Here is a 109,899-nt window from a genome sequence, read left to right as displayed (position 1 = left end):
AGGCATGACAAAAGGCCCGAACCCACATCCGTGGGTTCGGGCCTTGCCGATGTCCTGAGACATCACATGGTTGCGGGGGCAAGATTTGAACTTGCGACCTCTGGGTTATGAGCCCAGCGAGCTACCGAACTGCTCCACCCCGCGGCGACATGTATGACTATACGTGCCGCGGGGTGGACCCGCAAATCGGCTACTCGGCGGGCTGCTCGGCCGGCTCCTCGGGGGCCAGGGCGCCCTCCGCCTCGGGGGCGACGACGCCGTCCGCCTCGAGCGCCCGCTCGATGGCGTCCTGCAGCCGCTGCTGGGCCTCGCCGTAGGACGTCCAGTCGCCGTCCTGCAGGGCCTCCTCGGACTCCTGGATCGCCTGGTTGGCGTCGCTGAGGGCGTCCTCGAGGCTGGCGCCGCCGGCCGGGGCCTCGGCCCCGTCCTCGCCGGCGCCGTCCGGGCTCCCGGCCTCCGCCTCGTCGACGCCCGCACCGGACGACGTCTGGGCCCCGGAGTCGCCCTGGAAGACCTCGTCGAGGGCCTCCTCGAGGGTCGGCGCGAAGCCCACCTCCTCGCCGAAGCCGACGAGCACGCGCCGCAGCGTCGGGTACGCGGCGTCGCCCGAGGACTGGACGTAGACGGGCTGCACGTAGAGCATGCCGCCGCCCGCGGGCAGGGTGAGCAGGTTGCCGTTGATGACCTCGGAGGCGCCCTGGCGGAGCAGGTTCAGCTCCGTGGAGACGTCGGTGTCCGAGTTGAACAGGTTCTGCGCCTGGCCCGGGCCGGGCACCACGGACGAGCGCGGCAGCTCCAGGAGGCGCAGCGTCCCGTACTCGTCGCTCTTCACGCCGTCCTCGCCGGTGCCGGCGTCGGAGTTGGCGGAGAGGTACCCGTACATCACGTTGCGGGTGTTGCCCGTCTCCGACTGCTGCGGGATGAAGGAGGTGGTGAGCGAGAAGTTGGCCTCCTCCTCACCGGGCATCCGCATCGACAGGTAGTACGGGGGCAGCGCCACGTCCGAGTCCTGCGTCGGGTCGTTGGGCACGGACCACACGTCGTCGTTCTGGTAGAAGCTGCCGGAGTCCGTGACGTGGTAGCGGTTGAGCAGCTCCCGCTGGACCTTGAACATGTCCTGCGGGTAGCGCACGTGCGCCATGAGCTCCGCCGACATCTCGGAGTAGGGTTTGAGCGTGCTCGGGAAGACGTTCTGCCACGCCTTCAGCACCGGGTCCTGGTCGTCCCACGCATACAGGTTCACCGAGCCGTCGTAGGCGTTGACCGTGGCCTTGACCGAGTTGCGGATGTAGTTGACCCGCTCCGGCGGCAGGGCCGCCGCGGCGCCCTGGGCGGTCTGCGTGTCCTGCGTCGCCTCCTGCAGCACCGACGGCGTCGAGTACGGGAAGGCGTCCGAGGTGGTGTAGGCGTCCACGATCCACTGGACCTGACCGTCGATGATGGCCGGGTACGGGGCGCCGTCGACCGTCAGGTACGGGGCGACCTTCTCGATCCGCTCGCGCGGGTCCCGGTCGTAGAGGATCTGCGACTCCGGGCGCACGGCGTCCGAGAGCAGCATGTCCGAGGACTGGAACTTGATGCCGTAGGCGAGCCGGTTGAAGAAGTTGCCGATGCTGGGCCCGCCGTTGCCGGCGAACGTCGTCTTGGCGTCGCCGGCCTCGTCGCCGGCCGTCTGCGGACGGTCCAGCTCGAGGGGCTCGTCGCCCTCGGCGCCGCCCACGATGGAGTACAGCGGGGAGTTCTCGCCGAAGTAGATGCGCGGCTCGTAGTCGTCCGAGATCACGCCCCGGGACGGGATGCCGGACTGCATGAACTGCGGCTTGCCGTCCACCTCGACCCGGTTGCCGTAGGCGGCGACCACGCCGTAGCCGTGGGTGTAGACCACGTGCTGGTTGAACCACCCCTGGTTCTGGTCGGGGTTCAGCTCACGCGTGGCGATGACGGTGTCCTGGACCTCGCCGTCGATCTCGTAGCGGTCCACGTTGAGGGTGTCCGGGAACTGGTAGTAGGGGCGGAACTGCTGCAGCTGCGAGAACGCCGCCGAGACCACGTTGGGGTCCAGCAGACGGATGTTCGAGGTGGTCTCGGTGTCCTGGCGCAGGGCGCCCTGCTCGGTCTCCGTGGTGGCGTCATACGGCATGACCTCGGCCGCGTCCAGCCCGTAGGCCGACCGGGTGAGGTCGATGTTGCGCTGGATGTACTGGCTCTCCAGGGCCTGCTCGGTGGGCGTGACCTGGAAGCGCTGGACGATCCACGGGTAGATCCCGCCGGCCACCACCGCGACCACGAGCAGCATGGCGGTGCCGATGATCGGCAGCCGCCAGCGGCCGATGAAGGACGCGACGACGAAGAGGACCGCGACGATCAGCGCGGCCGCCGCCAGGATCGCCTTGGTGGGAATCACGGCGTTGACGTCGGTGTACAGCGCGCCGGTCCACGTCCCGGACGTGGACTGCAGCGTGGAGTACCGGTCCAGCCAGAAGTTCGCGGCCTGGAGCAGCAGGAACAGCGCGGCCAGCACCCCCAGGTGCACACGGGACGCCCGGGTGGTGCTGAGCCCCCGCTCGGTGATCCGGATGCCGCCGTAGACGTAGTGCATCAGGATCCCCGCCACGCCGGCCAGCAGGATCGCCGAGACCAGGAACCCGATGAGGAAGCGCAGGAACGGGAGGGTGAAGACGTAGAAGCCGATGTCGAGGCCGAACTGCGGGTCCTCCTGGCCGAACGGCTCCTGGTTGAGGAACAGCAGCACGGTGTCCCACTGGGTCATCGCCGTGCTCGCCGCGAAGAGCCCGAAGAGCACGGGCACCACCACGATGACGATCTTGCGGACCGGCTCGAGGGCCTCCTGGTAGCGGCGCAGGTTGTCGTCCACGATGGACTCGGCCGTGATCGGCCGGCTCCGGTAGGCGAGGAAGAGGCTGGCGAACATCAACGCCGCCACGAGCACGGCGGCGACCACGAAGATCACGATCTTCGTGACGTTCTCGGTGACGAACACGCTGAGGTAGCCCAGCTGGTCGTACCACAGGACGTCCGTGTAGAGCTGCGTCAGTCCCACGAAGGCGGCCACGAGGACCAGGACGACCACGACCGTCGGCCACAGCGCACCCCGTTTCCGCCGCTGTCCTGCTGGCTGCTGCCTCGGTGGTCGGGGGGCTGTGGGTCCGGCGGTCACTGGTTACCTCTGCAATCGGGGTCGTTCGTCAGGTGTGGTGCGTGAAGTCGTGGGGTGCGGCCTGCGTCGAGGAGGAGCGCCGCCGGCGGGTCGCCGGGGCACCCCGTCCATTCTGCCCGCGGGCTTCTCGGGGGTGCAATCGTGCACACGCCGCCCGTCATCGGGCGGCGCACCCCGGCAGCGCGGAGAGGTCCCCGCCGCTCCGGGCGGCCTCGGCGGCGGCCACGGCGTCGTCGAGGGTGCGCACGGACACGACCGTCAACCCCTCGGGGACGTGGCCCTGCGCCTCGGCGCAGTTGTCCGCCGGGGCGAGGAAGACCTCCGCCCCGGCCGCCGCGGCCCCCTCGAGCTTCTGCCGGATGCCGCCGATGGGCCCCACCTCCCCCTCCGGGGTGATGGTGCCGGTGCCGGCCACGTGCCGGTCCCCGGCGATCGAGCCCGGGGTCATCTCGTCGACGATCCCCAGCGCGAACATCAGCCCCGCGCTGGGCCCGCCGACCTCGTCGAGCTCGAACGCCACGTCGATCGGGAAATCGTAGGCGGCCAGCAGGAACACGCCGAGCTGCCAGTTCCCCGACGCCTCGTCGCGCACGGTGTCCACCTCGACGTCGCGCGGCGACCCGGCCCGCTCGACCTGCAGGGTGACGCCGCGCTCCCCCGCCGCGTCGAGAGCCGACTTGAGGGACGGCAGCGACGAAACGGGCTCCCCGTCCACGCCGCGCAGGACGTCGCCGTGCTCGAGCACCCCCTCCGCGGGGCCGCCCGGGACCGTGTCCTGCACGGAGAGCCGGGTGCTGAAGTCCTGGCCCAGGTGCGTCAGCGCGGCGGCGACCGAGTCCTCCTGCGAGCTGCTCATGGCCGCCATGCTGTACTGGTCGGCCTCCTCCCCCGACACGTCCCGGGGATAGAGGGTGTCGGCCGGCACCACGGAGGCGGACGGGTCCAGCCAGGACCCGAGGACGGTGAGCACGTTGACGTTCTTGTTGGGCCCGCCGGTGACGTAGACCGTGGTCAGGTCCAGGACGGAGTCGCTCGGGTAGGTCGGGGCGCCGGAGACCCCCAGCAGCTGCCGGCCGTCGTGCTCCCCCACCGTGTTGAACGTGGGCCCGGGAGCCTCGATCACGAACGGGGCGGGCAGCACCGTCCCGGCCAGCAGCAGCCCGGCGGAGCCCAGCAGCGCCCAGGACTCGAGACCGCGGCGGCGCAGGGCGCGGCGCGGGCGGGGGGATGCGGTCACGGGCGGTCCTCGGCGTCGTCGTCGGAGGGACCGGAGGCTGTGAGGCCGCACGGTCCGGACGGTCCAGCTTATCGCGCGGGACCCGGCCCTGAGCTTCCAGCGAACTGGGAGTTGGCTCATGGTCGGCCCCGTCCGGTGCTCGCTACGCTGGGAGCAGAGACGTCGGGCGCGCCCGTGCCGCCCGATCCCCCGACCCGATCGAAGAACGGTGGACCCATGACTCCCCAGCCTCCCAACGACCGCCCCGGGAACACCCCGGGGGACGACTCCGGCGACGGCCCCAAGGACCCCTTCCAGGAGATGCTCGAGCGCCTCATGGGGCAGAGCGGGATGAGCCCGGAGGACCTTCAGCGCGCCGGCGTGCCGGTGGACCCCCAGGCGATGTCGATGATGTTCCAGCAGATCCAGTCCATGATGGGCGCCGGGGCGTCCGAGGGACCGGTCAACTGGAAGCTCGCCCACGACCACGCGCGGCAGATCGCCGCCGCCGACGGCGACCCGTCGGTGACCCCCGCCCAGCGCGGCGCGGTCGAGGACGCGATGCGCCTCGCCGAGCTGTGGCTGGCCGACCACACCGAGTTCGGCCAGACCTCGATCCGGCCCCAGGCGTGGTCCCGCGCGGAGTGGATCGAGGCCACCCAGGAGACCTGGAAGGACATGACGGGCCCGGTCGCGGAGTCCGTGACGAAGGCGCTCACCGACGCCCTCACCCAGCAGCTGCCCCCCGAGCTGTCCGCCATGATGGGCGGGGCCTCGGGGATGCTCGCGGGCGCCGGCGGGATGCTGTTCGGGATCCAGCTGGGCCAGGCCATCGGCGGCCTGTCCCGCGAGGTGCTGTGCTCCACCGACATCGGCCTCCCGCTCGCGGAGGGCCGCTCCGGGCTGCTGCCCGCCAGCATCAGGGCGTTCGGCGAGGGCCTGGACATCCCCGCGCAGGAGATCATGCTCTACGTCGCCGTGCGGGAGGCGGCGCACGTCCGGCTGTTCGCGGCGAACCCGTGGCTGCGCCAGCACATCCTGGACCTCGTCAAGCGCTTCTCCGCGGGGATCCACATCGACATGTCCCGCATCGAGGAGGCCGCCCGGGACATCGACCCGATGGATCCCTCGAGCATGCAGGAGGCCCTGTCCTCCGGGATCTTCGCCCCGCAGCAAACCCCGGACCAGGAGGTCACCCTCAAGCGGCTCGAGACGGTGCTCGCCCTCGTGGAGGGCTGGGTGCACGTGGTCACCGTCGCCTCGACCGCCAACCTGCCCTCCGGGGAGGCCCTGTCCGAGACCGTCCGGCGGCGCCGCGCCGCCGGCGGGCCCGCCGAGCACGCGTTCGGCTCGCTCGTGGGGCTCGAGCTGCGCCCGCGCCGGCTGCGCGAGGCCGCGCAGTTCTGGGAGTACGTCGGCGAGCGCCGCGGGGTGGAGGACCGGGACGGCCTGTGGGACGCCGCGGAGCTGCTGCCCACCGACGAGGACCTGGACGACCCCGCGGGCTTCACCGAGCGCCGCGGGCTGCTCACCGCGTCCGAGGACGAGGTCGACGCCGCGCTCCAGCGGCTGCTCTCGGGCGGCTACGAGGGCCCCGACGGCGGGCCCGGCACGGACGGCGGTCCTGCCGCGGACCCTGCTCCCGGCGCGGACGGCGGGCCCGGCACGAGCGGCGGTCCCGGGCGGCCGGAGGACGACGGGCCTCAGGACGGGGACGGCTCCCGCTGATCCGCGCCGGCGCGTCCGGCGTGCCGGTGCGCCCACGCGGCGCCGTCCAGGAACGCCCGGGCTTTCTCGGCGAGGGGGTAGCGGGCCTCGAGCTCCCGGAACCGGGGACTGTGGTCGGCCTCGAGCAGGTGCGCGAGCTCGTGCACCAGCACGAAGTCGAGCACCCACTCCGGGGCCTGCTGGAGCTGCGCCGAGATCCGGATGACGCCGGTGGCCGGCGTCGCGGAGCCCCACCGGGTGTGCTGCCGCCCGGACCACCGCACGTCCGAGGGCCGGGCGCGGCCGTCGAGGTGTCGCCGCGACAGCTCGTGCGCGCGCTGCAGGAGGTGGTCGTCGGAGCGCCGGTCGGCGCCCTTGGCCGCCTCGCGGCGCCGGCGATCCACGACCCGGGGCACCAGCTCGCGGGTCCAGTGCTCGATCTCCCGACGGGTGGCCGTCTGGGGGACCGAGAGCACCACCGTGTCCTCGCTCCAGTGGGCGGACACGGTCTTGCGCCGGCGGGCGGAGCGGCGCACGACGACCTCGGGCTGTGACGGTACGGGCATGGGGCCATTGAACACGCCGCGGGCACGGGCCGCGAAACGCCGGCCCGCGCCCGTGTGCACAGCGCTCCGCCGTGCACTGTGGACGACCCGCCGGCGGGCGCGCCGCGGGCACGGTCCGGGCGAGAGTGACGACGTCCCGCCCGCGCGTCCCGGAAGGCGTCCCGTGCCCACCACCCCGTTCCCAGGCCCTCCTCAGGGTTCCCCGCACGACCCGGAACTGCGCCTGTCCTGTCTCGAGCGGCCCCGTCCGGACGAGGTGCACGTCCTGCTCCTGGGCCTGGACGGTCTCGCGGCGGCGCTGGCCGTGCGCCTGCTGCGCTGCGGCGTGCTGGGGCTCAACGTCAGCGACGCCGCGCCCGTCGCGGCCGCCGACCTCGGGACCGGCGCGTACCGGCCCGCGGACGTCGGCCGGTCCCGCGAGGCGGCCCTGCGCCGGCGGCTGCGCGAGCTCGACCCCCGGTGCGCCCCCGTCAGCGCGCCGGAGCTGTTCCCCGGGGCGCTGCTGCCGGGCACGGTCGTGGTGCACAGCTCCGGGCGGCCCGGCCCGGACGGCCGGCTGCCGCCCGGAGCGGTGGAACCGGAGGCGTGGGCGGGGATCGACCCCCGCCACCCGGTGGTGTCGCTGCACCACGCCGACGGGGTCCTGCTGCGCTGGCCCACCGTGCCCTGGGCGCACCGGCCCTGCCCGGACTGCGTGCGGGCGACGCTCGAGCACACGGAGCCCCGCACGGCGCCGCACGGCCCCGCCGCCGTCCTCGCGGCGTGGGCGGGCGCGGCCCACTCGGAGGCCGTCGCGGTCCGCCTGGCCGTCGAGGTGCTCGCGGTGGCCCTGGACTCGCTGTGCGGCGCCGGAGCCGGGGGGCACGGGCTCCGGGAGCAGGGCGGCGCCGGGCGCGCCGCCCTCTACGCCCCGCCGTGGCCGGACGCGGTGTCCTGGCCGGAGCCGGACCGGAGCCGGTGCCTGTGCGGGCTCGATCAGGCGTGAGCGCGGGCGCCGCCCGGGCGGGACCGGCGCGGGGCGGGGCGGTCTCCGCCGGTCTCCCGCAGGGCGTCGAGGAAGCGTGAGGGCTTGCGCGTGGGCCGGCCGCCCGGGGTGCGGGACAGGGTCCAGGACAGGACGAGGTGCTCCCGGGCGCGGGTGATGCCCACGTAGAGCAGCCGGCGCTCCTCGTCGATCTCGTCGGCGGTCTCGGCGAAGCCGATCGGCATGAGCCCCTCGCTGAGGCCCGCCAGGAACACGGCGTCCCACTCGAGGCCCTTCGCCGAGTGCAGGGACGCCAGGGTCACCCCGTTCATCACGGGGGCGTCCTGCTGGGCCATGCGCCGCTCGAGCTCCGCGGCGAAGTCGGGGAGCACGAACTGCTCCTCGCGGGCGGCGGCCTCCGCGGCCATCCGGTCCGCGAGGGAGACCAGCGCTGCCAGCGACTCCCACCGCTCGCGCACCGCGCCCGTGGAGCGCGGCGCGCGGTCCGAGTAGCCCAGCGAGGAGAGGATGTCGCGCACCAGGCGCGTCGGCTCGTCCGAGGCCTCGGCGGCCCGCGCCGCCGTGCGCAGCTGCACCACGGCCTGCTTGACCTCGGGCCGGTTGAAGAACCGCTCCGTGCCGCGCAGCTGGAAGCCGATGCCCGCCTCCGCGAGCGCGGTCTCGAAGGCCTGCGACTGCCCGTTGGTGCGGAAGAGGACGGCGATCTCGGACGCGGGCACACCGTCGTCGACCAGGTCCCGAATGCGCGCCGCCGTCCCCGCTGCCTCGGCCTCGTCGTCCGCGTACTCGTTCCAGGACGGGGGCGGCCCGTCCGGGCGCTGCGCCACCAGGCGCAGCGGGGTGGCCCAGGCGCCGGGGGTCGAGCCCCGCGCCGGCCGGCGGGCCGCGAGCAGGCGGTTGGCGGTCTCCACGACCTGCGGGGTGGAGCGGTAGTCGCGCACGAGCTCGATCACCCGCGCCTGCGGGTGCCGGGCCGGGAACTCGAGCAGGTGCCGGGAGGTGGCCCCGGTGAAGGAGTAGATCGTCTGGGAGGCGTCGCCCACCACGCAGACGTCGTCCCGGCCCCCGAGCCAGGCGTCGAGGAGACGCTGCTGCAGCGGGGAGACGTCCTGGTACTCGTCGACCACGAAGTGCCGGTACTGCTCGCGCACGGTCGCGGCGACGCGCTCGTCCTCCTCGAGCACGGCCACCGTGAGCAGCAGGACGTCCTCGAAGTCGATCAGGTGCCGGTCGGTCTTGAGCTCCTCGTAGGACTGGTACAGGCGCTGGACCGTGCGCACGTCGTAGTTCAGCGGCATCTCCCGCCCGGCGGCCCGCGTCGGATAGGTGTCGGGGGTCAGCATCGAGACCTTGGCCCACTCGATCTCGGCGGCGAGGTCCCGCACGGCCGCGCGGTCCGTGGACAGGCGCATGTTCTGCGCGGCCTCGGTGATGAGCCGCGCCTTGTGCTCCACGAGCCCGGGCAGGGGCCCGCCCACGGCCTGGGGCCAGAAGTACTGCAGCTGGCGCAGGGCCGCGGCGTGGAACGTGCGGGTCTGCACCCCGGCGGCCCCGAGCTCGCGCAGCCGGTTGCGCATCTCGTTGGCGGCGCGGGCGGTGAACGTCAGGGCCAGGACCTTCTGCGGGGTGTAGACGCCCGTGGCGATGCCGTAGGCGATCCGGTGGGTGATGGCCCGGGTCTTGCCCGTGCCGGCGCCCGCGAGCACGCACACGGGTCCGCGCAGCGTGGTCGCGACCTCCCGCTGCTCGGGGTCCAGGCCGGCGAGGATGCGCTCCTCGAGGGTCGACTCCACGTCCGTGCCGGTCTCGCTGCTGGTCACCACGCCGTCTCCGGCAGGTCCTCGCCGAGCCAGTGCGCGATGAGCGCGTGCGCGATCGAGACCCGCCCGGGCAGGGTCACGGACCCGGTGCGCGCCGCCTCCCGCAGCTGCGCCCGCGTGAACCAGCGCAGCTCCAGGATCTCCTGGCCGTCCGGGACGGCCGCGCCGGAGCGCACCACGGCGCGGCAGCCGAGCATCAGGGAGCGCGGGAACGGCCAGGGCTGGGAGCCCAGGTACTGCACGTCCCCCACGGTCAGGCCCGCCTCCTCGGCGACCTCGCGGACCACGGCCTGCTCCAGGGACTCCCCCGGCTCCACGAACCCGGCGAGGGTCGAGAACCGGTTGCCCTTCCAGAGCGCGGAGCGGCCGAGCAGCAGCCGCTCCCGGTCGGGGTCGGGGTCGCCGTCGCTGACCGCCACGATGATCGCGGGGTCGGTGCGCGGGAAGTGCAGCGACTCGTCGTTGGGGCACCGCCGGGCCCAGCCGGACCGGATCACCTCGGTGGGCTCCCCGCACTGCGGGCACCGGGGGTGGTCCCGGTGCCACAGTCCCACGGACTGGGCGGTGACGAGCAGCGAGGTGTCCCCGGTCGGGAGCACCGGGCCGAGCTCCCGCAGGCCGGCCCAGCGCAGCTCCTCCCCGCCCCGGCCGGCGGCGAACGCGGTGACGGCCGCAACGAGGGGCTCGGGCACCGCGAAGGGCTCCGCCGCGGCGTCCTCGCCCCCGGGCTCGGGGGCGGCGACGGCGCGCAGCAGGACGCGGGGGCCGGGGGCCCCGTCGGCGCCGGGCAGCCGGCCCAGGTAGACCTCCGGCCGGCGCGGGTCGTGGGGCACGGCCGGGAGCTCGGCCGCGGGCACCAGGACCAGGGCGTCCCCGGCCACGGGGGCGAGACCGCCCGCGAGCACGAGCACGAGCGTGGTGGGGTCCTGCGCGGCGAGCACGCGCACGTCGTGGAGCTCACGGTCGACGGCGTCGCGGTCGAAGGCCGTCGCCGCGAACGGCAGGCGGGCCGGCGAGAGACGCTCGGGGGCGGGCACGGGGCGGGAGCCGGAGACGGGCTCGGAAGGGGTGGAGGCGGGCACGTCCCCCACTGTAGCGACCCGGGCGGACCACGGGCCCGGCGGGTGGGGACGAGGACGGCTGCCGGGCCTCTTGCAGGGCCGGGCCTCTTGTAGGGTGGACGGCGTGAGCACGTCCCTCGAGCACCTGGCCGCCGTCGCCGCCGCAGGCGTCCCCGGACTCGCACCCGTGGCCGTGGGGCCCTCCCCCGACGACGACGCCGACTTCCGCTCCGCCGTGGTCCTCGACGCCTCCGGCCGGCGCTGGCGGGTGCGTTCCCCGCTGAGCCCCGAGGCGAGCGTCCGCCTGGAGACCGAGCACCTCGTGCTCCGCTCCTTCACCCCCGCCGTCCGGTCGCGTCTCCCGTTCCTGGTCCCCACCGCCGCCGGCTCCGTGGCGCACGGGGACCTGCACGCCTTCGTGCACTCCCACATCGAGGGCGCCCCGCTGGACATCGACGCGCTCGCCCGCATGGCCGCCGAGCCGGACCCCGAGCACCACCGGCACGTGCCGAGCGCCGAGCCGCCTCCGACGCTCACCGTGCAGCTCGGGCGGCTCCTGGCAGCGATCCACGCCCTGCCGACCGCGCTGGTCCTGGACGCCGATCTGCCCGGCTACACCGCCGAGCAGTGCCGGCAGCGGCGCCGCACGGAGCTGCGCCGGGCCGCCGACACGCGGCGCGTGCCGGCCGCGCTGCTGCACCGGTGGGAGCAGGTCCTGGAGGACCGTGCCGTGTGGCGGTTCCGGCCGCGCGTGGTCCACGGCGACCTGCAGGAGGACGACCTCGTGATCTCCCGCGGACGGGTGCGCGGGGTGACCGGGTGGACCGACCTGCACGTGGGGGATCCCGCCGAGGACTTCGCGTGGCTCTTCGCGGCGCGCGACGCCCGCCTCGCCGAAGGGGTGCTCGAGGCCTACGCCGCGGCCTGCCGCCGCACGTCCTTCCAGGCGCCCGACGGGGCACCGGACCCGCACCTGCTGGACCGGGCCCGGCTGGACGCCGAGCTCGCCCTGGCGCAGTGGCTCGTGCGCGGCGTGGACCGCGGCGCGCAGGACCTGGTGGCCGACGCGGAGCAGATGCTCGCCACGCTCGAGCAGGACGTCGCCCGGCGCCCCGAGCCGGTCGCGGCCGCACCGGAGACCGCGCCGGCGGCCCCGGGGCAGGACGACGCCTCCCAGGACGCGGCCCCGGACCGCGCGCCCGGGGACACCGCCCCGGAGGACCCTGCCCCGGCCGGCGGCCCCGAGGCCACCTCCGGCCGGACGCCGCCGACGGGACCGGGCGGCGGCCTCGCTCAGGGGCGCAGCACCACGTCGTAGGCCTCCCGGACCACCGCCTCGAGCTCCTCGGCCCCCGACAGGTCGTGCGGACGGACGACCCGGTCCTCGGCCACGTAGTAGAAGGCGGCGGTGACCTCCTCGAGCGGGACGGCCCGCAGCCGGGACCACGCGAGCCGGTACACGGCCAGCTGCGCCGACCGCTCCTGCAGCTCCCGGCCGGAGGGTGCCCGCCCGGTCTTCCAGTCGACCAGTTCCCACGTGCCGTCGCCGTTGCGGAAGACGGCGTCCACCCGGCCGCGGACCGTGACCCCGGCGATCGGGGTCTCGAGGGGGAACTCCACGGCGTACGGCTGGCGGTCGGCCCACGGGCTGGAGCGGAACGTCGCCGCGAGCTCGGGGAGGTCGTAGGCCGCGTCGACGTAGTCGTCGGCGGTCCCGGGCAGCTCCCCGACGTCGAAGATCGCGGAGCTGCCGTAGTACTGCTCGATCCAGGCGTGGAAGGTGGTGCCGCGCCGCGCCGCGGTGCCGGGCCGGCGCGGCATGGGCCGGCGCAGGCCCGACACGACCTCGAGCGGATCGCGCGCGAGCGCCACCAGGGTCGAGGCCGAGACGTGGGACGGCATGGGCACGGTCCGCTCGGCCCGGCCGTCCTCGTGCCGGGCGAGCAGGATTTTCGCCTCCTCGGACCACCGGCGCGGGTCCGGCGCGAGCCCGTCCCGCTCCGCGACGCCGAGCAGGTCCTCGACGTCGAGGTCCGCGGTGTCCTCGAAGCCGCGCTCCCGCACCGCGCGGGCGGCCCGCTCGAGCACGGCCCGGCGGCCCCGGTGCGGGGGCGGGCTCACGCGCACGGCGCTGTGCCCGTTCTCGTCCGTCACGGTCTCGGTGACCTCGGGGCCCTCCAGCGGGTCGTACGGCCAGGGGGCGCTCAGCACGGTGGCGGCGGCCGGGTTGCGGGCCCCCTCCGGGACCTCGGCCCAGGGGCCCGGGCGGACGGACGGTTCGGGGCCCTCGGTGAGCGGTGCCAGCTCCGCGACGAACACGGAGGGCTCCTGGCCCTTTGCGGCCGTGCCCCGGAACACGGTGCAGGACAGTTCCAGGACCTCGCGGGCCCGGGTCACGGCCACGTAGGCGAGACGGCGCTCCTCGTCCTCGGCGTGCTGGGCGGCGAGCTCCAGGAACTCCGTGTGGGACTCCTCGAGGGCCTTGAGGTCGCTCGTGTCCACGGCCCACTGCGGCAGGAACCGGGCGTCACCGCGCAGCGGCCAGGCCAGGGTCCCGGTGTCGAGGGTCCAGCGGGAGGGCCGGTCGGTCGGGAAGTTCCCGGCGTTGAGTCCCGGGACGTAGACGTGGTCCCACTCGAGGCCCTTGGAGGCGTGGACCGTGACGAGCTGGACGGCGTCGTGCCGCGTGCGGTCGGGGCCGGGCTCGAGCCCGTTCTCCTCCGCCAGGGTGACGTCGAGCCACGCGAGGAACGCCGAGACGTCGCTGCTCGCGGAGAACGCGGTGAAGGACTGCGCGGCCTCGTGGAACGCGTCCAGGTTGCGCCGCGCCTGGTGGACGGGGCGGTGGGGGTGCGCGGCGACCTCGACGTCGAGGCCGAGCACCGTCTCGACCTCGTGCAGCAGGCTCGGCAGGTCGTCGGAGAGGAAGGAGCGCAGGTGGTCCAGCTCCGTCCGCAGCCGGATCAGGCGCTCCCGCGCGGTCTCGGACAGGGTGCGGGCGTGCGCGGACGTCCAGCCCGGCCACGGGAGGGTCTCGAGGGCCTCGATCAGCGACGCGTGGTCGGAGAGGTCGGGCTCGACGAGGGCGTCCTCCTGGGCCTCCTCCGCGGTCACCGGGCTCTCGAGGTCCTCGGCCCGGCCCGCCTGCGCGGCCTCCGTGCGGCGGCGTTCCAGGTGGGACGCCCAGTCGGCGAGGGCCATGAGGTCCCGGGTCCCGATCCGCCAGCGGGCCCCCGCGAGCAGCCGCACGAGCGCGTCCGAGCGGCCGGGGTCGTCCAGCACCCGGAGGGTCGCGACGACGTCGGAGACCTCCGGCGTGCTGAGCAGCCCGCCCAGGCCCACGACCTCGTAGGGGATGCCCCGGGCGGCGAGCTCCCGGCGCACGGGCTCGATCTGGGAGCGCTTGCGGCAGAGCACCGCCATGGTGGGCATCTGCTCCTCCGGGTCGCCGCGGTGCTGCTCCCGGCGCTCCCGGACGCGCTCCGCGAGCGCGACGGCCTCCTCGACGTCGGTCGCGTACCGGCTGATCCGCACCCGGCCGGTGCCCGCCCCGGGACGCGGGGTGAGCTCGGGGACGGCGAGGGAGGAAGTGCTGCGCGCCCACGCGGGCAGGGTCCGCAGGGGCGCGGCGATGGTGTTGGCGACGTCCAGGATGCTCGCGTCGTTGCGCCACGCCGTGGTGAGGAAGCTGGGCTCCCCGTCCTGGCCGGGCGCGACCGGGAAGGAGTCGTAGAAGCCGAAGAGCTGCCCGGAGGACGCCCCGCGGAAGCCGTAGATCGACTGCTGGGGGTCGCCCACGGCCATCACGGAGTGCCCCTGCCCGAAGAGCGCGGCGAAGAGCCGCAGCTGGGCGTGCGAGGTGTCCTGGAACTCGTCGAGCAGCACCACCCGGTGCCGCTCCCGCTCGGTCCGGCGGGCTGCCGGGTCCTGCTCCGCGAGCCGGGCGGCGGCGGAGAGGAGGTCGCCGAAGTCCATGGCCTGGGCCTCGCGCTTGCGCCGGGCGAAGTCGGCCACGAGCTCGGCGAGGACCCACGCGGTGCGCTGGTTGTCCTCGACCTTCTTCAGCTGGGCGCCCAGGGTCTTCTTCCGGCGCCCCGGCGGTGTCGTGGCCAGCGCGCCGAGCAGCTCGGCCGCGAAGCGCTCCACGTCCGCCGGGTCCACGAGGTGCTCCGCGCACGCCGAGGCGAGGTCGAGGACGGCGGCGACCATGGTCGACTTCGCGGGCATGGTCTCGAGCAGCTCCCCGGTCCAGGCCTCCACGGTCTGCGCGGCGAGCTGCCACGTCCGGGCCTGGCCCAGCAGCGTGGTGTCCGGCTCGATCCCGATCCGCAGCCCGTAGTTGCGCACGAGCGTGTTGGCGTAGGAGTGGTAGGTGCTGACCGTGGGGTCCTGGGGAGCGGCCGGGAGGTCGTCCTCCTCGGCGTGGGCCGGAGCGACGAGCCCCTGGGCGCGCAGCCGGGCGAGCCGGGAGCGCATGCGCTCCCCCAGCTCGCCGGCGGCCTTGCGGGTGAAGGTCACGCCGAGGACCTGGTCCGGGGCGACGACCCCGTTGGCCACGAGCCAGACCACCCGGTCGACCATGGTCGCGGTCTTGCCCGAGCCCGCGCCCGCGACCACCAGCCGGGGGGTGAGCGGGGCCGAGATCACGGCCGACTGCTGGGCCGTGGGGAGGTTGCCGCCGAGCAGCTCGGCCAGCTCCTCGGGACTGTACCGGGGCTCGACGCCGCCGTAGGGGTGCTCGGCGGCGTCGTGCCGGGTGCGGTCGTCGGGGGCGTCGGTCATGGGCGCTGTCGTCTCCTGCTGTCCGGGTGGGACGGGGCCGGGATCCGTCCGCACGGTCCTCACGGTTCGCTCACCTGCCGCCCCTCGGCGCACAGCGGGCAGATCTGCGGCAGCTTGCACCCGTGCCCGTTGAAGGCGCCCTCGGCCTGGTCGTGGCGGGCGGTGAACCGTTCCCCGGCCACGAGCTCCGCGGCCCGGGTGATCAGGTCCCGCGCCCACGTGGCGTCCGGGTCGAGGGGGTCCTGCTGCTGCACGGAGGGGGACTTGGCGCGGGTGCCGAGCTGGACGAGCAGGGCGCCGCCGGAGAGCTCCGTCACGGTGCCGCCGGGCAGCTCGAGGACGGTCTCGTCCTCGCCGGCGACCATGGCCGTGCCCGCTCCCGCCGTGAGCGCCACCTGGTAGGCCGCGAGCTGCGGGTGCTCGGCGATCTTCGCCCCGGCGGGCTGGTTCCGGCCGGTCTTGAGGTCGACGACGACGTAGCGGCCCTGCTCGTCGAGCTCCAGGCGGTCCACGCGGCCCCGGAGCAGGGCGTCGCGCGCCCGGCCCTGGACGAGCACGCTGAACGCCCCCTCCACGGAGGCCAGCCGGCGGCCGTGCTTGCTGCGGGCGTCCACGACGTACTGGGCGAACTTGCGCAGCATCTGCCGGGCGCGCTCGAGCTGGACCGCGGACTCCCAGGTGTCCGGCAGCCCCAGCGTGGGCCAGCGGCGCTCGAGCTCGGCGACGAGCTCCGAGCCCGACGCCTCCGGCAGCTCCTCGGCGATGGCGTGCACGAGCGAGCCGAGGCTGCGGCTGAGGTCGGTCGCGGCCTCGGCCCGCGAGGCGGCCACGAACCAGTCGAGCGGGGACCGGTGGATGGTCTCGATCCGGGACGGGGAGACGGGCACGGGGACCCCGTCGTCGAAGACGGGCGCCGTGCTGGAGAGCTCCGCCGCGCCCCACCAGGTGTCGGGGTGGGCGCCGGGCACCGGGCGCGGGGAGGAGGAGATGCGGTGGAGCAGCCGGGCCGCGGCCTCCGAGCGCACGGGGTCCTCCTCGTGCAGCTGGACCCACTGCCGCAGCTCGGCCACGAGGGCGCGCAGGGTCATGGGCCGGGGGGCGTCCACCACGGCCCGGGCGCCGTCCCCGGGCCGCGAGCCGGGCGGGTCGACGAGGTCCAGGAACTCCGAGGGCTGCTCGTCCTCGCCGGAGGCCGCCGTGACCACGAGCGTGCCGCAGCTGCGGGAGACGGCGGCGGAGAAGGAGCGCAGCTCGTCGTGGCGGACCTCGCGCATGCGGGTGACCGGGGTGACCCGCGCGGCCTGGTCGACGCCGAGGTCCAGCGCGTCCGTGAGCAGGTCCGCGCCGAGCAGCTGCCCGCGCAGGCGGGTGTTGGGCCACACGCCCTCCTGCACGCCGGCGACGAAGACCACCGGCCACTGCCGGCCCGCGGCGGTGGCGGGCGTCATGATCTCGACCGTCTCGTCGGTCGGGGCGCGGGCGGCCAGGGTGTCCATGGGCAAATCCTGGTTGTCGATGTAGTCCAGGAACTGGGCGGGGCCGGCCCCGGGAAGGTGGTCCACGTAACGTTCGGCGGACTCGAACAGGCCCACCACGGCGTCGAGGTCGCGGTCGGCCCGCTCCCCCGCCGGGCCGCCCTCCAGTGCACGGCGCCGCCAGGACTCGGCGACCCCGGCCGCCTCCCACAGCGCCCACAGGACGGTCTCGGCCGTGGCGCCCTCCTCCCGGAGGGCACGGGTCCCGGCCGCGAGCATCCGGGCGATCCGGCGGGCCGGCACGGAGCGCACGCCGGCGGCGTCGAGCGCCCCGGGGGCCACGAGGGCCTCCACGAGCAGGTCGTCGCTGGTGCGCAGACCCCCCGCGGCGAGCTCCTCCGCCCGGAGCCGCTGGCGGAGCCGGCGGACGTCCATCGGGGAGGCGTTGCCGATCCGCGAGGAGAGCAGGTCGACGGCCGCCTGGACCGTGAGGGCGCCGAAGTGCGGGTCCTCCTCGCGGTCCGCGGCCGCCGCGGCGGCCTCGGTCACGATGCGCAGGGCACCCAGCAGCGGGCGCACCGCGGGCTCGTCGCGCACCGGCGTCTCCGCGGCGGAGGTGCTGACGGGCACGCCGAGGGCGGAGAGCTGGCGCTCGAGCCCCTCCAGGTAGCGGCCGTTGCGCACGACCACGGCCATGTCCGCCAGCGGGACGCCGTGCACCAGGTGGCGCTCCAGGACCTGGTGCGCGATCCAGCGGGCCTCGTGCAGCGGCGAGGAGAGCACCACCGTGGTGACCTCTCCGGGCGCCGCGCGGTCTCCGGCGCCGTCCACCGCGACGTCCGCCGGCGCGGTCGCGGCGTCCGCGCCGTGGCCCGTGTCCGCAGCGCCCGGGGCGCTCCCGGCGGGCCGGAGGGCGCGGGGGTGCCGGGCCCCGGCCACGGCGGGGATCCGCTCCGCCACGCGCTGCCACACCTCCGCGACGGCCCCGGGCATCCGCCGGCTCGTGCCCAGGGGGTGCCGCCGCAGGGGGCGCGCGGGCTCGGCGAGCCGGTCCTCGAGGGTGCGCAGCAGGTCGGGGCGGGCCCCGCGGAAGCCCTGGACCACGATGTCCGTGCAGGCGGTCAGCACGGTGTCCCGTCCCCGGCACAGCACGGCGAGCAGCCGGTGGATCGAGGGCGTCGCCTCGTGCAGGTCGTCGACGAGCACGAGGTCGAGGCGCTCCTGCTCGGCCCGCAGGAACTCCGGCTGCTCCTCGAGGACCCGCGCGGCCTCCGTGACGAGGGCCGCCGGGTCGTAGGACTCCGGCATCCGCAGCCGGCGCACGGCCTGGTACTCGGCCTGCATGGTGGCGGCCGCCGCCCAGTCCGGGCGCTCCAGGCGCCGGGCGAGGCGGCGGAGGTCGTCGGGGGCGAGGTCGTACTCGGACATGCGGTCGAAGAGCTCGCGCACCTCCTGCCGGAAGCCGCGGGTGGCGAGCGCCTCCCGGAGGTCCGGGGGCCACACGACGGGGGCCCCGAAGCCGGCGGCGTGCCCGGCCATGAGCTCGCCGATCAGCACGTCCTGCTCCGGGCCGGACAGCAGCTTGGGTCCGTGCGCGACGCCCGGGAGCAGTCCCTGGTTCTGGGCCCGCCGGAGCAGGTCGAAGGCGTAGGACTGCCAGGCCCGCACGGGCGGGGAGCTCATGGTGGCCGAGACCGCGGCCGTGAGGTCGTCCCGCAGCCGGGCCGCCGAGAGCCGGGACGGCGTGAGCACGAGCAGCCGGTCCGGGTCCAGGCCCCCGCCGATCCGGCGGGCCGCCAGCTCTACGAGCACCCGGGTCCGCCCGGTCCCGGGGCCGCCGAGCACGAGCCGGGGGCCGCACCCGGCCGGGAGCCCGGCGATCTCCTCCTGCTCGGGGCTCGGCCGCCACGGGGCGCGCTCCGGCGCGGAGCCGTGCGGCGGCACCAGGGTCCAGCGCACCGGCCCCGCCCCGGGCAGGGCGGAGCTCGTGGCGTGGGTGCTGTCCTCGGTGTGCCGCATGGGTCTCATCTCATCACGGGACTCCGACGGTCTAAGCGCTCCGCGTCCGTGCGCCCCGGACGGTTCCGGCCCGGTGCGCACGGAGACGGCGGCCGGGGCGGCCGCGTCCGTGCCGGGTCGGAGGGGGCCGGTACGGTGGGAGCCATGTCCTCGCCCTCAGGCCCCGCCGGCCCCACCGACCAGCTGCCCCTGTTCGACGCCGCCCCGCTGCGCGCGCCGAGGCCCGCCCCGCCCGCGCCGGACGACGCCGCGGAGCAGGACGTGCTCTTCGACCTCGAGGGGTCCGCGGGCGCCCCGGAGGCGTCCCCCGCGTGGACCGAGGGTCCGCGCGCCTCCTTCGACCTCGAGACGACCGGCCGCGACCCGCACACGGCCCGCATCGTCACGGCGTCCGTCGTGCGCACCGACGCCGCGGGCGCCGTGACGGACGAGTGGGAGTGGCTGGCGGACCCGGGGGTGGAGATCCCCGAGGAGGCGGCCGCCGTGCACGGGGTGAGCACCGAGCGGGCCCGCGCCGAGGGCCGTCCCGCCGCGGAGGTGGTCGCGGAGATCGCCGGCGTGCTGGCCGGTCTGTTCGGCGCGGGCACGCCCGTGCTGGTGTTCAACGCCTCCTACGACTTCACGGTCCTCGCCCACGAGGGCCGGCGCCACGGGGTGGAGGTCCCGCAGCCCTTCCCGGTGCTGGACCCCTACGTCCTCAACAAGCAGGTGCACCGGTACCGGCGCGGCAAGCGCACCCTCGGGGCGCTGTGCGAGGAGTACGGGGTCGAGCTCACCGCGGCGCACACCTCGGCGGCGGACTCGGTCGCGACGGAGCGGCTCGCGGTGCTGATGGCCCGCCGCTTCCCCGAGCTGGTGCGCCCGGCGGCCGCGCTGCACGCCGACCAGGTCGGGTGGGCGGCCGAGCAGGCCGCGAGCCTCCAGGAGTACTTCCGCCGGACCCGCCCGGACGCGGTGGTCGACGGCGCGTGGCCGCTCCGCCGCCCCGAGGACGCCTGAGCGCTCCCCGGGACGGCGGCCGGCCGGGTCCCGGCGGCCGGGGTCAGGCGGCCGGCCGGGCCTCGGCGGCCGCGCGCGCCGCGGCCGGCAGGGCGGAGACGATCCGGTCCATCGCGGCGTCGTCGTGCGCGGCGGAGAGGAACCACGCCTCGAACACCGAGGGGGGTAGGTAGACGCCCTGGTCGAGCATCGCGTGGAAGAACGCCGGGTAGCGGAACGTCTCCTGCGCCTTGGCCTGCGCGTAGTCGTGCACGCCGGCGGCGGAGGTGCCGAAGGCCACCGAGAACAGGTTGCCGGCCGACTGGATCGAGTGGTCGACCCCGGCCTCGGTCAGCGCCGCGCGCACCGCCTCCTGCAGCTGCGCCGAGCGCCGGTCGACGGTCTGGTAGGCGATCCGGTCCGCGGTGCGCAGCGTCGCCGCGCCCGCGGCCATCGCCACCGGGTTCCCGGACAGGGTCCCGGCCTGGTAGACGGGACCCAGGGGCGCCAGGTGGTTCATGACCCCGGCCCGTCCGCCCACGCCGGCGACCGGCAGCCCGCCGCCGATGACCTTCCCGAACATGAACAGGTCGGGCTCCCAGCCGTCCTCGCCCGCGGCGGTGAGACCCCAGTAGCCGGCCTCGTGCACGCGGAACCCGGTCAGCACCTCGTCGAAGATCATCAGCGCCCCGTGCTCGCGCGTGAGCCGGCGCAGGCCCGCGTTGAAGCCCTCGCCGGGGGTGACCACACCCATGTTGGCGGGCGCGCCCTCGGTGATGACGGCGGCGATCCGGCCGGGGTGGGCGGCGAAGGCCTCCTCCACGGCGGCGAGGTCGTTGTAGGGCAGCACCAGGGTCTCGGCCGCGGTGGCCGCGGTGACCCCGGCGGAGCCGGGCAGGGCGAGGGTCGCCACGCCGGAGCCCGCCTCGGACAGCAGGGAGTCCACGTGCCCGTGGTAGCACCCGGCGAACTTCACGACGAGGTCCCGGCCGGTCACGCCGCGCGCCAGGCGGATCGCGGTCATGGCCGCCTCGGTCCCGGTCGAGACCATGCGCAGCTCGTCGATCGCGCCGATCCGCTCGACCACGAGCTCGGCCAGCTCGGTCTCCCCGCGGGTCGTGGCCCCGAAGGACAGGCCGCGCTCCACGGCCTCGTGCACGGCCTCGATGACGGCCGGGTGGGAGTGCCCGACGAGGGCGGGCCCCCACGAGCTGACGAGGTCGACGTACTCGCGGCCGTCGACGTCGGTGAGGTACGGGCCCTTGGCCGCGGTGATGAAGGGCGGGGTGCCGCCCACGGACGCGAAGGCCCGCACCGGGGAGTTGACCCCGCCGGGCATGACCTTGCGCGCGCGGTCGAAGAGTTCCTGGGAAACGCTCATGGGTTTGTCTGCTTCCTTCCGCCGGGGGTGCCGGCTCGGGGGACGGTGGGGGTCAGGAGAGGCCGTTCTCCTCGCGGAACCAGTCCGCGAGCTCGACGGCGAAGTAGGTGAGCACGGAGTCGGCGCCCGCGCGGCGGATGGACAGCACGGACTCCTGGATCGCGGCCCGGCGGTCGATCCAGCCGTTGGCGGCGGCGGCCTCGATCATGGCGTACTCGCCGGAGATCTGGTATGCGGAGACGGGCACCGGGGAGACCTCGGCCACGTCGCGGAGGATGTCGAGGTAGCTCATGGCCGGTTTGACCATGACCATGTCGGCGCCCTCGTCCAGGTCCAGCTGCAGCTCGTGCAGCGCCTCCCGGCGGTTGGCGGGGTCCATCTGGTAGCTGCGGCGGTCGCCCTGCAGCTGGGAGTCCACGGCCTCGCGGAACGGGCCGTAGAACGCGGAGGAGTACTTCGCGGAGTAGGCCAGGACGGCGACGTCGGGGTGCCCGGCCTCGTCGAGGGCGGAGCGGATCACGCCGACCTGGCCGTCCATCATGCCGGAGGGCCCGAGCACGTGGGCGCCCGCCTCGGCCTGGGCCACGGCCATCCGGCCGTAGATCTCCAGGGTCGCGTCGTTGTCCACGGTCCCGTCCTCGGCCAGGACGCCGCAGTGCCCGTGGTCGGTGAACTCGTCCAGGCACAGGTCGGCCATGACGACGAGGTCGTCGCCGACCTCGGCGCGCACGGCGCGCAGCGCCCGGTTCAGGATGCCCTCGGGGTCGCACCCGGCGCTGCCCTCGGGGTCCCGCTCGGCGGGCACGCCGAAGATCATGAACCCGCCGAGGCCCTTGGCCGCGGCCTCGGCGGCGGCGCGCCGGAGCGAGTCCATGGAGTGCTGGACGACCCCCGGCATGGAGCCGAGCGGGGCGGGCTCGGCGAGGCCCTCCCGGACGAACACGGGCAGGATGAGGTCGGACGGATGGACCCTGGTCTGCGCGGCGAGCCGGCGCACGGCCGGGGTGGTGCGCAGGCGGCGGGGGCGGGACACCAGGTCGTAGCGGGGGGTTCGGTGGGTCACGGAGTTCGTCTCCTCGGTCGCAGGGATCGGTGTCGTCGGGATCGGTGTGGTCGGTGCGGCCGGCGGCGGAGCCGCCGCCGTCGGGGTCGGGGCGGGCGCCCCCGCGGCCGCCCGGGAGGCCGCGGGTGCGGTGAGGGCCCGGGCGAGGGCGTCGCGGATCCCCTCCGGGGTGGGCAGGGACGCGGCCACGGACGGCAGGCCGCGCTCGGCGGCGGCGCGTCTCGTCGGCTCGCCGATGGCCACGAGGACGGTGCCGGCCAGGACGGCGGGGTCGTCGCGCACGAGCTCGGCGAGGTGGGACGGCGCCGTGAGCACCACGGCGTCGGCCTCGCCCGCGGCCAGGACCCGCAGCAGGTCGGACCGGTGGAGCTCGGCCACGTGCCCGTCCACGCCGCGGTCCGTGTCGTCGTCCGTGCCGTCGTCCGTGTCGTCGTCCGTGCCGTCGTCCGTGCCGTCGGCCTCCCCCTGGGCCGCGGCCCGCCGCACGAGGGGCGCGGGCGCCGGCCAGGGCACGGTCTCGTAGGCCGTGGCCGTCAGCACCCCGTACCCCCGCGCGGTCAGACCGGTCTCGAGGGTGGGCCGGGCCCGGGCGGAGAGCGGCAGCAGGACGGTGCCGGGAGCCGGCTCCGTCGGCCAGTCGGCGAGCAGTCCGGCGGCCGAGTGCACCGCGCCGGGCACGAGGTCCGGCGGCAGCCCGGCCGCCGTGAGGGCCGCGGCCGTGGCGTCCCCCACCGCGGCCACGCGCAGGCCAGCCCGCCGGGCCGCCGCGAACCGGTCGCCGAGTGCCGTGCCGGACGGCTCCCCCGCGACCGCGCGCAGGGCCCGGACGGTGGTGACCGAGGTGACGACCAGCCAGGACCCGGCGGCGGCCCCCGGGTCCGCCGCCCGGTCCAGCAGGGCGGCCACGGGACCGGTGTCCCCGGGGAGGGTGGCCTCGAGCAGCGGGGCGAGCCGGACCCGGGCCCCGTGCCCGTGCAGCAGCGCCACGAGCTCCCTGGCCCGGTCGGCGGAGCGGGTCACGACGACCTTGGCCCCGCGCAGGGCGGCGGCCGGGTCGGCGGAGCGGTCGGCGGGGCCGGGGTGCGGCACGGGTCTCAGAGCGTCAACCGGGCCAGCCGGCCGGCGCCGTCGGCGAGCAGCTCGTCGCCCAGCCGGTGGCCGAGGGCGCGGGCGTCGTCGACGCCGCGCTCCGCGGTGCGGCCGCTGCGGCGCATGACCCGGCTGCCGTCCGGGTCGGCCACGACGACGTCGAGCACGAGCACGCCGTCCTCGATCCGCGCGAAGGTGCCCACGGGGGCCGCGCAGCCGGCCTCGAGCCGGGTCAGCAGCGCCCGTTCCGCGGTCACGGCCAGGCGGGTCTCCAGGTGGTCCACCGCGGCGAGGGCGGCGGCGAGCGGGGTGTCCCCCGAGGCGTCCTCGGTGCGGCACTCCAGGGCCAGGGCGCCCTGACCGGGGGCGGGGAGCATGACGGACGGGTCGATCAGCTCGGTGATCGCGTCCTCCAGCCCGAGCCGCCGCAGCCCGGAGGCGGCGAGCACCACGGCGTCGAGGTCGCCGGGGGCCACCCGCCCCAGCCGGGTGCCCACGTTGCCGCGGATGTCGACGATCTCCAGGTCAGGGCGCGCGGCGCGCACCTGCGCCGCGCGCCGCGGGGAGCCGGTGCCGACCTTCGCGCCGGCGGGCAGACCGGCGAGGGTCAGCCCGTCGCGGGCGCACAGCGCGTCCCGGGGGTCCTCCCGCTCCGGCACGGCGGCGACCTCGAGGCCCGGCACGGGAGCGGTGGGCAGGTCCTTGAGGGAGTGCACGGCCAGGTCCACGGATCCCGCCAGCAGGGCGGCCCGCAGGGCCGTGGCGAAGACCCCGGTGCCGCCCATCTGGGACAGGGGCCCGGTCAGGACGTCGCCCTCGGTGCGGATCGTGACGAGCTCCGGCTCCAGCCCGCCCGCCGCCGCGACGGCCCGGGCCGCCGTGCTGGTCTGGGTGAGCGCGAGCCGGGAGCCGCGGGTCCCGACCCGCAGCACCGGGAGCCCCTGCGCCGCGGCCGTCACGACCACCGCACCTCCCCCGCCTCGTCGAGGGCGACCGGGAGGGGCTCGCCCTGGGGGCGCTGCGCGATGGTGGGACGGGGCCCGGTGGCGCCGCGCAGCACCTTGACGCAGCAGTCCGGGGCGCAGTCGTCGAACCACGTGCCCTCGGCGCACGCGGAGAGCCGCGGCGGGGCGGCGCGCCCGGCGACGCGCTGCTCCACGAGGTCCGCGAGCCCGGCCACGAACGCCGGGTGGGTGCCCGCGGTGGGGGTGCGCACGGCCGGGAGGCCGAGCCGTTCGCAGGTCTCCAGGGCCTCCGTGTCGAGGTCCCACTTGACCTCCATGTGGTCGGAGACGAAGCCCAGCGGCACGAGGACCACGCCGGCGACACCGCGCTCGGCGAGCTCCTCGAGGGCGTCGTTGACGTCCGGCTCGAGCCACGGCACCTGCGGCGGCCCGGAGCGGGACTGGTAGAGGAGGTCCCAGGTGTGGTCCCCGAGCTCCTCCGGCCCCACGCGCTCCAGCACGGTCCGGGCCACGGCCAGGTGCTGGGCGACGTAGGCGGAGCCCTCCTCGAAGTCCATCCGCGCCGGCCCGGAGGCCTCGGCGTCGGTCGTGGGGATGGAGTGGGTGCAGAACAGGACCGCGATCCTGCCGCCGTCGGCGCCGAGCCGGTCGCGCACCTGCGCGAGGCCCTCCCGGAGACCCTCGACGAAGGGCTGCACGAAGCCCTCCGAGTCGTAGTACTGGTGGACCTTGTCGACCTGCATCTCGTCCGTGAGGCCGAGCTCCTCGAGCGCCACGCCGTAGTCCTCGCGGTACTGGCGGCACCCGGAGTAGCTGGAGTATGCGCTGGTGGCGAGCACCAGGAGCTTGCGCAGACCGCGCGCGTGGCACTCCCGCACCACGTCCGCCACGTAGGGCGCCCAGTTGCGGTTGGCCCACAGCACGGGCACGCTCAGGCCCCGGCCGAGCAGCTCGGCCTCGAGGGCGGAGCGCAGCGCGCGGTTCTGGGCGTTGATGGGGCTGACGCCGCCGTTGGCCCGGTAGTGGGTGGCGACCTCCTCCAGCCGCTCGTCGGGGATGCCGCGGCCCTTCGTGACGTTGCGCAGGAACGGCAGGACGTCGTCCTGCCCCTCCGGCCCGCCGAAGGACGAGAGGACGACGGCGTCGTAGTGCTCCGGCGCGTGCGCGCGGGCGCGGGACAGGGCGTTCTCGGCGCTCATCGGAGCACCTCCGCGAGCTCCTCGGAGCGGATCCGGCGGCCCGTGTAGAACGGTGTCTCCTCGCGCACGTGCAGCCGGGCCTCCGTGTTGCGGAAGGCCCGCATGACGTCGACGAGGTCGACCAGCTCGGGGGCCTCGAGCGCGAGCAGCCACTCGAAGTCGTTGAGCCCGAAGCACGCGATGGTGTTGGCGAGGACCTGGGGGTAGTCGCGCGCCGCCATGCCGTGGTTGCGCAGCATCTCGGCGCGGCGCTGGGCGTTCATGTAGTACCACTCGTAGGAGCGCACGAACGGGTAGACGCAGACCCAGTCCTCGGGGGCGACGCCGCGGGCGAAGGACGGCGAGTGGTTCCGGGTGAACTCGGCGTCCCGGTGCACCCCCATCGCGTTCCAGGCCTGCGCGGTGCCGGCCAGGAGCTCCGTGCGGCGCAGCCGGCGGACCGCTGACTGGAGCGCCTGGGGGTCGTCGCCGTGCAGCCACGTGAGGACGTCGGCGTCCTCGCGCATCCCCGAGACGTCGTAGGCGCCGCGCAGCGTCACGCCCTCGGCCGCCAGCTGCTCGACGACGCCGTCGAACTCGGCGGCCGCGGAGGCGTCGTCGCCGGCCGTGCGGGCCGCGGCGCCGCCGGCGGGGCGGGCGAACACGGACCAGACGGCCCAGTGCAGCTGCTCCGCGCCGCCGTCCTGCGTCGGCTCGGGCGTGGCTGCGGGGTGACCGCCGTGCTCGTGGGGGCTGGTGTCGTGGGACAAGGCTCAGTCCTTTCGTCGGGTGCTGGTCGGTGGGGTGCGTGCCGGTTCGGTGGCGGCCGGCGCGGCGTCGTCCGGGACGCCCGCCTCGGCGAGCAGGGCGCGGACCTGGGCCCGGGTGTCGGCGACGACGGAGGCGAGGCCCGTGCCCGCGAGCCACCCGCCGACCGCGACGGCGTCGGGCAGCGCCGCGAGCGCCCGCCGGAAGTCGGCGACCCGCCGGGCGTGCCCGACGCCGGTGCGGGGCAGCGCGGAGCGCCAGCGCACGATGTCCGCGCCGACGAGCTGGGCGGGCCGCAGGGGCATGCCCATGAGGGTCGAGGCGTCGGAGAGGGCCAGGCGGATGAGCTGGTCGTCGGGCAGGGCCACCTCCGGGGGCACGGCGGTGGCGTCGGGCTGGGCGCGCCCGTAGGAGAGCCGCAGCACGTGCCGGCCGGGGCCGGCCGCCTGCCGGACCCAGTCCCACTTGGCGGTGGCGTGGGTGAGGGCCTTGGCGCGCACGCCGCGGGCGTCCTCGCTCACGAGCAGGCCGGTGCCCCGGGGGGCGCCGTCGAGGCGCGGCTCGTCGACCACGAGCGTGGCCAGGGCCACCTGGGGCCCGGCCCCGGGGGCGAACCGCTGGAGCCCCTCCTCGTGGCTGGCGAGGAGCCGGACGGCGGTCGTGCCGTCGGTGGCCATCACGAGCAGCTCCCCGCGCGCCACGGCGGTCTTGTGGCCGAAGCGCGGCTGGCGCTGGATGACCATCCAGCCCTCGCGCCGGGGGTCGCGGTCGAGGGCGATGACGTCGTAGCCGGTGACGAGCTTCACGCCCGCCCGCTCGAGGTCGTGCACGAGGGTCTCGGACAGCGCGTTCATGCCGCCGCGCAGCCCGGCCACGTTCGCGCCCGCGGGCGCGGCGCGGCGCAGGGCGCCCGCCGCGGCGCCGAGGGACCCGTGCTCGCGCAGGGCTCTCCGCAGGCCGGGGGCGACGGCGTCGACGTCGAGGTCGTCGGGGTGGGCGGAGTGCACGCCCGTGGCGAACGGCGCGACGAGCCGGTCCAGGACCCGCTCCCCCATCCGCGCCCGGACGAGGCCGCCGAGGGAGCGCTCGGTCATGCCGACGAAGGCCGGCAGCCGGCGGTCGAGGCTCGCGCGCAGCATGCCGGCCCGGCCGAGGGCCGCCCGCAGCCGGGGGGCGGTCGGGTCGGCGGGGATGCCCAGGATCCCGGAGTCGGGGGCGGGCACGGCGCCCTCCGGCAGGAACAGCCACGAGCCGGAGCGGTTGGGGTGCACCACGCGCTCGCCGAGGCCGAGCTCGTCCAGGAGGTCGGGGACCGCCCGGGAGCGGGTCGCGAAGGACTCGGCGCCCGAGTCGAGGACGAGGCCCGCCACCTGGTGGGCGCCGACGGCTCCGCCGAGGTGGTCCTCGGCCTCGACCAGGGTGACGCGCAGCCCGCGGGCCGCCAGGTCGCGGGCGGCCACGAGCCCGGAGACGCCGCCGCCCACCACGAGGGCGGATCGGGGCGGGGTCCGGCGGGCGGGCCGGCCGTCCCGCTCCGCGCTCACGGCCTGCCGCCGCGAGGGGTCTGCTCCAGCGGCTGGTCGTGGACGAAGGACACGAGGTCCGTCAGCACCTGCGGGTCGGTGCCCGGCGGGACGCCGTGGCCGAGGTTCACCACGTGCCCGGGCGCCGTGGCCCCGCCGGCCAGCACCTCGCGCACGTGCTCGGCGAGCACGGGCCAGGGGGCGGTGAGCAGGGCCGGGTCGATGTTGCCCTGCAGCACGGTGGACCCGCCGAGCCGCCGGTTGGCCTCGGCCAGCGGGATCCGGTAGTCCACGCCCACCGCGTCCGCGCCGGCGTCCCGCATCGCGGCGAGCAGCTCACCGGTGCCGGTGCCGAAGTGGATCCGGGGCACGGCGAGGTCCTCGACGGCGCGCAGCGCGGCCGCCGAGTGCTCCACCACGTGCGCGGAGTAGTCGGCCAAGGACAGGGAGCCCGCCCAGGAGTCGAAGAGCTGCACGGCGGAGGCGCCGGCCTCGACCTGGGCGCGCAGGAACGCCCCGGACGTCCGGGCCGCCCACTCGGCGAGCGCCCGCCAGGCCGCCGGGTCGGCGTGCATCATCGTGCGCGGCAGCAGGTGGTCCCGGGAGGGCCCGCCCTCGACCATGTAGGCGGCCACGGTGAACGGCGCCCCGGCGAAGCCGATGAGCGGGGTCGCCCCGAGCTCCGCGACGGTGCGGGCGACGGCCTCGCGGATCGGGTCGAGGGAGCCCTCGGCGAGCTCGGGCAGGGCGGCGACGTCGGCGGCCGTGCGCACGGGGCGCTCCAGGACGGGGCCGCGGCCCGGGACGATCTCGACGTCCACGCCGGCCACGCGCATGGGCACGACGATGTCGGAGAAGAAGATCGCGGCGTCGACGTCGTGCCGGCGCACCGGCTGGAGGGTGATCTCGGCGGCCATCGCGGGGTCCAGGCAGGCGTCGAGCATGGCGGTGCCCTGGCGCAGGGACCGGTACTCCGGCAGCGACCGGCCCGCCTGCCGCATGAACCACACCGGGCGGCGGCCGGGCGCGCGGCCCGTGAGGGCCTGCAGCAGCGGGGCGTCCAGTGTGCCGGCGGCCCGCAGCGGATGGCCTTGCGGCAGCGCCCCGAGCGATCCGGTCAGGCGCCGGAACGCCGCCGAGGGGTGGGTGCCGCCCGTGGGGTGCCCGGGAGCGGCTGCGGTCGACGTGTCCGGCGTGCTCGCCGTCTCAGGGGTGGTAGGCATAGTGCTCCCATTGTGCCAAGGAACACCGACGTCGTTTACCGACGCAGCGTCACCGGGGTCCGGGAGGGGCCGGTCGGTGACGGACGTGAGCGGCCTCTCGGACGTCACCGAGGCGCGGATCCGCGGTGACCGTCTAGTATGAATGCACTGTGGTCCTCTTCGCTCTCGTCGCCTCCCATCAGAACGTCGATCTGAACACCGTTGCGCGTCTCAGCACCGGTGCGCTCGGGCTGTCCGAGGAGATGGTCCGCAGCGGCCCGCTCCGGGGCGCCGTGACCCTCTCGACGTGCAACCGGCTCGAGATCTACGGGGAGCTCGAGGACACGCCGGGCGTCCCGTCCGGGGCGGCGCTGGACCGGGTCCTGGCCGAGCTCGCCGAGCAGATCGGCTCCCGCGCCGGGCTAGACCCCGAGTTCGTGGCCGACTCCCTGCGGGCCTTCACCGACTCCGGCGCCGCACGGCACCTCTTCACCGTGGTCTCGGGGCTGGAGTCCGCCGTGGTGGGCGAGCGCGAGATCACCGGTCAGGTCCGGCGGGCCCTCAACGACGCCCAGAAGGCGGGGACGGTCTCCGGCAAGCTCCAGCGGCTGTTCGAGGCGGCCGCCCGCACCGCCCGCAAGGTGGGCACGCAGACCGCCCTGGGCGAGCGCGGCCGCTCCATCGTCTCCGTGGCCCTGGACCTCGCGGACGACGTCACGTCCGGCACCTGGACGTCGCGCCGGGCCCTCGTGTTCGGCACGGGCGCCTACGCGGGGGCGACCATGGCGGCCCTGCGCGACCGCGGCTGCGCGGACATCGAGGTGTACTCGGCGTCGGGCCGGGCGGAGCAGTTCACCGAGAACCGCGGCGGCACCCCGGTGGGGACCGCGGAGCTGGCCGCGGCCCTGGAGCGCGCCGACGTCGTGATCGGCTGCAGCGGCGGCTCCGCCCCCATGGGCGCCGCCGCGTTCCCCGCCGGGTCCCGCACCGTGGTCGACCTGGCCCTGACCCGCGACTTCGACCCCGCCGTGGCGGACCTGCCCGGCGTCGAGCTCATCACCCTCGAGTCGGTGCGCGTGGCCGCCCCGGACGAGACCCGGGAGTCCGTCGACGCCGCGAGCGGGATCGTCGAGCGCGCCGCCCAGGAGTTCGCCGCGAGCCAGGAGGCCCGGGACATGGACGCCGCGATCGTCGCCCTGCGCAAGCACACCATGGCCGTCCTGGACGCCGAGCTCGAGAAGGTCACCTCCCACCACGGATGCACGGCCGCCCAGGAGCAGATCGAGCTCGCGATGCGGCGCATGGTCCGCTCCCTGCTGCACACCCCCACCGTCCGCGCGCGCGAGCTCGCCGCGCAGGGCCGGCAGGACGAGTACATCACCGGTCTGGCGGCGCTGTACGGCATCGAGGTCCCCGCGCCCGCCGCGGAGGAGAGCGCACCACCGGCGGCCGGGGCGCCGCCGGAGGCCGCCACCCGGTCCCAGGCCGCGGGGTAGGGCAGCATTCGTTCGGCCGGCGCCGCCGGCCGGTTGAGGAGGAACGGTTCATGACTGAGACCAGGAGAGGCCGCCCGGCGCGCCTCCCGCGCGAGGCCCGCCGGCGGCAGCTGCTCGAGACGGCGCTGACCGTGTTCTCCTCGAACGGCTACCACGGGTCGTCCATGGACGACATCGCCGACGCCGCCCAGGTGAGCAAGCCCGTCCTCTACCAGCACTTCCCCGGCAAGCGCGAGCTGTACCTCGCCCTCGTGGACCACTACCTGCAGGAGCTCTCGCTCGGGCTCGTCACGGCGCTGCAGGGCAGCGACGTCAACCGCGAGCGGGTCGAGTCCATGCTGGACGTCTACTTCGGCTTCGTCGAGGCCAATCCGGAGGCCCACCGGCTGATCTTCGAGTCCGACCTGCTGGCGGACCCGGAGGTCGCGGAGCGCTTCGAGAGCTTCCACCTCGCCGTGGCGGACTCGATCGCCGGGGTCCTCGGGCCCAACGCGGGGCTGAGCCACCCGCACGCCGTGCTCGTCTCCCGCTCCCTCACCGGCATGGCGCAGACCGCCGCGGTGCACTGGATCCGCAACCCGGGCACCGGCGGCCGGGCCGAGGCCCAGCGCCAGATCTTCCGTTTAGCTTGGGGCGGAATCTCGATCATCGACGAGGACTGGCAGTAGCGCCCTCCTAGACTGGCCGGGACGCATCCCGCAGCCCCGACCAGGAGGAACCATGGAAATCAAGATCGGTGTTCAGCACGTCGCCCGGGAGATCGTCGTCGACTCCGCGCTCGAGGCGCCGGAGGCCGTGGAGCTGATCACCGCTGCCATGTCCTCCGGGTCCCCCCTGACCCTGACGGACACCAAGGGCAACGTGACGGTCGTCCCCGCGGGCGTCATCGGCTACGCCGCCGTCGGCGCGGAGCAGAAGCGGGCGGTCGGCTTCACCCCCTTCGCCCAGGACGGCTAAGACCTCCTCCGCCCGGCACGGCGGACCCGGCCCGGCGACCGCACGGAGCGTGCGCGGTCGTCGGGCTACACTGTTGAGTGCACTGGATGACCGGTCGTACCCGCGATCCCACGAACGACAGACACCTACTCGCCCCCGCTCCCCGCGAACAGGCCCCCACGGCGGCCTCGCGCAGGACCGGACCCGGGCGCCACGCTCCCGTGGCCCGCGCGGTCGAGGCGGCGCACGCTCACGATCGGCTTCCACCCAACGCACGCCCCCCGGCGCCCGCCAGCACGGCGGCCCGGAGGCCGGACCCCGAGGTCCCCTCCCTTCAGCGGGCGTGCCCGAGTCGTAAGGAAACCGACCGTGACCGACCACATCACCGACACCGCCCCGGACGCCGCCGCGCCCGACGACGGGACCGTCCTCGACGGCACCCCCGAGGTGGTCGTCGAGACCACCGAACACCCCGAGCCGCTGCCCCAGGACTTCGCCGAGTTCGGGGTGCGCCAGGACATCGTGGACTCCCTCGCCGCCGAGGGCATCGTCCACCCCTTCCCCATCCAGGCCATGACCCTGCCGGTGGCGCTGTCCGGGCAGGACATCATCGGGCAGGCCAAGACCGGCACGGGCAAGACCCTCGGCTTCGGCATCCCCGTGGTCCAGCGCGTCGTGGGCCGCGGCGACGCGGGGTGGGACCAGCTGAAGAAGCCGGGCGCCCCGCAGGCGCTCATCGTGGTGCCCACCCGCGAGCTCGCCGTCCAGGTCGGCCACGACCTGGCCACCGCCGCGCGGACCCGCGACGCCCGGGTGGCCACCATCTACGGCGGCCGCGCCTACGAGCCCCAGATCGAGCAGCTGCAGGCGGGCGTCGAGGTCGTCGTCGGCACCCCCGGCCGGCTCATCGACCTCAACCGGCAGCGCCACCTCGACCTGTCCGCGGTGCGGGCCGTGGTGCTCGACGAGGCCGACGAGATGCTCGACCTCGGCTTCCTGCCCGACGTCGAGAAGCTGCTCTCGGCCGTGCCCGAGGTCCGGCAGACGATGCTCTTCTCCGCGACGATGCCCGGGCCCGTGGTGGCCATGGCCCGCCGCTACATGACCAAGCCCATGCACATCCGGGCCGCCGCGCCGGACGAGGGCGCCACCAAGAAGGACATCCGCCAGGTGGTCTACCGGGCGCACCACCTCGACAAGGACGAGGTCGTGGCCCGGATCCTGCAGGCCGAGGGCCGGGGGCGCACGATCGTGTTCACCAAGACCAAGCGGGCCGCGGCCAAGCTCGCGGACGAGCTGATCACCCGCGGCTTCGCCGCCGCCCCGCTGCACGGCGACCTGGGCCAGGGCGCCCGCGAGCAGGCGCTGCGCGCGTTCCGCAACAACAAGGTCGACGTGCTCGTGGCCACGGACGTCGCCGCCCGCGGCATCGACGTCGAGGACGTCACGCACGTCATCAACTTCCAGTGCCCCGAGGACGAGAAGACCTACCTGCACCGCACCGGCCGCACCGGCCGCGCGGGCAACAAGGGCACGGCCGTGACGTTCGTGGACTGGGACGACATCCCGCGCTGGCGGCTGATCGACAAGGCCCTGGAGCTCGGCATCCCCGAGCCCCGCGAGACCTACTCCTCCTCCGAGCACCTGTACGAGGAGCTGAGCATCCCGAAGGGCACCAAGGGCCGGCTCCCCCGCTCCAGGCGCACCCACGAGGGGCTCGGCGCCGAGGTCCTCGAGGACCTCGGCGAGCCCGGCGGGCGCAAGAGCGGCCCGCGCGGCGAAGGCCGGGACGGGCGCTCGCGCGACCGCGGCGACCGCGGCGGCTCCGGTCGCGGCGAGCGCGGCGGCTCCGGCCGCGGTGAGGGGCGCGGCGGCCGCGGCCGCCGCGACGACGCCGCGACGTCGTCCGCTCCGCGCGAGGACGCCCGGGCGCCCCGGGCGGCGACGCGCGAGACGGCTCCCGAGGCGCCCCGGGAGACCTCGGTGGAGCGCACCTCGGACGGCACCACCCGGCGCCGCCGGCGCCGCCGCAGCGGCGCGGCCTCGCCGGAGCAGAGCGGCACCGCCGGCGAGTGAGCCCCTTCGCCTTCGACGCCGGGGGCCCCGACGCGGTGGTCGCCGCGGAGAACCTGGATCTCCTGCGGCGGCTGCCCGGCGGGGCCTTCCGCATGATCTACGTGGACCCGCCCTTCAACACGGGCCGCACCCAGCGGCGGCGGGAGTCCACGGTGACCCCGGCCGCCGCCGGGGAGGGCGACCGCACCGGCTTCGCCGGCCGCTCCTACACGACCGTGCTGGGGGCCCTGCGCAGCTACGACGACGCGTTCGCCGACTACTGGGGGTTCCTGGAGCCCCGTCTGCGGGAGGCGTGGCGGGTGCTGGCCGACGACGGGACGCTGTACCTGCACCTGGACTACCGGGAGGTGCACTACGCGAAGGTGATGCTGGACGCGATCTTCGGGCGGGAGTGCTTCCTCAACGAGATCATTTGGGCCTACGACTACGGCGGGCGCTCCCGCCGCCGCTGGCCCGCCAAGCACGACAACGTCCTGGTGTACGTCAAGGACCCCGAGCGGTACCTGTTCGACAGCGCCGAGGTGGACCGGGAGCCGTACATGGCCCCGGGCCTGGTGACCCCGGAGAAGGTGCGGCTGGGCAAGCTGCCCACGGACGTGTGGTGGCACACCATCGTCTCCCCCACCGGCCGGGAGAAGACCGGCTACCCCACGCAGAAGCCCGTGGGCCTGGTGCGGCGGATGGTCGCCGCGAGCTCCGCCCCCGGGGACTGGGTCCTGGACTTCTTCGCCGGCTCCGGGACGCTCGGCGCCGCCGCCGGGCAGCTGGACCGGCGGTTCGTGTGCGTGGACCGCAACCCGGAGGCGATCGAGGTCATGCGCGCCCGCCTGCCGGGCGCGACCGTGTGGGACTGAGCACGGGCTCGCCCGGGGGGCGTCGGGGCCCTCAGGGGTAGCGCACGGGGACCCCGGAGCCGGCCTGCTCCTCGATCCGCACGAGCGACTGGACGGACGTCAGGTTCTCCCCCAACCGGTTGGGCTTGCCGGCCCCGTGGTAGTCGCTCGCGCCCGTGACCACCAGGTCGTGTTCGGAGGCCATCCGGACGAGCCGGGCCCGGGCGTCGTCGGGGTTGTCCCGGTGCGCGACCTCGAGCCCGCCGAGGCCGGCGTCGATCATGGCCTCGAAGACCTCCGGGCCGACCACCCGGCCGCGGGCCGCGGCGAGCGGATGGGCGAAGACGGGTACGCCGCCGGCGGCCCGGACGAGGCGCACCGCGTGCACCGGGTCCGGGGCGTAGTGGGGGACGTAGTAGCGGGAGCGGCTGTGCAGCACCGACGCGAAGGCGGCGGTGCGGTTCTCCACGACCCCCACGGTGACGAGCGCGTCGGCGATGTGCGGGCGGCCCACGGTCGCGCCCTCGCGCACGTGGTCCAGGACCACGTCCCAGTCGATCGGGTAGTCCTCGGACAGCAGCTCGACCATGCGCTCGGCCCGGGTGCGCCGCGAGCAGCGGGAGGACTCGATCTCGGCGAGCAGCCGCGGCTCCCGCGGGTCGTGCAGGTAGCTCAGCAGGTGCACCGAGATCCCGTCCTCGGTGGTGCAGGAGATCTCCATGCCCGGGACGAAGGCGACCCCGAGGGCCACCGCGGCGTCCCCGGCCGCCTGCCACCCGGATGTGGTGTCGTGGTCGGTGAGGGCGAAGACGTCCAGGCCCGCCGCGTGCGCCGCGCGGGCCACGTCCGCCGGGCTCTCCGTGCCGTCGGAGTCGGACGAGTGGGTGTGCAGGTCGATCTTCACCCGCTCCACGATACCGGTCCGGGCCGGACGGCCCGCCGCCTCCCGTGGCACGATGAGACCGACGACGCGAGGAAAGGAATCATGACAGAGCACAGCACCACACCCCAGGACGCGACGCAGCCGCTCTCGGACCGGGTCGAGAACCGGTCCCAGCGCCCCGACTCCGCCGCCTTCCAGCAGTTCATGGCGTCCCAGTGGGCGGAGGCGGAGCCCACCGAGGTGGAGCGGGCCCCGGTCGCGGACTTCGCCGCCGAGCGGCGCCGGCGGATCTCCGAGCGGTTCCCCGGCGAGCGGCTCGTGCTCCCCGCCGGGCCGCTCAAGGTCCGCTCCAACGACACCGACTACCGCTTCCGGCCGCACTCCGCGTTCGCGCACCTCACGGGTCTGGGCGTGGACCACGAGCCCGACGCCGTGCTGGTGCTCGAGCCCGTCCAGGAGGGCGCCGGCGACGACGGGGGCCACCACGAGGCCACCCTGTACTTCCACCCCATGGCCGGCCGGGACTCGAAGGAGTTCTACGCCGACGCCAAGAACGGCGAGTTCTGGGTGGGCCCCCGCCCCACCCTCGAGGAGCTGGGCGCCGCCTACGGGCTGCGCACCCGGGACCTCGGGGGCCTCGAGGACGCGGTCACCAAGAACGCCGGGCCCACCGCCCTGGGCGGCCTGCGGGTCCGGCTCGTGCGCGAGGTGGACCTGAACGTCGACGCCCTGGTGGACACCTCCCGGATCAACACCGGGGTGGACCTCGAGTCCTCGGACGCCCTCGACGGCGAGCTCGCCGAGGCGCTCTCGGAGCTGCGGCTCGTCAAGGACGCCCACGAGGTCGAGCAGCTGCGCGAGGCCGTGGACGCGACCATCGCGGGCTTCACCGACATCGTGCACGTGCTGCCCGCCGCCGCGGGCCACCGCCACCGCGGCGAGCGCATGGTCGAGGGCGCCTTCTTCGCCCGCGCCCGCACGGACGGCAACGATCTCGGCTACGACACCATCGCGGCGTGCGGCAACAACGCCACGGTCCTGCACTGGATCCGCAACACCGGGAGGGTGATCCCCGGGGAGCTGATCCTCGTGGACGCGGGCGTGGAGGCCGACTCCCTCTACACCGCGGACATCACCCGCACCCTGCCGGTGAACGGCCGCTACTCGGAGGTGCAGCGGCGGATCTACCAGGCGGTCCTGGACGCCGCCGACGCCGCGTTCGACGCCGCGGTGCCCGGCAACCGGTTCCGGGACGTGCACGCCGCCGCCATGGAGGTCCTGGCCCGGCGGCTGGAGAGCTGGGGTCTGCTGCCCGTGCCCGCCGAGGTCTCGCTCTCCGCGGCGGGCCAGCACCACCGGCGGTGGATGCCGCACGGCACGAGCCACCACCTGGGCCTCGACGTGCACGACTGCGCGCAGGCCAAGCGGGAGCTGTACGTGGACGGGGTCATCGAGCCCGGCATGGTGTTCACCATCGAGCCCGGCCTCTACTTCAAGGCGGAGGACCTCGCGGTGCCGGAGGAGTACCGCGGGATCGGCGTGCGGATCGAGGACGACGTCCTGATCACCGAGGACGGCAACGTCAACCTCTCGTCCGGGCTGCCCCGCACCCCGGACGAGGTCGAGGCGTGGATGACCGGTCTGTGGCACGCCCGGGAGGGCGTCGACCCCAGCTGAGCCGGCGGCCGCCGGCCGTCAGCGGGAGGCGTCGGTGGACGTGCTCCCGCCGGCCGGCGGCCCGGACCGGTCCGGGCCCGCGTCCTGACCGGCGGTGCCCTGCCCGGCGGCGTCCCCGTCGGGCTCCCCGTCGGGGAGCCTGATGCCGTACTGGGGCCGGCCGTCGGGCAGGTCCTGGAACATCGCGGAGCGGCCGGGCGCGTCGGCCTGCTCGCCCTGGCCCGCCGCGGGGACCGCGGGCGCGGGACCCGCGGGTCCACCGGCCGGCTCCGGGGCGGCGCCGTGGGAGGGCCGCTGCCACGGGGCCCCCGCCGGGGGCCGCCCCGGCGTCCCGGGCGGCGGGGGGCCCTGCCGCATCCCCTGCGGGGGGCCCTGCTGCTGACCCTGCTGCGGAGCGGGCCGCGGCGCGGGAGCCGTCCGCGGCAGGCTCTGCAGCCCGCGCAGCCCCTGGAGCACCTGCTGGGCGCGCTGGGCCACCTCGGGGGCGGCCACGACGTCGTAGGACGTGGCGACGATCTGGTTGGTGGAGGTGAAGTCCCGCTTCCCGCGCTGCATGGCGTAGGTGATGGTGGCGAGCAGCATCCAGAAGGCCCCTCCCATCAGCACCGACACGAGCAGCGTGGACAGCCACTGCTCCCCGCCCAGCAGCGACAGGATCATCCCGAGGAACGCGCCGAAGACCATGCCGTTGAGCGCGCCCTGGCCCGCGACCTTCGGATAGCTCAGCCGGCCGGTCACCTGCTCCACGGACTTCAGGTCGTTGCCGACGATCGCGATCCGGTCCACCTCGAACTGCTCGTCCGCCAGGTGGTCCACGGCCTTCTGTGCGTCGGCGTACGTGGCGTAGCGCCCGATCACCTCCCCGCGGGGCAGACCGCGGACGGCGGGACTGGCAGGGGGCAGGGACCGTGGCGAGCTCATGCCCCCATTCTCCCCCATTCGCTCCCGGACCGTGCCCCGACCCGGGGCCGCGTCCCTGACCCCGCACCCGGGGCCCGGCACCGGGAGGGGGCCCGGGGAGCCGGTGGGTAGTCTTGTACGGTGAGCAGCCACATCGACAAGATCTTCATCGCGCGCCTGATCGGCCTCGACGTGTTCGACCCCCTGGGGGACCGTCTGGGGCGGTTGCGCGACGTCGTCGTGCTCATGCGCGGCAGCTCCCGGTACGGCCGCTCCTCCCGCCGGCCCCTCGTGGTCGGCCTCGTGGTGGAGGTCCTCGGCAAGAAGCGGGTGTTCGTGCCGATGACCCGCGTGACCAGCATCGACGCGGAGAAGATCATCAGCACGGGGCTCGTGAACCTGCGCCGCTTCGAGCAGCGCGGCGCGGAGACCCTCGCCGTCGGCGAGGTCTTCGACCGGACCGTGGTGCTGCGCGACGGCTCCGGCTCGGCCACGGTCGAGGACATGGCCATGGAGCGCAAGCGCAACACCGGGGACTGGCTGATCACCCAGCTCTTCGTGCGCCGCACCGGCACGGGCGGTGGCCTGATGCGCCGCCGCAACGAGACGCTGATCATCGACTGGGAGGACGCGGGGGACCCCTCCGCCGCGGGCCACCAGCCGGCCACCCAGTGGGTCGCCTCCCACGAGGAGCAGCAGCCCGCCGACCTCGCGGACGAGCTCCACGACATGTCGGCCAAGCGCATGCTCGAGATCGCCGACGAGCTCCAGGACGACCGGCTCGCCGACGTCCTCGAGGAGCTCCCGGAGGAGGACCAGGTCTACATCCTCACCAACATGGCGCCGGACCGCGCGGCCACGGTGCTCGAGGAGATGGAGCCCGACGACGCCGCCGACCTGCTCAACGAGCTGCCCGAGGCCCAGGCCGAGGAGCTGCTCGCGCGGATGCAGCCCGAGGACGCCGAGGACGTCCGGCGCCTGCTGGAGTACGAGGAGGGCACGGCCGGCTCGCTCATGACCCCCGTGCCGATCATCCTGCCGCCGGAGGCCACGGTGGCCGAGGCGCTCGCGCACATCCGCCAGGAGGAGCTCAGCCCCGCCGTGGCGGCGGCCGTGATCGTCTCCCGCCCGCCGCTGGAGACGCCCACCGGCAAGTACCTCGGCATGGTGCACACCCAGAAGCTGCTGCGGTATCCCCCACCGGAGGCGGTGGGCAACCTCATCGACCGCTCGTTCGAGCCGGTCTCCGACCTCGCCTCCCTGCAGGACGTCGCGCGCGAGCTCGCGACCTACGACCTCACGATCATCCCGGTGGTCAACGACCACGACCGGGTGGTCGGGGCGATCACGATCGACGACGTCCTCGACGCCCTGCTGCCCGACGACTGGCGCACCGCCGACGACGGGACCCCGATCCGGAAGGTGGGCAAGCGGTATGAGTGAGCGCGAGCCCCGGCGCCCCCGCGTCGGCACCCGCGGCAACACGCTCGACCAGCCGCGCGAGCACCGGCCCGGTCTGCTGGACCGGCTCCGGCCGAACCCCGACGCCTTCGGGCGGATGACCGAGGGCTTCGCCCGGTTCATGGGCACCCCGCAGTTCCTGCTGTGGATGACGGTATTCGTGGCCCTGTGGCTGGGCTGGAACACCATCGCCCCCCGGGAGCTGCAGTTCGACTCGAAGGACCTCAACTTCACGCTGCTCACGCTGATGCTCTCGCTGCAGGCCTCCTACGCGGCGCCCCTGCTGCTGCTGGCGCAGAACCGGCAGGACGACCGGGACCGGGTGACCCAGGAGGAGGACCGCCGCCGGGCGCAGCAGAACCTCGCCGACACCGAGTACCTGACCCGCGAGATCGCCTCGCTGCGGATCGCGCTGCGCGACGTCGCCACCCGCGACTTCGTGCGCTCGGAGCTGCGCTCGGTGCTCGAGGAGATCCTGGAGTCCCAGGACGACGCCCCGGACGCCGACGAACCGGGGGCCCCGCAGAGGCGGGGCGCCCGCCGCAGGAGCCGCAACCCCGACCGCCCCACCGCCCCCGAGACCCGAGGGATCCCCCGTGCCTGAGCCCCGCCCCGACGACGTCCTCGCCCCCGAGACCCTCGACCCCGCCCTGCGCGCGGCGCTCGACCGCGTGCTCGACCCGGAGCTGCGCCGGCCCGTGACGGAGCTGGGGATGATCCGCTCCGCCCGCCTCGACGACGCCGGTCACGCCGCGGTGCACGTGCTGCTGACGATCAGCGGCTGCCCCCTCCGCTCGACCATCGAGCGGGACGTCCGGGACGCCGTGGGGACCGTGGCCGGGGTGCGCACCGTGGACGTCGAGATCGGGGTGATGACCCCCGAGCAGCGCACCGCGCTGAAGGACCGGGTGGGTCACACCCGGACCGTCCCCTTCAACGACCCGTCCTCCCTGACGCGGGTGCACGCGGTGACCAGCGGCAAGGGCGGCGTCGGCAAGTCGACGGTCACCGTGAACCTCGCCGCCGCGCTCGCCGCGCGCGGCCGGTCGGTGGGCATCGTGGACGCCGACGTCCACGGGTTCTCCGTGCCCGGGCTGCTCGGCATCGACCGGGCGCCCACGCAGGTGGGGGACATGATCCTGCCCCCCGTCGTGGACGTCCCCGAGGAGGCTCGGGAGGACTCCGGGCGCCCCGGGGTGCTCAAGGTCATCTCGATCGGGATGTTCGTGGACCCGGACCAGCCGGTGGCCTGGCGCGGGCCGATGCTGCACCGCGCCGTGGAGCAGTTCCTCACGGATGTGCACTTCGGCGACCTGGACCACCTGTTCCTCGACCTCCCGCCGGGCACGGGCGACATCGCGATCTCCGTGGCCCAGCTGCTGCCCTCCGCGGAGGTGCTTGTGGTCTCCACGCCCCAGCAGGCGGCGGTCGAGGTCGCCGAGCGCTCCGGGGCGCTCGCGGTGCAGACCGGCCAGCGGGTGGCCGGGGTGGTGGAGAACATGGCGGGCATGCCGATGCCGGACGGCAGCGTGCTCGAGCTCTTCGGCGCCGGCGGGGGCACCCGGATCTCGGAGTCCCTGACCCGGCGGCTGGGCTACGACGTGCCGCTGCTGGGCGCCGTGCCGCTCGACGTCGCCCTGCGCGAGGGCGGGGACGCCGGCCGTCCGGTGGTGTGGTCCGCGCCGGGCTCGCCCGCCGCGGTCGCCCTGCGCGCCGTCGCCGACGCGATGGGCGCCCGCCCGCGCGGGCTGGCCGGACGGCCGCTGGGCCTGGGGCCGCGCTGACGCACCGCCGGCCCCGCGCTCGGCGTGTGCGGGGGCCGGCTCAGGTGGCCTCGGTGTCGAAGGGGGCCCGCTCGCCGGGGGCCAGGCGGGTCAGCACCGGGCCGGGGCGCGGCCGGGGTGCGGCGGGCGCCGCCGGCTCGTCGTCCTCCAGGAGGGCCTGGCGCACGATGGTGCGGGGGTCGTACTGGCGGGGGTCGAGCCTGCGCCAGTCGACGTCGGCGATCTCCGGCCCGAGGGTCTCCTTGAGCTCCTCGGTGGCGCCGGTCGCGTAGCGCTTGGCGGCCTTGACCAGCTCCTTGAGCTTCTCCGCGTACTCCGGCAGCCGCTCCGGCCCGATGATGAACAGGGCCAGGAGCACCAGGATGATCGCTTCGCCGCCGTTGATGCCGAGCACAGGAAGTGATTTTACCAGTCCGGGAGCCGGTGGCCGGTCAGCCGAAGATCTCGCGCAGGCCGACCAGCACCGTCTCGACGACGCCGGGGTCCCCCGGGGACGGCTCCACCACGCGCCCCCGCTCGTCGGCCACGACGAGGCCCACGGTGTGGGCCATCGCGGACGGTCCGGACTCCCCCGAGACGGTGTAGACGACCTCGTCCCCGACGAGCACCGCCCGCCACGGCGGCCCGGCGTCCACCCACAGCGGCACGCCCTCCACGGCGACGCGCTCGAGGCCCTCGGCGCTCACGGGCAGCCCGGTCAGCCCGTCCATGGGGTTCTCGCGGTCGATCCCCCCGCGCTGCTCCACCACGACGACCTCGTCCTCGCCGCGGTGCAGCCTGACGGCCACGACCGGGTGCCCGGACAGGGTGCCGCGGGTCATCGAGCCCACCCGGTAGCCGTCCGCGGCCAGGGTGGGCAGCGTCCAGCCCTCCGTGCGCAGCAGGTCCGCGGACACCTCGTCCGCGTGCAGCACCCCGTGCGTGCCGTTCCAGGCCGAGACCGGCACTCGCTCCTCGGCGCTGTGCGCGGACTGCATCACGACCGTGCGACCGACCGCGTAGCCGGAGCCCAGGACGAGGGTGAGCACCGCGCTCACGGTGGCCGCGGCCACGGGCACCGCGCTGCTGGGGCGGGCCGGCGCGGTGCGATCCGGGCGGGGCATCGGTCCTCCTCGTGCGGTGGTCGGGGCGGCGGGCTCCGGGTGGGCCCGTGCCCGGCCCCGTGCCGCGGTCGGCGTCGGAAGCGGGTGCACGGACCGCTCCGTGAGGAGGCCCGCGAACAGGTCCGTGGAAGACGTCGTGATCGTCTCCATGATCGACCGGGAAGCTGGATGCCGACTGGACGGTGGCCGGACGGACGGGCCCAGCCGGTAGGATGGCGCGCATCCACTACAGCGACGAAGGGCGGACCATGGGCGCGGACAAGACGACGAGCTGGTCGTACGCCGAGGCGTTCGCCGCCGAGGACGAGCTCGCCTACCGCGCCCGGGAGCGGTCCCTCGCCCTGCGCATCCCCCCGGTGACCCCGGGGACGGCCGCCGCCCTGACGGTGCTCGCCGCGGCGGCCCGGCCCGCCACCGTGGTCGAGGTGGGCACGGGGGCCGGGGTGTCCGGTCTCGCCCTGCTGCGCGGTCTGCCCGGCACGTCCGTGCTGACCACGATCGACACCGACATCCGGGCGCTGCGCGCGGCCCGCGACACGTTCCGGGAGGCCGGGATCCCGACGAGCCGGACCCGCACGATCCCCGGCCGCGCATCCCTCGTGATGCCCCGGCTGAGCGCCGGCGCCTACGACCTCGTGTTCCTCGACGCCGACCCCGAGGGGACCCTCGACTACGCCGAGGAGGCCGTCCGGCTGCTGCGCCCGGGCGGGATGCTCGTGGTCAACGACGCCCTGTCCCAGGACAAGGTGGCGCAGCCGGCCAACCGCGAGGAGAACACCCGGACGATGCGGGCCGTGCACCGGCTGTTCCGGGAGGACGAGCGCTTCAGCACCGCCCTGCTGACGACCGGCTCCGGGCTGCTGCTGGCCGTCCGCCGCTGACCGGACGGGTCCGGACGGCGGGGGGCCCGGCACCACGTGGTGCCGGGCCCCCCGCCGTCCGCGCCGGTGGTCACTCGGTGACGCCGGCCAGGCACTCCTTGAGCTCCGCGGCCTCGGCCGGCTTCAGCTCGACCACCAGCCGTCCGCCGCCCTCGAGCGGCACCCGCATGATCAGGCTCCGCCCCTCCTTGGTGACCTCCATCGGTCCGTCACCGGTTCTCGGCTTCATGGCCGCCATGTGGGAACTCCTCTTCCTCGATTGGTGTGGCTCCCATCCTATCCGAGCCGCAACCGTGGCCCCGGACCACCCCGGCGCCCGGGGGTCCGCGTCGGCGTGGCCGGCGCGGGGTGCGGACGGGATCAGGGCGGGTAGTCCCCGCCCCCGGGCAGCTGCTTCCAGTGCCACAGCCAGCCGACCCAGACGAGCTGGAGCAGCGCGCCGAACACCACGCAGGCCACCCGGTAGGCGCGCGAGTCCGAGACCGCGGCCAGCGGCAGGGCCAGGGGGAACAGCGGCAGCAGCAGCCGGAAGGTGCTGCTCTGGGGGTGCAGGAAGAGGAGCAGGTACACGCCGTAGCTCGCCAGCCACACGCGCGTGAGCAGGTCCAGCCGCTCCCGCACCACGCGGGTGCGCAGCAGCACCGTCCCGCCCGCGACCAGCAGCACGGGCGCGGCGAGCCCGAACACGGGGCCGAACAGCCCGGCGGCGGCGTCGAACCAGGGCACCACCGGCTCCAGCCCTCCCCCGCCCCGCCACGCCGTCTCGGTGTCGGTGTACGCGGTCGGCTCGCCCGTGACGGCCCACGCGATCGCCGGCCAGGCGAGGGCCGCGCCGCACGCCAGGACCGCGAGGCCGAGCAGCCCGTCGACGGCGTCCGCCGCGCGGCGCAGCTCCCCGGCCCGGTGCCGGCGCACGGAGCGCACGAACCACGTGATCCCGAGGGCCGCCGCGAAGGGGACCCCCGCCGGGCGCGTCAGGCACATCAGGAGCACCACGGGGGCGGCCGCCAGGTGGTTCCCCCGGGCCACCAGCAGCAGGGCGCCCGCGAGCAGCAGCAGGTGCAGCGACTCGGCGTAGGGGACCTGCAGCACCGGGGCGACCGGGCTGAACGCGACGAAAGCGACACCCCACAGGGCGGTGGCCGGAGGGGCGAGCCGGAGGAACAGCCGGTGGACGAGCAGGACGGCGCCCAGGCTCGCGGCCAGGGACACGGCCGACGCGGCTGCGTCCCATCCCGCGCCGGTGACCGCCGAGACTGCCCGCACGACCAGCGGGAAGACCGGGTAGAACGCCCAGGCGTTCTCCTGCACCTGCCCGGCCGCGTCCCGGGGCAGGGACGCGGGATAGCCCTCCCGGGCGATGCGCTCGTACCAGTCCGAGTCCCAGGTCCCGGTGAACTCGAGGTAGCCCAGGGCGCCGTCCCCCCACGGACCGGGGCCCTGCTGCCGGCCCACCGTGGTGAACACGGCCCAGGCCCAGAGCCGGGAGGCCGCCCAGACCAGCAGGGCCTGCGCCCACCAGGGGGCCCGGGCCCACCGGAGGGCCACGGCCGTCCGGCCGCTCACGCCCCCGGCACCGGGCGGGACGGCGGGTCCTCCGGCGGCGGCAGCCGGTCCGCGAGGTGGGCCAGCACGGCGTGGACCTCCGCGGGGTCGTAGCCGCGGCGCCGGACGGAGAACGCGATCCGCTCCACGTCCTCCGCCGTCGGGTGCTCGGGCAGCACGAGCGGCGCGCCGGGGGCGCGCGCCACGGCGATCCCGTCCCGGGCGGGCACGACCCGCTCGGCGAGGCGGTCGCGGCCGAGGACCACGACGCCCACGACCGTGAGCAGCAGCACGAGCCCGGACAGCACCACGAGGATCTCGGTCATGCCCTCCAGGCTATGCGCCGCCGGACGGACCGGGGCGCCGCAACATTTCTACGGACGGGTAAGCAATTAACACGATTGCAACGTGTTCGGCATCACGCAGAACGAATCTGGGATATCTTTCCGGTATGTCACACGCCACTCCGCCGGCCGCCGCTCCGGCCTCCTCCGCCGCGGGGACGGCCGAGGCCCTGGTCCGCATGTCGCACGTCAACAAGCACTTCGGGGACCTGCACGTGCTCCGGGACATCAACCTGGAGGTGAAGCGCGGCGAGGTGGTGGTCGTGATCGGCCCCTCCGGCTCCGGCAAGTCCACCCTGTGCCGGGCCATCAACCGGCTCGAGAGCATCGACGACGGCGAGATCCTCATCGACGGGAAGCGGCTGCCCGAGGAGGGCAAGGCCCTCGCGAAGCTGCGCGCCGACGTCGGCATGGTCTTCCAGTCCTTCAACCTCTTCGCCCACAAGTCGGTCCTGCAGAACGTGACCCTGGGGCCCGTCAAGGTGCGGGGCAGGTCGGCGGCCGAGGCGAAGAAGCAGGCCATGGAGCTGCTGACCCGGGTGGGGGTCGACAACCAGGCCGAGAAGCTGCCCGCGCAGCTCTCCGGCGGCCAGCAGCAGCGCGTCGCCATCGCCCGGGCCCTGGCCATGGAGCCGAAGGTGATGCTCTTCGACGAGCCCACCTCCGCGCTGGACCCCGAGATGATCAACGAGGTCCTCGACACCATGGTGGCCCTCGCGAAGCAGGGCATGACGATGATCGTGGTCACCCACGAGATGGGCTTCGCCCGCAAGGCCGCCGACCGCGTGGTGTTCATGGCCGACGGCATGATCGTCGAGGAGAACACCCCCGAGGAGTTCTTCACGAACCCCCGCTCCGAGCGCGCCCAGGACTTCCTCGGCAAGATCCTCGGCCACTGACCGTCCCCCGTCCCTCCGACCCACGCCACCACCTCCACAGCAAGGAGCACACCATGCGCAGCAGCAAGCCCCTCGGACTGGCCGCGATGGCCGCGGCCGCGGCCCTGACCCTCACCGCGTGCGGAGGTGGCGACGACGGCGGGTCCGGTGCGGAAGGCGAGGGCGGCGGCTCGGGCGAGTCCGTGCGGATCGGCATCAAGTTCGACCAGCCGGGCCTCGGCTTCCGCGACGGCAGCGAGTACACCGGCTTCGACGTCGACGTCGCGAAGTACGTCGCCACCGAGCTCGGCTACTCCGAGGACCAGATCGAGTGGGTGGAGTCCCCCTCCGCCAACCGCGAGAACATGCTCGCCAACGACCAGGTGGACATGATCTTCGCGACCTACTCGATCACCGAGGAGCGCGACCAGACCGTGGACTTCGCCGGCCCCTACTTCGTGGCCGGGCAGGACCTGCTGGTGACCGCCGACGAGTCCACGATCGCCGGCCCGGAGGACCTCGAGGGCAAGAACCTGTGCTCGGTGACGGGCTCCACCTCGGCCGCGAACATCCAGGAGGAGGTACCCGGGGTGAACCTCGTCGAGCAGCCCGGCTACGCCGACTGCCTCACGGCGCTCGAGTCCGGCCAGGTGAACGCCGTGACCACCGACGACATCATCCTCGCGGGCCTCGCCTCGACCGACGCCAACCAGGGCAAGTTCAAGGTGGTCGGCAACACCTTCTCCGAGGAGCGCTACGGCGTGGGCCTGCCCGACGGCTCCGACCAGTGCGAGGCGGTCAACGAGGCCATCACCAAGATGATCGACGAGGGCGCCTGGGAGGAGGCCGTCACGGCCAACACCGAGGGCGCCGACTACACCTACAACGCCGAGCTCAACCCGCCGGAGCCCGAGCCCTGCGGCGAGTGACCCCGGACGCGTGAGCGCCCCGTGGCCGGCCGGCGACCGGCCGGCCACGGGACCGCGAGCGCGCAGCACGCCGACCGATCCGCGACGAAGGGGCCTTCCGTGACCCAGGACCTGCCCGCTCCCCGGGAGCTCCCGTGAACGACTACCTGACCGACTTCGCCAGTCTGTTCGCCCAGTACGACGTGCCGGGCGCGTTCTGGGTCAACCTGCAGCTGACCTTCTGGGCCGCGATCGGCTCGGCGGTCCTCGGCGCCCTGGTCGCCCTGATGCGCATCTCCCCCATCGCGTCCCTGCGGCTGCTGGGCACCACGTACGTGAACCTGTTCCGCAACACGCCGCTGACGATCATCCTCGTGTTCCTGGTCCTGGGCGTGTGGAGCCAGCTCGGCATCAACCTCTCCTCGGACTTCAACCGGAACTTCTTCCTCTACGCCGTGATCGGCCTGAGCCTCTACCACGCGGCCTTCGTCTGCGAGGCCATCCGTTCCGGCGTCAACACGGTGCCGGCCGGGCAGGCCGAGGCGGCCCGGGCCATCGGGCTGAGCTTCCTGCCCGCGGCCCGGCTGATCGTCTTCCCGCAGGCGCTGCGCGGGGCGATCACCCCGCTCGGCAACACCCTGATCGCCCTGACGAAGAACACGACGGTGGCCGCGGCCGCGTCGGTCACCGAGATCTCCTCCCTCATGAAGACCATGATCGAGTTCCGCCCGGACGTGATCATCGCGATCTTCCTGGTGGTGGCGCTCGGCTTCGTCCTCATCGTCGTCCCGGTGGGCCTGCTGACCACCTGGGCCTCCCGGAAGCTGGCGGTGAAGCGCTGATGGCCAAGACCCAGAACGTCCTCTTCGACGTGCAGGGGCCGCGTGCCCGCCGGCTCACGCTGCTCTTCAACGTGGCGGGAGTGCTGCTGATCGCCGCGCTCGCCTGGGTGGTGCTCAGCGCGCTCGCCGAGCAGGGCCAGCTCGACGCCGACCGGTGGACCCCGCTGCTCACCGCCCGCGCCTGGGAGAACTTCCTGCTCCCGGGGCTGTGGGAGACCCTGCGGGCCGCGCTGCTGGCGGTGGCCCTCTCGATCGCCTTCGGCCTGGTCTTCGGTCTCGGCCGGCTGTCCCAGCTGGCCCCGGTACGCTTCGTCTGCACCGTGGTGGTCGAGTTCTTCCGGGCCGTGCCCGTGCTGGTGATGATGATCTTCTTCTACCTGGGCATCGGCCGCGCCGGCCTGGTGGAGCCCGCCAACGTGCCGTTCTGGGCCGTGGTGCTGGGCCTGATGTTCTACAACGGGTCGGTCATCGCCGAGCTCATCCGCTCCGGCGTGCACCAGCTGCCCAAGGGCCAGCGCGAGGCGGGCCTGGTCATCGGGCTCACGCCCTCCCGGTCCCTGCGGATGATCGAGCTCCCCCAGGCCCTCACCGCGATGCTGCCCTCGATGGTCAGCCAGTTCGTGGTGATCCTCAAGGACACCGCGCTGGGCTACATCATCACCTACCCGGAGCTGCTCGCGAGCGCCCGGCGCCTGGGCTCCGGGGACGGCAACATCCTGCAGACGCTGTTCGTGGTGGCGCTGGTCTTCGTGCTCATCAACTACCTGCTGACGCTGCTGGCCGCGTGGCTGTCGCGGTTCCTCAGCTTCCGCACCGCGGGCCGGACCAAGCCGGCCGAGGGGCCCATGGCCGCCGAGGAGACGACCGTCTGACGCCGCTCAGGCCGTGAGCCACGCGGCCAGGGCCCGGCAGCACTCCCGGACCGCGTCGGCGCTCACGTGCTCGTCGTCCGTGTGGGCCAGCAGGGCGTCGCCGGGGCCGAAGTTCACGGCGGGCACGCCCATCTGCGAGAAGCGGGCCACGTCCGTCCAGCCGTACTTGGGCTTGGGCTCCTGGCCCACCGCGGCCACGAACGCGGCGGCCGCGGGACGGTCCAGGCCGGGGCGCGCCGCCGGGGAGAGGTCCGTGAGCTCGATCTCGTAGCCGGCGAACACCTCCCGCACGTGCGCCACGGCGTCCTCGGGGCTCTTGTCCGGGGCGAAGCGGTAGTTGATCTCCACGTGGGCGGTGTCCGGGACCACGTTGCCGGCCACGCCGCCGCCGATCCGGATCGCGTTGAGCCCCTCGCGGTACTCGAGCCCCTCCACCGCCACGGTCCGCGGCTCGTAGGCCGCCAGACGGGCGAGGACGTCGGCCTGCTTGTGGATCGCGTTCTCCCCGATCCAGGACCGCCCCGAGTGGGCGGCACGGCCGGTGGTGGTGATGCGGAAGCGCATCGTGCCGTTGCACCCGCCCTCCACGGTCCCGTCGGTGGGCTCGAGCAGCACCGCGAAGTCCGCCTCGAGCAGCTCGGGGGCGTGGCGCTGGAGCCGGCCCAGCCCGCTCGCGTCGGCGTCGACCTCCTCGTGGTCGTAGAAGACGTAGGTGACGTCCCGGTTCGGCGCCGTCAGGGCCGCGGCCAGGACGAGCTGGACGGCCACGCCGCCCTTCATGTCGGTGGCGCCCCGGCCGTAGAGCACCCGGTCGCCGTCGGCCCCCGTCCACGTGGCGGGCACGGTCCCCCGGGCGCCGGGCGCGGTCGGCAGGGGCACGGTGTCGAGGTGGCCGGCGAGCACCACCCGCTCGGCGCGGCCGAGGTCGGTGCGCGCCACCACGGCGTCCCCGTCCCGGTGCACGGTGAGGTGCGGGAGCCGGCGCAGCGCGGCCTCGACGGCGTCGGCGAGGGGGCCCTCCGAGCCCGAGACGGACGCGATGTCGATGAGGGCGGCCGTCAGGTCGGCGGGGTCCGCGGCGAGGTCCAGCTCCGGTGCGATCATGGCTGCCAGCATAACGGGGCGGCCGCCGCCGCCCGTCGGCCCCGCCCCGGCGCCCCCCGTAGGATGGAGGCCATGACTTCTTCCACCTCTCGTCCCGCCTCCGGACTCGGCCTGGCCACCGTCGTGGCCTCGGGCCCCAAGGAGGGCACCGTCCTCGACGTCTGGTACCCCACCCCGTCCCTCTCCGACGCGGTCGACACCTCCCTCGACGCGGACCTGCGGCTCGCGGCCACCGCCGACCCCGACCGCAACGTCCGCAGCGAGATCGTCGAGACCTCGATCGACCTCGACGCCGCGCCCGCCGACGCCGCGGACGCCTACCTGCGCCTGCACCTGCTCTCCCACCGCCTCGTGCGCCCCAACACCCTGAACCTCGACGGCGTGTTCGGCCTGCTCGCCAACGTGGCCTGGACGGACCGCGGGCCCGTGCTCGCCGAGGAGCTGACCTTCGCGCTGCTCCGGATGAAGGCCTCCGGCGGGCACGTGACCGTGCACAGCGTGGACAAGTTCCCGCGGATGGTGGACTACGTGGTCCCCGCGGGCGTGCGGATCGGCGACGCCAGCCGGATCCGGCTCGGCGCCCACCTCGCCGAGGGCACCACGGTGATGCACGAGGGCTTCGTCAACTTCAATGCCGGCACCCTGGGGCAGTCCATGGTCGAGGGCAGGATCAGCGCCGGCGTGGTCGTGGGCGACGCCACGGACGTGGGCGGCGGCGCCTCCATCATGGGCACCCTCTCCGGCGGCGGCAAGGAGCGGATCACCGTGGGCGAGCGCGTGCTGCTCGGCGCCAACTCCGGTGTCGGCATCTCCCTCGGAGACGACTGCGTGGTCGAGGCCGGCCTCTACGTCACCGCCGGCACCCGGGTGAGCGTGCACTCCGACGGCGAGCGGTCCACGGCCAAGGCCTCGGAGCTCTCGGGCCTGTCCAACCTGCTGTTCCGCCGCAACTCCCTCACCGGCGCCGTCGAGGTGCTGCCCCGCGCCGGCGGGACCGTGGAGCTCAACGCGGCGCTGCACGCCAACTGAGCGCGGCGGGCCCCGAGCCGCCCGCCCGACGCCGCGCAGGACGGGTCCGCCCCGCCCTGCGCGGCGTCGCCCGTCCGCCACCCGCTTCCCCCTCTTCCCCGCCCGTCCTCCCGTCCGCCCAGGAGCGCCCGTGTCCTCCCCCGTCCCCGGCCGCCGCAGCACGTCGCTGCGGCTGCCGCTGTTCGTGCTCCTTCTCGTCGGCGCCGTGCTCGCGGCGGGGGTCCTCGTGGCCGTCGAGCTGCGCGCGGGCCGGCCCTCGGCCGGGGAGCCCCGGTGCGTGGTCGCGAGCACGGACGGGGACGGGCAGCGGCAGCGGCACGCCCTGTCCGCGGAGCAGTCCGCCAACGCCGCCCTGATCACCGCGGAGTCCGTGGCGCGCGGCACCGACCCGTACGCGGCGGTCGTGGCCCTGGCGACCGCGATGCAGGAGTCGCAGCTCGTCAACATCGACTACGGGGACCGGGACTCCGTGGGGCTGTTCCAGCAGCGCCCGTCCCAGGGCTGGGGCACGGTCGAGCAGATCATGGACCCGGCCCACGCCACGGCCGCCTTCTACGACGGCCTCGCCGAGCTCGACTACCGGACGATGTCCGTCACCGACGCCGCCCAGGCGGTCCAGCGCTCCGCGCACCCCGAGGCGTACGCGCGGCACGAGGGCCTCGCCCGGGCCTTCGCCGGCAGCCTGACCGGGGCCACGGAGGGCTCGCTCAACTGCGTGCTCCACGACCCCGAGCGCCCCGGGGACCCGCGCCGGGCGGCCGAGGCCCTCCACGACGCGTTCCGCACGGCGGTGCCGGCCCCGCGCACGGACGGCGACCGGGTGGTCGTGCCGGCGCCCGGGGAGCCGGCGGGCTGGGCGGCGGCGCACTGGGCGGTCGCGCGGGCGGAGGCCCTGGGCGTCGCCGAGGTGTCCTTCGACGGGCGCAGCTGGGTCCGGGCGGACCAGCGCACCGCCCGCTTCGCGCCCGCCCCGGGATGGGTGGACGCCGCCGAGGCGCACCCGGAGGGCGCTCCCCCGCCCGACGACGTCGTGGTGGTCCTCGCGAGCCGCTGACGGGACCGCCGCGGCCCGGCCGATACGCTGGGGCCATGAAGATTCTCGTCACCGGGGGAACCGGCTACATCGGCTCGCACACCGTCCTCGCCCTGCTGGGGGCCGGGCACGACGTCGTCGTGATGGACAACCTCGCGAACTCCTCGCGGACCTCGCTGGAGCGGGTCGAGGAGCTCGCGGGACGCTCCGTCGAGGCGTTCGCGGAGGTCGACCTCCTCGACCCCGCGGGACTCGACGCCCTGTTCGCGGAGCACCGCCCGGAGGCCGTGATCCACTTCGCCGGGCTCAAGGCCGTCGGCGAGTCGGCCGAGCTGCCCCTGTGGTACTACCGCACCAACGTGGCCGGCACCCTCAACCTGCTGGACGCCATGGGGGCCCACGGCTGCCGGTCCATCGTGTTCTCCTCCTCGGCCACGGTCTACGGCGCCCCCGAGGAGATGCCGCTGACCGAGAAGCAGCCCATGGACGCGCAGAACCCGTACGGGCGGACCAAGGAGCACATCGAGGACATGCTCGTGGACCTCGCCGCGTCGGACCCGTCCTGGAACGTGGCCCTGCTGCGCTACTTCAACCCGGTGGGCGCCCACGAGTCCGGCCGGATCGGCGAGGACCCCTCGGGCGTGCCGAACAACCTGCTGCCGTTCATCGCCCAGGTGGCCGTGGGCCGGCGCGAGAAGCTGAAGGTCTACGGCGCCGACTACCCGACCGCCGACGGGACGGGCGTGCGCGACTACATCCACGTGGTGGACCTCGCCGACGGGCACCTCAGGGCCCTGGACCACATCACCGAGCACGGCGGGGTGCGCACCTGGAACCTGGGCACCGGCAAGGGCTACTCGGTGCTCGAGGTGCACGCCGCCTTCGAGCGGGCCTCCGGACGCAGCATCCCCTATGAGATCACGGACCGGCGGCCCGGCGACGCCGCGGTGTCCTACGCCGATCCGTCGACGGCCCTGGCCGAGCTGGGCTGGTCCGCCGACCGGGACCTCGACACGATGTGCCGGGACCACTGGAACTGGCAGCGGAGCAACCCCGAGGGCTACGCCGCGGGCGCCTGAGCGCCGGTCCGGCCCCGGAGCTCACCAGCCCCGGGGCCGGACCACGTTGGGCGGGGCGTCGGCGAACAGGGCGGCCACCCGCCGCTCGTCGTGGCCGGCGATGCCCGTGCCCACCCGGGTGAGCCAGAACGTCAGCTCGGGGTGCTCCCGGGCGAAGGCCACGAACGCCGCCGCCTCCCGCTCGAGCTCCGGGAGCCCGCTCATGCTGTCGATCGCGTACGAGCGTCCCTGCAGGCCGTGCCCCCGGCCCGGGACGGCGCCGAAGCGCTCGACGGCCGTGCGCGCCGCGCCCGCGAGGTGGGCGCCCCGGGCGTTGGAGCCGAAGACGAAGACGTCGTCCGGGCCGAGCTCGGTGATCCGCTCCGGGGTGTGCCGCTGCTCGCTCATGCGACCACGCTACCGGGGCGGGGGCCGGCGCGGAACGGCGGACGCCGGGCCCGCGCCCCGCGACGAAGGGGACGGGCCCGGCGTCCGCCGGTGCCGGGACTGCTCAGCGCTGCGGGTAGTGCCGCTCGCCCTCGCCCACGTAGAGCTGTCGCGGGCGGCCGATCTTGGTCTCCGGGTCCTCGATCATCTCGCGCCACTGGGCGATCCAGCCGGGCAGCCGGCCGATCGCGAAGAGGACGGTGAACATCTTCTCGGGGAAGCCCATCGCCTTGTAGATGAGGCCCGTGTAGAAGTCGACGTTCGGGTAGAGCTTGCGCTCCACGAAGTAGTCGTCGGCGAGGGCCTTCTCCTCGAGCCGCATGGCGATGTCGAGCTGCTGGTCGTTGCCGCCCAGCTTCTCGAGGATCTCGTGGGCGTAGTCCTTGACGATGCGGGCCCGGGGGTCGTAGTTCTTGTAGACCCGGTGGCCGAAGCCCATGAGCCGGGCGCCGGACTCCTTGTTCTTGACCTGCTCCATGAAGTCCTCGGGCGTGACGCCCTGCGTCTCGATCCGGTTGAGCATCGCGAGCACGGCCTCGTTGGCGCCGCCGTGCAGCGGGCCGTAGAGGGCGTTGATGCCCGCGGAGACCGAGGCGAACATGTTGGCGTGGGAGGAGCCCACGAGCCGGACGGTGGAGGTGGAGCAGTTCTGCTCGTGGTCCGCGTGCAGCATCAGCAGCACGTCCAGGGCCTTCGCCATGGCCGGGTCGATCTCGTAGTCCTCGGCGGGCACGCCGAAGCACATGCGCAGGAAGTTCTCCGTGTAGCTGAGGTCGTTCTGCGGGTAGAGCATCGGCTCGCCCTTGGACTTCTTGTACGCGTAGGCGGCCAGGGTGGGCACCTTCGCGAGCAGCCGGATGGTGGAGATCTCCACCTGCTCCTGGTCGAACGGGTCGAGGGAGTCCCCGTAGAACGTGGACAGCGCCGAGACGGCCGAGGACAGCACGGGCATCGGGTGGGCGTTGCGCGGGAACCCGTTGAAGAAGCTCTTGAGGTCCTCGTGGACCATGGTGTGCCGGCGGATCCGGGTGTCGAAGTCCTCGAGCTCGGACGGCGAGGGCAGCTCGCCGTAGATGAGCAGGTAGGCGGTCTCGATGAAGCTGGAGTGCTGGGCGAGCTCCTCGATCGGGTATCCCCGGTACCGGAGGATGCCGTTGTTGCCGTCGATGTAGGTGATGGCGGAGCGCGCGTTCGCCGTGTTCATGAACCCGGGGTCGAAGGCGACGTTGCCGGTCTCCTTGAGCATGTTCGTGATCGCGTAGCCGCGGTTGCCCTCGGTGGCGTCCTGGAGGGGCAGCTCGAGGGGGCTTCCGTTCCCGTAGTCGAGCCGGGCCGTCCCGGTCTTCTGTGCAGACTCAGTCATGTTCGTCCTCCGCGAGTGGATGTCGGTGTCCGGTGCCCGTGGTCGCCGCGCCGGGCGCCACCGTCGGCGCAGCACGGCCGTGTCCCGGGACACAGCGATCGTCAGGGTCCAACCTACCTGCTCCGTCCGCGCCGCGACCAATCCCGGCGCCGCCGGGGACCGTGTCAGGCGCGGCCGAGCCGCTCCGCGGCGGCGTCGATGCGCTCGTCGGCGGCGGTCAGGGCCAGGCGCACGTACCCCTCGCCGGCCGTGCCGTAGAACACCCCGGGGCCCACCACGACGCCCCGCTCCGCGAAGCGCTGCACCGTGGTCCAGGTGTCCTCCCCCGCCGTGCACCACAGGTAGAGCCCGGCCTCGGAGTGCTCGACCCGCAGCCCGAAGGCCTCGGCCGCGGGGACGAGCCGCTCGCGGCGGGACCGGTAGAGCGCCTTCTGGGCGGTGACGTGGGCGTCGTCGCCCAGGGCGGCCCGCATGGCCTCCTGGATCGGGGCGGGCACGATCATCCCGGCGTGCTTGCGGGAGTTGACGAGGCTCGCCATGAGCCGGGGGTCGCCGGCGAGGAACGCGGCCCGGTAGCCGGCGGCGTTGGACTGCTTCGACAGGGAGTACGCGGACAGCAGCAGGGAGTGGTCCCCGCCGCTGACCCGGGGGTCGAGCACCGACGGGACCGGGGCGCCGCCCTGCTGGACGTCCCAGGCGCCCCAGCCGAGCTCGGCGTAGCACTCGTCGGAGGCGACCACGGCCCCGAGGGCGCGGGCCTGGTCGACCACCCGCCGCAGCGACGCCGCGTCCCGGACGATGCCGGTGGGGTTGGCGGGCGAGTTCAGCCACACCATGCGCACGCGGGAGCGCACGTCGTCGTCGAGCTCGTCGAGGTCGTCCGCGGCCACGGCCTCGGCGCCCGCCAGCTGGGCCCCGATGTCGTAGGTCGGGTAGGCGACCGTGGGCCGCACGACGACGTCGCCGGGGCGCAGGCCGAGCAGCAGCGGCAGCCAGGCGACCAGCTCCTTGGAGCCGACCGTGGGCATGACCGCGGCGGGGTCCAGACCGGTCACGCCGCGGCGCCGCGCGTACCAGGCGACGACGGCCTCGCGCAGGGCGGGGGTGCCGTGGGTGGTCGGGTAGCCGTGGGCGTCGGCGGCGGCGGCCAGCGCGTCCTGGACGACCAGGGGCGTGGGGTCCACGGGCGTGCCGATGGACAGGTCCACGACCCCGCCGGGGTGCTCCGCGGCGACGGCGCGGTACGGCGCCATCGTGTCCCACGGGTAGTCGGGCAGGGCGAGGCCGAAGGACCGGTCCCCCTGCGTCACAGGGCGACGTCCTGGTTCTGCGGCGGCAGCGCCGCGATCATGGGGTGGTCCGTGTGCGTGTTGCCGAGCTTCGCGGCGCCGCCGGGCGAGCCGAGGTCGTCGAAGAACTCGACGTTCGCCTTGTAGTAGTCGGCCCACTCGTCGGGGGTGTCGTCCTCGTAGTAGATGGCCTCGACGGGGCACACCGGTTCGCACGCACCGCAGTCCACGCACTCGTCGGGGTGGATGTAGAGCGAGCGCTCCCCCTCGTAGATGCAGTCGACGGGGCACTCCTCGACGCAGGCCTTGTCCTTCACGTCGACACAGGGCTGGGCGATGACGTAGGTCACGGCGGTTCGAACCTTTCTCCTGGGTTTGCTCCGACCAGTCTAGCCACGGCGCCCTGGCTAGGATGACAGCCATGGAGCATCCGACATCCGGCTCAACATCGCCGTCCGGGACGTCATCTTCGGCGCTGGGCCTGCTCACCGGTCTGCCCGCTGGTACGCGCGTGAGCGTGCGCTACGCCCTGCCCGCCGACGACGCCTCCGGGCTGCCGCTCACCGACGCCCTGGGCGAGCTGCTGGCCGCGGACGAGGAGTCCGTCACGGTGCGGACCCGCCGGGGGGACGTGCTGATCGGCGCCGGCGGGATCCGGGCCGCCCGGGTGGTCCCGCCCGCGCCGCCGCGGCGCCGGCCCCAAGGGGCCTGAGCACCGGGCACTGCGGCAGTCGGGCGCCGCGGGGCTCAGCCCGCGCCGGTCCTGCGCCGCCGGGCGCGCAGCCACCGGGCCGTGACGAGCACGGCCAGCAGGGTCGTCACGAAGACGAGCCCGAACCAGGCCAGGCCCAGGATCCCCACGGGCGTGCCGGGGTCCGTCACGACGATCACGGAGCCGTCCCCGCCGTAGGCGAACAGCCAGGAGACGAGGTAGCCGGTCAGCCCCGGCACGGCGGCGGCCCACACGCGGCGGGTCGCGGTGCCGACCCACAGGGACACGCTGAGCAGCAGGGCGGTCGCGAAGAGCAGGCCCCACGGGAGCCACCACCCGGCGGGCGCGTACCAGACGGCGCTGTGCAGGACCGTGGCCACGGACGCCGCCACGGCCCCGGCCGCGACGGACGTCACGAGGGCCGAGAGCACGGAGGCCCGGGCGCGACCGGGCGTCTCCTCCTCCGCGGCGACCGCGTCCGGGTCCCCGGCGAGCAGCCGGTAGGTCTCGAGGGCGCTGAAGGGCTGCCACACCCCGTTCGAGAGGGCGAAGCGCGAGCCGTCCCCGGAGAGCACCAGCTGGGTGGCGTGGGCGGCCATGGCGTCCCGCTTGCGCCCGGCGGAGCCGTGCACCGCGGCCTGCGGCCGCGGGTCCTCGGACCGCGCCTCGCCCTCGACGGCCCACACGAGGGGGGTGCGCCAGGGGTCGACGGGCTCCCCGTCGGCGTCCGCGCCCGGACGGGCGGCGAGCTCGGCGCCGCGCACCGCGACGGCGGAGGTGCGGACGTGGTCGGGGTGGCCGTAGCCGCCGTCGTCGTCGTAGGTGACGAGCACGTGCGGGCGCACGGCCCGGACCGCGGCGGCGACGTGGGCGGCGGCCTCGTCGGCCGCGGCCGCGGTGAGGCTGTGCGGCGAGGAGTCCTCGGCGGGGGCGGCCCGCCCGTCCGGGCCCCAGGACATGCCGGAGTCGTGGTAGTGGCCCGTGCCGCCGGCGAAGCCCACGGCGGGGTCGAGGGCGGGGGGCTCCCCCGCGAAGAAGCGCTCGGCCACGCCCAGGCGGGCCGCGGCGTCGTCGAGCTCGCCGACCCGGTGGCGGCCCAGGGCCGTGCCGTCGTCGGTGCACCCCGGCCGGCCGACCTCGAGGGCGTGCAGCGGCTCGGGGATGACCTCGCCGCGCTCGCCGCGGGTCATGGTGAGCAGCACGACCCGCGCGCCGAGCTCCGCGTAGCGGCCCATGGTGGCGCCGGTGGCGATGGACTCGTCGTCGGGGTGGGCGTGCACGAACAGGAGCCGGGCGTCCTCCGGGCGCAGGCCCGGGGGCAGCAGCCCCGGCAGGGCGTCCTCGCGCACGAGGACGCCCTGCTCGGGGTAGTACGGGACGGGCTGGGTCACGGCCGGGCCTGCTGCGCGGTGCTGCTGCGGTCCGGGGTCAGGCGCGGGCCCGGGCCCGGTGCGCCTTCATCCGCTCGTTGGCGTCGAGGATCACCTTGCGGATGCGGATGGCGTCCGGGGTGACCTCCACGCACTCGTCCTCGCGGGCGAACTCGAGGGACTCCTCGAGGGTCAGCTTGCGCGGGGGCGTGAGGTTCTCGAAGGTGTCGGAGGAGGCCGCACGCATGTTGGTGAGCTTCTTCTCCTTCGTGATGTTCACGTCCATGTCGTCGGCACGGGAGTTCTCGCCCACGATCATGCCCTGGTAGACCTCGGAGGTGGGCTCCACGAAGAAGGACCCGCGCTCCTGCAGGTTGATCATGGCGAACGGGGTGACCACGCCGGCGCGGTCGGCGATCATCGAGCCGTTGGTGCGGTACTCGATGTCCCCGGCCCACGGCTCGTAGCCGTCGGCGTAGGAGGACGCGATGCCGGCGCCGCGGGTCTCGGTGAGGAACCGGGTGCGGAAGCCGATCAGCCCGCGGGCGGGGACCTTGAACTCCATCCGCACCCAGCCGGTGCCGTGGTTGGCCATGGCCTCCATGCGGCCCTTGCGCCCGGCCATCAGCTGGGTCACGGCGCCGAGGAACTCGTCGGGGACGTCGATCGTCATGTGCTCGTAGGGCTCGTGCACCTTGCCGTCGACGGTCTTGGTCACGACCTGGGGCTTGCCCGCGGTCAGCTCGAAGCCCTCGCGGCGCATCTGCTCCACCAGGATCGCCAGGGCCAGCTCGCCGCGGCCCTGGACCTCCCAGGCGTCGGGACGCTGGGTGGGGAGCACCTTGAGCGAGACGTTGCCGACGAGCTCCTTGTCGAGGCGGTCCTTGACCTGGCGGGCCGTGACCTTGGTGCCCTTGGTGCGGCCGGCCAGCGGGGAGGTGTTGATGCCGATGGTCATGGAGATCGCGGGGTCGTCCACCGTGATCAGGGGCAGCGGCTGCGGGTTCTCCGGGTCGGTGAGGGTCTCGCCGATGGTGATGTCCTCGATCCCGGCCACGGCCACGATCTCGCCGGGGCCGGCGGAGTCGGCCGGGACGCGGTCCAGGCCCTTGGTGGCCAGCAGCTCGGAGATCCGCACGTTCTTGAGCTCGCCGTTGGCGCGCGCCCAGGCCACGGTCTGGCCCTTCTTGAGGGTGCCGTTGAAGATGCGCAGCAGGGCGAGACGGCCCAGGAACGGGGAGGCGTCCAGGTTGGTCACGTGCGCCTGGAGCACGCCCTCGGGGTCGTAGGAGGGCGCGGGGACGTGCTTGATGATGGTCGCGAACAGCGGCTCGAGGTCCTCGTTGTCCGGCAGGCCGCCGTTCTCGGGCTGCGTCAGGGAGGCCCGGCCGTCACGGCCCGCGGCGTAGACCACGGGCACGTCCAGGACGGCGTCCAGGTCCAGGTCCGGCTCGTCCTCGGAGATGTCCGAGGCCAGGCCCAGCAGCAGGTCCATGGACTCGTGCACGACCTCCTCGATCCGGGCGTCCGGGCGGTCGACCTTGTTGACCACGAGGATCACGGGCAGCTTGGCCTCGAGGGCCTTGCGCAGCACGAAGCGGGTCTGCGGCAGCGGGCCCTCGGAGGCGTCCACGAGCAGCACGACGCCGTCGACCATGGACAGGCCGCGCTCGACCTCGCCGCCGAAGTCGGCGTGGCCGGGGGTGTCGATGACGTTGATGGTGATGGTCTCCCCCTCGGCGGAGGGACCGTCGTAGAACACCGTGGTGTTCTTGGCGAGGATCGTGATCCCCTTCTCGCGCTCCAGGTCACCGGAGTCCATCACGCGCTCCTCGACCTCACCGTGGGCGGAGAACGCGTGCGTCTGCTGGAGCATCGCGTCCACGATGGTGGTCTTGCCGTGGTCGACGTGGGCCACGATGGCCACGTTGCGGAGGTCGGCGCGCTGGGCGGTGGTGGAGGTGACAGGCATACGCGTGGGTCTCTCTTCGGGTGGAGATGCGGGGGGAGGTGCAGCCCTCCCGATGGGTGCGGCCGGGGCGCCGCCGCGCACCCGGAGGGACCCGGGCGGGAGCGCCCGCTCAGCGGGCCGTAGACCATTCTACCCCGCGGCGCCGCCCCGGCGGCACCCCGGGCGGCTGTGACCCCGCCGACTCCCCCGTCCGCCCGTCCGGCGCGGCGCCGGCTCCGCGCCGCGCACGGGGTGTCCGGTCACCAGGAGGGCAGCACCGGCAGCGGGCCGTCGGCCTCGACGTTCTCGCCGTCGCCGCGGGCCAACCACTCGAGCAGGCCCTCCCGGTCGGACTCGACGCGCAGGGCGCCGTCGCCGATCACCCACTCGTCGCGCTCCTCCGTCACCAGCGTCATGCCGGGGGCGCCCTTGGCACGCATGGTGCGCACGGCGGCCTCGAGGGCGTTGAGCAGCGAGTCGGGGTCGGCCTCCTCGATGGTCCAGGCGGTGTCGAGGTCGTGGTGGTGGACGACGACCTCGGCGATGCGCAGCGCCACGATCGAGGTCGCGGGGATCACCTTGCCGTGCAGGTGCACCTCCTCGACCGCGAGCTCCCCGGTCAGCCGCCGGGCCTGCTCGGCGAAGTAGGCGGCCGACTCGCGCGCCTTCTCGACCAGCTCCTGGCGGGGCAGGGCGGCCAGCTCGGCGATGTCCTGGTTCCGTGCCTCCATCGAGGCGTAGGGGGCCTGCTCCTGCCCGGTCACGGCCCAGTCGACGAGCTTGACGAGGGCGCGCCCGTTGGAGGCGAGGTGGGCGACGACGTCGGCGCGGCGCCATCCCTCGCACAGCGAGGGGGCGGCCAGCTCGTCGTCGGACAGGGACGCGGTGGTGGCCAGGAACATCTCGGTCTCGCGGCCGAGGCGGGAGAGGTCCGAGTGCAGGCGGGCGGGGTTGATCATGGCCTCACCCTATCGAGCGCCTGGTGAGCCGGACCACCTCCCGGGCCCCGGGACCCATACCGGCTTCGTCTCGGCTCAGAGCGCCGGCAGCCGCGCGAAGGCCCGCTCGGCGGCCTTGCGGCGGGTCGCCGAGAGCTCCTCGAACGGGTCGAGCACGAACTCGGCTCCCCCGGCGCGGCGCACGCGCCCCCAGGTCCCCGCGATCCGCCCGCCCGCCACGAGGGTGGGCTTGAAGACCCCGTTGCCGCCGGGGACGATCCGGGTCGCGTGGGCCGGGGCCAGCACGTGGGAGCGGTCCCCGTAGCCCAGGACGTACTCGTCGAAGGGCGGCAGCAGGAAGACCCCGGCGGCGCGGCGCCCGCCGGGTGCGGGGCCCTCGAGCACCTCGGGGGCGCACCACAGCTCGCGGCCGGCGCGGTCGTGCACCGCCACGACACCGTCGGCCCCCGTCAGCGCGGCGCGCACCGCGGAGCGCGGCAGGGCCGCCCACCGGGCGGCGTCCGCGACGGAGGCCGGGCCGTGGCCGCGCAGGTACCGGCGCACCCAGCGGGCGACGACGGGCGGGGTGCCGCCGGCGGCCGCCCCGGGCACGGCCGCCTCCTCCCCCGCGGCGGGGACCCAGCCCGCGACCGGCACCACGAGCTGGTCCCGGCCGTCCGCGGTCAGCGGGCCCAGGCACAGGGTCGCGTCCAGGTGCAGGGCGAGCATCAGGTGGTAGGCCCGGCCCGGCTCGCCCAGCAGCCCGGCCTCCTCCCACGCGGCGTGCAGGCGTTCACGGGGCTGCGGGCCGTGGCGCAGCGCGGCGAGGGCGGTCTCCCGGGCCGCGTCGAGCCGCTCGTCGATGCCCAGGGCCCGGCGCCGGGCGGCCGTCGAGGCGACGGTGCGGGGCCCCAGGACCGCCAGCCACGCGCGCAGGTCCTCGGCGGGCACCAGGTGCAGGGTCCCGCGCATGGGCCACGTGCGCACGATCCGGCCGTCGTCGAAGGCCTGCCGCAGGCCGTCGGAGCCGCCGGCCCGCCGCAGGCCGACCGACACCAGGGCGCCGGGCAGGTCCTGGGCCTGGACGGCGCCGAGGGCGCGCACCACGTCCTCGGGCGCCACGTCCTCCGGGCGCACGAGCCCGTGGGCCGCGAGCCGGGCGAGGCCGATCTCGCGGTCCGTCAGGACGGCCGGGGAGCTCACTGCAGGGCCCGTCCCCGCTGCTCGGGCAGGGCGAACGCGGAGAGGGCGGCCACGAGGAAGGCGGCGCCGAAGACGGCGAAGACGGTGACCACGTCGTAGCGCTCCCCGCCGAGCGCGAGCAGCGCCGGCACGGCCAGCGGGGCGAGGATCGAGGCGACGCGGCCGAACGCCGCCGCCGCCCCGGTCCCCGTCCCGCGCAGCGCAGTGGGGTAGAGCTCGGGGCCGATCGCGTACAGGGCCCCCCACGCGCCCAGGTTGAAGAAGGACAGCGCCATGCCGGAGCCGATCACCTGCCACGGGAGCACGATGCTGCCCATCGAGACGATGCCGAAGAGCAGGGCGCTCACCGCGGAGCCCCCGAGGAACACGGCCAGCGTGATCCGGCGGCCCCAGACCTCGATGAGCCAGGCGGCCGCGGCGTAGCCGGGCAGCTGGGCGAGCGTGATGACCAGGACGTAGCCGAAGGAGGTCGTCAGCGTGAGGCCCTGCTGGAGCAGCAGGGTGGGCAGCCAGGTGAACGCCCCGTAGTAGGCGAAGTTGATGCAGAACCAGACGGTCCACAGCGCCGCCGTGCGCCGCCGCAGGGTCGGGGCCCAGATCCCGCTCGCGTCCTCCGCCGGGCGCGGGCCGGCCGCCTCGGCCGCCCGGGCCTGCTCGGGGGTCTCGGCCCGGGAGCGGCCCAGCGGCCGCGCCCGCTCGAACCGGCGCACCGCGGCCTCGGCCTCGTCCGTCCGGCCCCGGTGCTCGAGGAAGCGCACGGACTCCGGCAGGGCGCGGCGCACGACCACGGCGTAGAGGGCCGGCACGAGCCCGACGACGAGCGCCCAGCGCCAGCCGTCCGGGGAGGACGGCACCACGAAGTAGCCCACGAGGGCGGCGAGGATCCAGCCGACGGCCCAGAAGGACTCGAGGACCACCACCACGCGGCCGCGGATCCGCCGGGGCGCGTACTCGGAGACGAGGGTGGAGGCGACGGGCAGCTCGGCGCCGAGGCCGAGGCCCACCACGAACCGCAGGACCACGAGCGCGGCGAGGGACCCGACGAGCGCGGACGCGCCGGTGGCCGTGCCGTAGACCAGCAGGGTCAGGGCGAAGACCTGGCGCCGGCCGAGCCGGTCGGCCAGGAGCCCGCCGAGGCTGGCGCCCACGGCCATCCCCACGAAGCCGATCGAGGCGAGCAGGGACAGCTCCCCGGAGCCCAGGCCCCACTCCTGGGCGAGGGCGGCCATCACGAACGAGATCAGGCCCACGTCCATGGCGTCCAGGGCCCAGCCGACGCCGGAGCCGACGAGCAGCTTCCGGTGCTCGGTGGTGAACGGCAGCCGGTCCAAGCGCTGGGAGCGCGTCGGGGCGGACGCGGCGGCGCCGGGCCGCTGGCTCTCGTGCATGCTCCGGTCCTTCCCTCGCTGCGCGGTGCTGCGACCACTGTAGGCGCTCGGGGCCGCGCCGGTCCCCGGGGGCCCCCGCCCTAGACTGGAGGGGTCACACCACCGGCCGGCGAGGGAGCTGACTGTGTCCACGGTTGCCATCTATCTCGTCGTCGCCCTCGGGGCCGGTGCCCTGGCCGTCCTCGCGCGGCTGCCGCCCCTGATCGGGTTCCTCGCGGCCGGCTTCGTGCTCAACGGCCTGGGCGTGGAGCGGCTCCCCGTGCTCGACCAGCTGGCCGACGTCGGCGTGACCCTCATGCTGTTCGGCATCGGTCTCAAGCTCGACGCCCGGTCGCTGCTGCGCCGGGAGGTCTGGGGGACGGCCGGGATCCACCTGGTCCTGAGCACGGCGCTCGGGGCGGGGCTCCTGGGCCTCCTGATGCTGGTGGGGCTGCAGCTGCCGGGCGAGAACCTCCGCGCGCTGCTGCTGGCCGGGTTCGCCATGTCCTTCTCGAGCACGGTCCTGGTGTTCAAGGTCCTCGAGGAGCGCAGCGAGACGACGTCGCTCTACGGGCGCGTGGCGATCGGCATCCTCATCATCCAGGACGTCGCCGCCGTAGCGTTCATCACCGTCACCAGCGAGCACCCGCCGAGCCCGTGGGCCCTGGCCCTGGTGCTGCTGCTGCCGGCGGCGTGGGTGTTCCGCCGGATCTGGGACGGCATCGGCCACGGGGAGCTGCAGGCCCTGTTCGGCGTCGCCATGGCCCTGGTCCCCGGCTACATCGCCTTCTCGGCCGTGGGCCTGAAGGGGGACCTCGGGGCGCTGCTCGTCGGCATGCTCCTGGCCTCGCACACCAACGCGGGCGAGCTGTCCCGCACCCTGTTCACGCTCAAGGACCTCCTGCTGGTCGCGTTCTTCGTCTCGATCGGCTTCCACGGGATGCCGACCCTCGAGATGCTCGCCATGAGCGTGCTGCTCCTGGGCCTCCTGCCGGTCCAGGCGATGCTGTTCGTGCTGCTGCTGTGGCTGTTCGGGCTGCGCCGCCGCACGTCGCTGCGGACGGGCCTCGCGCTGGGCAACCACTCGGAGTTCGCCCTCATCGTGGGGGCCATCGGCGTCTCGGCCGGGATGTTCGACGGCGACTGGCTGGTGATGCTCTCCGTGGCCGTCGCCCTGAGCTTCGTGGTCTCGGCCCTGGTCAACCGGCGCGGCTCCTCCCTGACCAGCACCCTCGCCCGGCGGCTCCCGGAGCACCCGGACGACCGGCTGCACCCGGAGGACCGTCCCATCGACATCAGCCACGCCACGGTGCTCGTGCTCGGCATGGGCCGGGTGGGACAGGCGGCCTACCGGGAGCTCTCCGAGGAGCACGGCTTCTCCGTGGTGGGCATCGAGAACGCCACGGACCGCGTGGAGCGGCTGCGGGCGCAGGGGATCGACGTCCAGGAGGCCGACGCGACCGACCAGGAGTTCTGGGAGCGGGTGATCGCGACCGGCCACGTGCAGGTCGCCGTGCTGGCGATGCCCTTCCACGGCTCCAACCTCGTGGCCCTCCAGCAGCTGAGCGCCACGGGCTTCGACGGGGTCGTGGCCGCCGTGGCGCAGTACGACGACGAGGTGCAGGAGCTGCGCGGGCACGGGGTCCGGACGGTCTTCAACCTCTACAGCGGCGCCGGCATCGCCCTGGCCGCCGAGACCGTCGAGGCCCTCGGCCGCCGGCCCGACTGACCGCGCCGGTGCCGGCGGGCACCGGCCCCGTCAGCCCCGGCGCGCCAGGGTCCGGCGGACGAGCTTGTGCAGCTCCTCGACCCACAGGACGAGGGACGCCATGCCCACCGCGACGGTCCAGTGGGCGAGGTCCAGGGGTGCGGTGCCGAAGGCGACCTGGAGCACCGGGACGTGCACCACGAGCACCTGCAGGGCGGCGGCGAGGGCCAGGGCGCCCCACAGCCAGGGATTGACGAACAGCCGGTGGAAGGCGCTCGCGAGCTCGGAGCGGGAGTTCAGGGCGTTGAACAGCTGGGCGAGCACGAGCGTGGTGAACCCGGCGGTGCGGGCCGCGTCGAGGGAGTCCTGGCCGGGCACCAGACCCCCGGGGAGGAAGATGTCGATGGTCAGCAGGGTCGAGGCGCCCATCACCAGGCCGAGCAGCGCGATCCGCCCCCACATCGGCGCGTCGAGGATCCGTTCGTCGGGCCGCCGCGGCGGGCGGGCCATGACGTCGTCGATCTCGGGGTCCACGCCCATGGCCAGGGCCGGACCGGAGTCGGTGACGAGGTTGATCCACAGGATCTGGGTGGCCAGCAGCGGCACGGCGATCGCGCCGCCGGCCGCGTCCGTCAGCCCCAGGGCGCCGGCGAGGAGCACGCCGAAGAACACGGTGGCCACCTCCCCCAGGTTCGAGGACAGCAGGTAGCGCAGGAACTTCGTGATGTTCTCGAAGATGACCCGGCCCTGCCGGATCGCCACCACGATGGTGGCGAAGTCGTCGTCGCCGAGGATCATCCGCCCGGCCTCCTTGGTGACCTCCGTGCCCGTGATGCCCATGGCCACGCCGATGTCGGCGGCTTTGAGGGCCGGCGCGTCGTTGACGCCGTCCCCGGTCATGGCGACGACGTGGCCCTGGGCCTGCAGGGCGTCGACGATCCGCAGCTTGTGGCCCGGGGCCACCCGGGCGAAGACCGAGACGTCCCGCACGGCGCCGAGGAAGCCCTCCCCGGTGAGCTCGTCCAGCTGCGCCCCGGTGAGCGCGGGCGAGCCCGGGGGCACGATCCCCAGGTCCGCGGCGATCCGGGCGGCCGTCACCGGGTGGTCGCCGGTGATCATGATCGTGCGCACCCCGGCGGCCCGGGCCTGCGCCACGGCCGCCGCGGCCTCCTCCCGCGGCGGGTCGAGGACGCCCACCACGCCGAGCCAGACGAGGTCCCGCTCCGCCGCCTCCCCGAGCTCCGCGGCCTCGTGCTCCCGGACCCGCCGGCCGGCGACCGCCAGGGTGCGGAACGCCTGCCCGGACAGCTCCTCGACGGCCGCGGCGGCGTCCCGGCGTCGCGCGGCGTCGAACGGCTCGACGGCGTCCCCGACGCGCACCCCGGTGCAGCGGTCCATGAGGACGTCAGGGGCGCCCTTGGTGAACAGGTACCGGTGCCCGGAGTCCGTCTCGATCTCGAGGGTGGACATCATCCGGCGCTCGGAGGTGAACGGCATCTCCTGGGCCCGGGAGAAGTCGTCCGCCCGGTCGGCGGCGCCGTAGAGCTTGTGCACGGCGGTGAGGAACGCCGCCTCGGTGGGGTCGCCCTGCACGGTCCACACGCCGGCGGCCTCGTTGAGCTGGGCGTTGTTGGCGCGCGCCCCGCCCACCAGCACGCCCCGCGCCTCCTGCAGGACCTGCGCGGCGGGCGCGCCCCCGGTCACGACCCTGGCCTCGCCCTCCGGGGAGTACCCCGTGCCCGAGAGCTCCACCGTGCCGGACGGGGTCACGAGCACCTTGAGGGTCATCTCGTTGCGGGTGAGCGTGCCGGTCTTGTCGGAGCAGATCACCGAGGCCGCGCCGAGCGTCTCCACGGAGTGCAGGTCCTTGACCACGGCCTGCCGGCGGGCCATCGCCCGCACCCCGATGGCCAGGACCAGGGACAGGATCGCGGGCAGGCCCTCCGGGACGGCGGCGACCGCGAGGGAGACGCCCAGCAGCAGGACCGTCACGAGGTCCTGCACGCCGCGCACCCCGCTGACCAGGACGACCGTGGCCATGACCAGCACGGCGACGCCGACCACGATGAGGCCCAGCGACCGGGACACGGCCGTGATCTCGCGCTGCAGCGGCGAGGGCTCGGCCTCCGTGCGCTCCAGCATCTCGGCGACGGCGCCCACCTGGGTGTCCATGCCCGTGGCCACGACCACGGCGCGGCCCACCCCCGAGGCCACGGCCGTGCCCTTGTAGACCATGTTCCGCCGGTCCCCGAGCGGGGCCGGGGCGGGCAGCACGGCCGGGTCCTTGAGCTCCGCCTCCGACTCCCCGGTCAGGGACGCCTCCTGCACGCGCAGGGACGCGGCGGAGAGCAGACGGGCGTCCGCACCCACCGCGTCCCCCTCGGCGAGGGCCAGGACGTCGCCGGGCACCAGCTGGGCCGCGGGGAGCGTGGTCAGGCGCCCGTCCCGCACCACGGTCGAGTTCGCCGCCGTCAGCACGGCCAGCGCCGCGACCGCGTCCTCGGCCCGGCCCTCCTGGAGGCGGCCCAGCACCGCGTTGGCCACCACGATCACGGCGATGACCACCGCGTCCACCGGCACCCCGCGGGCGCCCTCCGCGACCCAGGCGACCACGGACACGGCGATCGCGGTCAGGAGCAGGTAGATCAGCGGGTCCTGGAACTGGGCGAGGACCTTGCGCCACCGCGGCACCCGCGGGGCGGTGCGCAGCTCGTTGGGCCCGTACCGGGCCAGCCGGGCCCCGGCCTGCTCCGCGCTCAGCCCGAGGGCGGGCTCCACGTCCAGCTCGGCGAGGAGCTCGCCCGCCGCGCGGAGGGACGGGTCCTGGTGCACGCGCTCGGTGGCCACGCCCCCATTCTCGTCCCGCCGGCGGCAGCGCGGGCCCCGTGACGCCGCCCGGCGGGCTCCCCGGACTAGGCTCGCGGCATGAGGGCCCGGATCGACCGCTACCTGCTCAACGTCGCGGGACCCCGCCGCACGCCCGCCCTCAACCGGCACCTCGCCTACCTGCTCGCCCTGGTGGCGGGCGTGCTCAACTCGGTGGGCTTCGTGGCCGTGGCCGTGTACACCTCCCACATGACGGGGCTCACCGCGATGGTCGCCGACCATCTCGTGCTGGGCGACCTGCGGCTCGTGGCGGTCGGCGTCCTGGCCGTCCTCGCCTTCACGGCCGGGGCCGCGTGCTGCGCGCTGATGTTCAACTGGGCGCGGCGCCGCGGGCTCCACAGCCGCTACGCCAACGTCCTGCTGCTCGAGGGCCTGCTCATGCTCGTCTTCGGGCTGCTGGCCGAGAGCCTGACCTGGGCGCACCGGGACCTGCTGTTCGTCCCGGTGCTCGCGTTCACCATGGGCCTGCAGAACGCGGTGATCACCAAGATCTCGGGCGCCCAGATCCGCACCACCCACGTGACGGGCATGGTCACGGACATCGGCATCGAGCTCGGCAAGTTCCTCTACCGCAACCGGCTCGCGGACGCGGACCCCGTGACCGGCGACGCCGGGAAGCTCCGGCTGCTGGCCGCGCTCGTGGGGCTGTTCTTCGCCGGCGGGGTGCTCGGCGCCCTGGGCTATCTGGCCGCGGGCTTCCCGGTCCTCGTGCCCACCGCGCTCACCCTGCTCGTGGCGGCGTGGCGCCCGCTCGCCGCGGACCTGGGCTTCCGCCGCTCCCCCACCTCCTGAGCCCGGGCGCGAGGACGGCGCCTCAGGCGCCCCGCTGCACGGCCTTGCACAGCTGGACCAGCCGACTGACCTCGCGGTGCGGGGCGCCGGTGGGGCGGCGCGCCTCGTCCCGGGCCGCCACGGCGCACCGGACGAGCGTCCAGGCCCGGAGGCGCTCCTCGTCGGCGCCGGCCGCCAGGGCGAGGGCCTCCATCCGGTCCGCCAGGGCCGCGGCCAGGGCCCCGCCGTGACCGGCCTCCTCCGTGCGGTGCCACAGGGCGGGGACCAGCGCGAACTCCGGGGTGCCGACCACCGCGTCGGCGCCGACGGCCAGCCACGGGGCGCGCGCCGACGCGCGGACCGCCCCGGGGTGCAGGTCCTGGTGCACGAGCGCCGCGTCCAGCTCGTCGCGCCGGAGCCGCTCGAGGCTCCTGACGGCCTGGAGCCGGAAGCGGCGCGGGAACCGGGCGTCCAGGTCCACGGCGCCCTCCAGCTCCGCCTGCCACCGCCGGGCCGTCTCCGACAGGCGCGGGAACGGGGGCCGCGGCGGCCGGGCGAGGACCCGGGTCAGCTCGCCGAGCACGCGGCAGGCCTCGAGCACCGGCAGCTCGTGCAGGTCCCGGTCGGCGGTGCGCTCGAGCAGCAGCGCCCGGTCCGCCGGCTCCGCCCGGAGCAGCCGCACGGCCCCGCGCCCGGCCCACACGCGCAGGGCCAGGTGCTCGTGCTCGGCGCCGGGCCGCGGCGGGGAGAGCCGCAGCACGGCCGGTTCCCCGGCGCGGGTGCGCACCGGCAGGACCAGGGCCCCGCCGTCGTCCCGCGCCCGCCCGTCGGGTACCAGCTCCCACGCGGCGGTGTACCGGTCGGCGAGCCCGGCGAGGACACCCGCCGGGCGGCCGCCGGCACCCGGGGTACGCGCGGAGGAGGTCGTCACCGGACCATTCTGGCGCACCGCCGGGCGCACCCTCCGTTCGCTAGACTGCGAGCGCCCACCCCCGCCCAGGAACGGAGCCGACCCGGTCGTGAACGAGCTGCTGTTCGCCTTCGGCCTGACGCTGTTCGCGGGGCTGGCCACGGGTGTGGGCGCGTTCCTGGCCCTGGTCACCCGGCGCACCGATGCCAAGTTCCTCGCGGTGAGCCTCGGCTTCTCGGCCGGGGTGATGATCTACGTGTCCATGATCGAGATCTTCGTCAAGGCCCAGGTGACCCTGGTCGCGGAGCTCGGGGAGCGCTCGGGGGCGTGGGCCACCGCCGGCGGGTTCTTCGCGGGGATCCTCCTGATCGCGGTGATCGACCGGCTGGTGCCCACGCGCGTCAACCCCCACGAGTACCCGCACGACGACGCCGGGCGGCAGCGCCGGCTCCTGCGGATGGGAACGATGACCGCGGTGGCCATCGCGATCCACAACTTCCCGGAGGGCTTCGCGACCTTCGTGGCCGCGATGCAGGAGCCGTCCGTGGCGATCCCGGTGGTCGTGGCCATCGCGCTGCACAACATCCCGGAGGGGATCTCCGTGGCGGTGCCCATCCACCACGCCACGGGCAGCCCCCGGAGGGCGTTCCGCTGGGCGTTCCTCTCGGGCCTGGCGGAGCCCGTCGGCGGGGTGCTCGGCTACCTCGTCCTGCTCCCCTTCCTCGACGACGTCCTCTTCGGCGTCGTGTTCGCGGGCGTGGCCGGGATCATGGTCTTCATCTCCCTGGACAAGCTGCTGCCCACGGCCCAGGAGTACGGCGAGCACCACCTGTCGGTCTACGGGCTGGTCGCCGGGATGGCGGTCATGGCCGTGAGCCTGCTGCTGTTCGTCTGAGGCGGACGCGGCGCCCGGGACCGGGTCACGGCGGTGTCGGGGCGACCGGGAGGCCCGCTGCCCGCCCGGCCTCGGCGAACGCGGCGGCGAGGCTCGCCCGGGACGCGTGGGCGTTGAGCCCGCTCGGGCTCGGCAGCGCCCACAGCTGCGCCCCGGCCAGTTCCCGGTCCTGGCGCCCGAGCCGGGCTCCCGGGTCCGCGAAGGCGTGCCGGTAGGCGGTGACCCCGGCGACCGCGACGACGGCGGGGCGCAGCCCGGCGACGAGCTCGGCCAGCCGCTCCCGGCCGGCCACGAACTCGGCGGGGTCCAGCTCGTCGGCCCGAGCGGTGGCCCGGGGCACCAGGTTCGTGATGCCGAGCCCCCGGCCCAGGACGTGCTCCCGGTCCTCCGCGCTCATCCCGGCCGCGCAGTCCACGAGCCGGCCGGTGAGCCCTGCGTCGTACAGGGCCGGCCAGAACCGGTTGCCGGGCCGGGCGAAGTGCGCCTGCGTGGCCGCGGCCCACAGGCTCGGGTTGATGCCGCAGATCAGCAGCCGCACGTCCGGGCCGAGCAGGTCGGGCAGGGTCGCGCCCCGGGCGGCCTCGAGGTCCGCCCGGCTCGGCCGGGCGCCGCCGGTCGCGTTCGGGGAGGCCATGACCACATGCTAGGCCGCGCCCCCGCCGCCGGGCACCACGGGCCGGCCGCGGGCGCCCGCCGGGCTACCGTGGAGGCCATGCCCCGATCGACCGAGCTCACCGTGCCCACCGAGAGCGGGCCGGGACGCCTGCTCGTCTCCCCCGCCGAGCACCCCGCCGCGCTGCTGTGGCTCGGGCACGGCGCCGGCGGGGGCGCCGGCGCCCCGGACCTCACCGCCCTCGCCGACGAGCTCCCCCTCCACGGCGTCACGGTCGTGCGCCACGAGCAGCCGTGGGTGCTCGCCGGCCGGCGGATCGCTCCCCGTCCGGCCGCCCTCGACACCGGGTGGCTGGCCGCCGCGCCGGCCGTGACCGGTCTGGCGGACGGACTGCCCCTGGTCGTCGGGGGCCGCAGCGCCGGGGCCCGGGTGGCGTGCCGGACGGCCGCCGCCGTGGGCGCGTCAGCCGTCGTATGCCTGGCCTTCCCCCTGCACCCGCCGGGACGCCCGGAGCGCTCGCGCGCCGAGGAGCTGCTCCGGCCCACGGTCCCCGTGCTCGTGTTGCAGGGCACGCGGGACGCCTTCGGCTCCGCGGACGAGGTCGCGGCTGCCGCCGACGGCGCGCCGGCCGTCGACGTCGTCCCGGTGGAGGGCGCCGACCACGCCCTGGCGGTCCGCCGGTCCGGGCCCGTGAGCCAGGAGGACACGCTCGCGCTGGTCGCCGCCGAGGTGCGCCGCTTCCTCCGGCGGACGCGCACGACCCGCTGAGCGCCGGCGGGACTTCAACGGCGCGCCGACCGGGACTACCGTGAGGAGCACAGGGTCACCGCGACCCGTCCGCGACCAGGGAGAGAACCGTCATGGCCCGCACCCCAGCATCCTCCGACCCGCTCCGGCCCGATCCCGCCCCCGGGGACGAGCCGCGGACCCCCGCCGCGGACGCGTCTGCCGCGGACCGGCCGGCGCCCGGCCGGGAGCCGGCCGTCCGGCCGCAGACGGCCACGGACCCCGCCCTGGACGGGCACCAGAAGCAGGGCGTCTCGGGCGCCGCGTGGACGGCCCTGATCCTCGGCCTGCTGATCCTGATCCTGCTGCTGGTCTTCATCCTGCAGAACAACGTCCCGGCGGACTTCCGGTACCTGGGCTGGCAGTTCAGCCTCCCCCTCGGCGTCGCCATGCTGCTCGCGGCGGTCGCCGGCGCCCTCATCATGGGTCTCGTCGGCTCCGTCCGGCTCTTCAAGCTGGGCCACCGGGTGCGCAAGCTCGAGAAGGAGCGCGCCGACATCAAGCGTGCCCTGCGCTGATCCCCGGCGCCGCCTCGGCGGTCGCCGTCGGCCGCCGGCGGGTGTCTCATGACGTCAGTACCGGGTCGGCCCATTGCGCGGGCGGCAACAGGCAGTAGCCTGACAGCACCCCGAACGACAGGACGGTTCCCATGAGCTCCCCCGCACTCCCCGACGAACGCCCGGCGCCCGAGGACCTCGAGGTGGTCGCCCCCGCGACCGTCGTCGACCTCACCAGCGGCACCGCCCAGATCACTCCCGTGCTGGTCGACGGCGAGGCGCGCTACGCCGTGGACCTGCCCGACCAGCCGCTGGACGAGGACGACGTGGCGAGCCTCGCCGTTGCGCTGCAGGCGGCGCAGGCCGGCCCCGCCGTGCTCGTGGACGTCGAGGACTACCTCGAGGCGGAGGCACCGCCGGAGGACGCCGCCGAGACCCCGAGGTAAGGGCCTGGTTCGGTCCGCCGGCACGACGAGGACCTCCGACCGCGACGTCGAGAACCCCTCGACGTCGCGGCCCGAGGTCTTCTCCGCGCCCGGAGGCATGATCTGCCGCACCGCGTGCGAGTCGCACGCGGGCTGACCGCCCCGCATTCCCTAAAGTGATGAACGGATCCCCCGCCCCCACCGGAGAGACGGCCATGTCACCGAACCCCCCGCAGAACGTCCACCAGAAGCCGGCCATCGGACGACTGGGGCTGGTCGTCCTGTCCCTGGCCCTGGTCACCGGGTGCACCACCCCCGACAGCGGCGGAACCGACGAGCCCGACGCGCCGCCCAGCGCCTCGTCCTCCCCGACGACCGGGGCCACCGGCACCGCGGAGGCGACGCAGCCGGCTCCATCGCCGACCCCGTCGACGACCCCCGGGGCCACCCCGCCGCCCATGCCCGGGGCGCTGCCGGACCAGGACTTCACCTACGACGAGGCCTACGCGGCCTGGCAGGACGGGATGCCCTACTACGACGCCTTCTGCATCCACTACGAACCCGTCACACCCGCCGGGGTGTCGCAGTGCGAGGGCATCGAGAACGGCACCGTCGACAGCATCACCGGTGAGCCCCTCGGGCAGTAGTCAGGACGTGCCGGGCCGCGCGTCGAACCGCCATTGCGGATGATTGGCGCGCCCGGCCGCAGACCTCGCCCGAGCAGCCGAAGATTCCCCATCGAGACCGAATGAAATGTGTCGCGTCGCCGGTGCGGGACAATCGTCGGGTGGACGATCTGCACGTGCCCCCGGGCCCCGGCGCGCCCCGCGGCCTCAGGGTGCCGGCGGGTGAGCTGGTCGAGCAGTTCTCCCACGCCTCCGGCCCGGGCGGCCAGGGCGTCAACACCACGGACTCCCGGGTGCAGCTCTCTCTCGACCTGGCCACGACCACAGCCCTGAGCGACGTGCAGCGCGACCGCGCTCTTCATCAGCTCGCCGGCAGGCTCTCGGGCACGGTGCTCACCGTCAGCGCCGCCGAGCACCGCTCCCAGCGGCAGAACAGGAGTGCGGCGAGACAACGTCTCGCCGCGCTCCTGCGCGGTGCCGTGGTTTCGCCGGTCGTTCGCCGAGCGACCCGGCCCACCCACGGCTCGCGCCGTCGCCGGCTCGAAGGAAAACGCCGCCGCTCCGAGACCAAGCAGAACCGCAGGCGCCCCGGGCCGGAATGACCCGTCCGCCTGTCGGACCGCCCGGTGTGCTCAAACGTTGAAGCGGAACTCCACCACGTCGCCGTCGCGCATGACGTAGTCCTTGCCCTCGATCCGGACCTTCCCGGCGGCCTTCGCGTCGGCCATGGACCCGGCGGCGTCGAGGTCCTCGAAGGAGACGATCTCGGCCTTGATGAAGCCGCGCTCGAAGTCCGTGTGGATGACGCCGGCGGCCTGCGGGGCGGTGGCGCCCACGGGGATGGTCCAGGCGCGCGACTCCTTGGGCCCTGCGGTGAGGTAGGTCTGCAGCCCCAGGGTGTGGAACCCCGTGCGGGCGAGCTTGTCGAGACCGGCCTCGTCCTGCCCGGACATCTCCAGCATCTCCTTCGCCTCCTCCTCGTCGAGCTCCACGAGCTCGGACTCGAGCTTCGCGTCGAGGAAGACGGCGTCGGCGGGCGCCACGAGCTCGCGCAGCTCCTGCTGCTTCTCCTCGTCGCCGAGCACCCCGTCGTCGGCGTTGAAGACGTAGATGAACGGCTTGGCGGTGAGCAGGCTGAGGTCGCGCAGCTGGTCGACGTCCAGCTTCTCCTTCTCGGCCGCCCCGAAGATGGTGTCCCCGCGCTCGAGGATCGTCTGCGCCTGCTGCATGGCGGCGAGCTTGGCGGGATCGGCCTTCTTGATCTTGACCTGCTTCTCGAGGCGCGGGATCGCGTTCTCGAGGGTCTGCAGGTCGGCGAGGATCAGCTCGGTGTTGATGGTCTCCATGTCCGAGGCGGGGTTGATCTCGCCGTCGACGTGGATGACGTCCGGGTCGTCGAACGCGCGGACCACCTGGGCGATCGCGTGCGCCTCGCGGATGTTGGCGAGGAACTGGTTGCCCAGGCCCTCCCCCTCGGACGCGCCCTTGACGATGCCGGCGATGTCCACGAAGGACACGGTCGCGGGCAGGATCCGGTCCGAGCCGTGGATCTCGGCGAGCCGGTCCAGCCGCGGGTCCGGCAGGTTGACCACGCCGATGTTCGGCTCGATGGTCGCGAACGGGTAGTTCGCCGCCAGGACGGTGTTGCGGGTCAGCGCGTTGAACAGGGTGGACTTGCCGACGTTGGGCAGTCCGACGATTCCGATAGTAAGAGCCACGGGAGACCATCCTACCGGGCACGCGGCGGGCACGCCGTGCCGTCCCCGGGGCCCGTGGCCGAGGTCGTGGGCGTGTCGTGGCCCGCGGAGCTTCCGGGACGGCGCGCGGTGGAGCAGAGTCGGAGCATGACGTCCTCACCGGCCTCCCGCACTTCGCCGCATACGAGCCCCGCCGACCCGACGGCCGGTTCCCCGGCCGTCGACGTCTCCGGCGTCCACAAGGGCTTCGGGCGCGGCGAGCAGCGCGTCCGCGCCGTGGACGGCGTGAGTATGCGCATCGAGCGCGGCGAGGTCGTCGCGCTGCTCGGGCCCAACGGCGCCGGCAAGACCACCCTCCTCGACATGGTCCTGGGCTTCACCGACCCCGACGACGGCACCGTGCGCACCCTCGGCGCCGCCCCGCGCGAGAGCGTGCGGGCCGGGCGGATCGGCGCGGTCCTGCAGACCGGGGGGCTGCTGGACGACCTGTCCGTGCGCGAGACGGTCGCGATGGTCGCGACGCTGCACCGGGACCCGCTGCCCGTGGACGAGGCCCTGGGCCGGGCGGGGGCCGCCGGGTTCGCGCGGCGGAAGGTCTCCAAGTGCTCGGGCGGCGAGCAGCAGCGGCTGCGCTTCGCGCTGGCCCTGCTGCCCGAGCCGGACCTGCTGGTCCTCGACGAGCCGACCGCGGGCATGGACGTCGGCGCCCGGCGGGAGTTCTGGGCCGCGATGCACGCCGAGGCAGAGCGCGGCCGGACGGTCGTGTTCGCCACCCACTACCTCGACGAGGCCGAGGAGTTCGCCGCCCGCACCGTGGTGCTCAAGGGCGGCCGGGTGGTCGCCGATGCCCCCACCCCCGAGGTCCAGGCCCTGGCGGGCCACCGCGTGGTCAGCTTCCGCTGGGAGGGGCCCGGGCCCGTCGTCGTCCCGGGGGCGACCCCGCTGGAGCCCGCCGGCGGACGCCGGCGGCTCACGGGCCCCGACACGGACGCCATCGCCCGCCACCTGCTGACGACCACGGCCGCGAGCGAGCTCGAGATCACCCACGCCGGACTCGAGGAGGCCTTCCTGGGCCTCACCGCCGACTGAGCGGCCCCGTTCGCCCCGTCCCGACTTCCCGCCCCTACTCCCCCGTCCCCGGAGGACCAGCACCATGAGCATCGCCTACGCCGCCCACGACCTGCGCCGCAACGTGCGCATGGTCGAGAACACCTTCTTCATCGTGGTCCTGCCCGCCGTGCTCTACGTGATGTTCACGGCGCTGGGGGACTTCTCCGACCTCCCGGTGGGCCACGGCAACGCCGGCGGGTACAACATGATCTCGATGGCGGTCTACGGGGCGGTCACCGCGACCACCTCGATCGCCGGCTCCGCCGCCGTGGAGCAGGCCCGCGGCTGGGGCCGGCAGATCGGGCTCACCCCGGCGCCGCGGCACGGGTACGTGCTGTCCAAGGTGGCCGTGGCCCTGGCCATGGCCGTGCTGCCCGTCCTCGTGGTCTACGCCGTGGGCGCCCTGACCGGTGCCGAGCTGGGCGGCTGGCGCTGGCCCGCCACGGCGGCGATCGTCGTGGCCGGCTCCTCGGTGTTCGCCCTCTACGGCCTGGCGGCCGGGCTGCTGTTCCGCTCCGAGTCCGCCGTGGGGGCGGCCTCCGGGATGCTCGTGGTGCTCAGCTTCTTCGGCAACCTGTTCGTCCCGCTCACCGGGGTGATGCTCGACATCGCGCGGTTCACCCCGCTCTACGGCCTGGCCGGACTCGCCCGCTATCCGCTCGTGGAGGGCGACGTCGTGGCGACCAGCGGCCCGCCGGTGGAGTCCGACCCCCTGTGGGCGCTGCTGCTGAACACCGGGCTCTGGACGGCGGTCTTCGCGGTCGTGGTGCTGCTCGCCGTGCGCCGGACCACGGTCCGGCGCTGACCGAGCGACGCTCCGGGGAGCGGGGCGGTGAGCGCCGCTGCCGTGCGGTGTCCGGGTGGCGTGCCACACTGCTGGGCATGACCGTCAGCCTCGTCGTCGTCCTCGTCCTGCTCGCCCTGCTCGTGGGCGCCCTCCTGGGCACCGCCGTGGCGCGGGCCCGTGCCGCCCGGGAGGTTCGGGCGGCCGAGGAGGAGCGGGCCGGGCTGCAGGCCGAGCTCGCCGCCGTCCAGGACCGGCTCGTGGACCTGGCCTCCGAGCGGGCGGCGGCCGTTGAGGCGCGCGCCCAGCTCGAGGACCGGCTGCGGGACGCCGACGCCCGCTCCGTGCAGGACAACAACGTCCTGCGGGCCCTGGCGCCGGTGGCCCACCAGCTGCGCTCGGTCGAGGAGCACGTGACGGCGCTCGAGCGGGACCGGGCCGAGCAGTACGGGGGCATCACCCAGGCGCTCGCCCACACCCGCGAGGTGGGCGACCACCTGCGCACGGCGACCACCTCCCTGTCCTCCGCGCTGCGCTCGGGCTCCGCGCGCGGCCTGTGGGGCGAGGTGCAGCTGCGCCGGGTGGTCGAGTCCGCGGGGATGACCGCGCACGTCGACTTCCGGGAGCAGGTCGCCTCCAACGGCACCACCGCGGACGGCGAGCGCAGCGCGATCCGCCCGGACATGGTGGTGCACCTGCCGGGGGGCCGCGACATCGTCCTGGACGCCAAGGCGCCCATGACCGCCTACCTGCGCGCCCAGGACGCCGAGGACGACGCCGGGCGGCGGGCGCAGCTGGCCGGTCACGCGAAGGCCGTGCGCGGGCACGTGGACGCGCTGGCGTCGAAGAAGTACTGGGAGGCGCGGGATGCCTCCCCCGAGCTGGTGCTGTGTTTCCTGCCCGCCGAGTCGGCGCTCTCCGCGGCCCTGGACGCGGACCCGACCCTGCTGGACCACGCCGCGAGCCGCAACGTGGCGCTCGTGTCGCCGGTCTCCCTGCTCGCCTCGCTCAAGGCTGTGGCGTTCACGTGGCGGCAGAACGGGCTCACGGAGAACGCCAAGGAGCTCTTCGACCTCTCCCGCCAGCTCTACGAGCGGCTGGGCACGGTCGGCAAGCACCTCGACGACATGGGCCGGTCGCTGCAGAAGTCGGTGGAGACCTACAACCGGCTGACGGGCTCCGTGGAGACCCGGGTGTTCCCCACGGCCCGGCGGATCAACGACCTCGACCCCACGCTGGCGGAGGACGATCGGCTCACCACGCGTCCGCTCGTGGTGGCACCGCGACCGCTCACGGCGCCGGAGTTCACCGAGGCGGCGCAGCTGCCGGAGGCGGTGCAGCTCCCGGAGCCGGCGGAGCACCCGGGCCGCACCGCCCCGGGCGGCGGCGTGCCGGAGCAGCTCGACGAGCGCGCGGCGGGCTGAGCGGACGGGTCCGCCCGCGGCTCAGCGGGTGGGGCGGGCCCTGCGGCTCAGCGGGTGGGGCGGGCCCCGCGGCCGCCGAGCCGGTGGGAGGTGTCCCCGGCCGCGGTGAGCCGGGCGCGCAGCTCCTTGGGGAGGGAGAACAGCACGTCCTCCTCGGCGGTGACGACCTCCTCGACCTCGCCGTAGCCGTAGTCCGCGAGCAGGCGCAGCACGTCCTTGACGAGGACCTCCGGCACGGAGGCCCCGCTGGTGACGCCCACGGTGGCGACGCCCTCGAACCATGACTCGTCCACCTGGTTGGCGAAGTCCACGCGCTCGGCGCGGCGGGCGCCGTACTCGAGGGCGACCTCCTTGAGCCGCACGGAGTTCGAGGAGTTCGCCGAGCCCACGACGATCACGAGGTCCGCGTCCGGGGCGATCTTCTTGATCGCGGTCTGCCGGTTGGAGGTGGCGTAGCAGATGTCGTCGCTGGGCGGGTCCTGCAGGGAGGGAAAGCGCTCGCGCAGCTTCTGCACGGTCTCCAGGGTCTCGTCCACGCTGAGGGTGGTCTGGGAGAGCCAGACGACCTTCTCCGGGTCGCGGACGACGACCTGGCCGACCTCGTCGGGGCTGTTCACCACCTGGATGTGCTCGGGGGCCTCGCCGGCGGTGCCCTCGACCTCCTCGTGGCCGTCGTGGCCGATCAGGAGGATGTCGTAGTCGCTCTTCGCGAAGCGCACGGCCTCGCGGTGCACCTTGGTGACCAGCGGGCACGTGGCGTCGATGGTGCGCAGCTCGCGGGACTTCGCGGACTCCACCACGGCCGGGGAGACGCCGTGGGCGGAGAAGATCAGCAGGGACCCCTCGGGGACCTCGTCGGTCTCCTCGACGAACACGGCGCCCTGCTCCTCGAGGGTGCTCACCACGAACTTGTTGTGCACGATCTCCTTGCGCACGTACACGGGGGCGCCGTAGTGCTCGAGCGCCTTCTCCACGGCGATGACCGCGCGGTCGACGCCGGCGCAGTAGCCGCGGGGGGACGCGAGCAGGACCTTCTTGGGTCCGGTCACGGGGGCGGCGGCGGCCACGTCCTCCGGCGAGCGCCGGGAACGGGGGACGGTGGGCATGGAGAGCGCAACGGTGGTCGGCATGGCCTCCATGCTACGCGGTGGGGCGGGACCCGCGCCGTGATCCGCCCGACACGAGGATGGCCCCGACGAGGCCCACGACGCCCGTGATCCCGGCGGCCCAGGCGGCCGTGACCATCTGCTCGCCGAGGGAGCCGGTGAGCAGGAGGACGGCCCGGTCGGCGGCGAGCCGCACCACGGGGTCGCCGCCGAGCATGCCGGAGGCCTGCTGCACGCCCTGCTCCACGAGCAGCCACACGACGCCCAGGCCGGCCAGGGTCCCCAGCCCCAGCACGGCGAGCACGGCGAAGCGGTGGCGGGTCACCAGCAGCGCGAGCACGGCAAGCACCGCGGCGGTCCACGTGAGCGGGACGGCCAGGTCGGTGACCCGGGTGCCCGCCTCGATCAGGCGCCCGGTGTTCGACCCCGGGACGGTGATCCGGCTCTCGCGCTCCGTCAGGCCGACGTCCACGCCGACGGCGCGCTGCACGGCCGCGTCGACCTCCCGGAGGACGGGGGCGATGTCCAGCACGAGGTCCTTCGGCGGCGCCGCCACCGCGCCGTCGGCGGGGACGTTGGCCTCGTGGGTGCGGGTGAGCGCCTCCGTCCACGCGCGCTGGTAGGCGGGGTCGGAGGTGAGGTCCGCGGCGACGTCGGCGGCCCGGCGGGCAGCGTCCTCGAGCATCCGGTCGAGGAACCCGACGCCGGTGGCCCGCTCCCCCACGATCCGGTCGGCGACCTGCCCCACGGCGGTGCGGGCCAGCTCCTCCTGGAACGGCCGGTCCTCGGCGAGGGTGCCCACGACCCGGGTGAAGCCGTCGCGGGAGACCACGGTGTCCTGGGCCCAGTGCAGGGGCACGAGCACCGCCACGAGGGACGCGGCGGCGAGGCCGAGGACGGTGCCCAGGCCGGTGCGCAGGACGGTCGTGGCGCGTCGCCGGGAGCGGGGCGCGGAACGGGGCGCGGAGCGGTGTCCGGGGGCGGGGGGTGCTGAGAGGCTCACGGAACCACTGTACGCACGGGCGGAGCGCGTGCACGGGTGTCCCCGTCGGGTGGTAAGCATGAGGCATGACGTATCTGGAGCCGCAGCAGGACGCCCCGGCGGGCGGCGAGCGGGAGCTGCCGCAGCGGGCGGACCGGACCACCCCGGAGAACCCGTGGCCGCTGCGGATGCTCTCCGAGAACCTGCACGCCTACATCGCCCGCTGCGCGCCCACGTGGGTCGAGGGGCAGATCATCGAGCTCAACCGGCGCGCCCGCGTCACCTACGTGACCCTGCGGGACGTCGACGCCGAGATCTCCGTGCCCGTGACCCTCTTCGCCAACGAGACCGCCCACCTGGACCGTCCCCTGGAGAAGGGGATGCGGGTGGTCGCCCAGCTCAAGCCCGACTTCTGGGCCAAGACCGGCCGGTTGTCCATGCTGGGCCGCGGCATCCGCCCGGTGGGCCTGGGCGACCTGCTGGAGCGGCTCGAGCGGCTGCGGCGCGCCCTCGCCGAGGAGGGGCTCTTCGACGCCGCCCGGAAGCAGCCCCTGCCCCTGCTGCCCCGCCGGGTCGGCCTCGTCACGGGGCGCAACTCGGACGCCGAGAAGGACGTCATCCGCAACGCGTCCCTGCGCTGGCCGGCCGTGGACTTCGAGGTGCGGGAGGTCGCGGTCCAGGGCTCCGGCGCGGTGCGCGCGGTGACCCAGGCGCTGCGCGAGCTCGACGGCATGGCCGAGGTGGACGTCATCGTGATCGCCCGCGGCGGCGGCTCCTTCGAGGACCTCCTGGCCTTCAGCGACGAGTCCCTGATCCGCGCCGTGGCGGCCGCCCGCACCCCGGTGGTCAGCGCCATCGGGCACGAGAACGACCAGCCGCTGCTCGACTGGGTGGCCGACCTGCGGGCCTCGACCCCCACGGACGCCGGCAAGCGGATCGTCCCGGACGTCGTGGAGGAGCGCGCCGGGGTGACCCGGGCCCGGGCGGGCCTGGACCGCGCCGTGCGGGGCTTCCTGGACCGGGAGGCCGCCGGTCTCGCCGCCGTGCGCTCCCGGCCCGCCCTGGCCCAGCCGGAGGACATGATCCTGCTCCGCGAGGAGGACGTGGACCGGTGGCGCACCCGGGCGCTGGCCGCCGTGGACTCCCGGACCCTGCGGGAGCGGGACGCCGTGCGCTCCCTGCGCGCCCGGGTGCGGGCGCTGTCCCCCCAGGAGACCCTGCAGCGCGGCTACTCCGTGGTCCTGGACGCCTCCGGCGCCGTGCTCACCGACGCCGCCGCCGTGCGCGCCGGGGACCTGCTGGGGGTGCGCCTGGCCGCCGGCGAGCTCGGCGTGCGCACCGAGACCGTCTCCGCCCGGCGCCCGGGCGAGCACCCCGGCTCCCCCTGACCCACCGCGGCACCGGCACCCCCGCCGTCCCCGACCGTTCCGAACGAAAGGCGCCACCCATGGCGAGCACCGACCACCCCGCAGCACCCGACCTGTCCGACATCGCCGGCCTGGGCTACGAGCAGGCCCGCGAGGAGCTCGTGCAGGTCGTCTCCCGGCTCGAGGCCGGGGGCACGTCCCTCGAGGAGTCCCTCGCGCTCTGGGAGCGCGGCGAGGCCCTCGCCACCCGCTGCGAGCAGTGGCTCGACGGCGCCCGCGAGCGGCTCGACGCGGCCCGGAGCCGGCGCGCCGACGCCGACGGGGGCGACGGCGAGGAGGGCGCCGGGCGCGGCTGAGCCATCCCCGCCCGGCCCGCCGTGGCGCGGGTCAGAGCTCGGAGAGGCGCCGGCGCGCGTCCTCGACGTCGTAGCCGGGGTCCGGCCAGTCGAGCCGCAGGCCCGCGAGCGCGGAGATCAGCAGGTCCTGGACCACGGCCCGGGCGTACCACTTCCGGTCGGTGGGCACCACGTACCAGGGCGCGTGGTCGGCGTCGGTCGCGTCGATGGCCCGTTCGTACGCGGCCATGTACGTCTCCCACCGGCTGCGCGCCTCGAGGTCCGAGGGATCGAACTTCCACTGCTTCGTCCGGTCGCTCATGCGGGCGAGGAGGTTCTCGCGCTGCTCGTCCAGGCCCAGGTGCAGGAAGACCTTGACGACCACCACCCCGTCGTCGGCGAGCTCCTGCTCGAAGTGCCGGATCTCGGTGTAGCGCCGCTCGAGCTGCCGGTCGTCGAGCACGTCGTGCACCACGGGCACGAGCACGTCCTCGTAGTGGGACCGGTCGAACGCGCCGATCACCCCGGGCCGGGGCAGCTGGCGCCGCACCCGCTGGAGGAAGTGCTGGGAGGCCTCCTCCTCGGTGGGCCGGCCGAAGCCGTGGGTGTGCACGCCGTGCGGGCTGAGCCCGCCCAGCACGTGCTGGATGACGCCGCCCTTCCCGGAGGTGTCCATGCCCTGCAGCACGAGCAGCACCCGGTGCCGGGCGCCCACCGTGGCGTTGGCATAGATCTGGCGCTGCAGCCGGGACAGCTCGGCGTCCCGGGCGGCCCGCAGCGCCGTGCCCTGCTGCTTCTTCCCCCGGAACCCGGGGGTGGAGCCGGTGTCCACCGCGTCCAGGGACAGGCCCGGCCGGGCGCGCAGCAGGGGCCGCACGTCCTGCTCGAACCCGGTGCCGGGGCTCTGGTCGGCTGCGCTCATGCGGGACCTCCTGGGAGTGCGGGACGGGCCGCGGGGCGCGGCCCGCCAGTCACTGGCGGTAGCTGCCGAGGAACTCCTCGATCCGGTCCAGCGCCGTGGCCAGCATCTCCACGGACGGCAGGGTGACGAGCCGGAAGTGGTCGGGCTCCGGCCAGTTGAACGCCCGGCCGTGGCTGACGAGGATCTTCTGCTCCTTGAGCAGGTCGAGGGCGAACTTCTCGTCGTCGACGATGTTGAACTTCTCCACGTCGAGCTTCGGGAACAGGTACAGGGCACCGTCGGCCTGCCGGCAGGACACGCCGTCGATCTCGTTGAGCCGCCGGTGGGCGAGGTCGCGCTGGGCCTTGAGCCGCCCGCCCGGGAGGATGAGGTCGTTGATCGACTGGTAGCCGCCGAGCGCGGTCTGGATCGCGTGCTGGGCCGGGACGTTGGCGCACATGCGCATGTTGGCGAGCAGCTTGATGCCCTCGATGAAGCTCTCGGCCTTCCAGTTGGGCCCGGTGATCGCCAGCCACCCGGCGCGGTACCCGGCCACCCGGTAGGCCTTGGAGAGCCCGGAGAAGGTCAGGCACAGCACGTCCTCACCGGTGAGGGTCGCGGTGTTGATCATCTCGGCGTCGTCGTAGGTGATCTTCTCGTAGATCTCGTCCGAGAACAGGATCAGCTCGTGCTCCGCGGCGAGGTCCACGATGGTCTGCAGCACCTCGCGGGAGTACACCGCGCCGGTGGGGTTGTTCGGGTTGATGATCACGATGCCCTTGGTGTTGGGGGTGATCTTCGCCGCCAGGTCCTCGAGGTCCGGGTTCCAGTCGTTGTCCTCGTCACACTTGTAGTGCACGGGGGTGCCGCCGGACAGGGCCACCGACGCCGTCCACAGCGGGTAGTCGGGGGACGGGATGAGGATCTCGTCGCCCGGGTTGCACAGCGCCTGCAGCGTCATGGTGATGAGCTCGGAGACGCCGTTGCCCAGGTAGACGTCGTCGGTGTCGAGGTTCATGATCCCGCGCGTCTGGTAGTACTGCACCACGGCCGTGCGGGCCGAGTAGATGCCGCGGGAGTCCGAGTAGCCCTGCGCGTTGGGCAGGTTCTTGATCATGTCCACGAGGATCGCGTCGGGTGCCTCGAAGCCGAACGGCGCGGGGTTGCCGATGTTGAGCTTGAGGATCCGGTGGCCCTCCGCCTCCATGTGCTCCGCCTGCTCCAGCACGGGGCCGCGGATGTCGTAGAGGACGTTCTTGAGCTTGTCGGACTGCTTCACCACTGACATGCGGTACACCTTACCCCCGGGGTGCACGCCGTCCGGGGCACCCGTCGGTGCGCCGATCAGGTGTCGTCGCCGCCCTCGAGCCAGTACCGCGCGGCCTCCTCGGGCGTGTACGGGTCGCGGGCGGAGGTCATCCGGGTCATCAGCACCAGGTCCTCGGTGCCGATCTGCGCGGAGACCCCGTCGACGACGTCCGCGGCGGCGTCCGGCAGGTCCTCGGCCGCCACGGGGACCACCCGCTGCGGGACGAAGTTGTTGAGCGGGTCGGCCAGGACCACGAGGGCGTTGTCCTCGATGGCGGGCGAGGCCGTGAACAGGGCCGCGGCCTGCACCCGGTCCTCGAGCAGCGCGTCCACGAGGTCGTCCTGGTCGCCGAACGGCACGAACCTGCCGGGCACGCACTCGTAGGCGTCCTCCAGTCCCTCCGGGCCGTAGGAGCGGCCCGCGAAGTCGAGGTCGGTGCCCAGCGCCAGCTCGTCGCACACCGGGCCCAGGTCCTCCAGGTCGGTGAGCTCGTGCTCCACGGCGGTCGGCCGGGTCACGACGACCGCCACCGTGTTCTCCGCCGGGGCCGGCTCGAGGGTCCGCAGCCCCTCGGGCAGCACGTCCTGCACCCCGGCCAGCACGTCGTCGTCGTCCGCGCGCTCTTCCCCCAGTCCCAGCAGCTCGGAGAGGTCCTCGGCGAGCCCGCCGTCCTCGGCGTCCGGGGACGGCGTGGGGGTGGGCGTCGCCCCGTCCGTGGGCGCCGCGGAGGCCGGGCCCACCGGCGCCCGGCCGCGCAGGTGCAGGTAGAGGTTGCCGGAGTAGTCCGCGGCGACCTCCACCTCCCCCCGCTCGAGGGCCTCGAGGTAGTCGGCGCGCTCGGTCCCGGCGTCGACCACGCTCGCGTCGAAGCCGGCCTCCCGCAGCCGCCCGGCGTAGACGTGGGCGAGCACGGCCGTCTGCCCGGTGGGTCCCGCCGCGATCCGGACCGGCTCCGCGGCGGGGGACGCCGCGGTGGCCGGCGGCTGCTCCGGGGCCCCGCCCCCGCACCCGGTGAGCGCGGCGACGGCGAGCAGGCCCGCGGCGGCGCGACGGCGGCTCACCGGCCCTCGCCCGGTCCCGCGGCCACGAGCCCGGCCAGCTCGAGGCCCACGGGCACGAGGCCGACCAGGGGCAGCTGCGGCAGCGCCGCCAGGGGGAACCAGCGGGCCTCGTCGGAGGAGCCGTCCCGCTCCGACGTGAGCGTCCCGCCGGTGATGTGGGCGCGGTAGATCACGCGCAGGGCGTGGAAGGGCCGGTCCCGGCCGTCCAGCCGCTCGCCGGCGTCCATGTGGCGGCTGTGCACGCCGAGCAGCTCGTCGAGCTCCACGGTGAAGCCGGTCTCCTCGTGCACCTCCCGCAGCGCGGTCTGCGCGGGCTGCTCCCCGATCTCCATGCCGCCGCCGGGCAGGCTCCACGCCCCCCGCAGCGTGGGGTGGCGCGGGTTCCAGTGGCTGAGCAGCACCGCCCCGTCCTGGACGATCACGGCGTAGGCACCCACCCGGGTGTCCATGGGGAAACTCATGCCCCCATTCTAGGAACGCCCGGGGCGGGGCGCCGACAGCGCGCGCGGCGGGCGGGCCGGTGGATCAACCCCCGGGGATAATGGGCGCGTGAGCATCGTCGACAACGCCGTCTACCGGGGCGGGCAGCGCATCGCGTCCCCCGCCACGCTCGAGGAGACCTACCGGCTGCTCGCCCGGCTCCGGACCGAGGACCCCCGCTGCACCGAGGCCGGGGAGCACTGCGTCCTCGTCTGGATCGGCCTGTACCGGCCCTCCGCGGACGAGCTCGACTCCCTGGCCGAGCAGTTCGGCCTGCACGAGCTCGCTGTGGAGGACATCCGGCAGGCCGAGCAGCGGCCCAAGCTCGACCGCTACGGGAGCACCCTGTTCACGGTGCTGCGCCCCGCCGTCTACCAGGACGCCACCGAGACGGTCGACTTCGGGGAGATCCACATCGTCACCGGGCCCGGCTTCGTGATCACCGTCCGGCAGTCCGAGCACGGGCGGGTCGGGCGGGTCCGGGCCCGGGTGGAGTCGCAGCCCGCCCTGCTGGTGACCGGCGCGGAGGCCGTGCTCTACGCGGTGCTCGACCAGACCGTGGACGACTACTACCCGGTGGTCGAGGGGCTCGAGAACGACATCGACGAGATCTCGGACGCCCTGTACTCCGGCTCCGGGGACGGCGTCGTCTCCCGGCGCATCTACCAGCTCACCCGGGAGGTCAGCGCGTTCCACCGGGCGGTCGCCCCGCTGGAGCTGGAGCTGCGGCAGTTCCTCGAGGAGCTCGCCGGGGCCGGCTCGCCCCGGGAGCTCCAGCACGTCCTGCGGGACGTCCTGGACCACCTGATCTTCGTCAACAACAAGGTCGAGTCCTTCCAGTCATCCCTCACCAACGCCCTCATGCTGGACTCCACGCAGCTCGCCGCCCGGCAGAACGAGGCCGCGATCGAGCAGAACGAGCAGATGAAGCGGATCTCCTCCTGGGCGGCGATCCTGTTCGCGCCCTCGATCATCGGCTCCGTGTACGGGATGAACTTCCGGTTCATGCCCGAGCTGTCCTGGGTGTGGGGCTACCCCATGGCGCTGGGGCTGATGCTCGTGACGGGCGTGGTGCTCTACGTCGTGTTCCGGTTCAAACGGTGGCTGTGACCGCCGCGGTCACAGCTGCCCGCGCTCGCGGCGGGCCGAGTCGGACAGGCCCCGGCGGTTGCGGAGCACCCGCTTGAGCACCCACCACGCGATCAGGACCGCCACGGTGACGACCACGATCCGGGAGAAGATCCCGGCGTACTGCTCGGCGACGTGCCAGTTCTCGCCCAGGTAGAACCCGGCGAGCACGAAGATGGTGTTCCAGATCAGGGAGCCCGCCGTGGTGAGCAGGACGAACGCGCCGAAGGACATCCGCTCGATGCCGGCGGGGACCGAGATCAGCGACCGGAAGACGGGGATCATGCGCCCGAAGAAGACGGCGGCCTTCCCGTGCCGCTCGAACCACGCCTCGGTGCGGTCGAGGTCGTGCAGGTCGACCAGGGGCATCCGGTCCACGATCGCCCGCAGCCGGCGGCGGCCGAGCGCGGCGCCGATCCAGTAGAGGGCCACGGCGCCGACCAGCGCGCCCAGGGTCGTCCAGAAGATCGCCCCGCCGAGCGAGAAGCTGCCCTGGCTCGCGGTGAACCCGGCCAGCGGGAGGATCACCTCGGACGGCAGCGGCGGGAAGAGGTTCTCGAGCGCGACGAGCAGACCGGCGCCCGGGGCGCCGATGGCCTCCATGACGCCGACGGCCCAGTCGGCGACCCCGCCCAGCGTCTCGGCGCCGGAGTCCTGGGCCCCGGTGATCCGGGCGGCCAGGACGGCCGCGTCCGGGGCGGCGGTCAGGTCGGGGGCGGCGGTCGGGGCGGGGCTGGGTGCAGTCATGGGTCCTCGGCGGTGGGCGGGGCGGGGCGGGGGCCCGGCGGGTGCGACCACCATTGTGCCCGACGCACCTCCGGGTCGGCTGGACGGCTGACGGGTCGCGGACGTCGTTCGTTACGCTTCCTCCATGCTCCTCCCCGTCCCCCTCCTCCTGTCCACCCCCGTGCCGGCCCTGGACCCGGTGTGGGAGTTCTGGCTCGACAAGCCGCTGCGGATCCTGCTGGTGCTGCTCGGCGCCTCGATCCTGGCCGCCGTGGTGCGGCTGCTGATCCGCCGGGTCACCGGGGGGATCGCGAAGGGCACCCGGTCGCGGATCGTGCGCCGGATGGAGCGGGGCAGGCCGCGCTGGGTCGAGGACGCGGGCCTGGCCGGCGCGCGGCAGTCCCAGCGCGCCCACACCATCGGCTCGGTGCTCTCGTCCGTGGGAACGGTGGTGATCTGGGCCGTGGCCCTGGTGATGATCATCTCGGAGCTCGACTACGACATCGGCCCGGTCCTGGCCTCCGCCGGCATCGCCGGCGTGGCCCTGAGCTTCGGGGCGCAGTCCCTGGTGAAGGACTACCTGTCCGGGATCTTCATGGTCGCCGAGGACCAGCTCGGCATCGGGGACGTCGTCGACCTCGGCGAGGCGAGCGGGACCGTGGAGTCCGTGGGGCTGCGCGTGACCCAGGTGCGGGACGTCAACGGCACCCTGTGGCACGTGCGCAACGGGGAGATCCTGCGCGTGGGCAACCAGTCCCAGGGCTGGGCCCGCTGCGTGCTGGACCTGCCGGTGCCCTACGACACGAACATCGAGCTGGTCACGGAGCTGATCCTGCACGAGGCGGGGCTGCTGCGGGACGACCCGAAGGTCGGCGAGTACATCACCGAGGACCCGGAGGTGTGGGGCGTGGAGGCCGTGACCGGGGAGTCCGTCACCGTGCGCGTGGCGGTCCGCACGGTCCCCCTCAAGCAGTGGGACGTGGCCCGGGCGCTGCGGCTGCGGATCAAGAAGATGCTCGACCGCGAGGGCCTGCACGTGCCCCTGCTGAACCAGACCGTGATCCGGCAGGCCGAGGCCGGGGTCGCGGCGCCCGGTCCGCCGGAGACGGGACAGGTCCGGTCGGTCCGGCGCGATGTGCCAGGATCGGACGCATGAGCATCGTCAAGATCAACGCCATCACCGTCCCGGCCGACTCCGGCGACGAGCTGGGCCGGCGCTTCGCCGCCCACAGCGGCTCCATGGCCGGGGTCGCGGGCTTCGAGGGCTTCGAGCTGCTGCGGCCCACGGACGGGCGCACGCAGTGGCTCGTGCTCACCCGGTGGGCCGACGAGGACTCCTACGACGCCTGGCGGTCCTCGAAGGACTTCGCCCGCTCCCACAGCGGCCCCGCCGGGGAGGGCGAGCGCCCCCGGCCCGTGGGCACCGCCTCGGAGCTGTGGTCCTACACGGTGGCCGTCGAGCAGCAGTCCCCCGGCCAGCGGTAGACGACCTCAGCGCCGGCCGCGGCCGCCGGACCGGCGGCCGCCCTTGGGCCCGCCGCGACCGGACCGCGCCCCGCCCCGGGGCGCGCCCGCCCGCCGCGCCCCCTGCGGGGGCTGTCCCCCACGGCGCGACGACGGCGCCCGGGCCGGTCCCGCCTTGGCGGCCGGCCGGTCCTCCGCGGCCGGGGACGCCGGTGCGGCAGCGCCCCGGGAGCTGTTGAGCCCCCTGCCGCGGACGACGCCCACGAAGTCCTGCACGAGCTCCTCCTGCTCCTCCGGCAGGTCCTGCGGCCACACCAGCGCCACAGGCACCGTGGCGGCATCGGGCACCACGCGGTGGACGAGGTCCTTGCGGTGGTGCAGCCGGGCGAGCGACATGGGCACGACGACCAGCCCCAGGCCCGCGGCGACGAGCTCGACGGCGTCCCGGGCGTGGCGCATCGGGGGCAGCGGCGCGTCCGCGGCGACCGCCTCCGGGGAGCGCAGCCGGTGGCGCTCGGGGAGGGTCGCCGGCTCCTGCAGCAGCACCTCGTCCACGAGCTCCGCGACCGGCACCTCGTCGAGCAGGGTCAGCTCGTGGTCCCGGGGCAGCACCACGACCTGCTGCTCCGCGTAGAGCTCCACCGCCCGGTACTCCTCGCGCAGCGCGGCGAGGTCGTCGACCCCGGGGCGCGGGTGCGCGGGCAGCCGCACGAAGCACGCGTGGGCGCGCCCCGCGCCCAGCTCCTCCTGCCACGCGTCCGTCTCGAGCGGGCGCTCGGCGAGGACGCGGCCGGGGTTGCGGTCCCGCCACCGGAAGAACCACTTGCCGGGCATCACGCCGGGGACGAAGGCGACCGCCAGGTCTGCCGTCTCGCCGGCCTCGTCGGCTGCGGGGTCGTGGGGTCCGGGCGCGTCGTCCATGCCGGTCAATCTACCCACTGCCGGCCCTGCTCCCCGACCACCGGCGGGGACCGCACCGGACGCGCCGGGCGCCCGAGATGCGAAACCGGCGCGGGATGTATACGATGGAACGGTTGCTCCGGGGCTATAGCTCAGTTGGTAGAGCGTTTCGTTCGCAATGAAAAGGTCAGGGGTTCGATTCCCCTTAGCTCCACCGGAGACGAAGGCCCCCGCTCGGCACAACGCCGGACGGGGGCCTTCGTCGTGCGCGGCCCGTCGTCGTGCGGGCCGTCGCGGCGGGCCCTTGGATCCGCCGAGACGTCCCCCCGGTCCCCCGGTCCCCCGGGACCGCGCCCGCACTGCGCCGGAGGACCGGGAGCCGCTCGCTGGTTCCCGTAGAGGACGTGCTCGAAGTTCCACCCGTTGCCGACCTTGCGCCCGCGGCCGATGTTGGCCCAGCGGGCCGTGCCGTCGCCGCGTCCCTCGTGGCGGTACCACAGGAGGTCCTTGTCGCCCTCGACCCCGTAGATGACGCCGTTGGTGTCGGGAGCGGCGGCAGCCGTCGTCGGAACGGCCCCGACGGCGACGGCGGAGGCCACCGCGGTGCCGGCCGTCAGCGGTCCGCGGCGGGACATCACCAGGGAGATCCCCGACGGGGTCGGCCCGCCCCGGCCGCCCGCTGCCCCGGGTGCTGACGGGGCCGAGACGGCTCCGTCAGGGCTCCGGCGGATCGAGGCGCTCTCGGGCCGAGCCTCTCGGGAGGCGTCCGCGCGGTCGCGTCCGGAGCACCTCTCAGGCGAGGTCCTCCCGCAGCTGGGACAGGAGCACCCCCACCACGTCCGTCCCGCCGTCGGTCCCGGCCCGCAGGCGGAGGACCTCGGCGCCGTGCAGCGCGCCTACGGCGTAGCGGTCCGCACCGGAGCGCCCGAGGGCGGCCGCCGTGCCCGCGAGCCACCGCTCCACCACCGCGGCGTCCATGATCCGGCCCAGCTCGTCCTGGTAGCCCTCCGCGTCCCGGGCCGCGCGCCGCAGCTGCTTGCCCGGCCGGTGCCCGGTCCGGCCGAGGACGGCGTCGACGTAGCGCACGCGCTTGACGGCCTTGCGGACGTCGTGCAGGTGCTCCAGCTGCCCCTCGCCGCCCGGGCCGCCGGCCAGCTCCGCCTCGGCCACGCGCACCACCTTCCGCAGGGCCCGGTGCACCACTGCGTCGGCGACCTCACGCCCCGAGAGCCGGGTGCACTCCTCGGTCAGCGGCGGACGGGCGGCAAAGTCCTGGACGTCCGCCAGGAGCCGCAGGTGCTCCCGGCCCGTGACGTGCCGGCCCACCTTCGCGGCCGCCGTCCGTGCCTGCTCCTCGGCCCGCTGCCGCAGGCTCTCGGCCGCGGCCGGCCCCACCCGCCCCTCGAGCGCCTCCACGCGCCCGGCCAGCAGCTCCGCCGTGACCTCGGCGTCCCGCGCCGCGGACAGCGTCCGGGCGAGCTCCCGCAGCCGGGCGTCCAGCTCCTCCGCAGCCGCGCCGTCGAAGAACGGCTCGGCCGCCCTGAGCACGCTGCGCAGGGAACGGGACGTCACGCGCATCTGGTGCACCGCGTCCGGGACGTCGAGGCGGACCCTGAAGTCCCAGAGCACCAGCTGTTCGGCGAGCTCCCCGAGCACCGCGCGCAGCACGTCCGGCCCGCCCGCCGGCTTCCCCTTCTTTCCCGCCTTGTTCTTGTTCTTGTTCTTCTTGTTCTTCGTGCCGCTCCCGGCCTTCTTCCCGCTCTTGCCCTCCGGCTGCTTCTCGTCCTGCTCCCGGCCGGGCCCCGCCGCGGCGTCGTCGTCCTCGCCGAGCGCACGGGCGATCTTCGCCCGGGAGGTGGACGGCTTCCCGCCGGCCGCGAAGACCACGGCCTCGACCGCGGCGAAGATCTGCTCCTGGCGCTCCTCGGGCACCGTGCCGTCGAGGAGCTCGACCTCCCACTCCGACCAGGACCGCGCCGTTCCCGTGCGCTCGTCGACGGCGTCCACGACGTCCACGGCGAGCTCCGCGACCGCCGCCCCCGTGCTGTCGCTGATCCGGTGCACCTGCCGGACGGTGCGGAGGGTCGCCACCGGCCGCAGCTCCTGTCCCCCGGTCAGCCCGGCGAGGAGGTTCCGCACGGACGCGGGCATCCGGTCCGGGGTGCGCAGCAGCGGCACCTGCAGCTCGTGGCGTCCGTCCGCGCCCTGGAACTTCACGTGCCACCCGTCGTCGGCCCCGCCCCGGCGGCGGCGCAGCGCGACCAGGCGCCGCCCCAGGGCCATGTCCTCGGTGTCGTGGTAGACGGCCTCCATGCGGTGCTCCACGGGCTCCGCCGAGACGGTGCACCCCTCCAGCGTGCTCCAGTCCACCCGGGCCTCGGCGCCCTCCGGGAACTCGTACTTGCGCTCGACCTCGCGGTGGGCGACGGCGGTCATGGGTGTCCTCCTGGTCGGGGCCACCGGCCGCCGGAACCGGCGGCCGGCCGTTGCGGCGATGATACCGGGGGCCGTGCACGGGCCCGGGAACGCGAACCGCCGCGCACCCCGGTGGGGCGTGCGGCGGTGCGTGCGGCCCAGTCGACCGGGCCGGCTGGTGCGTGCGCTCAGGCGCGGCGGCGCTTGAGGACGTCGTCGAGGTCGAGGGCGGCGCGACCCTGCTCCTCGCCCGTGCGCACGGCGTCCTTCAGGCTCGCGGAGCGGGCGGCGGGCTGCTCCGGCACCGGCAGCGGCTCCGGCTCCGGGCGCTGGACCACGGGGGCCTCGGCGTAGGTCGGACGCGGCACGGGCACCGGCTCCCACGTCCGGGCCGCGGCGGCCGGTGCGGACTCTCGGGCCACGCGGAGCGCCTCGGCCCGCAGCTCCTCGACCGTGAAGGCGGCGGGTGCGGGCATCCGGGGCTGCTCCTCGGGGGTGGGCAGGTCGAGGTCCTCGGCCGTCCGGCGCGACTGCTCGCGGACCTCCTCCGCCACGGCGTGCTCGTTGTCGAACAGGGCGACGTCCTCGCGAGGGGCGTGCGGCTCCGCCTCCGCCTCCGGCGCCCGGACCGCGGGGCGCGACGCACGGCGGGCGGCCCGGTCCTGGACGGCCAGGTAGCGCAGCGACAGGACGGAGCCGATGCCGAGCAGCAGCAGGAAGACGGGCCACGGCCAGCTCACCGCGGCGGAGAACGGTGCGACCACGGCGGCGACGAGTGCGGCCAGGAGGGCGGCGCACCCGGCGAGGAGGATCACGGCGCGGTCCCGCCTGATGCGCAGGTGCCCTCTGCCGGTGCGTCCGGGGTCGCCGTCGGCGGGCCGGGGGACGGTGTCGGTGGTCGCCATGATGTTCCTTCGTCGGCGGGACGCGGGTGGGGGCTGCTCGATCGGCGCGGGGAGACCGTCGGGGCCGGCCGTCACGGCCGGCGCCTCGACGGGGAGCTCCCGGCGGCGCTGCAGTCGCGGCACGACCCAGAACAGCGACAGCGCGCACACCACGGCCAGCACGGCCGAGCTGCTCACCCAGATCATGGTCGCGGTCCTGCCTTCGTGGTCGCCGGATCGAGCGGACGGGAGACGCCGGCGCGCTGCGCCGGCGTGTCCGGGGCCCGGGCTCGGGCCGTGAGGAACAGCCTACTACCGCTGGGGCGTGCCTGTGGGTATCCCTGTGGACACGCCCGGCCGGGTCACTGCCACACGGCGGGGCGGTCCGATCCCGTGAACCGGCGGACGAGCCCCTCGGGCGCCTCCGGCGCGGTGAGCGCGAAGCTGCGGTGGTCCGTCCAGCGCCCGTCGATGTGCAGGAAGTCCTTGCGCAGCCCCTCGTCGCGGAACCCGAGCTTCTCCACCACCCGCAGGGACTTGGTGTTCTCCGGCCGGATGTTGATCTCGATCCGGTGCAGCCCGAGGCCCTGGAAGCAGTAGTCGGTGGCCATGGCCACCGCCATGGGGGCCACGCCGCGTCCCGCCTGGTCCCGGTCCACCCAGTACCCCAGGGTCGCGGACAGGAACGACCCCCACGAGATCCCGGAGACGGTCAGCTGGCCGACGAGACCGAACCGCTCCGTCCCCGGGACCCGCTCCGTGATGAGGAAGGGCAGGGCCGTGCCCTGCCGGGCCTGCTGGTCGAGGGTGCGCACGAACTGCCCGAACGTGGGCGGGGCCCCGCCGGGTGCGGGGTTCGTGGCCTCCCACGGGTCGAGCCAGTCCCGGTTGCGGGCGCGCACGACGTCCCACTCCCGGCGGTCCCCCCGGGCCAGCGGACGCAGCCGGAGGTCCCCCCAGGAGACGGTGACGGGCCACCGGAACTGTCCGGCCACGGGAGCGCAGTCTCTCAGCCGACCGGCAGGGTCCGGGTGTACTCCCTGAGCCACTCGCACAGCTCGGGCCCGAGGTCCTCGCGCTCCGAGGCCAGGATGATGTTGGCCTTGAGATAGCTGAGCTTGTCGCCGGTGTCGTAGCGACGGCCCTTGAAGACCACCCCGTACACCCCGCCGCCCTCGCCCTCGCGCTGGGCGAGGGTCTGCAGCGCGTCGGTGAGCTGGATCTCGTTGCCGCGCCCGGGGGCGGTGTTCTCCAGCACCTCGAACACCTCCGGCACCAGCACGTAGCGCCCGATCACGGCCAGGTTGGAGGGAGCGTCCTCCGGGGCCGGCTTCTCCACCAGCCCGTTGATCCGCACGTAGTCCTCCCCCTCCACCGCAGTGACGTCGGCGCAGCCGTAGGCGCTGATCTGCTCGGCCGGGACCTCCATCAGCGCGACCACGGAGCCGCCGGTGCGCTCCTGCACCGCGATCATCTCGGTGAGCAGCTCGTCCCGGGCGTCGATCAGGTCGTCGCCCAGCAGCACCGCGAAGGGCTCGTCACCGATGTGGATCTTCGCCCGCAGCACCGCGTGCCCCAGTCCCTTGGGGTCCGCCTGGCGCAGGTAGTGGATCTCGCCGAGCTCGGAGGCGTGCTCGACCGCCCGCAGCAGATCGGTCTTGCCCGACTCCTCGAGCTGGTGCTCCAGGGCCGGCACCCGGTCGAAGTGGTCCTCCAGCGCCCGCTTCGAGCGCCCGGTGATCATGAGGACGTCCTGGAGGCCGGCGTCGACCGCCTCCTGGACCACGTACTGGATGGCCGGCCGGTCCACGACCGGCAGCATCTCCTTGGGCATGGCCTTCGTCGCGGGGAGGAACCGGGTGCCGAGCCCGGCGGCCGGAATGACGGCCTTCCGGACCGTCCGGGGGTTGCTGTTTCCACTCATGCGCTCAGGCTAACGGATCGGGGGCTCCCACCAGCGGATTCCCGCCCGGGCACGCTTGCCCGCCGCGGTGGTGCGCGGCTAGCCTCGCACCACCGGCCCGGCAGGGCCGGTGCGTCCGGGCGCCTCCCGGGCCGAGCGTCGGACGAGGAGCGGACACGACGATGACCGACCCGCGCGGTCCCGCCGAGGCCAAGGCCCGGTTGCGCCGGCAGCTGGTGGCGGCCCGCGCGCGGCGCTCCCGGGCCGCTCGCGAGCACGCCGCCGTGGCCTTCGACCGGCACCTGGCGGAGCTGCTGGCCGACCGCCCGCACCTCGACGTCGCCGCGTACCTGCCGCTGGCCACGGAGCCGCCCCTCGAGCCCGCCCTCGTCACGGCCCACCACCGCGGCCACCGGATCTGGGTGCCCGTGTGCGAGCCCGGGCGCCGGCTCTCGTGGGCGCGGTGGACGCCGGACACCCCCGAGCGGTCCGGCGGCGCGGGCGGACTGCGCGAGCCCGTGGGCGCCCGCCACGGCGCGGAGGTGATGCACGCGGTGGGTCTGCTGCTGGTGCCCGCGCTCGCCGTGGCGCCCGGCGGCGCGCGGCTGGGCTTCGGCGGCGGCTACTACGACCGCTTCCTCGCCACGCTGCCGCGCACGGCGCACCCGGAGCTGCGCACCGTGGTGTGCGTCTTCGCCGACGAGGTCCTCCCAGCCGGGTCCGTGCCGGTCGAGGAGCTCGACGCCCCCGTGCCGCTGGCCCTCACGGAGAACGGGACCGTGCGGCTGGAGGGGCCCGCCGGTCCGGCGCGGGGAACACGGTAGAATCGGCAGTCGACCCCTTCGAGTGCCAGCGAGCGCGCTCGTCGACCCTTCCCAGGAGGACCCATGCCCGTCTACGCCTACGCCTGCAAGGACTGCGGCCACGCGTTCGACATCCGCCAGTCGTTCAGCGAGGACGCCCTGACCGTCTGCCCGGAGTGCGACGGGGGCCTGCGCAAGAAGTTCAACACGGTGGGCGTGGTGTTCAAGGGCTCCGGCTTCTACCGCAACGACTCGCGCTCCGGCGGCGCGGACTCGGGCGCCTCCACGTCCTCCGCGCCCTCCACCGCCGAGCCGGCGGCGGCCCCGGCGAAGACCGCGACCCCGGCGACCGCCGGCGCGGGCGCGTCCTCCTCGTCCGCCTCCGCGACCGCGGGCGGGTCCTCCGACTGAGCCGGTCCCCGGACGCCGCCCCGGCGTCCGCACTGCACGGGAGGCTCCTCCCGGGCGGCGCTGCCCGCCCCTCCCCAGGCGGCCCCGGAACGGCGGGCTCCCGGGCACCCGCCCCGTAGCGTGCCCGGCATGAGCCGCCTACCCCGGACCGTCCGACGCCGCTACCCGCTGTCCCTGCACCTGCGCTCGGCGCTGTCCCGGCGCCGCCGGCTGGTGGCCGCGCTGCTCCTCGGGCTCGCGGCGGCCCTGGTGGTCCTGCGGCTCGGCCCGCCCCAGACCAGGACGGTGCCGGTGGTCACCGCCGCCGAGGCGCTGCCCGCGGGCACGGTGGTCACCCCGGAACGGCTCGCGGTGGCCGCCTATCCCCACGGGCTGGCGCCGGAGGGCGCCGTGGCCGACCCCGCGGAGCTGTCCGGGCGCGTCCTGGCGGGCGCCGCGGGCCCCGGGCAGCCGCTGACGGAGACCGCGCTCGTGGGCCCGGGCCTGCTGACGGGACAGGGCGGGGGCGTCACGGCGGTGACGCTGCGCATCGACGACCCCGGTGTGCTGCGGCACGTGCGCGCGGGCGACCACGTGGACGTCGTCCACCTGCCCGACGGCGCCGCGCCGGACGGGCGTCAGGTCCTGGGCCGGGGCCTGCCCGTGCTGTGGGTCTCCTCCGCGGGCCCCGGCGGGGACGGCGGTCTGCTCGCCGGGCCCGGCGCCTCCGAGGAGGAGGAGGGACTGCTGGTGGTGGGAGCCCCGCACGAAGGCGCCGCGCAGCTCGCGGGCGCGGGCGGCACCGGGCGCACCACCGTGGTCCTCGTCCCGGCGCCGGTCAGTCCCAGTGCGGAGGCCGCTGGGCCCTGAGCCAGTCCTCGTGGGCCCGATCGGAGGCCTCGTCCGCCCGGTCCTCGTCCGTCCCGGGCGCCCGCCCGTCCAGGCCGGGCAGGCGCGGCTCCGCCCCGGTGGACGTGCCGTCGGTGAACGTGCCCCCGGTGGCACGCCGCGGCCCGCGCCGGCGGGGACGCGGGGCGGCTGGCACGTCCCGCCCGGGGGCGCGGTCCGGCTCGGCGGGCCCGGGGGCCCCGCCGGGCGCCGGGCCCGGCTCAGCCGGCACGGTCACCCCGCTGCGGGGCGGCGGGCAGGCCGAGATAGCGCCGGATCAGCTCGGCGACGGTGTCCGGGTCGGTGAAGACCTCGATGGTCCACAGCGTGAGGTAGTTCCAGCCGGTGCGCTCGAGCTGCTGGGGCCGCAGCCGCGAGCGCTCCCGCACGGACAGGGCGGCGTTCTCCGGCGAGCCGTCGGACTGCCCGGCCACAGGGATCCGCAGCGGCCGGTCCTCGGCACGGGCGCGGCCCGGGACCACGGCCCCCGCGGACAGCGACTCCGTGCAGGCCCAGGCGACCAGGTCGAGGACGCCCGCGTAGTCCAGCCGCACCGAGGCCCCGCGCTCCACCAGCCGGCGGGCGAGGTCGACCACCAGGGCGTCGTCGTGGGTGTCCCGGGCCTTCTCCTCCCCCGGCGGCGGGCCGCCGAGGTGCGCGGCGAGCACACGGGCGAAGTCGCGCGCGCCGTGCTGGAGGCCCTTGCCCTCCATCTCCCCCGGGTGCAGGGAGGTCACGATGCGGGTGCTGTGTCGGGCCCGGGTCATGCCGAGCACGAAGTGCTGGCGGCCGTGCCGCTCCGACAGCGCCCCGAGGTACGGCACGGTGCGCCCGTTGGCCGTCTTGCCGAAGCCCAGCGAGAAGATGACGGTGTCCCGCACGATGCCCGCCGCCCGGTGCAGGTCGACCACCCGGAAGGACTCGGGGCCCGGGGCGAAGAAGGCCGCGGCGGCGGGCTCCTCGCGCATCCGCTGCCGGACGGACTGCGCGATCCGCGCGGCGTGCACCGCGCTGGCCGTGACCACGGCCAGGGACCGGCGCGGGTGGCGCGCGGCGTGCTCGAAGACGAGCTCCACGACGCGCCGCACCTCGGCGGCGGGCGCCTGGATGCCCTCGATCCCGGCGGTCAGGGCGCCCACGCCGTCCGGGACGTACTCGACGTCGAGGACGGGGGTGGCCCCGGTGACGGACTCACCGTGCGGGAGCCTGCTCAGGCGCCCGCCGTAGAACTGCTCGTTGAGGTGGCGGAAGACCTGCTCGTCCATGGACCGGTACACGGTCCGCAGCGTCCGCTCCGGCACCACGCGGGAGAGGGCGTCGAAGGCGCTGTCCACCTCGACCACCGGCTGGGCGCCCGGGGCGGGGACCGCGGTGGGCGCCACCGTGAACGGCTGCGGGCGGCCCAGGTGCGGGTCCCCGAACGCGATGACCTGCCGGCACCGGGTCAGCGCCGGCAGCACCGCCGCGAGCGGGGAGCTCTCGGCGTCCAGCACCACCACGGCGTCGAAGTCGTGGTCCTCGGGCAGCGCCGCGGAGAGCACCAGGGGGCTGGCCGTCCAGACGGGCACCAGCGAGCCGATCAGCTCGCCCGCCGAGGCGCTGACCTCCTCGAGCGGGGCGGCCCCGGCCCGGAGCATGCGGCGCAGGGCTGCCGCCGCGCGCGGGGAGCGCCGGACGGTGCGCTGCCAGCGGTCGGCGAGTTCCCAGAGGAGCCGGCCGGCCCCGGAGGCCACGTGCGCCGCGTCGGCGCGGCGGAACACGGACTCGACCTTGCGCAGGGTGTGCCCCTCCGGCATCGCCAGGAAGTCGTCGCCGGTGATCATGGCCTCGAGCGTGGACTGCCACCACGCGAGGTCGAACTCCCCGGGGACCTCCGCGCGGGGCACGGTGCGCCGGACGAGGTCGTCCACGAGCTCGCCGAGGCCCTGGCCGCGCAGCTCGTCGAGCAGGACGGTGCGCTCGGGCAGCACGGCGAGGTTCTCCTCGTCGTTGATGAGCCCGTCCAGGGTCTCGCGCAGCCGGTCGATCGGCAGCCCCAGGAGGTCGGCGCCGGTGGACGATCCCTCGAGGGCGATGGCCAGGCCCTCGAGGTCCTCCACGAAGCGGGCCTGCACGGCCGCGAGCTCCTCGACCCGCTCGGAGACGACCGGGTGCGTGGACGAGGTGGCCCACTCCCGCCACCGCTCCCGCTCCGACTGCACGCGCAGCAGGGCGGCGTGCAGGTCCGAGAGGTGCACCCCGTGCCGGATGTACTCCTTCGCGGCCTTGCGCAGCCGTGAGCGCTGCAGCCCGGTCATCTCGATGCCGTGCTCCCGCCGCCAGCCGGACCCGGCGGTCGCGGCGACCAGGTCCGTCACGGGCCGGTCGTAGATGTCGGGCGTGAAGCGGGTCAGGGAGTCCTGGACCTCCTGCAGCAGCCGCAGCTGCCGGCCCCACTCGGGCACGGTCGTGCCGCCGCGCAGCCCGCTGGTGGCCAGGACGTGCCGCATCCCGGTCTCGAGGGTGGTGAGCTCCAGGAGGAGGGACTGGGCCAGCCGGTGCGCCTGCCGGGCCTCGTCCTCGTTGACCAGGCGCGCCCCGGTCCAGGGCCCGGCCAGGGTCCCGGCGTCGAAGGCCCCGAGCTCGGCGGCGCGCTCGAGCCGGGCGACGGCGTCGCCGCGCTCCGTGACGGCGTCGAGCACGGAGCGCGGGAACCGCACGGCCGTGGCGGGCGCCGGCCGGCGGGAGGTCAGCTCGGCGAGCGCCTGCACGGCCCGGTACGGGGAGACGGACCACCGGGGCCGCACGGTGTGCAGGGACCGCACGTGCTCGGCGAGCTGGTCCCGGCTGGTGCGCAGCGTCTCGTGCAGCTCGGCGAGGTCCGGGCGCTCGGCGCGCTCGTTGCGGGCCACCGCCCGGACGAGCTGCTGGGCCACGTCGGCGTCGCTGAGCTGGGAGGACAGCGGCAGGACGGCGGTGCCCAGGCCCAGCCCGTCCATCCGCCGCCCGAACGCGGCGAGCGTGGTGCGCCGCTCGCCCAGGACCAGGACGGTGCGGCCGGCGGCCACGAGGGTGCCCACCGTGTTGACGGCGGTGTCGAGCTGTCCGGTGCCGGGGGCCGCGGTCACCACGAAGGAGTGGCCCTGGGCGGCGAGGTCGAGGACCTCCTGCTGGGGGCCGTCGGCGTCGAGCAGGAGGAGCTCGTCGGCGGGGTGGCGCTGGTCGAGCGGGGGCGCGTCGTCCGTGATCTCCTCGACCTGGGGGATCCGTCCGACCGCGGAGTCCTTGAGCCGGGCGAGGTCCCGGACCACCGCGGTGCGGGCCACGACCGACAGGTCGGCGGGCCGGTCGTGCAGATCGGCGAACGTGGAGACGAGCAGCTTGTGCTCGACGTGCATCCCGGGCACCGCCCCGGCGAGGGTGCGCAGGGTCTCGAGGGCGGGGGCCGGGTCGAGCCGGCGGGTGCCGTAGGCGAGGCGGGCGAGCTCGCCGGAGGTCAGGTCCACGCCGTGGTCCGCGGCCAGCCGGCGGACCATGGCGGGGTTGAGCCGGGCGGGACCGACGAGCTGGAGCTCGAAGTCGTCGAGGTCCGGGCGCGGCTTCAGGGCGAGGGGCGCGAGCAGGACGGGGGCGATCCAGCGGCGCTGTCCGGCGCCGGTCGGGTCGGAGCCCCGGGGCCGGGCGAGCCAGGACGCGGTGCCGGCGGCGAGGTACGCGGCGTCCAGCCCGTGGTTGACCGACAGCTCGTGGGTCTTGGTGCGCAGGGACCGGGCCGCGCGCACGGCGTGCCCGTAGGCCTCGGGGTCGTGCACGATCGTGGACAGGCGGGTGGGGCGGCCCATGAGCAGCTGGGCCTGCCCCGAGGAGTTCGCCTCGGTGAGGTCGATGCAGACGTTGTCGACCTGGTTGAAGTCCAGCAGCGTGTCCGGGCCGGTGTAGGCGTCCATCTGGCGGGTCCAGGGCTGCAGCGAGACGCGCGGGGGCTGCGCCCGGGAGGTGTCCGACTCCTGGGGGGTGCGGTCGGCTCCGATCGACATGGTTCTCCTCCTCCGCCTCGGCCCGGGGGCCGGGCACCGCTCACGCACGGGTCGAGCGGTCCGTGCGGACCGCTCGACCCCGGCTGCTCGTGTACCGCCCGTGCGGGGCGGGCCCTGGGCCCGCCCCCGGGCCTACTCCCACTCGATGGTGCCCGGGGGCTTGGACGTGACGTCCAGGACCACCCGGTTGACCTCTTCGACCTCGTTGGTGATGCGGTTGGAGACGCGGGCCAGCAGGTCGTAGGGCAGGCGCGACCAGTCGGCGGTCATCGCGTCCTCGCTGGACACCGGGCGCAGCACGATGGGGTGCCCGTACGTGCGGCCGTCGCCCTGCACGCCCACCGAGCGCACGTCCGCCAGGAGCACGACCGGCATCTGCCACACCTCGTCGTCGAGCCCGGCGCGGGTCAGCTCCTCGCGGGCGATGGCGTCGGCGCGGCGCAGGACCGCGAGGTTGGCCTCGGTGACCTCCCCGATGATGCGGATGCCCAGCCCGGGGCCGGGGAACGGCTGGCGGCCCACGATCTCGTGGGGCAGGCCGAGCTCGCGCCCCACGGCGCGGACCTCGTCCTTGAACAGCGTGCGCAGCGGCTCCACGAGCTCGAACTGCAGGTCCTCGGGCAGCCCGCCCACGTTGTGGTGGCTCTTGATGTTGGCGGCGCCCTCCCCGCCGCCGGACTCCACGACGTCGGGGTAGAGGGTGCCCTGGACGAGGAAGCGCACGGGCTCGCCCTCCTGGGCGGCGGTCTTGGCGACCTCCTCCGCGGCGGCCTCGAAGGAGCGGATGAACTCCCGGCCGATGATCTTGCGCTTCTGCTCGGGGTCGGTGACGCCGGCGAGCGCGGTGAGGAAGCGCTCCTTCTCCTCGGCCACGTAGAGGTTGACGCCGGTCGCGGCCACGAAGTCCTGCTCGACCTGCTCGGCCTCGCCCTCGCGCAGCAGCCCGTGGTCCACGAACACGCAGGTGAGCTGGTCGCCCACGGCCCGCTGGACCAGGGCGGCGGCGACGGCGGAGTCCACGCCGCCGGAGAGACCGCAGATCACGGACGCGGAGCCGACCTGCGCGCGGATCCGCTGGACGTGCTCCTCGATGATGTTGCCGGTCGACCAGGTGGGTTCGACCCGGGCGCCGTCGAAGAGGAAGTGCTCGAGCACCTGCTGCCCGTGCACGGAGTGCTTGACCTCCGGGTGCCACTGCACGCCGTAGAGCCGGCGGGCGTCGTCGGCGAACGCGGCCACCGGGGTGGTCTCCGTGGAGGCGAGCACCTCGAAGCCGGCGGGGGCCTCGACGACCGAGTCGCCGTGGCTCATCCACACGGTCTGGGTGCCCGGGGAGCCCTCCAGGATGGAGGCCGTGGGACCGCCGACGGCGGTGGCGGTGGTGGCCCCGTACTCGCGGGCGCCGGTGTGCGCGACGGTCCCGCCGAGGGCCTGCGCCATGGCCTGGAAGCCGTAGCAGATGCCCAGGACGGGCACCCCGGCCTCGAAGAGCGCCGCGTCCTGCTGCGGCGCGTCCTCGGCGTAGACGGAGGAGGGGCCGCCCGAGAGGATGATCGCCGCCGGGTTCTTGGCGAGGATCTGCTCGGTCGACCAGGTGTGGGGGACGATCTCGGAATAGACACTGGCCTCGCGGACCCGGCGGGCGATCAGCTGCGCGTACTGCGCGCCGTAGTCGACCACCAGGACCGGGCGCTGCTCCAGATCGGTGCGGGTCTCAGCTGTTTCGGTCACGCCCTCCATCCTAGGCCAGGCGCGGGGAGGGCTCAGTACCGCTTCGCGGCCTTCGGGTTGGCGCGCAGCTCGGCGGTGGTGGAGGCGTGGATCTTGCGCTCCACCACGAAGGACAGGAACGGCACCACGCCGCCCAGGGCCATCACCACGAGCTGCGGGAAGGGCCAGCGCATGAGCGTCCAGATCCGGAAGCAGGAGATGAGGTAGACCACGTAGAACCAGCCGTGCACGATGAGGATCCACGTGGAGATGTTGACCCCGCCCGCGAGGTTCTCGAGCTGGAGGTCCTGCCAGCCGAGGGCCACGGTCTCCCCCGTGGCCCGGTCGGTGCCGCCCGCGACGAGGTCGTAGCCCAGCCCGTAGCGGGTGATCATCTCGGCCACGAGCAGCAGCAGGAAGGTCCCGGAGATCCACGCGCAGACCATGTAGAAGCCCAGGGCCCCGCGGATCTGGGCCTCGGTGCCCCCGAAGCGGCGGCGCGGCTGCAGGGCGGCCGCCCGGCGCGGGACGCGGCCCGGGGAGGCCGCCTCGGCGGGGCGGGCGTCCGGCGGGAGGGAGACCCGCACCCCGTCGGTGCGGTCCTTCGGGGCGGGGGTCGGCTGCGTGGGTTCAGTCATGGTGGGCTCCGGTCCTGTCCTGGGTCCTGTCGTGGGTGCTGGGCTCGCCCGCCCGGGCGCCGGGCTGGTCGTCGAACCAGTAGTACTCCCCCGCCTCGGGGTCGTAGTAGTAGTAGCGCCCGGCCGCCTCGTCGTAGTAGTAGTCGCCCTCGAAGTAGAAGTACTCCTCGGGGTTCTGCTCGCGCTGCCACTCGTCGCGCACGAACCGCCACCAGATGTAGAGGGCGAACCCGGCGAAGACCACCCACTCGACCGCGTAGAAGAGGTTGAGCAGGTTCACGGACTCGTCCGTGGGCTGCTGGTCGATGTCGAGCCGGGACAGCCCCGGGTCCAGCAGCGCGGCGTCCGGGGCGAGGGTCCCGTCCCCGGCGAGCTGGAACGGCGCGGACGCGGGGTTCTCGGCGAAGGCGGCCAGGTACCCGGACCACAGCGGGGCGTCCCAGCGGTTGGTGAGCTGCGCCGGGGACACCGTGCCCACCTGCCCCGCGGGCAGGTCCGCGCCGGGCACCGGGCCCTCGGCGGGCAGATACCGGCCGACGACGTCGACGGCGCCCGCCGGCTCCTCCGGCACGGTGGCGGGGTCGGCGGTCCAGCCGCGGGCCACCGCGAGGGTGAGCTCCCCGCCGGCGTCCGGCCACAGCTGCCCGGTGTCCGGGACGTCGAGGGCGGCGACGGCCCACCAGCCCTCCGTCCCGTCCTGCAGCCGGCCCGGGACCAGGACGGTGGACCCGTCCCGGTAGTCGCCGGTGACGGTGACGAGCTGGTCGGCCTGCGCGGCGGTCACGGGGGCGCCGGCCTCGACGGCCTCGGTGAGCGGGACGGCCACGTCCTTCGCGGGGTCCGCGACCGTGCGGGACTGCTCGCTGGACTCCAGCTGCCACTGGCTCAGCAGCACGAAGCCCACGGCCAGCCCGAGGCTCACGATCAGGGCGAGGATCGAGCGGGGGCGCAGGGCGGTCGTGAGCACCCGTCAAGGCTAGTGCGCCTTCCTGGGCGTTCGCCAGTTGCGGCGAGGGCCCGTGCCGGGCCGGCGGGGCGCGGCACGGGCCCTGCAGGGCTCGGCACGGGCCCCGCGGGGCGGTCGCGGGTCAGCCGCGGATGACCACCTCGGCGCGCTGGAACTCCTTGAGCTCCAGGTACCCGGTGGTGGCCATCGAGCGGCGCAGCGCGCCCACGAGGTTGGAGGTGCCGTCCACGTGGCGGGACGGCCCGAAGAGCACCTCCTCGAGGGGGCCCACGGTGCCCACGCGGGTGCGGAGCCCGCGCGGCAGCTGCCCGTGGTGGGCCTCCGCGCCCCAGTGCCAGCCCTGCCCGGGCGCCTCCTCCGTGCGGGCCAGCGCGGTGCCGAGCATCACGGCGTCCGCGCCCATGGCGAGCGCCTTCACGATGTCCCCGGAGACCCCCACGCCGCCGTCGGCGATGACGTGGACGTAGCGCCCGCCGGACTCGTCGAGGTAGTCCCGGCGGGCGGCCGCGACGTCGGAGATCGCCGTGGCCATGGCCGCGTGGATCCCCAGGGTGTTCTGGATGCGCATGGACGCGCCGCCGCCGAAGCCCACGAGCACGCCGGCCGCGCCCGTGCGCATGAGGTGCAGCGCCGGCGTGTAGCCCGCGGCGCCGCCCACGATGACCGGGACGTCGAGGTCGTAGATGAACTTCTTGAGGTCCAGCGGCTCCTGGTTGCGGGAGACGTGCTCCGCGGAGACCGTGGTCCCGCGGATCACGAAGACGTCCACGCCGGCGTCCAGGACGGTGCGGTAGTGCTCCACCGTGCGCTGCGGCGTCAGGGACCCCGCGACGATGACGCCCGCCTCGCGGATCTGCGCCAGCCGGGCCGTGATCAGCTCCGGCTGGACGGGCGCCTCGTAGAGCTCCTGCATCCGGCGCGTGGACGCCGGGGCGTCCTCGCCGGAGAGCGCCGCGATCTCGTCGAGCACCGGCTGCGGGTCCTCGTAGCGGGTCCACAGCCCCTCGAGGTCCAGCACGCCCAGTCCCCCGGCGCGGCCGAGGGCGATGGCCGTCTCCGGGGACGTCGCCGAGTCCATCGGGGCGCCCAGGAACGGGATGGAGAACCGGTAGGCGTCGATCTGCCAGTCCGTGGACACGTCCCGGGGGTCGCGGGTGCGGCGGGAGGGGACGAGGGCGATCTCGTCCAGGGAGAAGGTGCGGCGGGCGCGTTTGGAGCGGCCGATCTCGATGTCGTAGCTCATGGTGTCCTTTCCGAACGGTGCTGCGGACGGTCGCTCAGCGCTGGTAGTTGGGTGCCTCGACGGTCATCGTGATGTCGTGCGGGTGGGACTCCTTGAGCCCGGCCGGCGTGATCCGCACGAACCGGCCCTGGTGCTTGAGCTCCTGGACGGTGTGGGCGCCCACGTAGAACATCGTCTGGCGCAGGCCGCCGTCGAGCTGGTGGACCACGGCCGAGAGCGGGCCGCGGTACGGGACCTGGCCCTCGATGCCCTCGGGGATGAGCTTCTCGTCGCTGGCGACGTCGGCCTGGAAGTAGCGGTCCTTGGAGTAGGAGGTGTTCTTGCCGCGGGACTGCATGGCCCCCAGCGAGCCCATCCCCCGGTAGGTCTTGAACTGCTTGCCGTTGACGAAGATCAGCTCGCCCGGGGACTCGTCGCAGCCCGCGAGCAGGGACCCGACCATCACGGAGTCCGCGCCGGCCACGAGCGCCTTGCCGATGTCGCCGGAGTACTGCAGGCCGCCGTCGGCGATCAGGGGCACGCCCGCCGGGATCGCCGCCTTCGCAGCCTCGTTGACGGCGGTGATCTGGGGGACGCCCACGCCGGCGATGATGCGGGTGGTGCAGATCGAGCCGGGGCCCACGCCCACCTTCACGGCGTCCGCGCCGGCGTCCACGATGGCCTGCGCGCCGTGGCGGGTGGCCGCCTGCCCGCCGATGACGTCCACGTGAGCGGCGGCGGTCTCCGCCTTGAGCCGGGCGATCATGTCCAGCACGCCCTGGGAGTGCCCGTTGGCGGTGTCGATGAACAGGGCGTCCACGCCGGCCTCGACGAGGGTCATGGCCCGTTCGAAGCCGTCGCCGAAGAAGCCGACGGCGGCGCCGACGCGCAGCCGGCCCTCGTCGTCCTTGGTGGCGTGGGGGTACTGCTCGGCCTTGGTGAAGTCCTTGATCGTGATCAGGCCGGTGAGCCGGCCGGCGTCGTCGACGAGCGGCAGCTTCTCGATCTTGTTGGTCGCCAGGAGCCGGTGCGCGTCGTCCTTCGCCATCCCGACCTTGCCGGTGATGAGCGGCATGGGCGTCATGATCTCGTGCACCCGGCGCCGCGGGAACTCGCTCTCCGGCAGGTACCGGGTGTCGCGGTTGGTGATGATGCCCAGCAGCTTCTGCTCGGCGTCCACGACGGGCAGGCCGGAGACCCGGTAGTAGCCGCAGAGCCGGTCCAGCTCCTCGAGGGTCGCCTCCGGGGAGATGGTGACGGGGTCGGTGATCATCCCGGACTCGCTGCGCTTCACCCGGTCCACGTGCTCGGCCTGGTCCTGGACCGAGAGGTTGCGGTGGATCACGCCGATGCCGCCCTGGCGGGCCATCGCGATCGCCATCGAGGACTCGGTGACGGTGTCCATGGCGGCGGAGAGCAGCGGCACCTCCAGGTCGATGCGCCGGGACAGGCGGGTGCGCGTCGACGCCTCGGACGGGATGACGTCCGTGTTGCCGGGCAGCAGCAGCACGTCGTCGTAGGTCAGCCCGGTGAACCCGAACGGGTCCTCGGACAGGGCGGTGGGGACGGCGGTATCCGACACGGTGGGGCCTTTCAGCTTCGAGGGAGTCGCGATCATTCTACGGGCCGGGTCCCGGCCGGCGGACGGCTGTGGCCGCTCTCACGACCCCGCGGGGAACCAGGCCCCGTCCGCGCGCAGGGCCTCCTCGACGCGCTCCGCGAACAGGGGCGCCAGGCTCCGCACGTACTCGACGGTGAGGTGGTTGTTGTCCCAGTACGTGAACACGTTGCCGATGACCGGGACGCAGGTGCCGTCCGGGCAGATGAGGTCCCCCATGTCGACCATCGTGACCCGCGGCAGCTCGGCCACCGGGGCCAGCGGGCTGTCCGGGCCCAGGACCACGTGGGAGGCGGCGCACTCGGGGGCGTCGGCCCCGTGGTCCGCGGCGCAGCGCGCGGGGACGAAGTCGAACCGGGCGTTGTCGCGCAGGCCGAGGACCTGGATGCCGCGCTCCGCCAGCCCGCGGATGCGCTGCTCCATCCCGGGGGTGAACAGCTCCCGGTCATCGTCCGTGCTGCGGGTGCCCTGCACCAGCACCAGGTCCGGGTCCACGGCCTCCACCACGGCGTCGGTGCCCTCGAGCCAGCGCGTGCACTGCTCGGGGTCGGCCACCTGCTCCTCGGGCAGGGCGTACAGGCAGTTGCCGCGGATGTAGGTGACCACGCGCCAGTCGTTGCGCTCGGCAAGGTGCTCGACGGCCGGGATCCACTGGTGCATGTGGCTGTTGCCGATCACCAGCATCGTGGCGGCGGGATCGGGGTTCGGAACGGTGTCGAAGCACCACTGCCGGAAGCGCTCGCCGACCCCTGTGCCGGGCGGGCAAAGCTCGCCCAGCGGCGGCTTGGCGTACGGCTCCCCGGTGATCACGGGAACGGTCTCGGCGTCCGGGTCGCCCTCGTACCGGAAGCCCGGCAGCAGGGCCGCCGCCCCGGGGTTGTTGCGATCGGCCGACGCCGCGATCTCCACCGCCCGCCGCTCCTCGGCCACCCTGGCCGCGGTCACCGGGACCGCGACCGCGGCCAGGCACACCACGATCACCGCCGCCAGCCGCCACCGGCTGCGCTCGGGCCAGGCCCAGCGCTTGAGCGGGTCCTCGACCAGCCGGGTGGCCAGCACCGCGAGCACCAGGCACACCAGCACGATGGCCACCCCCGACCACGGACCGGCCATCGGCCGGTCCCGCAGCACGAGATAGGTGATCAGCACGGGCCAGTGGATCAGGTACAGCGCGTAGGCCGAGTCCCCCAGCCGCACCAGGGGCGCCGAGGCCAGGATCCGGTCCAGCCCGAAGCGCGACCCGGACTGTCCGGCCACGATGATCGCCGCCGCCGAGAGCAGCGGCCACAGCGCGATCCACCCGGGGAACGCCCCCTGCACGTCGACCAGCACCCCCACCGAGACCATGCTCACCAGCCCGGCCCAGCCCAGGGCCACGCGCACCCTGCGGCCGGGCCGCAGCCAGGGCACCGCGAGGGCCAGCAGGGACCCGAGGGCGAACTCCCACAGCCGGGTGCGGGTGTCGAAGTAGGCGAACTCCTGCTGGACGGCCGTGCTGTGCACCGACCACGCCAGGGAGGCCGCGAAGACCACGCCGAAGACGACCGCCAGCACCGGCACGGGGCTCCACCGGGTCCGCCGGGAGATCAGCCAGGCGGCGGCGAAGATCAGCGGCCACAGCAGGAACACCTGTCCCTGGACCGACAGGGACCAGAAGTGCTGGAACGGCGAGGCGGTCGAGTGGTCGGCGGCGTAGTAGTCCACCGCGTTGAGCGCCAGCGCCCAGTTCTCCGCGTAGAACACCGAGGCCAGCGCCTCGGCGCGCCACTGCCCGGCGTCGTAGGCCGGGTAGAACAGCTCCACCAGCACCAGGGTGCCCAGGATCGTGAGCACCGCCAGGGGCAGCAGCCGCTTGAACACGTGCAGCCAGTACCGCCCGATCGCCAGGGGCCGCCCGGCCTCGAGCTTGCGCACGAAGGAGAGGGTGAGGAAGAACGCCGAGATCAGCAGGAACACGTCCACGCCACCGGACACCCGCCCGAGGAACACGTGGTAGACCACCACGAGCAGCACCGCCACCGCGCGCAGGCCCTGCACCTCGGGACGGAACCCCGAGTACCGTCCTCCCCGCCGCTGCGCCACAGTTCCGCTGTCGGAGGTCCCGGTGGACGGTTGCGGTGCGATGGAGTGCACGGTGGCCACGAGGTACCTCCAGGGACTACGTCGGCGCGGCCGCGGGAGGGCGCCGGGGGGGGGGGGGGGGGGGAAGCGGGGGGGGAGAAGGGGGGGGGGGGGGCGTCTGCTGCCAACTTATCGCACGCCCGGCACCGCGCCGGGACGCCCCGCGGGGCGCCGTCGCCGCCTGACAGCACAGC

General features: G+C 74.7%; 95 protein-coding genes, 2 tRNA genes and 1 pseudogene. 42 read left to right on the top strand and 56 right to left on the bottom strand.

Annotated features, from left to right (window positions below):
• Window positions 1-67: 67 nt before the first annotated feature.
• From RF644_RS15960 to RF644_RS15950, 3 genes are all read right to left on the bottom strand, one after another.
• Window positions 68-144 (bottom strand) — tRNA-Met (locus RF644_RS15960).
• A 46-nt stretch (window positions 145-190) separates the two neighbouring features.
• Window positions 191-3,178 (bottom strand): UPF0182 family protein, encoded by a 2,988-nt coding sequence (locus tag RF644_RS15955; RefSeq protein WP_368797217.1) that lies wholly within the window; start codon window positions 3,176-3,178, stop codon window positions 191-193.
• Between the two features lie 157 nt (window positions 3,179-3,335).
• Window positions 3,336-4,415: a PDZ domain-containing protein gene (locus tag RF644_RS15950; RefSeq protein ID WP_368797216.1), complete on the bottom strand. Its 1,080-nt coding sequence runs from the start codon at window positions 4,413-4,415 to the stop codon at window positions 3,336-3,338.
• A gap of 216 nt (window positions 4,416-4,631) precedes the next feature.
• On the opposite strand from RF644_RS15950, the gene RF644_RS15945 reads away from it, so the two are divergent.
• Complete coding sequence (locus tag RF644_RS15945) at window positions 4,632-6,122, top strand: zinc-dependent metalloprotease (protein WP_368797215.1); 1,491 nt, start codon at window positions 4,632-4,634, stop codon at window positions 6,120-6,122.
• Here the strand turns inward: RF644_RS15945 and RF644_RS15940 are convergent.
• Window positions 6,098-6,667: a M48 family metallopeptidase gene (locus tag RF644_RS15940; RefSeq protein ID WP_368797214.1), complete on the bottom strand. Its 570-nt coding sequence runs from the start codon at window positions 6,665-6,667 to the stop codon at window positions 6,098-6,100. The two genes, RF644_RS15945 and RF644_RS15940, sit on opposite strands and share 25 nt — an antisense overlap.
• A 163-nt stretch (window positions 6,668-6,830) precedes the next feature.
• Here RF644_RS15940 and RF644_RS15935 point away from each other — a divergent pair, with 163 nt between their 5' ends.
• On the top strand, window positions 6,831-7,652 hold the full coding sequence (locus RF644_RS15935; RefSeq protein WP_368797213.1) for a hypothetical protein: 822 nt from the start codon (window positions 6,831-6,833) through the stop codon (window positions 7,650-7,652).
• Here RF644_RS15935 and RF644_RS15930 read toward each other — a convergent pair.
• Together RF644_RS15930 and nudC are read right to left on the bottom strand one after the other, a co-directional pair.
• The gene (locus tag RF644_RS15930) at window positions 7,643-9,475 is read right to left on the bottom strand and encodes an ATP-dependent helicase (protein ID WP_017833443.1); all 1,833 of its coding nucleotides are present in this window, start codon (window positions 9,473-9,475) and stop codon (window positions 7,643-7,645) included. The two genes, RF644_RS15935 and RF644_RS15930, sit on opposite strands and share 10 nt — an antisense overlap.
• Window positions 9,469-10,554: an NAD(+) diphosphatase gene (nudC, locus tag RF644_RS15925; RefSeq protein ID WP_368797212.1), complete on the bottom strand. Its 1,086-nt coding sequence runs from the start codon at window positions 10,552-10,554 to the stop codon at window positions 9,469-9,471. Before nudC ends, RF644_RS15930 begins: the two co-directional genes overlap by 7 nt.
• 103 nt (window positions 10,555-10,657) lie before the next feature.
• On the opposite strand from nudC, the gene RF644_RS15920 reads away from it, so the two are divergent.
• The gene (locus RF644_RS15920; protein WP_368797211.1) at window positions 10,658-11,851 is read left to right on the top strand and encodes a phosphotransferase; all 1,194 of its coding nucleotides are present in this window, start codon (window positions 10,658-10,660) and stop codon (window positions 11,849-11,851) included.
• Here RF644_RS15920 and RF644_RS15915 read toward each other — a convergent pair.
• Both RF644_RS15915 and RF644_RS15910 read right to left on the bottom strand, forming a co-directional pair.
• On the bottom strand, window positions 11,827-15,315 hold the full coding sequence (locus RF644_RS15915) for an ATP-dependent helicase (RefSeq protein ID WP_368797210.1): 3,489 nt from the start codon (window positions 15,313-15,315) through the stop codon (window positions 11,827-11,829). The two genes, RF644_RS15920 and RF644_RS15915, sit on opposite strands and share 25 nt — an antisense overlap.
• A 59-nt stretch (window positions 15,316-15,374) precedes the next feature.
• On the bottom strand, window positions 15,375-18,809 hold the full coding sequence (locus RF644_RS15910; RefSeq protein WP_368797209.1) for an ATP-dependent helicase: 3,435 nt from the start codon (window positions 18,807-18,809) through the stop codon (window positions 15,375-15,377).
• Between the two features lie 144 nt (window positions 18,810-18,953).
• Here RF644_RS15910 and RF644_RS15905 point away from each other — a divergent pair, with 144 nt between their 5' ends.
• Window positions 18,954-19,808, top strand: a complete 855-nt coding sequence (locus RF644_RS15905) for a 3'-5' exonuclease (protein ID WP_368797208.1) — start codon at window positions 18,954-18,956, stop codon at window positions 19,806-19,808.
• 43 nt (window positions 19,809-19,851) lie between these two features.
• On the opposite strand, the gene hemL is transcribed toward RF644_RS15905, so the two are convergent.
• The 8 genes and pseudogenes from hemL to hemE form a co-directional block, all read right to left on the bottom strand.
• Window positions 19,852-21,168, bottom strand: a complete 1,317-nt coding sequence (gene hemL / locus RF644_RS15900) for a glutamate-1-semialdehyde 2,1-aminomutase (protein ID WP_017833438.1) — start codon at window positions 21,166-21,168, stop codon at window positions 19,852-19,854.
• A gap of 52 nt (window positions 21,169-21,220) precedes the next feature.
• On the bottom strand, window positions 21,221-22,231 hold the full coding sequence (gene hemB, locus RF644_RS15895; RefSeq protein WP_165979764.1) for a porphobilinogen synthase: 1,011 nt from the start codon (window positions 22,229-22,231) through the stop codon (window positions 21,221-21,223).
• Window positions 22,232-22,696: 465 nt separating this feature from the next.
• Window positions 22,697-23,218: pseudogene (locus tag RF644_RS15890) on the bottom strand (uroporphyrinogen-III synthase); the annotation flags it as partial.
• Window positions 23,219-23,325: 107 nt separating this feature from the next.
• A complete protein-coding gene (gene hemC, locus RF644_RS15885) occupies window positions 23,326-24,285 on the bottom strand; it encodes a hydroxymethylbilane synthase (protein WP_368797207.1) in 960 nt (319 codons plus the stop codon).
• Window positions 24,276-25,484: a ferrochelatase gene (locus RF644_RS15880; protein ID WP_368797206.1), complete on the bottom strand. Its 1,209-nt coding sequence runs from the start codon at window positions 25,482-25,484 to the stop codon at window positions 24,276-24,278. The genes hemC and RF644_RS15880 overlap by 10 nt, the downstream gene beginning before the upstream one ends.
• Window positions 25,481-26,149 (bottom strand): hydrogen peroxide-dependent heme synthase, encoded by a 669-nt coding sequence (gene hemQ / locus RF644_RS15875; RefSeq protein WP_051063772.1) that lies wholly within the window; start codon window positions 26,147-26,149, stop codon window positions 25,481-25,483. Before hemQ ends, RF644_RS15880 begins: the two co-directional genes overlap by 4 nt.
• 87 nt (window positions 26,150-26,236) lie before the next feature.
• Window positions 26,237-27,775 carry a protoporphyrinogen oxidase gene (hemG, locus tag RF644_RS15870; RefSeq protein ID WP_368797205.1) on the bottom strand — a complete coding sequence of 513 codons (1,539 nt, stop codon included), beginning with the start codon at window positions 27,773-27,775 and terminating at the stop codon, window positions 26,237-26,239.
• Window positions 27,772-28,977: a uroporphyrinogen decarboxylase gene (gene hemE, locus RF644_RS15865; RefSeq protein ID WP_368797204.1), complete on the bottom strand. Its 1,206-nt coding sequence runs from the start codon at window positions 28,975-28,977 to the stop codon at window positions 27,772-27,774. The genes hemG and hemE overlap by 4 nt, the downstream gene beginning before the upstream one ends.
• A gap of 149 nt (window positions 28,978-29,126) precedes the next feature.
• Between hemE and RF644_RS15860 the strand changes: the two genes are divergently transcribed.
• The 5 genes from RF644_RS15860 (at window position 29,127) to RF644_RS15840 (ending at window position 34,318) form a co-directional block, all read left to right on the top strand.
• Window positions 29,127-30,452 (top strand): glutamyl-tRNA reductase, encoded by a 1,326-nt coding sequence (locus RF644_RS15860; protein ID WP_368797203.1) that lies wholly within the window; start codon window positions 29,127-29,129, stop codon window positions 30,450-30,452.
• Between the two features lie 50 nt (window positions 30,453-30,502).
• Window positions 30,503-31,120 (top strand): TetR/AcrR family transcriptional regulator, encoded by a 618-nt coding sequence (locus tag RF644_RS15855; RefSeq protein WP_017833430.1) that lies wholly within the window; start codon window positions 30,503-30,505, stop codon window positions 31,118-31,120.
• A gap of 52 nt (window positions 31,121-31,172) precedes the next feature.
• Window positions 31,173-31,409 carry a DUF3107 domain-containing protein gene (locus tag RF644_RS15850; protein WP_035927396.1) on the top strand — a complete coding sequence of 79 codons (237 nt, stop codon included), beginning with the start codon at window positions 31,173-31,175 and terminating at the stop codon, window positions 31,407-31,409.
• Window positions 31,410-31,835: 426 nt separating this feature from the next.
• Window positions 31,836-33,464: a DEAD/DEAH box helicase gene (locus RF644_RS15845; protein WP_368797218.1), complete on the top strand. Its 1,629-nt coding sequence runs from the start codon at window positions 31,836-31,838 to the stop codon at window positions 33,462-33,464.
• Entirely contained in the window at window positions 33,461-34,318 is an 858-nt protein-coding gene (locus tag RF644_RS15840; RefSeq protein WP_035927400.1) for a site-specific DNA-methyltransferase, read from the top strand. Before RF644_RS15845 ends, RF644_RS15840 begins: the two co-directional genes overlap by 4 nt.
• Before the next feature lie 31 nt (window positions 34,319-34,349).
• Here the strand turns inward: RF644_RS15840 and RF644_RS15835 are convergent, their stop codons facing one another.
• The gene (locus RF644_RS15835) at window positions 34,350-35,201 is read right to left on the bottom strand and encodes a PHP domain-containing protein (RefSeq protein WP_031283018.1); all 852 of its coding nucleotides are present in this window, start codon (window positions 35,199-35,201) and stop codon (window positions 34,350-34,352) included.
• An 81-nt stretch (window positions 35,202-35,282) separates the two neighbouring features.
• Between RF644_RS15835 and RF644_RS15830 the strand changes: the two genes are divergently transcribed.
• Window positions 35,283-36,857: an aminopeptidase P family protein gene (locus RF644_RS15830; protein ID WP_368797202.1), complete on the top strand. Its 1,575-nt coding sequence runs from the start codon at window positions 35,283-35,285 to the stop codon at window positions 36,855-36,857.
• A gap of 18 nt (window positions 36,858-36,875) precedes the next feature.
• On the opposite strand, the gene RF644_RS15825 is transcribed toward RF644_RS15830, so the two are convergent.
• A complete protein-coding gene (locus RF644_RS15825) occupies window positions 36,876-37,778 on the bottom strand; it encodes a general stress protein (protein ID WP_368797201.1) in 903 nt (300 codons plus the stop codon).
• 120 nt (window positions 37,779-37,898) lie between these two features.
• On the opposite strand from RF644_RS15825, the gene RF644_RS15820 reads away from it, so the two are divergent.
• Genes RF644_RS15820 through RF644_RS15810 form a run of 3 tightly spaced genes read left to right on the top strand, consistent with a single transcriptional unit; the run spans window position 37,899 to window position 41,002 of the window.
• On the top strand, window positions 37,899-39,200 hold the full coding sequence (locus tag RF644_RS15820; protein ID WP_368797200.1) for a CBS domain-containing protein: 1,302 nt from the start codon (window positions 37,899-37,901) through the stop codon (window positions 39,198-39,200).
• Window positions 39,193-39,822 carry a DUF1003 domain-containing protein gene (locus tag RF644_RS15815; RefSeq protein ID WP_368797199.1) on the top strand — a complete coding sequence of 210 codons (630 nt, stop codon included), beginning with the start codon at window positions 39,193-39,195 and terminating at the stop codon, window positions 39,820-39,822. Before RF644_RS15820 ends, RF644_RS15815 begins: the two co-directional genes overlap by 8 nt.
• Window positions 39,815-41,002, top strand: coding sequence for an Mrp/NBP35 family ATP-binding protein (locus RF644_RS15810; RefSeq protein WP_368797198.1), 1,188 nt, complete (start codon window positions 39,815-39,817; stop codon window positions 41,000-41,002). Before RF644_RS15815 ends, RF644_RS15810 begins: the two co-directional genes overlap by 8 nt.
• A gap of 40 nt (window positions 41,003-41,042) precedes the next feature.
• Here the strand turns inward: RF644_RS15810 and RF644_RS15805 are convergent, their stop codons facing one another.
• Both RF644_RS15805 and RF644_RS15800 read right to left on the bottom strand, forming a co-directional pair.
• Window positions 41,043-41,396 carry a hypothetical protein gene (locus RF644_RS15805; protein ID WP_017833419.1) on the bottom strand — a complete coding sequence of 118 codons (354 nt, stop codon included), beginning with the start codon at window positions 41,394-41,396 and terminating at the stop codon, window positions 41,043-41,045.
• A gap of 37 nt (window positions 41,397-41,433) precedes the next feature.
• Window positions 41,434-42,105 carry a hypothetical protein gene (locus RF644_RS15800; RefSeq protein WP_368797197.1) on the bottom strand — a complete coding sequence of 224 codons (672 nt, stop codon included), beginning with the start codon at window positions 42,103-42,105 and terminating at the stop codon, window positions 41,434-41,436.
• 248 nt (window positions 42,106-42,353) lie between these two features.
• Here RF644_RS15800 and RF644_RS15795 point away from each other — a divergent pair, with 248 nt between their 5' ends.
• Entirely contained in the window at window positions 42,354-42,986 is a 633-nt protein-coding gene (locus RF644_RS15795; protein WP_031283004.1) for an O-methyltransferase, read from the top strand.
• 70 nt (window positions 42,987-43,056) lie between these two features.
• Here the strand turns inward: RF644_RS15795 and RF644_RS15790 are convergent, their stop codons facing one another.
• The 3 genes from RF644_RS15790 to RF644_RS15780 all read right to left on the bottom strand — a co-directional run bounded on the left by RF644_RS15790 (window position 43,057) and on the right by RF644_RS15780 (window position 44,857).
• Window positions 43,057-43,224 (bottom strand): DUF3117 domain-containing protein, encoded by a 168-nt coding sequence (locus RF644_RS15790; protein ID WP_017833415.1) that lies wholly within the window; start codon window positions 43,222-43,224, stop codon window positions 43,057-43,059.
• Between the two features lie 122 nt (window positions 43,225-43,346).
• On the bottom strand, window positions 43,347-44,552 hold the full coding sequence (locus RF644_RS15785; RefSeq protein WP_368797196.1) for a hypothetical protein: 1,206 nt from the start codon (window positions 44,550-44,552) through the stop codon (window positions 43,347-43,349).
• Window positions 44,549-44,857, bottom strand: coding sequence for a DivIVA domain-containing protein (locus tag RF644_RS15780; RefSeq protein WP_035927412.1), 309 nt, complete (start codon window positions 44,855-44,857; stop codon window positions 44,549-44,551). Before RF644_RS15780 ends, RF644_RS15785 begins: the two co-directional genes overlap by 4 nt.
• A gap of 188 nt (window positions 44,858-45,045) precedes the next feature.
• On the opposite strand from RF644_RS15780, the gene RF644_RS15775 reads away from it, so the two are divergent.
• The 4 genes from RF644_RS15775 to RF644_RS15760 all read left to right on the top strand — a co-directional run bounded on the left by RF644_RS15775 (window position 45,046) and on the right by RF644_RS15760 (window position 48,375).
• Window positions 45,046-45,774, top strand: coding sequence for an amino acid ABC transporter ATP-binding protein (locus RF644_RS15775; protein WP_206064071.1), 729 nt, complete (start codon window positions 45,046-45,048; stop codon window positions 45,772-45,774).
• A 53-nt stretch (window positions 45,775-45,827) separates the two neighbouring features.
• Window positions 45,828-46,682: a glutamate ABC transporter substrate-binding protein gene (locus tag RF644_RS15770; protein ID WP_133411328.1), complete on the top strand. Its 855-nt coding sequence runs from the start codon at window positions 45,828-45,830 to the stop codon at window positions 46,680-46,682.
• 134 nt (window positions 46,683-46,816) lie between these two features.
• Window positions 46,817-47,503 carry an amino acid ABC transporter permease gene (locus RF644_RS15765; protein ID WP_035927416.1) on the top strand — a complete coding sequence of 229 codons (687 nt, stop codon included), beginning with the start codon at window positions 46,817-46,819 and terminating at the stop codon, window positions 47,501-47,503.
• Window positions 47,503-48,375 (top strand): amino acid ABC transporter permease, encoded by an 873-nt coding sequence (locus RF644_RS15760; RefSeq protein WP_368797195.1) that lies wholly within the window; start codon window positions 47,503-47,505, stop codon window positions 48,373-48,375. The genes RF644_RS15765 and RF644_RS15760 overlap by 1 nt, the downstream gene beginning before the upstream one ends.
• 6 nt (window positions 48,376-48,381) lie before the next feature.
• Here RF644_RS15760 and dapE read toward each other — a convergent pair whose 3' ends face one another.
• On the bottom strand, window positions 48,382-49,491 hold the full coding sequence (dapE, locus tag RF644_RS15755; protein ID WP_368797194.1) for a succinyl-diaminopimelate desuccinylase: 1,110 nt from the start codon (window positions 49,489-49,491) through the stop codon (window positions 48,382-48,384).
• Window positions 49,492-49,542: 51 nt separating this feature from the next.
• Between dapE and dapD the strand changes: the two genes are divergently transcribed.
• The 3 genes from dapD to galE all read left to right on the top strand — a co-directional run bounded on the left by dapD (window position 49,543) and on the right by galE (window position 52,620).
• Window positions 49,543-50,508, top strand: coding sequence for a 2,3,4,5-tetrahydropyridine-2,6-dicarboxylate N-succinyltransferase (gene dapD, locus RF644_RS15750; protein WP_133411330.1), 966 nt, complete (start codon window positions 49,543-49,545; stop codon window positions 50,506-50,508).
• A 130-nt stretch (window positions 50,509-50,638) separates the two neighbouring features.
• Entirely contained in the window at window positions 50,639-51,562 is a 924-nt protein-coding gene (locus RF644_RS15745; protein WP_368797193.1) for a hypothetical protein, read from the top strand.
• Between the two features lie 35 nt (window positions 51,563-51,597).
• Window positions 51,598-52,620, top strand: a complete 1,023-nt coding sequence (gene galE / locus RF644_RS15740; protein WP_144835974.1) for a UDP-glucose 4-epimerase GalE — start codon at window positions 51,598-51,600, stop codon at window positions 52,618-52,620.
• A 21-nt stretch (window positions 52,621-52,641) separates the two neighbouring features.
• Here galE and RF644_RS15735 read toward each other — a convergent pair whose 3' ends face one another.
• From RF644_RS15735 to fdxA, 4 genes are all read right to left on the bottom strand, one after another.
• Entirely contained in the window at window positions 52,642-53,007 is a 366-nt protein-coding gene (locus tag RF644_RS15735; protein WP_368797192.1) for a hypothetical protein, read from the bottom strand.
• A gap of 103 nt (window positions 53,008-53,110) precedes the next feature.
• A complete protein-coding gene (locus RF644_RS15730; protein WP_368797191.1) occupies window positions 53,111-54,409 on the bottom strand; it encodes a citrate synthase in 1,299 nt (432 codons plus the stop codon).
• 164 nt (window positions 54,410-54,573) lie between these two features.
• Window positions 54,574-55,719, bottom strand: a complete 1,146-nt coding sequence (dapC, locus tag RF644_RS15725; RefSeq protein WP_368797190.1) for a succinyldiaminopimelate transaminase — start codon at window positions 55,717-55,719, stop codon at window positions 54,574-54,576.
• Entirely contained in the window at window positions 55,716-56,048 is a 333-nt protein-coding gene (gene fdxA, locus RF644_RS15720) for a ferredoxin (protein WP_058872613.1), read from the bottom strand. Before fdxA ends, dapC begins: the two co-directional genes overlap by 4 nt.
• A 71-nt stretch (window positions 56,049-56,119) precedes the next feature.
• On the opposite strand from fdxA, the gene RF644_RS15715 reads away from it, so the two are divergent.
• Window positions 56,120-56,410 (top strand): hypothetical protein, encoded by a 291-nt coding sequence (locus RF644_RS15715; protein ID WP_368797189.1) that lies wholly within the window; start codon window positions 56,120-56,122, stop codon window positions 56,408-56,410.
• 35 nt (window positions 56,411-56,445) lie between these two features.
• On the opposite strand, the gene RF644_RS15710 is transcribed toward RF644_RS15715, so the two are convergent.
• The 5 genes from RF644_RS15710 to RF644_RS15690 all read right to left on the bottom strand — a co-directional run bounded on the left by RF644_RS15710 (window position 56,446) and on the right by RF644_RS15690 (window position 63,260).
• The gene (locus RF644_RS15710) at window positions 56,446-57,801 is read right to left on the bottom strand and encodes a PIG-L family deacetylase (RefSeq protein WP_368797188.1); all 1,356 of its coding nucleotides are present in this window, start codon (window positions 57,799-57,801) and stop codon (window positions 56,446-56,448) included.
• Window positions 57,802-57,838: 37 nt separating this feature from the next.
• Window positions 57,839-59,752: a translational GTPase TypA gene (gene typA / locus RF644_RS15705; RefSeq protein WP_017833398.1), complete on the bottom strand. Its 1,914-nt coding sequence runs from the start codon at window positions 59,750-59,752 to the stop codon at window positions 57,839-57,841.
• A gap of 239 nt (window positions 59,753-59,991) precedes the next feature.
• Complete coding sequence (locus RF644_RS15700; RefSeq protein ID WP_251355353.1) at window positions 59,992-60,690, bottom strand: maleylpyruvate isomerase family mycothiol-dependent enzyme; 699 nt, start codon at window positions 60,688-60,690, stop codon at window positions 59,992-59,994.
• A gap of 75 nt (window positions 60,691-60,765) precedes the next feature.
• Window positions 60,766-61,872: a winged helix DNA-binding domain-containing protein gene (locus RF644_RS15695; protein WP_368797187.1), complete on the bottom strand. Its 1,107-nt coding sequence runs from the start codon at window positions 61,870-61,872 to the stop codon at window positions 60,766-60,768.
• Window positions 61,869-63,260, bottom strand: a complete 1,392-nt coding sequence (locus RF644_RS15690; RefSeq protein ID WP_368797186.1) for an MFS transporter — start codon at window positions 63,258-63,260, stop codon at window positions 61,869-61,871. The genes RF644_RS15695 and RF644_RS15690 overlap by 4 nt, the downstream gene beginning before the upstream one ends.
• Window positions 63,261-63,384: 124 nt before the next feature.
• On the opposite strand from RF644_RS15690, the gene RF644_RS15685 reads away from it, so the two are divergent.
• Window positions 63,385-64,968, top strand: coding sequence for a cation:proton antiporter (locus RF644_RS15685; RefSeq protein WP_368797185.1), 1,584 nt, complete (start codon window positions 63,385-63,387; stop codon window positions 64,966-64,968).
• A 30-nt stretch (window positions 64,969-64,998) separates the two neighbouring features.
• On the opposite strand, the gene RF644_RS15680 is transcribed toward RF644_RS15685, so the two are convergent.
• Complete coding sequence (locus RF644_RS15680) at window positions 64,999-67,794, bottom strand: cation-translocating P-type ATPase (protein WP_368797184.1); 2,796 nt, start codon at window positions 67,792-67,794, stop codon at window positions 64,999-65,001.
• Between the two features lie 78 nt (window positions 67,795-67,872).
• Between RF644_RS15680 and RF644_RS15675 the strand changes: the two genes are divergently transcribed.
• Window positions 67,873-68,625, top strand: a complete 753-nt coding sequence (locus RF644_RS15675; protein ID WP_017833390.1) for a YoaK family protein — start codon at window positions 67,873-67,875, stop codon at window positions 68,623-68,625.
• Between the two features lie 22 nt (window positions 68,626-68,647).
• On the opposite strand, the gene RF644_RS15670 is transcribed toward RF644_RS15675, so the two are convergent.
• The gene (locus RF644_RS15670; protein WP_368797183.1) at window positions 68,648-69,535 is read right to left on the bottom strand and encodes an aminoglycoside phosphotransferase family protein; all 888 of its coding nucleotides are present in this window, start codon (window positions 69,533-69,535) and stop codon (window positions 68,648-68,650) included.
• Window positions 69,536-69,623: 88 nt separating this feature from the next.
• Here RF644_RS15670 and zupT point away from each other — a divergent pair, with 88 nt between their 5' ends.
• A complete protein-coding gene (gene zupT, locus RF644_RS15665; protein WP_368797182.1) occupies window positions 69,624-70,409 on the top strand; it encodes a zinc transporter ZupT in 786 nt (261 codons plus the stop codon).
• Between the two features lie 25 nt (window positions 70,410-70,434).
• Here zupT and RF644_RS15660 read toward each other — a convergent pair whose 3' ends face one another.
• On the bottom strand, window positions 70,435-71,043 hold the full coding sequence (locus tag RF644_RS15660; protein WP_368797181.1) for a mismatch-specific DNA-glycosylase: 609 nt from the start codon (window positions 71,041-71,043) through the stop codon (window positions 70,435-70,437).
• Between the two features lie 78 nt (window positions 71,044-71,121).
• Between RF644_RS15660 and RF644_RS15655 the strand changes: the two genes are divergently transcribed.
• From RF644_RS15655 to arfB, 5 genes are all read left to right on the top strand, one after another.
• Complete coding sequence (locus RF644_RS15655; protein WP_368797180.1) at window positions 71,122-71,790, top strand: alpha/beta family hydrolase; 669 nt, start codon at window positions 71,122-71,124, stop codon at window positions 71,788-71,790.
• Between the two features lie 92 nt (window positions 71,791-71,882).
• A complete protein-coding gene (locus RF644_RS15650) occupies window positions 71,883-72,326 on the top strand; it encodes a lipopolysaccharide assembly LapA domain-containing protein (RefSeq protein WP_368797179.1) in 444 nt (147 codons plus the stop codon).
• A gap of 131 nt (window positions 72,327-72,457) precedes the next feature.
• Entirely contained in the window at window positions 72,458-72,751 is a 294-nt protein-coding gene (locus tag RF644_RS15645; protein WP_368797178.1) for a hypothetical protein, read from the top strand.
• A gap of 194 nt (window positions 72,752-72,945) precedes the next feature.
• Window positions 72,946-73,377 (top strand): hypothetical protein, encoded by a 432-nt coding sequence (locus tag RF644_RS15640; protein ID WP_368797177.1) that lies wholly within the window; start codon window positions 72,946-72,948, stop codon window positions 73,375-73,377.
• A gap of 140 nt (window positions 73,378-73,517) precedes the next feature.
• Complete coding sequence (gene arfB, locus RF644_RS15635) at window positions 73,518-73,958, top strand: alternative ribosome rescue aminoacyl-tRNA hydrolase ArfB (RefSeq protein WP_368797176.1); 441 nt, start codon at window positions 73,518-73,520, stop codon at window positions 73,956-73,958.
• Between the two features lie 30 nt (window positions 73,959-73,988).
• On the opposite strand, the gene ychF is transcribed toward arfB, so the two are convergent.
• Complete coding sequence (gene ychF, locus RF644_RS15630; RefSeq protein WP_368797175.1) at window positions 73,989-75,074, bottom strand: redox-regulated ATPase YchF; 1,086 nt, start codon at window positions 75,072-75,074, stop codon at window positions 73,989-73,991.
• Between the two features lie 126 nt (window positions 75,075-75,200).
• On the opposite strand from ychF, the gene RF644_RS15625 reads away from it, so the two are divergent.
• The 3 genes from RF644_RS15625 (at window position 75,201) to RF644_RS15615 (ending at window position 78,371) form a co-directional block, all read left to right on the top strand.
• Entirely contained in the window at window positions 75,201-76,142 is a 942-nt protein-coding gene (locus RF644_RS15625; protein ID WP_368797174.1) for an ABC transporter ATP-binding protein, read from the top strand.
• Window positions 76,143-76,206: 64 nt separating this feature from the next.
• Window positions 76,207-76,968, top strand: coding sequence for an ABC transporter permease (locus RF644_RS15620; protein WP_368797173.1), 762 nt, complete (start codon window positions 76,207-76,209; stop codon window positions 76,966-76,968).
• Window positions 76,969-77,045: 77 nt separating this feature from the next.
• A complete protein-coding gene (locus tag RF644_RS15615) occupies window positions 77,046-78,371 on the top strand; it encodes a DNA recombination protein RmuC (protein WP_368797172.1) in 1,326 nt (441 codons plus the stop codon).
• Between the two features lie 47 nt (window positions 78,372-78,418).
• On the opposite strand, the gene RF644_RS15610 is transcribed toward RF644_RS15615, so the two are convergent.
• Both RF644_RS15610 and RF644_RS15605 read right to left on the bottom strand, forming a co-directional pair.
• The gene (locus tag RF644_RS15610) at window positions 78,419-79,501 is read right to left on the bottom strand and encodes a 4-hydroxy-3-methylbut-2-enyl diphosphate reductase (protein WP_144836052.1); all 1,083 of its coding nucleotides are present in this window, start codon (window positions 79,499-79,501) and stop codon (window positions 78,419-78,421) included.
• Between the two features lie 10 nt (window positions 79,502-79,511).
• A complete protein-coding gene (locus RF644_RS15605) occupies window positions 79,512-80,480 on the bottom strand; it encodes a hypothetical protein (protein ID WP_368797171.1) in 969 nt (322 codons plus the stop codon).
• Between the two features lie 65 nt (window positions 80,481-80,545).
• On the opposite strand from RF644_RS15605, the gene xseA reads away from it, so the two are divergent.
• Together xseA and RF644_RS15595 are read left to right on the top strand one after the other, a co-directional pair.
• Window positions 80,546-81,847 carry an exodeoxyribonuclease VII large subunit gene (xseA, locus tag RF644_RS15600; protein ID WP_368797170.1) on the top strand — a complete coding sequence of 434 codons (1,302 nt, stop codon included), beginning with the start codon at window positions 80,546-80,548 and terminating at the stop codon, window positions 81,845-81,847.
• A 59-nt stretch (window positions 81,848-81,906) separates the two neighbouring features.
• A complete protein-coding gene (locus RF644_RS15595) occupies window positions 81,907-82,182 on the top strand; it encodes an exodeoxyribonuclease VII small subunit (RefSeq protein ID WP_035927490.1) in 276 nt (91 codons plus the stop codon).
• A 31-nt stretch (window positions 82,183-82,213) separates the two neighbouring features.
• Here the strand turns inward: RF644_RS15595 and RF644_RS15590 are convergent, their stop codons facing one another.
• The 4 genes from RF644_RS15590 to RF644_RS15575 are packed head-to-tail and all read right to left on the bottom strand — an operon-like array spanning window position 82,214 to window position 85,893.
• Window positions 82,214-83,083, bottom strand: a complete 870-nt coding sequence (locus RF644_RS15590; protein ID WP_368797169.1) for a PPK2 family polyphosphate kinase — start codon at window positions 83,081-83,083, stop codon at window positions 82,214-82,216.
• Between the two features lie 49 nt (window positions 83,084-83,132).
• Window positions 83,133-84,350: a pyridoxal phosphate-dependent aminotransferase gene (locus RF644_RS15585; RefSeq protein WP_368797168.1), complete on the bottom strand. Its 1,218-nt coding sequence runs from the start codon at window positions 84,348-84,350 to the stop codon at window positions 83,133-83,135.
• A 56-nt stretch (window positions 84,351-84,406) separates the two neighbouring features.
• Window positions 84,407-85,432, bottom strand: coding sequence for a glycine betaine ABC transporter substrate-binding protein (locus RF644_RS15580; protein WP_368797167.1), 1,026 nt, complete (start codon window positions 85,430-85,432; stop codon window positions 84,407-84,409).
• Window positions 85,429-85,893, bottom strand: a complete 465-nt coding sequence (locus RF644_RS15575) for an NUDIX hydrolase (RefSeq protein ID WP_368797166.1) — start codon at window positions 85,891-85,893, stop codon at window positions 85,429-85,431. Before RF644_RS15575 ends, RF644_RS15580 begins: the two co-directional genes overlap by 4 nt.
• An 88-nt stretch (window positions 85,894-85,981) precedes the next feature.
• Between RF644_RS15575 and RF644_RS15570 the strand changes: the two genes are divergently transcribed.
• Window positions 85,982-87,022 (top strand): magnesium and cobalt transport protein CorA, encoded by a 1,041-nt coding sequence (locus tag RF644_RS15570; protein WP_368797165.1) that lies wholly within the window; start codon window positions 85,982-85,984, stop codon window positions 87,020-87,022.
• Window positions 87,023-87,031: 9 nt separating this feature from the next.
• Here RF644_RS15570 and RF644_RS15565 read toward each other — a convergent pair whose 3' ends face one another.
• Window positions 87,032-87,787, bottom strand: a complete 756-nt coding sequence (locus RF644_RS15565) for a DedA family protein (RefSeq protein WP_368797164.1) — start codon at window positions 87,785-87,787, stop codon at window positions 87,032-87,034.
• A gap of 124 nt (window positions 87,788-87,911) precedes the next feature.
• Between RF644_RS15565 and RF644_RS15560 the strand changes: the two genes are divergently transcribed.
• Together RF644_RS15560 and RF644_RS15555 are read left to right on the top strand one after the other, a co-directional pair.
• Entirely contained in the window at window positions 87,912-88,922 is a 1,011-nt protein-coding gene (locus RF644_RS15560; protein WP_133411358.1) for a mechanosensitive ion channel family protein, read from the top strand.
• A complete protein-coding gene (locus tag RF644_RS15555; RefSeq protein WP_368797163.1) occupies window positions 88,919-89,251 on the top strand; it encodes an antibiotic biosynthesis monooxygenase in 333 nt (110 codons plus the stop codon). Before RF644_RS15560 ends, RF644_RS15555 begins: the two co-directional genes overlap by 4 nt.
• A gap of 6 nt (window positions 89,252-89,257) precedes the next feature.
• Here RF644_RS15555 and RF644_RS15550 read toward each other — a convergent pair whose 3' ends face one another.
• On the bottom strand, window positions 89,258-90,151 hold the full coding sequence (locus RF644_RS15550; RefSeq protein WP_368797162.1) for a LysR family transcriptional regulator substrate-binding protein: 894 nt from the start codon (window positions 90,149-90,151) through the stop codon (window positions 89,258-89,260).
• 120 nt (window positions 90,152-90,271) lie between these two features.
• On the opposite strand from RF644_RS15550, the gene RF644_RS15545 reads away from it, so the two are divergent.
• Window positions 90,272-90,344 (top strand) — tRNA-Ala (locus RF644_RS15545).
• 578 nt (window positions 90,345-90,922) lie between these two features.
• Here the strand turns inward: RF644_RS15545 and RF644_RS15540 are convergent.
• The 4 genes from RF644_RS15540 to galU form a co-directional block, all read right to left on the bottom strand.
• A complete protein-coding gene (locus RF644_RS15540; RefSeq protein ID WP_368797161.1) occupies window positions 90,923-92,566 on the bottom strand; it encodes a CHAD domain-containing protein in 1,644 nt (547 codons plus the stop codon).
• A gap of 167 nt (window positions 92,567-92,733) precedes the next feature.
• Window positions 92,734-93,636, bottom strand: a complete 903-nt coding sequence (locus RF644_RS15535; protein WP_368797160.1) for a hypothetical protein — start codon at window positions 93,634-93,636, stop codon at window positions 92,734-92,736.
• 155 nt (window positions 93,637-93,791) lie between these two features.
• On the bottom strand, window positions 93,792-94,424 hold the full coding sequence (locus tag RF644_RS15530) for a GNAT family N-acetyltransferase (RefSeq protein ID WP_017833362.1): 633 nt from the start codon (window positions 94,422-94,424) through the stop codon (window positions 93,792-93,794).
• Between the two features lie 14 nt (window positions 94,425-94,438).
• Window positions 94,439-95,353, bottom strand: coding sequence for a UTP--glucose-1-phosphate uridylyltransferase GalU (gene galU / locus RF644_RS15525; protein WP_031282980.1), 915 nt, complete (start codon window positions 95,351-95,353; stop codon window positions 94,439-94,441).
• A gap of 161 nt (window positions 95,354-95,514) precedes the next feature.
• Here galU and RF644_RS15520 point away from each other — a divergent pair, with 161 nt between their 5' ends.
• From RF644_RS15520 to RF644_RS15510, 3 genes are all read left to right on the top strand, one after another.
• On the top strand, window positions 95,515-96,156 hold the full coding sequence (locus RF644_RS15520) for a 5-formyltetrahydrofolate cyclo-ligase (protein WP_368797159.1): 642 nt from the start codon (window positions 95,515-95,517) through the stop codon (window positions 96,154-96,156).
• A 63-nt stretch (window positions 96,157-96,219) separates the two neighbouring features.
• Complete coding sequence (locus RF644_RS15515; RefSeq protein ID WP_368797158.1) at window positions 96,220-96,546, top strand: FmdB family zinc ribbon protein; 327 nt, start codon at window positions 96,220-96,222, stop codon at window positions 96,544-96,546.
• A 129-nt stretch (window positions 96,547-96,675) separates the two neighbouring features.
• Window positions 96,676-97,395, top strand: coding sequence for an SAF domain-containing protein (locus RF644_RS15510; protein ID WP_368797157.1), 720 nt, complete (start codon window positions 96,676-96,678; stop codon window positions 97,393-97,395).
• 239 nt (window positions 97,396-97,634) lie between these two features.
• Here the strand turns inward: RF644_RS15510 and RF644_RS15505 are convergent, their stop codons facing one another.
• The 7 genes from RF644_RS15505 to RF644_RS15475 form a co-directional block, all read right to left on the bottom strand.
• On the bottom strand, window positions 97,635-101,429 hold the full coding sequence (locus tag RF644_RS15505) for a hypothetical protein (protein WP_368797156.1): 3,795 nt from the start codon (window positions 101,427-101,429) through the stop codon (window positions 97,635-97,637).
• 132 nt (window positions 101,430-101,561) lie between these two features.
• On the bottom strand, window positions 101,562-103,169 hold the full coding sequence (guaA, locus tag RF644_RS15500; protein WP_368797155.1) for a glutamine-hydrolyzing GMP synthase: 1,608 nt from the start codon (window positions 103,167-103,169) through the stop codon (window positions 101,562-101,564).
• Window positions 103,170-103,192: 23 nt separating this feature from the next.
• On the bottom strand, window positions 103,193-103,777 hold the full coding sequence (locus RF644_RS15495; protein ID WP_368797154.1) for a DUF3817 domain-containing protein: 585 nt from the start codon (window positions 103,775-103,777) through the stop codon (window positions 103,193-103,195).
• Window positions 103,770-104,744, bottom strand: coding sequence for an SURF1 family cytochrome oxidase biogenesis protein (locus RF644_RS15490; RefSeq protein WP_368797153.1), 975 nt, complete (start codon window positions 104,742-104,744; stop codon window positions 103,770-103,772). Before RF644_RS15490 ends, RF644_RS15495 begins: the two co-directional genes overlap by 8 nt.
• Window positions 104,745-104,865: 121 nt before the next feature.
• A complete protein-coding gene (locus tag RF644_RS15485; RefSeq protein ID WP_017833353.1) occupies window positions 104,866-105,987 on the bottom strand; it encodes a GuaB3 family IMP dehydrogenase-related protein in 1,122 nt (373 codons plus the stop codon).
• Between the two features lie 34 nt (window positions 105,988-106,021).
• Window positions 106,022-107,584: an IMP dehydrogenase gene (guaB, locus tag RF644_RS15480; RefSeq protein WP_368797152.1), complete on the bottom strand. Its 1,563-nt coding sequence runs from the start codon at window positions 107,582-107,584 to the stop codon at window positions 106,022-106,024.
• A 42-nt stretch (window positions 107,585-107,626) separates the two neighbouring features.
• Complete coding sequence (locus RF644_RS15475) at window positions 107,627-109,726, bottom strand: acyltransferase family protein (RefSeq protein WP_368797151.1); 2,100 nt, start codon at window positions 109,724-109,726, stop codon at window positions 107,627-107,629.
• Between the last annotated feature and the right edge of the window lie 173 nt (window positions 109,727-109,899).

Origin of the sequence: Kocuria sp. CPCC 205258 (genome assembly GCF_040981005.1) — a bacterium.
Lineage (GTDB): Bacteria > Actinomycetota > Actinomycetes > Actinomycetales > Micrococcaceae > Kocuria > Kocuria rosea.
This window is presented reverse-complemented; position numbering and strand designations above follow the sequence as displayed.

Excerpts from the sequence above, each read along its gene's own strand:
- RF644_RS15505 (WP_368797156.1), bottom strand. The coding sequence starts at position 101,429 with ATGTCGATCGGAGCCGACCGCACCCCCCAGGAGTCGGACACCTCCCGG.
- RF644_RS15640 (WP_368797177.1), top strand. The coding sequence starts at position 72,946 with ATGTCACCGAACCCCCCGCAGAACGTCCACCAGAAGCCGGCCATCGGA.
- typA (WP_017833398.1), bottom strand. The coding sequence starts at position 59,752 with ATGCCTGTCACCTCCACCACCGCCCAGCGCGCCGACCTCCGCAACGTG.
- RF644_RS15825 (WP_368797201.1), bottom strand. The coding sequence starts at position 37,778 with ATGAGCTCGCCACGGTCCCTGCCCCCTGCCAGTCCCGCCGTCCGCGGT.
- RF644_RS15615 (WP_368797172.1), top strand. The coding sequence starts at position 77,046 with ATGACCGTCAGCCTCGTCGTCGTCCTCGTCCTGCTCGCCCTGCTCGTG.
- RF644_RS15645 (WP_368797178.1), top strand. The coding sequence starts at position 72,458 with ATGAGCTCCCCCGCACTCCCCGACGAACGCCCGGCGCCCGAGGACCTC.
- galU (WP_031282980.1), bottom strand. The coding sequence starts at position 95,353 with ATGAGTGGAAACAGCAACCCCCGGACGGTCCGGAAGGCCGTCATTCCG.
- RF644_RS15815 (WP_368797199.1), top strand. The coding sequence starts at position 39,193 with ATGAGTGAGCGCGAGCCCCGGCGCCCCCGCGTCGGCACCCGCGGCAAC.
- RF644_RS15515 (WP_368797158.1), top strand. The coding sequence starts at position 96,220 with ATGCCCGTCTACGCCTACGCCTGCAAGGACTGCGGCCACGCGTTCGAC.
- RF644_RS15780 (WP_035927412.1), bottom strand. The coding sequence starts at position 44,857 with ATGACCGAGATCCTCGTGGTGCTGTCCGGGCTCGTGCTGCTGCTCACG.
- RF644_RS15610 (WP_144836052.1), bottom strand. The coding sequence starts at position 79,501 with ATGCCGACCACCGTTGCGCTCTCCATGCCCACCGTCCCCCGTTCCCGG.
- RF644_RS15485 (WP_017833353.1), bottom strand. The coding sequence starts at position 105,987 with ATGAGCTACGACATCGAGATCGGCCGCTCCAAACGCGCCCGCCGCACC.
- RF644_RS15730 (WP_368797191.1), bottom strand. The coding sequence starts at position 54,409 with ATGACTGAGTCTGCACAGAAGACCGGGACGGCCCGGCTCGACTACGGG.
- RF644_RS15655 (WP_368797180.1), top strand. The coding sequence starts at position 71,122 with ATGCCCCGATCGACCGAGCTCACCGTGCCCACCGAGAGCGGGCCGGGA.
- RF644_RS15565 (WP_368797164.1), bottom strand. The coding sequence starts at position 87,787 with ATGACTGCACCCAGCCCCGCCCCGACCGCCGCCCCCGACCTGACCGCC.
- RF644_RS15660 (WP_368797181.1), bottom strand. The coding sequence starts at position 71,043 with ATGGCCTCCCCGAACGCGACCGGCGGCGCCCGGCCGAGCCGGGCGGAC.
- xseA (WP_368797170.1), top strand. The coding sequence starts at position 80,546 with ATGACGTATCTGGAGCCGCAGCAGGACGCCCCGGCGGGCGGCGAGCGG.
- RF644_RS15560 (WP_133411358.1), top strand. The coding sequence starts at position 87,912 with ATGCTCCTCCCCGTCCCCCTCCTCCTGTCCACCCCCGTGCCGGCCCTG.
- RF644_RS15595 (WP_035927490.1), top strand. The coding sequence starts at position 81,907 with ATGGCGAGCACCGACCACCCCGCAGCACCCGACCTGTCCGACATCGCC.
- hemE (WP_368797204.1), bottom strand. The coding sequence starts at position 28,977 with ATGCCTACCACCCCTGAGACGGCGAGCACGCCGGACACGTCGACCGCA.
- RF644_RS15830 (WP_368797202.1), top strand. The coding sequence starts at position 35,283 with ATGACAGAGCACAGCACCACACCCCAGGACGCGACGCAGCCGCTCTCG.
- RF644_RS15590 (WP_368797169.1), bottom strand. The coding sequence starts at position 83,083 with ATGAGCGCAGCCGACCAGAGCCCCGGCACCGGGTTCGAGCAGGACGTG.
- RF644_RS15625 (WP_368797174.1), top strand. The coding sequence starts at position 75,201 with ATGACGTCCTCACCGGCCTCCCGCACTTCGCCGCATACGAGCCCCGCC.
- RF644_RS15540 (WP_368797161.1), bottom strand. The coding sequence starts at position 92,566 with ATGACCGCCGTCGCCCACCGCGAGGTCGAGCGCAAGTACGAGTTCCCG.
- RF644_RS15555 (WP_368797163.1), top strand. The coding sequence starts at position 88,919 with ATGAGCATCGTCAAGATCAACGCCATCACCGTCCCGGCCGACTCCGGC.
- RF644_RS15770 (WP_133411328.1), top strand. The coding sequence starts at position 45,828 with ATGCGCAGCAGCAAGCCCCTCGGACTGGCCGCGATGGCCGCGGCCGCG.
- RF644_RS15915 (WP_368797210.1), bottom strand. The coding sequence starts at position 15,315 with ATGACCGACGCCCCCGACGACCGCACCCGGCACGACGCCGCCGAGCAC.
- hemL (WP_017833438.1), bottom strand. The coding sequence starts at position 21,168 with ATGAGCGTTTCCCAGGAACTCTTCGACCGCGCGCGCAAGGTCATGCCC.
- dapE (WP_368797194.1), bottom strand. The coding sequence starts at position 49,491 with ATGCTGGCAGCCATGATCGCACCGGAGCTGGACCTCGCCGCGGACCCC.
- RF644_RS15675 (WP_017833390.1), top strand. The coding sequence starts at position 67,873 with ATGAGGGCCCGGATCGACCGCTACCTGCTCAACGTCGCGGGACCCCGC.
- RF644_RS15510 (WP_368797157.1), top strand. The coding sequence starts at position 96,676 with ATGAGCCGCCTACCCCGGACCGTCCGACGCCGCTACCCGCTGTCCCTG.
- RF644_RS15620 (WP_368797173.1), top strand. The coding sequence starts at position 76,207 with ATGAGCATCGCCTACGCCGCCCACGACCTGCGCCGCAACGTGCGCATG.
- RF644_RS15940 (WP_368797214.1), bottom strand. The coding sequence starts at position 6,667 with ATGCCCGTACCGTCACAGCCCGAGGTCGTCGTGCGCCGCTCCGCCCGC.
- dapD (WP_133411330.1), top strand. The coding sequence starts at position 49,543 with ATGGAGGCCATGACTTCTTCCACCTCTCGTCCCGCCTCCGGACTCGGC.
- RF644_RS15550 (WP_368797162.1), bottom strand. The coding sequence starts at position 90,151 with ATGGACGACGCGCCCGGACCCCACGACCCCGCAGCCGACGAGGCCGGC.
- galE (WP_144835974.1), top strand. The coding sequence starts at position 51,598 with ATGAAGATTCTCGTCACCGGGGGAACCGGCTACATCGGCTCGCACACC.
- RF644_RS15575 (WP_368797166.1), bottom strand. The coding sequence starts at position 85,893 with ATGAGTTTCCCCATGGACACCCGGGTGGGTGCCTACGCCGTGATCGTC.
- RF644_RS15910 (WP_368797209.1), bottom strand. The coding sequence starts at position 18,809 with ATGCGGCACACCGAGGACAGCACCCACGCCACGAGCTCCGCCCTGCCC.
- RF644_RS15585 (WP_368797168.1), bottom strand. The coding sequence starts at position 84,350 with ATGTCAGTGGTGAAGCAGTCCGACAAGCTCAAGAACGTCCTCTACGAC.
- RF644_RS15795 (WP_031283004.1), top strand. The coding sequence starts at position 42,354 with ATGGGCGCGGACAAGACGACGAGCTGGTCGTACGCCGAGGCGTTCGCC.
- RF644_RS15735 (WP_368797192.1), bottom strand. The coding sequence starts at position 53,007 with ATGAGCGAGCAGCGGCACACCCCGGAGCGGATCACCGAGCTCGGCCCG.
- RF644_RS15760 (WP_368797195.1), top strand. The coding sequence starts at position 47,503 with ATGGCCAAGACCCAGAACGTCCTCTTCGACGTGCAGGGGCCGCGTGCC.
- RF644_RS15535 (WP_368797160.1), bottom strand. The coding sequence starts at position 93,636 with ATGATCTGGGTGAGCAGCTCGGCCGTGCTGGCCGTGGTGTGCGCGCTG.
- RF644_RS15495 (WP_368797154.1), bottom strand. The coding sequence starts at position 103,777 with ATGACTGAACCCACGCAGCCGACCCCCGCCCCGAAGGACCGCACCGAC.
- guaB (WP_368797152.1), bottom strand. The coding sequence starts at position 107,584 with ATGATCGCGACTCCCTCGAAGCTGAAAGGCCCCACCGTGTCGGATACC.
- RF644_RS15945 (WP_368797215.1), top strand. The coding sequence starts at position 4,632 with ATGACTCCCCAGCCTCCCAACGACCGCCCCGGGAACACCCCGGGGGAC.
- RF644_RS15800 (WP_368797197.1), bottom strand. The coding sequence starts at position 42,105 with ATGCCCCGCCCGGATCGCACCGCGCCGGCCCGCCCCAGCAGCGCGGTG.
- RF644_RS15715 (WP_368797189.1), top strand. The coding sequence starts at position 56,120 with ATGGAGCATCCGACATCCGGCTCAACATCGCCGTCCGGGACGTCATCT.
- RF644_RS15700 (WP_251355353.1), bottom strand. The coding sequence starts at position 60,690 with ATGATCAACCCCGCCCGCCTGCACTCGGACCTCTCCCGCCTCGGCCGC.
- RF644_RS15880 (WP_368797206.1), bottom strand. The coding sequence starts at position 25,484 with ATGAGCGCCGAGAACGCCCTGTCCCGCGCCCGCGCGCACGCGCCGGAG.
- RF644_RS15790 (WP_017833415.1), bottom strand. The coding sequence starts at position 43,224 with ATGGCGGCCATGAAGCCGAGAACCGGTGACGGACCGATGGAGGTCACC.
- RF644_RS15520 (WP_368797159.1), top strand. The coding sequence starts at position 95,515 with ATGACCGACCCGCGCGGTCCCGCCGAGGCCAAGGCCCGGTTGCGCCGG.
- guaA (WP_368797155.1), bottom strand. The coding sequence starts at position 103,169 with ATGGAGGGCGTGACCGAAACAGCTGAGACCCGCACCGATCTGGAGCAG.
- RF644_RS15690 (WP_368797186.1), bottom strand. The coding sequence starts at position 63,260 with ATGCACGAGAGCCAGCGGCCCGGCGCCGCCGCGTCCGCCCCGACGCGC.
- RF644_RS15850 (WP_035927396.1), top strand. The coding sequence starts at position 31,173 with ATGGAAATCAAGATCGGTGTTCAGCACGTCGCCCGGGAGATCGTCGTC.
- RF644_RS15855 (WP_017833430.1), top strand. The coding sequence starts at position 30,503 with ATGACTGAGACCAGGAGAGGCCGCCCGGCGCGCCTCCCGCGCGAGGCC.
- RF644_RS15650 (WP_368797179.1), top strand. The coding sequence starts at position 71,883 with ATGGCCCGCACCCCAGCATCCTCCGACCCGCTCCGGCCCGATCCCGCC.
- RF644_RS15905 (WP_368797208.1), top strand. The coding sequence starts at position 18,954 with ATGTCCTCGCCCTCAGGCCCCGCCGGCCCCACCGACCAGCTGCCCCTG.